Origin of the sequence: Blautia wexlerae, assembly GCF_013300825.1 — a bacterium.
Classification (GTDB): Bacteria; Bacillota; Clostridia; order Lachnospirales; family Lachnospiraceae; genus Blautia_A; species Blautia_A wexlerae_B.
This window is the reverse complement of record NZ_JAAIMY010000010.1, coordinates 1-104,133: the sequence shown is the minus strand read 5'-3', so window position 1 is coordinate 104,133 and position 104,133 is coordinate 1. Positions and strand designations below refer to the sequence as shown.

Genomic DNA, 104,133 nt, shown 5'->3' with positions numbered 1-104,133 from the left:
AGACATACAAGCCAAAATTCCATTGCCGCAGGCAATCTGGAATGAATTTTGGCTAAGTTACTGTGAACGGAGTGAACAGTAACTGTTTCGCAAGGTGCGCGAACGTGTACGCGAATATATGTTTGCGTTATGGGGTGGGATGTGGTATGATGAATCGGAAGTGATGAATTTTGTGGTGATCTGCTCAGAGGTGATGTTGGAGAGGATTGCTGTGGGACGGAGGATGTATCATGATTGCGTTTGTTCATGGAATGGCTGTGGATATGACTGAGAGCTCGGTGGTTGTTGAGACCGGGGGGATTGGTTATGAGATATATATGACGGGGGCGGATTTGTCTGAGATTCGTATGGGGGAGGATGTGAAGGTCCATACTTATTTTAGTGTGAGAGAGGATGCCATGAAGCTGTATGGGTTCAGGGCTAAGGATGATCTGCAGATGTTTAAGCTGCTTCTTGGTGTGAATGGTGTGGGACCGAAGGCTGCGCTGGGGGTTCTGGCGGGGATTACGGCGGATGAATTGAGGTTTGCAATTCTCTCGGATGATGTGAAGACGTTGTCGAAGGCTCCGGGTATCGGGAAGAAGACGGCTCAGAAGCTGATTCTTGAGCTGAAGGATAAGATGAAGCTGGAGGATGCGTTTGAATTGAAGCTGGCTCATGAGCAGGAGAGGGCAGCAGTGGGAGCCGGTGAGGTTTCGGATGGCAGGCAGGAAGCTGTGGAGGCTCTGGTTGCGTTGGGATACAGCAGTGCGGATGCGCTTCGCGCTGTGCGTAAGGTTACGGATGTGGCACCGGATGATGTGGAAGGACTTTTGAAGGCTGCGCTGAAGAATTTTTAACTATAGCAGGACTTTACGCTCTGGTAGATTGGATTGCCTGTATTATTATAGAATCGTTATAGGTTAGGATGGGTAACAGATGGAGAAACGTATTATAACTACGGATGTGACGGAGGAGGATTTTTCTCTGGAGGGGAATCTCCGGCCGCAGACGTTGGATGATTATATTGGTCAGGAGAAGACCAAGAGTACTTTGAAGGTTTATATAGAGGCCGCGAAGCAGAGACATGATGCGTTGGATCATGTTTTGTTTTATGGTCCTCCGGGGCTTGGTAAGACTACTCTTTCGGGGATTATTGCCAATGAGATGGGGGTTCATATGAAGGTGACTTCCGGGCCGGCTATTGAGAAGCCGGGGGAGATGGCTGCGATCCTTAATAATCTGCAGGAGGGGGATATTCTGTTTGTGGATGAAATCCACCGTCTGAACAGGCAGGTGGAGGAGGTCCTTTATCCTGCTATGGAGGATTATGCTATTGATATTATGATCGGGAAGGGGGCTTCTGCCAGGTCCATACGTCTGGATCTGCCGAAGTTTACGCTGGTGGGGGCGACTACCAGGGCAGGACTTCTGTCTGCACCTCTTCGTGACCGTTTTGGTGTGATGCATCATCTGGAGTTTTATACTCATGAGGAGCTGAAGACGATCATTATCCGTTCTGCTCAGGTTCTTGGAGTGGAGATTGATGAGAAGGGTGCGGCTGAGATTGCCAAGAGATCCAGGGGAACTCCGAGGCTTGCCAACCGTCTGCTGAAGAGGGTTCGTGATTTTGCGCAGGTGAAGTATGATGGACGGATTACTTATGATGTGGCGTGTTTTGCGCTGAATCTTCTGGAAGTGGATCAGTATGGTCTGGATAAGATTGACAGAAGGATTCTTCAGACTATGATCGTGAATTTTCAGGGTGGTCCTGTGGGACTGGAGACTCTGGCTGCGGCGATAGGGGAGGATTCCGGTACGCTGGAGGATGTGTATGAGCCTTATCTGCTGCAGAATGGATTCCTGAACCGTACGCCGAGAGGACGTATGGCATCGGCGCTTGCGTATGAACATCTGGGTTATCAGATGCCTGAGAAAAACTGAAGTTAAGGACATAAAAATATAAAAAAGTAAAAGTTTTTTAAAAATTCCTATACATTTCGACTGCTTTCGAGTATAATGAAGTAAATGTCCGGGGTTCCGGGCAGATTGAAGGAAAGATACAGGAGGCTCGTACGGATGGCGGTCAAAAATACAGCAAAGGTAATCATAGGTGGTAAGATTATTACGCTGGGAGGCTATGAATCGGAAGAATATTTTCAGAAAGTAGCATCCTATATAAATAAAAAGATGGATGAGTTAAGTGCTATGCCGGGTTACAGCAGACAGCCCATGGAGACCAAGCATACACTTCTCAGCCTGAATATTACAGATGACTATTTTAAGGCAAAGAAACAGGCGGAGGTTTTTGAACAGGATTTACAGCAGAAGGATCAGGAGATGTATGATCTGAAGCATGAGCTGATCTCGCTTCGTATGCAGATTGAGGAAGCCCAGAAGCATGAACAGGAAGCCCTAGAGCAGAAGAGTCTTCTGGAGGGAAAGAATAAGGAACTGGAAAAGCAGATTGATGAGCTGCTGAAATAACAGAGGGGGGATTGCTTCGGTGATTTCCCCTTTATGTTTTGTTTCACATGCGTTCGATTTGAATATTATGGCAATCCTCGTAAATAATGCATTTAAGATGACTGTTATAGAAAACGTGAGGTATAGAATTGAGAAGAGAAGAGATTGAACTTCTGGCACCTGCCGGTTCCTATGAGGGATTTGAAGCAGCGATCGGTGCGGGTGCAGATGCGGTTTATGTAGGTGGAGCAGCCTTTGGTGCACGAGCTTATGCGAAGAATTTCGGAGAGGAGGAACTCCTGCGTGCCATTGATACTGCTCATATCCATGGCAGGAAGCTTTATCTGACAGTGAATACGCTGTTGAAGAACAGGGAACTGTCTGAACAGTTGTATGATTATCTGCTTCCATATTATAAGGAAGGTCTGGATGCAGTGATCGTTCAGGATATGGGTGTGTTTAAGATGATCAGGGAGATGTTTCCGGGTATGCATCTTCATGCCAGCACACAGATGACTGTGACAGGTCCGGAGGGGATGAAGTTTCTGGAAGAGCAGGGTGCTTCCAGAGTAGTGACTGCCAGAGAGCTTTCCCTTGAGGAAATCCGGAGGATGCATGAGACAAGTCCTATCGAGATTGAATCATTTATCCATGGAGCTTTATGCTACAGTTATTCGGGACAGTGCCTGATGAGCAGTATCCTGGGTGGAAGAAGCGGTAACAGAGGAAGATGTGCACAGCCCTGCCGTCTGTCTTACCAGACGGCACTTTGTTGCGGGGAAAATGGCAGAAATTCTGCGAAACGAAGCGGAAGGAATATAAATACGGAGAATCGGAAAGCGCAAGAACTATGTCCTCTGAGTCTGAAGGATATTTCTACGATAGAGATTCTCCCGCAGATTCTGGAGGCTGGTGTCACTTCTCTTAAGATAGAGGGCAGGATGAAGCAGCCGGGATATACAGCAGGGGTAACTTCTGTATATCGGAAGTATCTGGATCTTCTTTTTGAGAAGGGAGCTGAGAATTACAGGGTGGCAGAGAAGGATAAGCAGTACCTGCTGGATCTGTTTAACAGGGGAGGTTCCTGTACCGGTTATTATCAGATGCAGAATGGTCCGTCCATGATGGCATTCAGTAATGAGAAGAAAACAGGGGATGTCAGTCCTGTATTAAGAAAAAAGAAAGAAAAAATTCAGGGAACTTTCATTCTTTTTCCTGGAAGTCCTGCTATACTGGATGTGTCATGCAGAGGAATACATGGGTCTGCATCTGTGGGTGAGGTGCAGTACGCGCAGAATCAGCCGCTGACAGAGGAGCGTATCCGTTCACAGATGGAGAAGCTTGGAAATACAGAGTACGAGTGGGAAAATCTGGATATCCAGATGGATGAGAATATTTTTATCCCGATGAAGATGCTGAATGAGGCGAGAAGAGAGGCGTTGGAATCTCTGGAAAATGAATTGCTTAAACCATATAAGAGAGAAGAAAATAATGGAGAGAACGGCTTCCTTGAGGATGCCGGAAGAAAAGCGGATTCGCCAAAACAGAAAAATCTTCCGATTTATATTTCCTGTGAAGAAAAATCCACTGCACTGGCGTTATATAAAAGAGAGGGAATACAGGGAATGTATCTGAACGCTGATGCCATGGAGGTCTGCCTGGATGAGTGCGTAAGCAGAGGAATGGAGATGTATCTGTCTCTTCCACATATTATGAGAGGTGAGATGCCCCGGGAGCTTCTTGCTAAGATCAGGGAGTGGATGGACAAAGGGATGACAGGATTGCTGGTAAGGAATCTGGAAACCTTTGCAGTTCTGCGAAAGGCAGGTCTGGCGGAGAAATGTGTTCTGGATCACAGTATGTATACATGGAATGATGAAGCCATTGATTTCTGGAAAGATCAGAAAGTCCTCAGAAATACAGTACCGCTTGAGCTGAACGAAGGGGAAATCCGCCACAGAGATAACCGGGATAGCGAGATGCTGATCTACGGATATCTGCCGCTTATGATATCTGCCCAGTGTGTGCATAAAAATCTTTATGGATGTAATCATAAAGAAGAAAGGGTAACTTTAAAAGACCGTTACGATAAAGAATTTACGGCGAAATGCATATGTAACCCGTGGAAAACTGAGAATACAGATTTCTGTATACCCTGCTATAATATCATTTACAACAGTATCCCTTACGGCCTGTTGAAGGAGAAATCACAGATAGACAAACTTGGTGTCTCCTCCCTGAGACTTGCATTTACCATTGAGAAGCCTCAGGATGCGGTGAAGATATATGAAGAGTTCAGAGCTGTTTATTGTGATGGGAAGAATCCTCCAAAACGGGAATATACAAAGGGACATTTTAAAAGAGGAGCCGAGTAAGGCATATGATTAATGTAATTGTAGAATTATCCAAGTATGTGATCCTTACCCTGATGGTGATTTATACCTTTCACTGTTTCTATCTGGTGAAACAGCAGAGTGAGGAGGAGAGAAACGAATCGCTGCGCCAGCAGCTGATGCTTATCTTTTTTATGGATTTCACTGCGTTTCTGGTCATCTACCTGAAGACGGGTAAGTTTCAGGTTGTGTTGTTTTATGTCGAAATGATGGCATTTTTTGCGGTTATCCAGATTTTGTACAGGATTTTTTATAAGAAAGCATCTATTTTACTGCTCAACAATATGTGCATGCTTCTCAGTGTGGGATTTATTATGCTGTGCAGACTGGATGTTTCCACAGCTACCAGACAGCTGATGATCGTGGCAGGCGTGAATGTGGTGGCACTGATCGTACCTGTCCTGATCAGAAAGATGAAATTTCTCAAGGATCTGACATGGATTTATGCGGGAATCGGAATCATTTTGCTGGCGGCGGTCTTTGTACTTGCGAAGACAAGCTATGGAGCGAAGCTTTCCCTGATGGGAATCCAGCCCTCAGAGGCGATAAAGATTACATTTGTGTTCTTTATGGCGGCATTGCTGAGAAAAGGTGCTGATTTTTCCAAAGTGGTCCAGGCTACGGTGGTTGCGGGAATGCATGTGGGGATTCTTGTACTTTCCAGAGACCTTGGAAGTGCGGTGATCTTCTTTGCAGCATATCTTGTGATGATCTATGTGGCGTCCAGAAATGTGGGCTATCTGGCACTTGGCCTTGGGGGCGGATCTGCCGGAGCAGTTGTTGCGTATCATCTGTTTGGACATGTGCGTCAGAGAGTGACGGCATGGAAGGATCCTATGGCAGTGTATCAGAATGAAGGATATCAGATCGTCCAGTCTCTGTTTGCCATCGGAACCGGCGGATGGTTTGGAATGGGGTTATGTCAGGGTTCTCCTGAGAAGATTCCTGTTGTCAAGAATGACTTTATATTCAGTGCGATTTGTGAGGAACTGGGAGGGATTTTTGCAATCTGCCTGATCCTGGTATGTATGAGTTTCTTTTTGATGATCGTAAATATCGCGCTTAAGATCAAGAAACCGTTTTATAAACTGATCGCGCTTGGGCTTGGTACGGAATATGCATTTCAGGTATTTCTGACAATCGGCGGAGCAACGAAATTTATCCCTATGACAGGTGTAACTCTTCCTCTGGTCAGCTATGGTGGAAGTTCTGTTGCATGTACAGTACTGATGCTGGCGATCATTCAGGGATTGTATATTTTGAGAGAAGATGAGGACGAAGAAATTGAGAGATATCGAAGAAAAGGAACGGCGCAGAGAGTTGAAGAAGCGCCAGAAGCGCAAGGTTCGGGAGATTTCTGAAAAGAGAAGACCCCGTAACAGAGAGTATACACTGGTATCCTGCTTTTTTGTGCTGATCTTTGTCAGTATGATCGGATATCTGATCTATTTTAATTATGCAAAGAGCGATGATTTTATCAACAGTCCCTATAACACAAGACAGGATACCTTTTCAGACAGGGTTGTAAGAGGTAAGATCATATCTGCAGATGAGCAGGTGCTTGCCCAGACCAATGTTTATGAAGACGGAACAGAGGAACGTACTTATCCCTATGCAAATATATTTGCTCATGTAGTCGGATATGACACTAATGGAAAAAGCGGACTGGAATCAGAGGCGAATTTCCAGCTTCTGACTTCTCATGAATTTTTCCTGAATCAGATGAAAAATGAGTTTAAGAATCAGAAAAATACGGGTGATTCTGTGATCACTACTTTAAGTGCAGATCTTCAGTCAACTGCCTATAATGCACTTGGCGACAGAAGAGGAGCGGTTGTTGCCATAGAACCATCTACAGGTAAGGTTCTGGTGGAGATGAGCAGACCGGATTTTGACCCGAATACCATTTCACAGAACTGGGATACACTGGTCAATGATTCCAATGACAGCAGCCTGCTGAACAGGGCTACAAACGGGGCCTATCCTCCGGGATCTACATTTAAGGTGGTAACTGCTCTGGATTATTTCAGAACCAAGGGCAGCCTGGAGGGATTTTCCTATCTCTGTGAGGGAAGTATTACCAGAGAGGATCACACGATCAGATGCTATGGCGGAACTGTCCATGGACAGGAAGATTTTTACAGTGCTTTTGCCAATTCCTGTAACAGTGCTTTTGCAGAGATCGGAACCATGCTTGGAGGCAGTTCTCTGAAAAAAACAGCGGAGGATCTTCTTTTTAATAAGAGCCTTCCACTTCCTTCCTATAAAAAGAGTACCTTTACATTGAATGGAAAGTCTTCTGTTGCAGAGGTTATGCAGACTGCTATCGGACAGGGTAATACGCTGGTGTCACCTATGCATATGGCGCTGATCACCAGTGCAATCGCCAATGGCGGGGAGCTGATGAAGCCTTATCTCATTGATTCTGTTGTAAGTTCAGACGGAGAGACTGTGAAGACAACAGAGCCGGAGAGTTATAAACGTCTGATGACAACAAATGAGGCGAATATCCTTGGAAAGCTTATGAAAGGTGTTGTTGAGAACGGAACTGCATCGGCTCTGAACGGAAGAGGATATACAGTGGCAGGCAAGACCGGATCAGCGGAATTTGATGAGAATGGTTCCAGCCATTCCTGGTTTATCGGTTATTCCAACGTGGATGATCCGGATCTGGCAGTTGCCATTATCGTTGAGAACGGTGGTACCGGAAGTGAAGCGGCAGTGCCCATCGCAGAGCAGATATTTGATGCGTATTATTATGATAAGCAATAAATAGCATTTATAGCTTGCGGGTTTGGCAAAAAAGAGATATACTATACTCAGTTTATAATACCACGCAAAACAGGAGGGATTGCATTATGATAGAAGCAACGAGCTGTGGCGGTGTGGTAATTCATCGGGGTAAGATTCTTACTTTGTATAAATCTTACAGGAACCGTTATGAGGGCTGGGTATTGCCGAAAGGAACAGTGGAACCAGGCGAAACGCATGAACAGACAGCATTGCGGGAAGTGATGGAAGAGGCCGGAGTGCGTGCGACCATTGTGAAATACATCGGAAAGAGCCAATATAACTTTACCGTTCCGGAGGACGTGGTTTCCAAAGAGGTACACTGGTATCTTATGACTGCGGATAATTATCATAGTAAGCCCCAGAGAGAAGAGTTTTTTGTGGATTCCGGATATTATAAGTTTCATGAGATCTATCATCTGCTGAGGTTCTCCAATGAGAAGCAGATTGTAGAGCGTGCTTATCAGGAATATCTGGAGATGAGAAGCAACGGACTCTGGGGAAAACAGCATAAGTATTATTAACGAGAGAACAGGGCTGTGTTTTTTGCAACGCAGCCCGGTTTAAATTTCGGAGAAAAGGAAATACTGTAACTGAATTGTTATAGAAACGGGAGAGGGTGTAAGATGCTGAAATGGCAGAAGAATTTCCTTACAGGGGAATCCGTGAAGGATCCTGAGAAGATAAAAAAGAAACTGAACAGCGGAAAAATGGTTCCGGGCATCTATCTCCTTACTTTGTCGGAGACCCCTCTGAATCTGATGGATATTATTCCGGCAGCAATGCTGATACAGCGGAGTTTTTATGGAATCTGTCCGAAGATCATAGGAATGGCAAAGGGCAAAGAGGAAGCCCTGGAGATGGTGCGAAGTCTGATCGATGAAATTTACAGGGAAACAGGAACCTTTGCAGCAGCTGAATATATAGAAAACAGGTGAGAATATGTTACATATTTTATGGCTGATCCTTAAATTTATACTGATCATCCTGGGGATTCTGCTGGGACTTCTTCTGCTGGCAGTTCTTCTTGTCCTGTTCTGTCCTGTAAGATACAGGGTTTCAGCCGTTAAAACAGAAGGTGACTGGAAACAGACAGAGGGAGAGGGTATCGTAAGCTGGCTGTTTCATGGGATTTCGCTGAAGGCAGAATGGAAAGATCAGCAGATGGAGATATCTTTTCATCTGTTTGGGATTCCCGTAGACAAGTTGTTGAAGAAACGGCAGGAGAAGAGGACTGTAACGGAGAAATCCGGCACAGGCGTAAACAGGGAAGAAGAGAATAAGAAATCAGAGAATATAGAGGCTGAGGATCTGAGAACAGATAGAAATTCAGCTTCAGGTACATCTGCTGATACAGAGAGAACTGGAAACAGTCAGATTTTCGGACAACAGAGATTGAATACAGATGATATAAGTGAAGATACTCTGAAGAAGAGGCAGTTTTTTATAAAAAGGATCCGTGACCGGATCCGAAATATATTTCAGTCGATTCGTACAAAACTGCGAAATATCCGCAGGACATTCAGGAAGATTAAGAAGGAGGTGTCTTGGTGGAAGGCTTTTATAGAACATCCAAGGGTGACAGCTGCCAGGAAGCTTGTATGGAAGCATGGAAAATTTCTGTTTAAGCATGTGTTCCCTACAAAGATAGAAGGACAGGTTACTTTTTCTTTTGAAGATCCTGCACTGACAGGTGCAACACTTGCTGTACTTGGGATGACAATCCCGTTTCACAAAAACTGTGTACAGATCAATCCCCGTTTTGAGGGTGAGAATTACCTGCAGGGAAACATCAGGGCAAAGGGCAGGATCTATGGATTTGTTTTTGCGCGGGCAGCAGTGAGTATTTATTTTAATAAAAATATAAAATATGTTATAAAACGTTGGAAAACCAGGAGGGCATGACCATGGCAAATGAAAACAATTTTAAAGAAACCGTAAATTCATTATTCAAGGGAATGGACAGTTTTATTTCCGCGAAAACAGTGGTAGGAGAGGCAATCCATGTAGGCGATACGATCATTCTTCCTCTGATGGATGTATCTTTCGGTGTAGGTGCCGGTGCTTTTTCAGGAGAGAAGAAGGATAACGGCGGCGGCGGAATGGCGGGAAAGATGACTCCCTGTGCGGTGCTTGTGATCCAGAATGGAACAACAAAGCTGGTCAATGTGAAGAATCAGGATGGTCTCACCAAGATCCTTGATATGGTTCCGGATTTCGTAGACCGTTTTACTTCCGGAAAAGGTGACGAAGAATCTGTCGGCGAATCAGAAAAATAATTTTTGCATAGACTATAGCAAACCGATGAAAAAGGTGCAAAAGAATTGGAAAAGCTGTTCGGCTTTATGCTGTTTTTCATAGGGATTGGGATGATAATCGGGATGTTGATCGCAGAAAATGTGGTTCTGGTGGTTTCTGCCGGAGTTTTACTGTTGTTGGGATATCATCTTTTCTGCCATTAATTTTACAGAAGATTGCGAATATCCCGCTTGAAATATGAAATAAAAAAAGAGACTGTCGGATCAGGCAGAATATTCGGTAGAGAATATCTGCACAGAAAGACAGTCTTTTTTGCAAAAAAATACCCCTGTTGCAACAGGGGTAATGGTGTTATTATGCTCTTTCTACTTTACCGGATCTTAAGCAAGAAGTACATACATATGTCTTTCTAGCTCCACCCTCAGCAGTCTTGATTTTAACGGATTTTACGTTAGATTTCCACATTTTATTGGATCTTCTATGTGAATGACTTACATTATTTCCGAAATGAGCAGCTTTCTCACAGATTGCACATTTAGCCATGATAGCACCTCCTTGACGCTTTATTGTTACTGTCGTGCTGTGTGCATAGCGTCTGAACAGTAACCTTGTGTTCAACAGATTACATTGTAACAGATGAATTGTGCTTTTGCAAGCAAAAAAAGGAAAAAACTCAAAAATTATATTTCTTTTTCTGTGAAAAGAGGTTATAATACACTTACATACAATAATGAGCATTGGAGGTAACCATATGAATGGACGTATAGATTCCGGATTGGGTCAGATCATAATTGATACAGATGTAATCGCAACCTATGCAGGAAGCGTTGCTGTAGAATGTTTTGGTATCGTAGGCATGGCTGCAGTCAGTATGAAGGACGGACTGGTAAAGCTTCTTGGAAAGAACAGCCTGAAACATGGTATCAGTGTCAGAATTACAGAGGACAATAAAATCCGCCTGAATTTCCATGTTATTGTGGCATATGGCGTGAATATAAGTACAATTGCAGACAACCTTGTCAGCAATGTCAAATATAAAGTCGAGGCCTTTACAGGAATGGAGATCGATAAGATCGATATTTATGTAGAAGGCGTACGTGCAATTGATTAGGATAGAGGAGGAACTTGTGGTGAATAACAAAACCATAGATGCCAGAATACTTTCCAGGATGTTTCTTGCAGGAGCCAAGAATCTGGAAGCAAAAAAAGAATGGATCAACGAACTGAACGTGTTTCCGGTGCCGGATGGAGATACTGGAACTAATATGACAATGACGATCATGGCTGCAGCAGCAGAGGTAGGTTCTCTGGGAGAGTCTGACATGGAGTCACTGGCCAAAGCGATTTCTTCCGGTTCCCTGCGCGGTGCAAGAGGTAACTCAGGTGTTATTCTTTCCCAGCTTCTGCGTGGCTTTACCAGAAGTGTTAAGAACAGTAAGGAACTGGATGCTATTGATATTGCGGCAGCCATGGAGAAAGGTGTGGAGACTGCATATAAGGCAGTTATGAAACCGAAGGAAGGAACAATCCTTACTGTTGCAAGAGAGGCTGCTGCCAGGGCTGTAGAGCTTGCGGAGACAGCAGAGGATCTGGATACATTTTTCCAGGGCGTAATTGCTCATGCAGAGGAAACTCTGGCAAAGACACCGGAGATGCTGCCGGTTCTGAAAGAAGCAGGAGTAGTGGATTCCGGCGGACAGGGACTTCTGGAAGTATATCATGGTGCATATGATGGTTTCCTTGGCAAAGAGATTGATTATACACAGTTTGACAAGGCAAAGGGTCCTGCTGTGACTAAGATTGATGCACAGACAGAGGCTGATATTAAATTTGGTTATTGTACAGAGTTTATTATTCTTCTGAACCAGCCGATGTCCGAGGAGACAGAACATGAATTTAAGAAATTCCTGATGTCCCTTGGTGATTCCATTGTGCTTGTGGCAGATGATGAGATCGTGAAGGTTCATGTTCATACCAACCATCCCGGACAGGCTATTGAGAAAGCCCTTACCTTTGGTGCACTTTCACGTATGAAGATTGATAATATGCGTGAGGAGCATCAGGAGAAGCTGATCAAAGATGCCGAGAAACTGGCGAAGGAACAGGCAGCGCAGGAAGAAAAGGAAGAAGCAGCGCAGCCGCCGGAGGAAGTTGGCTTTATTTCCGTATCCGTGGGAAAGGGAATGACAGAGATCTTTAAGGAACTGGGTGTGGATTACCTGATCGAGGGCGGTCAGACAATGAATCCGAGTACAGAGGATATGCTCAATGCCATTGCAAAAGTAAATGCAAAGACTATTTATATTTTCCCGAACAATAAGAATATTGTTCTTGCTGCAAACCAGGCAAGAGATCTTACTGAGGATAAGGAGATCGTGGTTGTGCCGACTAAGACTATTCCGCAGGGAATTACTGCCATGATCAGTTATGTGCCTGAGAAGAACAGCGCGGAGAATACTGAGGCTATGCTTCAGGCGATCGGGCATGTGAAGACTGGACAGATTACGTATGCCGTGCGTGATACAAGGATTGATGATAAGGAAATCCATGAGGGTGATATGATGGGTATCGGTGATCATGGAATCCTGGCTGTTGGTAAGGACCGCATGGAGGTTGCCAAAGAGACAGTTGCACAGATGGTGGACGATGAGTCTGAGGTGATTAGTATTTATTATGGTGCTGATACTGAGGAAGCGGAGGCTGAGGAGCTGGCTGCTGCGCTTGAGGAGGCTTATCCGGATTGTGATGTGGAATTGAATGCGGGTGGACAGCCGATTTATTATTATGTTATTTCTGTAGAGTAGAATAATAGAGTTTTTGAGAGAGATAAACGAATAGTTCATGTGATGAAAACGGGTATAGGCCATTGTTGAGGGTGGGTATATCCGTTTTCGTATTAAAAAGGGACGGCAGGAAAATTATTTGTTTTTGTGTGCGGTTTCGGGAACTAAGATATTCTAAGGTTCCGGAAATCTGCTAAGGGCATGAGCAGCCCTCTCAAACTCGCTCCGTTGCAAACTTCGCTCAGACAGTGAGACTGTCTGCTCATAACGCAGTTTTCCGGAACCTAAGAATATCTAAGATCCCTGCAAATGCACACAAAAACAAATAATTTTCCCGCCTGGCAGCTGGCTGGGCGGATGATATAGTCCGTTTTTACTTGATTATAACCGAATAATTGCTCTGCCGGATAGCCGGATACTTGATTTGGTTAAATTTATATTTGTGATGGATTTTTTAGAAAGGAAAAGGAGATAGATGTCGATATCTTTGAGAACCCTTAAGGGCGTGGGGGAGAAAACGGAAAAGTTATTTGCGAAAATAGGAGTTACGGATATGGAATCTCTTCTGAGTTATTATCCACGTAATTATGATGCGTATGAGGAGCCTGTTGAGATCCGGTCTCTGGAAGAGGGAGCTGTTGTGGCGATTTCTGTGGCGGTTATAACGGGTGTGTATGTGAATCAGGTGCGGAATCTTCAGGTGATCACGACCACTGTGGCAGATCTTACAGGGAAAATTTCTGTTACGTGGTTTAATGCACCGTATCTGCGCTCTGCAGTCAGGAAAGGCAGCAGGTTTGTTCTGCGGGGGCGTGTCGTCAGGAAGCAGGGGAAGCTGCAGATGGAGCACCCTGAGATTTTTACGCCTGCGGCTTATGAGGAGATTCTGCACAGTCTTCAGCCGATTTATGGACTGACTGCGGGGCTTTCTAATAAGACGATCGTGAAGCTGATCCATCAGGTGCTTGATGAGCAGAAGCTTCAGGCAGAGTATCTGGCAGATGAGTATAAGGAGAGGTATCACCTGGCAGACAGGAATTTTGCGATTCCTGCGATTCATTTTCCCAAAAATATGCAGGAGCTGTTAGCTGCAAGGAGAAGGCTGGTGTTTGATGAGTTTCTTCTTTTTATTCTTGCCGTGCAGTCTCTGAAGGAAAAGACGGAGGAGGCACCGAATGCGTTTCCCATGCATCCGGTGTGGACGACAGAGCAGATTATTGAAAATCTGCCCTATGATCTGACAAAGGCGCAGTTGAATGTGTGGCATGAGATTGAGAGGGATTTAAGCGGCCAGGCTCTGATGTCCAGACTGGTGCAGGGAGATGTGGGAAGCGGGAAGACGATTCTGGCTTTTCTTGCAATGATCATGACTGTAGAGAATGGGTATCAGGCAGTGCTTATGGCGCCTACGGAGGTTCTGGCAAGGCAGCATTTTCAGGCAATGGAGAAATTGCTGCAGGAACAGAATATTGATTTTGGGCATCCGGTTTTGCTGACAGGATCAGATACTGCGAAGGAGAAAAGGGAAAAATATGCGCTTATCGCGTCAAAAGAGGCTAACCTGGTGATAGGAACGCATGCGCTGATTCAGGAAAAAGTGCAGTACAATAATCTTGGACTGGTTATTACAGATGAGCAGCATCGTTTTGGTGTGAAACAGAGGGAAGCACTGACTACTATGGGAAACCCGCCTAATGTGTTGGTGATGAGTGCTACGCCGATTCCGAGGACGCTGGCGATTATTATATATGGTGATCTGGATATTTCGGTGATCGATGAGCTTCCTGCGCAGAGACTCCCCATTAAGAACTGTGTGGTGGATGCTTCTTACAGGCCGAAAGCTTATTCCTTTATGGAGAAGCAGATTCGTCAGGGACGGCAGGTTTATGTGATCTGCCCTATGGTGGAGGAGAGCGAAGGAATGGACGGGGAAAATGTGCTGGACTATACCATGAAGCTTCGCAATGTTTTTCCATCGGATATTAAGGTGGCTTCTCTTCATGGAAAGATGAAGGCGAAAGACAAGAATGTAATCATGGAGGCTTTTGCAGCAGGGGAGATTCAGATCCTGGTATCGACTACTGTGGTTGAGGTAGGGGTGAATGTGCCAAATGCAACAGTGATGATGGTGGAGAATGCCGAACGTTTCGGATTGGCACAGCTTCATCAGCTTCGCGGGCGTGTCGGTAGAGGGGAATATCAGTCATATTGCATTTTTATGCAGGGAAATGGTGCGAAGGAAATTTCCAGACGTCTGCAGATTCTGAACAAATCCAATGATGGATTCTATATTGCGGGAGAAGACCTGAAGCTTCGCGGTCCGGGTGATCTTTTTGGAATCCGCCAGAGTGGTCTTCTGGAATTTAAACTGGGAGATATCTATCAGGATGCGGATATCCTGAAGGCTGCCAGTGAAACGGCTTCGGAGATTCTTTCCCTTGACGGGGATTTAAGTCTTCCGCAGAATGAGGAACTCCAGAGGAGACTTTCAGCATATATGAAGGAAGATCTGCAGAACCTGGGATTATAAAAACAGAAAAACATTGCAAAAGCAGAAGAATCGTAGTATTCTATTTCCATAAAAGAATGTTACTGTTTATTATATTTTAGGTAACATAAGAATACCTGTAACTGTACAAAACTGAGCAGTTACGAATACTTATACCTTGTAAGGAGGCTAATCATATGGCAACAAAAGCAACTACAGCAGATCTCAACACATCCACTGCGAAGACAACCGAAGTTAAAGAGGCTCCTGCAAAGACAACTGCTGAAGAAGTAGCTGTAAATAAAGAAGCAGACAAGAAAGAAACTGATAACAAAGAGACAGTAAAGAAAGAAACTGCTGAAGCAGAAACTGTAAAGAAAGAAACAACAGCGAAGAAACCGGCAGCAAGAAGAACAAGAAAGACTGCAGAAAAGAAATCAGCAGAAACAGAAAAGAAAGAAACAGCTAAAGTAACAGAAACTGCAGAAAAGAAAACAGCAGAAACAGAAAAAGAAGCTGAGAAAAAAGAGCCGGCTAAAACAACAAAAACTGCTGCAAAAACAACAAAAAGAACTACAAAGAAAGCTTCTGTAAAAGCAGCTGAGAAACCGGCTGAAGAAGCTCCTGCTGAGAAGAAAACAACAAGAAGAACCACTAAGAAAGAAGCAACAGCAGAAGTATATGTTCAGTTTATGGGCAGAGAAGTATATACAAAGAATATTTTAAGTAATATCAAGAGAATCTGGACCGATGAAATGGGTAAAAAAGAGAAAGATCTTAAGGACATTAAGATTTATATCAAACCGGAAGAAAATAAGGCTTATTATGTAATTAATGGTGATGTTACAGGTTCTATGTGGATTTGATACATAAAAAATCAGAATATTAAGAAACTCAGGATATTAAGAAACTCAGATGATAATATAAATTCATCTGGGTTTTTTGCGTTACTGTAACCAGGTTACTGTCTACACACTACTGTCCTGCGAGGTGTTTTGGCATGAATATGCCAAAATCCCGAGACATGCAAGCCAAAATTCGACAGGACATACCTGCTACTTGACAAAAATTATCAGTTAGTATAAGCTATCTGCATAAGGTTATTGAGAAAAATCGACTATAGCAATGATAACCAAATAGAAAACAAAAGGTGAGCGACTGAAAATGACATTAAAAGATTTGGAAATCGGAAAAAGTGCTGTGATCATGTCAGTTGGCGGTAAAGGTGCCCTGCGTCAGCATTTTCTGGACATGGGCATGATTCCGGGAGCTGAGGTCACGGTAGTGAAATTTGCGCCTATGGGAGATCCAATGGAGCTGCAGGTACATGGATATGAGCTGACATTAAGACTTGCGGAAGCAGAGCAGATAGAGATTGAACAGATTCCGAAAAGAAGCAGAAGTCATGCCGGGATAGAAGCTGTGAGTGATCTGGCACATCCGGGACTTGGAGAGGATGGAAAGTATCATTCCAGAGAAGATGAACATCCATTGCCTGAGGGAACCACACTGACATACGCATTGGTGGGAAATCAGAACTGTGGAAAAACTACGCTGTTTAACCAACTGACAGGTTCCAATCAACACGTGGGAAACTTTCCCGGAGTAACGGTGGATCGTAAGACCGGTTCGATTAAAGGCCATCCGGATACAGAAATCACAGACCTTCCGGGAATTTATTCTATGTCTCCTTATAGCAGTGAGGAGATTGTATCCAGAAATTTTGTTCTGGATGAGAAACCAAGTGCGATCATTAATATTGTGGATGCTACCAATATTGAGAGAAACCTGTATCTGACCATGCAGCTTCTGGAGATGGATATTCCTATGGTAGTTGCACTGAATATGATGGATGAAGTGCTGGGAAATCAGGGTTCTATAGATGTAAATAAGATGGAATCGCTGCTTGGAGTACCTGTGATCCCTATTTCCGCAGCAAAGAATGAGGGTGTTGATGAGCTGGTTGACCATGCATTACATATAGCGAAATATCAGGAACATCCGCTGCGTCAGGATTTCTGTGATAAAAGTGACCATGACGGTGCAGTACACCGCTGTATCCATGCGGTCATGCACCTGATCGAGGATCATGCGGTGCAGGCTGATATTCCCACCCGTTTTGCAGCAACCAAGGCAATTGAGGGGGATCCGCTGATTCTTGAGAAGCTGAAGCTGGACACAAATGAGACGGAGATGCTGGAGCATATTGTACAGCAGATGGAAACAGAGCGTCAGGTTGACAGAAGTGCTGCGATCGCAGATATGCGTTTTGACTTTATTGAGCGTTTGTGTGAACAGACAGTTGTAAAGCCAAAAGAGAGTAAGGAGAGAATCAGAAGTGAGAAAATTGATAAAGTCCTTACAGGAAAATATACCGCAATCCCCTGTTTTATCGGAATTATGGTGCTGGTATTTTATCTGACCTTTAATGTGATCGGAGCATGGCTTCAGGGAATCCTGGAGCTTGGGATTGATAAGATATCTGCGCTGGCGGATGCCTCACTGACAGCAGCCAATGTAAACAGTGCCATGCGCAGTCTGGTCATTGACGGTATTTTTACAGGTGTGGGAAGTGTACTCAGCTTCCTGCCGATTATCGTAACTTTGTTTTTCTTTCTGTCTCTTATGGAGGACAGTGGATATGTTGCGCGTGTTGCCTTTGTGATGGATAAACTTCTGCGTAAGATTGGTCTTTCCGGACGAAGTATTGTGCCAATGCTGATCGGATTCGGATGTACGGTTCCGGCAGTTATGGCTACACGTACACTTACAAGTGAACGTGACAGAAAGATGACAATTTTGCTGACTCCTTTTATGAGCTGTACAGCGAAGCTGCCGATTTATTCTTTCTTTGTAAGTGCTTTTTTTCCGAAGAAAGGCGGATTTATTATGGCAGGTCTTTACCTGCTTGGAATTCTTGTGGGAATTCTTGCGGCATTCTTGTATAACAGAACTCTCTTTAAGGGAGATCCGGTACCATTTGTTATGGAACTTCCTAATTACCGTCTGCCGGGAGCCAGGAATGTAGGTCAGCTTTTGTGGGAAAAAGCAAAAGATTTCCTGCAGAGGGCATTTTCTATTATCCTGCTTGCCTCAATGGTAATCTGGTTCCTCCAGAGCTTTGATCTGCATTTAAATCTTGTAAAAGACTCTGCAGACAGTATTCTGGCAATGGTGGCAGGAGTTCTGGCACCCATATTTAAACCGATCGGACTGGGAGACTGGAGAATCTGTACAGCCCTTATCAGCGGATTTATGGCAAAAGAGAGCGTGGTATCTACGCTGCAAGTGCTTTTCAGTGGAAATATTGCCTCTGTACTGACACCACTGGCAGCAGCATCATTACTGGTATTCAGCCTGCTCTACACACCATGTGTGGCAGCTATCGCTTCCATAAAACGTGAAATGGGAGGAAGATGGGCAGTTGGTGTTGTGGTATGGCAGTGCGCGGTTGCATGGGTGGCTGCACTGATTGTATATCTGATCGGGAATTTAGTCTAGTCTGAGCATGATCCGGATAATGTAATGAAAAGAAGCATCAGTCATTGAAATGGCTGGTGCTTTTTGTAAGCTCAGATTTCGGATGATTTTCATACAGCTTGAGATACCGGGTAAAATATGGTATTCTTTTGGATGGGAAATATCCGAAAAACATATGGAAATGTATAAAAAGGAGTAAAAAATGTCATCTCTTTATATAATAATCCCTGCATACAATGAATCAGAAAACATAGAAAAAACGATCAGTGACTGGTATCCTGTGGTAGAATCTCATAATGAAGAAGGAAATTCCCGTCTGGTCATTATCAATGACGGAAGTAAAGACAATACCTATGATCTGGTCTGCCGGCTGGCAAAGAAACATCCGTTGCTTGTCTCGCTTACAAAGCCCAATGGTGGTCATGGCTCTACAGTTCTTTATGGTTACCGTTATGCCATACAGAACCATGCAGATTATATTTTTCAGACTGACTCTGATGGACAGACCAATTCCGGGGAATTTGAGTCCTTCTGGGAAAAGCGGGATTTATATGATGCTGTCTTAGGAGATCGCCGTGAGAGAGGAGACGGAAAGTCCCGCAAGTTTGTGGAAGATACGGTCTGCTTCCTTCTCAGGATTATTTTCGGGATAAAGGTTCCGGATGCCAATGCACCGTTCCGGCTGATGAAAGCGGAGCTGGTTGACCGATATATTGGGAAGCTCCCTGAGAATTATAATATTCCGAATATCATGTTTACCACTTATTTTGTATACTACAGAGAAAAAGTTGCATTCTTTCCAATTACGTTTCAGCCAAGAAAGGCAGGAACTAATTCCATAAACCTGAAAAAGATTGCGAAAATCGGGATTCAGGCTGTCAGGGATTTCCATATTCTGAAAAAGGAAATGTAAGAAAACCGATGGATTTGACTATTTTTGTCGGCACCATCGGTTTTGGGGTCAGCTTCTTAACTGAGAAGCTCTTATCTGATTAGTACTGTCCGCCCTGAGAACCACTGGACATCTGTTTTTCCTGGGCTTCGATCATCTTTTTGACCATATAACCTCCGACAGAACCGTTCTGTCTGGAAGTCAGGTCGCCGTTGTATCCGTCTGTAAGCGGTACGCCTAATTCATTTGCAACCTCGAATTTGAAACGGTCTAACGCACCTTTTGCTTCCGGTACAGCTGCCTGGTTAGAAGATTTTGTGTTTGACATATCAATTTCCTCCTTGGTTGTTGTTTTCGCCTGAAATTGTTTTTGTGTTGCAATGCTAGTATATGAAGATACAGAAATAATACACTGGAAGTTTCCGCATGGAAAGGAAGAGCATGGAAACAGGAAAAATTGCATGATGACTATGGAAAAAATATTAATAAATTATGAATTGTGTATATTTTTCAAGTTTTAATTGCGTTTTATTTAGTGCTTTGTTATAATTACAGTTAGGATTGTGGATAAGAGGTAAAATCCGCAAAATAAATAGGAGAAACGGAGAGGAAAAACTATGAACTTAGGTATAATCGCACATAACAGTAAAAAAGTACTGATAGAAGATTTCTGCATCGCTTATAAGAATATACTTGCCAAACATGAGGTCTATGCCACAGGTACAACCGGACGGAGAATAGAAGAAGCGACAAGCCTTCATGTGCATAAATTCCTTGCCGGCAGTATTGGTGGAGACAAGCAGTTTATGGAGATGGTAGAGCGTCAGGATCTGGATATGGTCATCCTGTTCTACAATCCGGTAATGATCGATCCCAAAGAACCGGATATCACAAGCATCGTGAGGAGATGCGACCAGTACAATATTCCTGTAGCGACGAACATTGCCACTGCAGAACTTCTTATTTTAGGTCTTGCAAGAGGAGATCTGGATTGGAGACTGAATCTGAAATGAGAGTAATCGCGGGTAAAGCCAGAAGGCTTAATTTGAAAACAATTCCGGGGACGGACACAAGACCTACTACTGACAGAATCAAAGAAACATTATTTAATATACTTCAGCCGGAACTTTTGGAATGTCGTTTTCTGGATCTTTTTTCCGGAAGCGGCGGGATCGGGATCGAGGCTCTGAGCAGAGGAGCCTCTTATGCGGTGTTTGTGGAGAAGAATCCCAAAGCTGCTGCATGCATCAGAGAAAATCTTGCATTTACAAAACTGGCAGAAGATGGTAAACTGCTGAACATGGACGTGCTGCAGGCATTGCGTTCCCTTGAGGGAAAGGGTGTTTTTGACATTGTTTTCATGGATCCTCCATATAATAATGAACTGGAAAGACAAGTGTTGGAATATCTGAAAGACAGTACAGTTGTGGATGAAAATACACTTATTATCGTGGAAGCGGATTTTCAGACAGATTTCAGTTATGTGGAATCTCTTGGTTACAGGCAGCTGCGTTCAAAAGAGTATAAAACAAACAAGCACGTATTTTTAGAACGCGCATAACTATAGCCATTCTCTAAAATACTGCATCTTAATCCAGTTCTTTTTTGTCTTTCGCACTCTGATGAACTGTCTTAAATGCATTATTTACGGGGATTGCACTAAGAATGCTGCCTGCAGGCAGCATTCTTAGTTATACATATGTGCATGTGCCAGAGGAAAGAGAGAGAAAAAATACATGAAAATAGCAGTATATCCGGGCAGCTTTGATCCGGCAACTTATGGGCATCTTGATGTGATCCGAAGAGCGGCAGTTTCTTTTGACAAAGTAATAGTGGGCGTTTTACATAATTCTTCAAAAAGTCCGTTGTTTTCTGTGGAAGAACGTGTTAATATATTAAAAAAGGCGACTCAGGATATTCCCAATGTTGAAGTAAAACCATTTGAGGGATTATCTGTGAATTTCGCCAGAGAGAATCACGCTCAGGTGATCATACGTGGACTTCGCGCAGTTACAGATTTTGAGTACGAGCTTCAGATGGCTCAGACCAATCGTGTACTTGCACCGGATGTAGATACTGTATTTCTGACTACGAGTCTGGAATATGCATACCTGAGTTCTACAATACTGAAAGAAGTTGCGCATTTTGGAGGCGATCTGAGTAAATTTGCACCACCGGAAATAACGGATGCAGTTATTGAGAAAATTCGTCTTACAGCAGACAACAAATAAGTTATTGTTCACATAGAGCGTACAGTAACAGAAATAGAAAATAAGGAGTGTTATACTATGAGCAGCAGAATTGAACAGATTATCGGTGAGATCGAGGAATATGTGGACAGCTGTAAATTCCAGCCACTGTCAACTACCAAAATTGTGGTAAATAAAGAAGAAATCGAAGAACTTCTGAGAGAACTCCGTCTGAAAACTCCGGACGAGATCAAACGTTATCAGAAGATCATTAACAATAAAGATGCCATCCTTGAGGATGCTCAGTCCAAAGCGGATGCACTGATCGCAGATGCACAGACAAGAGCACAGGAGCTGGTAACTCAGCATGAGATTATGCAGAAAGCTTATGCACAGGCAAATGATACCATCAATGCAGCTAACAAGCAGGCTCAGGAGATTCTTGATTCTGCCACACAGGATGCAAACAGCATCCGTCTCAGTGCGATCACTTATACAGATGATATGATGGCAAATATCGGCAGCGTTCTCAATACAACCTTAGAGGATGCAGGTGTAAAATACAAAACATTTATTGATTCCCTGCAGAGCTGTCTTGATGTTGTAAACCACAACCGCCAGGAACTTGCACCTCAGACAGCACAGGCGGCAGCGATCACAGGTTCTTATCATGACAATGATACCAAGGATGATGACGATGACGATCTGTTGGATGATCTGGGAGAGAACTAAGATTTTACAATATAAAAGTAAATCTGTTGATAAGAGACAGAAGTCTGTGAGAAAACAAAGGGTCGGGAAATTTTCCCGGCCCTGATTTTATATGCGAAACAATGACAGTTTTCCAAAATGATGTATTTTTACAGATAAGAAATCAGACAGTAAAGAATACCTGCCGTAAGGAGGGCACAGATACATTTGGAAATGAAATAAGGCAGAATGCTGAGGTCATGATGAAGAACACTTCTTGTCTGTGCCAGAATACACAGACCTCCGGATGCGGTAGCTGCAATGGAAAGAATGATGCGTGTCGTGTCTGATAATCCTGAAGATGAGATGAGGGAAAGACCAGTGGTGATTTCTGTAAATCCCAGTATCAGATATTGAAAAAAAGGTGGAAAAGGCTCATAATATCTGATGCATCCTGCCAGAACAGAGAATAACAGAATATATCCTCCGAGGCGTGTAATGGTTTCAAATCCGTTCATGATGGAATGATCAAGTACATTTTCATGAGAAGAAATCTGAGCTGTGGAATTGGGAGGATCAGGGATGCTTTGAATATGTATAGTTCCATGGGAGGTATTTTTATGCATTGGCGGCAGAGCTAATATGATGGTATTTTTGTACACAGGATAACGAAAAAACAGCATACATATCAGATTGGATAAAAAAATACCCGTAAAGATCATTCCGACAGGTACGGCATCTTTAAGGCAGGATTTGCCAAGATAGGTAATAATGAAGGCGGGGCTTGGATTGTTGCAGAAGGTGGTGAGATACAGAGCTTCTTTTTTACTGATTTTCTGTGATTCATACAGGTCAGAGGCAAGTTTGGCTCCCAGCGGATAGCCGCACAGCATTCCGAGAATAAAAACATAACCACCCCAGATGCTGACACCCGGGAAAATACGAAAGAATGATTCGAATGGCAGAAGAAATTTACGGATATGACCGGTATGTGTAAGCATTCCTGTGAGAATAATAAATGGGAGAAGCGTTGGGATTAATGTATTCAGCCACAGAGTCATTCCTGCTCTGGCACAGGACAGACTTTCGGCAGGATGCAGGAGGAGAAATCCCAGAAGGAAAAAAATACCGCCGGTGAGGATAATGTTTTTTGACATACAGCACCCTTTGTAACTGTTTATACATAATTGAACAGTTACGATTCTTTATAAAATTTATATGGCACAGAATAAAAATAAATGCTATAGTATTTTATGGAATTGCCATGGGTAGAATATATCCGTGAAATTTGCCGGATATCGGAAAAACGATGGCATATGATAAGACAAATGTGTGATTTTTGGAGGTAATGTAATTATGGCAGTTTTAGAGAATTGCGAACCTAAAAGAGTGTTTCATTATTTTGAGGAGATATGCAAAATTCCTCATGGCTCAGGAAATACAAAGCAGATCAGTGATTATCTGGTGCAGTTTGCAAAGGATCATGGTCTGAAATATGTTCAGGATGAGATGAATAATGTGGTTATTTATAAACCGGGTACAGCGGGATATGAGAATGCTCCTGCAGTGATCATTCAGGGACATATGGATATGGTATGTGAGAAACGTCCGGATGTAGAGCATGATTTTACAAAAGATGGATTAAATCTTTCTGTAGAAGGTGATTATGTGTCTGCAAACGGAACAACCCTTGGCGGTGATGACGGAATTGCTGTTGCTTATGGTCTTGCACTTCTGGAAAGTGATACCATTGCTCATCCGCCGCTTGAAGTGTTTATCACCGTAGATGAGGAAATCGGTCTTCTGGGTGCAGTTGGATTTGACTGCAGTGTATTAAAAGGAAGAAGATTTATCAATCTGGATTCTGAAGCAGAAGGAAGTCTCTGGATCAGTTGTGCAGGCGGACTTTCCGGAGTCAGCCATATTCCGGTGACAAGACTGGATGCAGAGGGGGAGAAGCTGACAGTTAAGATCAGCGGACTGATGGGCGGTCATTCCGGAGCTGAGATTGACAAGAATCGTGCGAACGCAAATTCCCTTCTTGGAAAATTTCTCCATGGTCTGGATGAGAAAACTGATTTTGAGCTGATTAGTGTACAGGGCGGACAGAAAGATAATGCCATTACAAGGGAGGCTGCAGCAGAAATTCTTGTTCTTGCAGAAAATGCAGATGCTGTCAGAGAATATGCGGCTTCTGTGCAGGAAGCATGGAGAGAAGAGTATGCAGGAACTGATGAGGGTATTACAGTAACTGTTGAAGATGAGGGACAACAGGAAGTAAGGGTTCTTCATCCCACAAGTAAGGAAAAAGTAATTTTCTTCCTTGTAAATGTACCTTATGGTGTTCAGAAAATGAGCGGAACGATCAAAGGATTGGTAGAGACTTCTACGAATATCGGTATTCTGAAGACTTCTGAGAATGAAGTAATGGGAAGTTCCAGTATCAGAAGTTCTGTGGAGACAGCCAGAGATGCCCTTTCTGACAAGATTGCCTATCTGACGGAGTTCCTTGGCGGAGAGTATGAGAGACAGGGCGTTTATCCTGCGTGGGAGTACCGCAAGGATTCACCGCTTCGTGATAAGATGGTGGAAGTATATGAGGAAATGTATGGACAGAAACCGAATGTGGTAGCAATCCATGCAGGACTTGAGTGTGGGCTTTTCTATAAGAAGATGGAAGGGCTTGACTGTGTGTCTCTGGGACCTGATATGAAGGACATCCATACGTCTGAGGAGGTACTTAGTATTTCTTCTACAGAGAGAGTCTGGAAGTATCTGGTGAAAGTTCTGGAGGCTCTTAAAGAGTGATGTTGGAAGCATCCCTGCTGCGTTTTGGCGGCAGGGGTGCTTTTTGAATGTTCTAAATGTCCGGTGCTTTGCATATACTGTATCAGAATGCGGAAGTGAGCAGTAATAAGCATTTCTAAAAAAAGCAGAAACTATTCATATTAGCGAGATATTTTTCAAAATCTATGCTATAATAACAAAATGTATGAAATGCAAGGAGCGAGTGAAAATGGAAATACAGTTATGGAGAAGCATTTTGTGCCCGTATGAACTGGCTGTGAGAGAGCTGGAAGTGAAATTCAACCACATTATCGATGAATGTAAAGAGAACGATGTTTACTGCCCGATCGAGCAGGTTGAGGGCAGAGTTAAGAGTGTGAGCAGCATTCTTGAGAAAATGCAGCGCAAGCATATTCCTATGGAGAGAATGGAAGAGGAACTGGAGGATATTGCGGGTGTCCGTATTATCTGTCAGTTTGAAGAGGATATAGAGACAGTTGCTTCTCTGATCCAGAAGAGAAGCGATATGGTTATAAAGAGTGAGAAGAATTATCTGAAACATATTAAGCAGAGTGGTTACAGAAGCTATCATCTGATTATTTATTATACAGTGGATACGATCAAGGGACCAAAGAAGCTGCAGGCAGAGATACAGATTCGTACAATGGCCATGAATTTCTGGGCGACGATTGAGCATTCTCTGCAGTATAAGTATAAAGGGGATATGCCGGAGCATGTGGCAGAACGTCTGAGTAAGGCGGCAGATGCCATTAATGCTCTTGATCATGAGATGTCTTCTGTGCGGAATGAGATTATGGATGCGCAGAATTCGTCACAGATGCAGTCTAATCTGGTAAAGGATATTCTGATCAATATTGAGAATCTGTACAAGATTGCGAATAAGCGGGAGATCATGAAGATTCAGGATGAGTTCCTGAGAGTATTTAAAACCAAGGATCTTCAGCAGATGAAGCGATTTCACAGACAGCTTGATATTATATCCGAAGGATACCGGGCACAGGCAGTGTATCATCATGTTTGATAAAAATAAACTGCGGAGCAGTTATCAACTGCACAGAGGATGGTTTTATCCGCATAATTATAATATATACGAGAGGAATATAAATGCAGGATTTTTTACCGGTAACGAAGAAAGAAATGAAACAGAGGGGGTGGGAGCAGGTAGACTTTGCCTATATTACAGGTGATGCCTATGTGGACCATCCTTCCTTTGGTACTGCGATTATCAGCAGGCTGCTGGAGAGCCGTGGATATAAAGTGGGTATCATTCCTCAGCCTGACTGGAAAAAAAAGGAGAGTATCCAGGTATTTGGAGAACCGCGGCTGGGATTTCTGGTATCTGCCGGAAATATGGATTCCATGGTAAATCACTATACAGTGTCTAAGAAGCACAGACAGAAGGATTCGTACTCGCCGGGCGGTCAGATGGGACTTCGACCTGACCGCGCAGTGATCGTGTACAGCAATCTGATCCGCCAGACTTATAAAAAAACACCCATTATTCTGGGCGGGATTGAAGCCAGCCTGAGACGACTGGCCCATTATGATTATTGGGAAAATAAAGTAAAGCACAGTGTACTCATTGATTCCGGGGCAGATATGATTTCCTATGGGATGGGTGAGCATTCGATCATAGAGATTGCAGATGCACTGGCAAGCGGGCTTCCGGTAGAGGAACTTACTTATATTGCAGGAACTGTATTTAAATGTAAGGATCTTTCGAGGGTTTATGAGCCGATTATTCTTCCGTCTTATGAGGAAGTGAGGGAGGATAAGAAGACTTATGCAGACAGTTTTGCCGTTCAGTATCAGAATACAGATCCGTTCAGTGCCAGACCAATGGCAGAATCTTATGGGACGAAGGGATATATTGTACAGAATCCCCCTGCATTGCCGCTGACACAGGGGGAGATGGATGATGTGTATGCAATGCCCTATACGGAGAAAGTTCATCCTATGTATGAGAAGCAGGGTGGTATTCCTGCACTGGAAGAGATTAAGTTCAGCCTGACAAGCAACAGAGGGTGCTTTGGAGGCTGTAATTTCTGTGCCCTGACCTTTCATCAGGGGAGAATCCTTCAGACCAGAAGCCATGAGTCACTGATCGAAGAAGCCACCAGAATGACAAAGGATCCTGAGTTCAAGGGCTATATCCATGATGTGGGCGGCCCCACAGCAGATTTCAGACAACCATCCTGTCAGAAACAGCTCACGAAAGGGGTATGCAAGAATAAGCAGTGTCTGTTTCCCACGCCATGTAAAAATCTGACTGTAGACCATTCGGATTATGTTTCTCTGCTTCGGAAGCTGCGGAAGATCCCGGGAGTGAAGAAGGTCTTTATCCGTTCCGGTGTGCGTTTTGATTATGTAGTGGCAGACAGGGACAAGACTTTCCTGCGCGAGCTGGTGGAACATCACGTAAGCGGGCAGCTTCGTGTTGCACCGGAACATGTGTCTGATCAGGTGTTGAAGTATATGGGAAAACCAGCCCACAGTGTCTATCAGCAGTTTCTTAAAGAATATGATGGGGCAAACAAAAAAACAGGAAAGCAGCAGTATGCTGTCCCGTACTTCATGTCCTCCCATCCGGGGTGTACCATGAAAGAGGCAGTAAAACTTGCGGAATATGTCAGGGATCTTGGTTTTACCCCGGAACAGGTACAGGATTTCTATCCAACCCCGTCTACTCTTTCTACCTGTATGTACTATACGGGAATCCATCCTCTTACGGGTGAGAAGGTATATGTGCCGAAGAATCCTCATGAAAAAGCTATTCAGCGAGCCCTGATGCAGTATAAGAACCCGGCAAACAGGGAACTGGTGCTGGAAGGTCTTAAGATGACCGGAAGAATGGACCTGGTAGGTTACGGTCCAAAATGTCTGATCCGGCCGCTTCGAGAGAATCATGGAGGCAAACAGCATACTCAGGGTAGCAGCCGGAATGCGAAAAACAGCAGAAACAGCCAAAATAACAAAAACAACAAAAACAGTTCAGCATCTGCAAAGAAGAGCACTATCAGAAATATACATAAGAAAAATTCCGGAGGAGGACGTAAGTGACAGAAAAGAAAAACAGAAATAAAAAACAAAGTAAAGCGAAAACATCTTCAAAAGTATCCAAAGGGACTTTTGGATATTTCAGAAGTGAAAAGAGACGTCGCCTGATCATCACTGCAATTCTTTTTGCAGTACCCTTATTCATCTTTTTTACATCCTGGATCTATTTTAAGACCAGAATGACTGTCTGGACAGTTGTAACTGTAGTTGGCTGTCTTCCGGCATGTAAATCCATGGTGAATCTGATCATGATCCTGAAATGCAGACCAATGGATGCCGGATTATACCAGAAAATCCATGAGCATCAGGGCAGTCTGGACATGGCATATGAACTTTACATGACATTTTATGAAAAAAGTGCCTATATTGACGCTGCAGCAGTATGCGGAAATACAGTAGTGGCCTACAGCAGTGACCCCAAAATCGACGCATCTTTCATGGAAACCAATTCCCAGAAGATCATCCGTAAAAACGGTTATAAAGTTACGGTGAAAATCTTTACAGATCTCCGCCCGTTCCTGGAACGTCTTGATTCCATGAACGATCACAGAGAAAGTCTGGAAGAGGGAATCAAATTTACCCCGGACGAAAAATACCCGGATCTTTCCAGAAACGAACTGATCCGACAGACCATTCTGGCATTGTGTCTGTGATTGCCGGAATTCAATTACAAAATATATCTATAGCAATGTGTTATTTCGGAGTTTGGTACAATTATACAGGAACAATTAAATATGAAAGAATTTATTATAGAAGAAAATGAAGCGGGTCAGCGCTTTGACAAATATCTGGCCAAGCTTCTCAGAGAAGCACCTAAAAGTTTTTTTTATAAAATGCTCCGCAAAAAGAACATCACTCTGAATGGAAAGAAAGCCACAGGAAATGAAAAGCTGATCAAAGGCGACACCATCAAACTGTTCCTGAGTGATGAAACTTTCGATAAATTTACAGGAAGCAGTCAGGCAGCAAGAGCATACTGCGAACTGGATATTGTTTATGAGGATCCTGATATCATTATCATCAATAAACCGGCAGGGATGCTTTCACAGCCGGCAGATGACGGGGAACCGTCCCTTGTAGAATACCTGATCGGCTACCTTTTAAAGAAAGGTGACCTTACAGAAGAACAGCTCAAAACCTTCAGACCTTCTGTATGTAACCGACTTGACCGTAATACCAGCGGAATGGTCTGTGCAGGTAAAAGCCTTGCCGGTTTGCAGTTTCTGTCCGGGATATTCCACGACAGAACACTTCACAAATACTATATCTGCCTCACAAAAGGCAAAATAGAAAAACCGGATCATATCAGAGGTTATCTGCACAAAGATAAAAAAACAAACAAAGTAATCGTAAGCAGACAGGAATTCAAAGATTCCCTGCCGATTGAAACAAAATACCGTCCTCTTGGCAGCAACGGAAAAATAACTCTTCTGGAAGTTGAGCTGATCACAGGCCGTACTCACCAGATTCGTGCCCACCTTGCAGGAACAGGACATCCACTGCTTGGAGATACCAAATACGGAGATTCTGAATTTAATAAGCAATACATCCGCCATGGAGTCAGGCATCAGCTTCTCCATGCATACAGGTTAGTAATTCCGGAGACAGACCAGACCTTCGTGGCACCGGCACCGGAGCTTTTCTGCAAAATTATCAAAGAGGAGAATCTTGAGGAGGCTTATCATGAGAATCTGGAAAGAAATATGGGATTACGCAAAAATGATCATCATAGTAGTAGTAATCGTAACGCTTGTGAATAGCGTAGTGCTGATCAATGCCAAAATTCCTTCCGAATCAATGGAAAAAACCATTATGACAGGAGACCGTATTTTTGGATTCCGCCTTGCATATGGACTCAATCTGGATTTCTTCGGACATGAAATATCAAAAAAAATAAAAGATCCGGAACGCTTTGACATTGTTATTTTCAAATACCCGGATGACGAAAGCCGGCTTTTCATCAAACGAGTCATCGGACTTCCCGGAGAAAAAGTACAGATTAAGGACGGTAAAGTCTACATCAATGATTCAGAGCTTCCTCTGGATGACAGCTTTGTTCCGGAAAAACCAAGGGGCAGCTTTGGACCGTATGAAGTTCCGGAAAACAGTTATTTTGTCCTCGGCGATAACCGCAATCATTCCACAGATTCCCGCTACTGGAAAAGTACTAATTTTGTGACTTTCGATGAACTTGTAGGCAAAGCGGTCATCAGATATTATCCATCGGTGAAGTTGCTGAAATAGAGAGTAAAATTTAATTTATGGAGAAATAAAGTGGCAACATGGAACAGCAGAGGTTTGCGGGGCTCTACTCTGGAAGACCTTGTAAATCGTACAAATGAGCAATACAGAGAAAAGGGACTGGCACTTATCCAGAAAATTCCCACACCGATTACACCTGTCCGTATGGATAAAGAAAACCGTCATATCACACTGGCATATTTCGAACAGCGAAGTACTGTAGACTATATTGGAGCAGTACAGGGAGTCCCTGTCTGCTTTGACGCCAAAGAATGTGCTGCGGATACTTTTCCGCTTGCTAATATCCATTCTCATCAGGTGGAATTTATGCAGGCATTTGAAAAGCAGGGAGGGGTGGCTTTTTTTCTTATATTCTACAGCCATGAAAACCAGTTCTATTACCTTACACTGCGCAGTCTCCTTATTTTCTGGAACCGGATGCAGGAAGGCGGCCGCAAGAGCTTTCGGCGCGAAGAGCTGGAGCCTCAGTACTATTTAAACAAGAAAAGCGGGTTTCTTGTGCCCTTTCTGGATGGGATTCAGATTGATCTTGATGAGCGGGGATAGAAAAAGGGGGACGCACAGAAATTTATTTTATTTCCGGTGCGGTTTCGGCATCTAAGAGTTTCTAAGGCAAAAAAAATCTGCTAAAAGCATGAGCCGTCTTCTCAAACTCGCTCCGTCGCAGACTTCGCTCAGACAGTGAAACAGCCGGCTCATAACGCAGATTTTTTTTGCCTAAGAAACTCTAAGATACCTGCAAATGCACCGGAAATAAAATAAATTTCTGCGCTGTGTATTGGCAGTAACTATGAAGAAATCAACTTGCTGGCATACTATAGCAAGCCTCTTATAATGTATATTGATTCAGTTCATCAGAGCGTAAAATCCTGCGTCAGATATCCTTGACGTGCGTCAGCGCGCCTGTAGGTATCTTCCTTGTCTTTCGCACTCGGCTGAACTGCCTTAAATGCATTAGTTAATAGACTTGCTATAGCCATCATAATCTTCCATATTGTGAGAACCAGCTCGGAAACATATTGTATTTGAGGTGCATTTGCAGGTGTCTTAGAGATTCTTAGTTTTCAGGAAATCTGCGTTATGAGAAGAAAAGCCCCTTGTCTGAGCGACAGCGAGTAATTCCGGGCTTTTCTTCTCATGGTTTTAGCAGATTTTCTGAAGACTTAGAAGCTCTTAGATACCGAAACCGCACCTCAAATACAATATGTTTCTGAGCGTCCCTCTGAATATACATAATGAACAGACAAAAACAACAATATAATAACATTAACTGTACTTGACATTTTTTTGAAAACCTATTATAATTCTATCTAGTTTCACATTACTTTAGTAACACGTTACCATGCTAAAGTAAAACCAATAAAGTAATAATAAACCACAATACATAACCAAGAGGAGGACCACCCATGCAGCGTATTTTCCACACCCCTGAAGGTGTAAGAGACATCTACAACGGCGAATGCAGCCAGAAAAGAAAGGTACAGGAGAAAATCCATCGCGTCTTCCACCAGTATGGCTATGAAGACATAGAAACCCCCACATTCGAATACTTCGAAGTATTCAGCCGTGAAGTAGGAACCATCCCCTCCAAAGAACTCTACAAATTCTTTGACAGAGAAGGCAACACCCTGGTACTCAGGCCTGACTTCACCCCGTCCGTATCCAGAGCCTGCGCAACCTACTTTTCCCCGGATAAAGAACCTGTAAGCCTCTGCTACACAGGAAACACCTTTATCAACAACACCAGCTACAGAGGACATCTCAAAGAAACCACACAGATGGGCGTAGAACGGATCGGTGATGAATCCGCAGATGCTGATGCAGAACTTCTTGCCATGACAGTGGAATGCCTTCTGGCAGCAGGTCTTACAGAATTTCAGGTCAGTGTCGGACAGGTAGATTACTTTAAATCTCTGTTAAAAGAAGCCGAACTCGGTCCGGAAGCAGAGGAACGCCTTCGTGTCCTGATCTCACAGAAAAATTCTTTCGGAGTAGAAGAGTTTGTAGAAGAACAGAAACTCAAAGACAGTATGCAGAAAGCTTTTATTGAAATCCCGCAGATGTTCGGTTCAGAAGAAGTCTTAAAGAAAGCCAGAAGTCTGACAAATAATGCCTGCGCACTGGAGGCGGTTTCCAGATTGGAAGAAATCTATGAGATTATGAAAAACTACGGATATGAGAAATATATCTCTTTTGATTTTGGAATGCTCAGTAAATATCAGTACTATACAGGTATCATTTTCCAGGCATACACTTACGGAACCGGAGAGCCCATGATCAAGGGTGGCCGTTACAATGGCCTGATGAAACACTTTGGCAAACCTGCGGCATCTATCGGATTTGCCCTTGAAGTAGATAACCTTCTTCTTGCACTTTCCAGCCAGAAACTGATCTCTGAGAAAGAAGAGAAGCCGGAAGTGATCGAATACGAGCCACAGAACCGTGCAGAAGCCATTAAAGAGGCACAGAAACTCCGCGCAGAAGGCAGATGTGTGGCATTACGTTTGAAAAAGGAGGCCAGATAAGCCATGAGATATCTGACAGTTGCCCTGACAAAAGGCAGACTTGCCAACAAAACAATGGAAATGTTTGAGAAAGCAGGAATCACCTGCGAAGAGATGAAAGATAAAGATTCCCGTAAACTGATCTTTACCAATGAAGAACTGAAGATGAAATTCTTCCTTGCAAAAGGTCCGGATGTTCCTACCTATGTAGAGTATGGCGCGGCAGATATCGGAATTGTGGGAAAGGATACGATCCTGGAGGAAGGCCGTAAGCTTTATGAAGTGATGGACCTTGGATTTGGAAAATGTAAGATGTGTGTCTGTGGACCGGAGAGTGCCAGAGAAGTTCTGGAGAACAACCAGCTGATCCGTGTGGCGACTAAATATCCAAATATTGCCAAAGATTACTTCTTTAACAGAAAACATCAGACAGTAGATCTGATTAAATTAAATGGTTCTATTGAACTGGCACCCATCGTTGGTCTGTCTGAAGTGATCGTAGATATTGTGGAGACCGGAAGTACACTGAAGGAAAACGGGCTGAAAGTGCTAGAAGAGGTCTGCCCGCTGTCTGCCAGAATGGTAGTCAATCAGGTGAGCATGAAGATGGAGAACGAGAGAATCCGTAAACTTATTGAAGACTTAAGAAGAGTTCTTCAGGAGGAGATGTAAAGATGCGTACAGTAAAATTAACAAAAGAATCAACAAAGGATATTCTTGAGAATCTGCTGAAAAGAAGCCCGAATAACTATGGGAAATTTGAATCCACAGTAGCTCAGATCCTTGATAAAGTAAAAAATGAAGGGGACGCAGCTCTTTTTGCCTATACAAAAGAATTTGACAAAGCCGATGTGACAAAAGAGACGATCCGTGTCACGGATGCAGAGATTGAAGAGGCTTATGCGCAGATTGATCCTGCACTTCTTGGAGTAATCCGCAAAGCTTTGGTCAATATCCGTCAGTATCATGAAAAACAGATCCAGAACAGTTGGTTTACAAGCACAACAGATGGAACCATGCTTGGCCAGAAAGTGACACCGTTAAATCGTGTGGGTGTCTATGTACCCGGTGGAAAAGCAGTTTATCCGTCTTCTGTACTGATGAATATTGTACCTGCAAAAGTGGCAGGAGTCCCGCACATTGTTATGACAACACCACCCGGAAAGGATGGCAAAGTATGCGCTTCCACACTGGTAGCAGCCAAAGAAGCAGGAGCAGATGAGATTTATAAAGTGGGTGGTGCACAGGCAATCGGTGCCCTTGCTTTCGGAACAGAGAGCATTCCGAAGGTAGACAAGATTGTAGGTCCCGGAAACATTTTTGTAGCTCTTGCAAAGAAAGCAGTATATGGTTATGTAAGCATTGATTCCATTGCAGGACCGAGTGAGATCCTTGTTCTTGCAGATGAGACAGCTAATCCGCATTTTGTGGCAGCAGACCTTCTTTCACAGGCAGAGCATGATGAACTGGCATGTGCTATCCTGATCACTACAAGTGAGGAATTCGCGAAGAAAGTAGATGAAGAAGTAAAAGGTTTCGTTGAGGTTCTTTCCAGAAAGGAAATCATTCAGAAATCCCTGGATAACTTTGGCTATATTCTGATCGCAGAGGATATGGACGAGGCGATTGAGGCAGCCAATGAAATTGCTCCGGAACATATGGAGATCGTGACAGCCAATCCTTTTGAAGATATGATGAAAGTGAAGAATGCAGGTGCGATCTTTATCGGAGAGTACAGTTCTGAGCCACTGGGAGATTATTTTGCAGGTCCGAACCACGTGCTTCCTACAAACGGAACTGCCAAATTCTTCTCAGCCCTTTCCGTAGATGATTTTATCAAGAAATCAAGTATTGTATATTACTCAAAATCCGCACTGCGCAACATCCACAAAGATATCATCCAGTTTGCAACTTCTGAGCAGCTGACTGCACATGCAAATTCTATTGCAGTTCGTTTTGAGGATGAAGATAAGAAATAATAAATGTGTAAATTCATGCAAAAACACCTCGCGGGATAGTGGTGTGTGAACAGTAACTAAAATAAGCAGGACAGAGAGGACTTAGTCATGGCAAGAGAAGCCTCAGCAGAAAGAAATACAAAAGAAACAGAAATCAAATTAAAAATAAATCTGGATGGAACCGGATACTCTGACATTGAGACAGGTGTGGGATTTTTTGACCATATGCTGGATGGGTTTACCCGTCATGGACTTTTTGACCTCAGTGTCAGAGTCCATGGTGATCTTCAGGTGGATGACCATCATACCATCGAGGATACAGGAATTGTTCTGGGAACTGCGTTAAAAGAAGCAATCGGTGACAAAAAAGGAATCAAACGTTACGGCAGCTGTATTCTTCCGATGGATGAGTCTCTGGTGCTCTGCGCCATTGATCTGTCCGGAAGACCTTACTTTGTATGGGATGCAGAGTTTACCACAGACAGGATCGGTGACATGTCCACGGAAATGGTAAAAGAGTTCTTCTATGCCATTTCCTATGCCTGTGGCATGAACCTTCATATCAGGGTTCTGGCCGGTGGGAATAATCACCATGTAGCAGAAGCAATGTTCAAAAGTTTTGCCAAAGCACTGGACGCAGCCACATCCTATGATCCGAGGATCACAGATGTTCTGTCTACCAAGGGCAGTTTGTAAAATTTGAAAATTTACGAAATGATTTATGGCAATCAATAAATTAGATGGAGACAGAAAATGGAAAATACAGTGAATTTAAAAAGCAGCATCGCATGGTCTGATTTTAAATTAAACAGTGACGGAATGGTACCTGTCATAGCTCAGGATTATCAGACAAACGAAGTGCTGATGCTGGCGTATATGAATGAAGAAGCTTTTAATACCACTCTTGAAACCGGTAAAATGACTTACTGGAGCAGAAGCCGCAATGAACTCTGGACGAAAGGACTTACATCTGGACATCTCCAGTTTGTAAAATCTCTTACACTGGATTGTGACAATGATACGATCCTTGCCAGGGTAGAACAGATTGGTGCGGCCTGCCATACTGGAAACAGGACCTGTTTTTTTAAAACTCTGACAGAAGTGTAATCGCATAAATTCGCGCGGTATGTCTTGGGTTTTCTGTGACTTTCGCTCACAAAAAAACACCTTGCGGGATACTATCAGTGAACAGTAGAATCGACATTTTTTTAAAATAATGCCAAACATTAAAGGAAAATATACACGAATTGTATTGACATTTTTGTTAAAATGTGATAAAAAAAGAATATCCGAATTGAATATGTGCAATGTTATAACGCAAAGGTTGCATCGCATTTGATGCGCAAAAGAGAATCCGGTGAGAATCCGGAGCGATACCGTCACTGTGTATGGGAGCTGTTTTTCAGAAACCACTGGGAAACCGGGAAGGGAAAAACAGTGATGATCGAAGTCAGGAGAACTGCCTTGGCGTAGAATTTAAGGTCTGCGGTATACAGAACCTGTATTCTCATAACGATACATAGCTCTTTTATTAAATGAATCAGACAGAATCGGAAATTACAGATGTATCTGGTACATATAAACCATGTATTTATGGGAAAGCGGTAGCTGCAGAATATGCAGTTACCTTTTTTGTGCATACAATTGTCCGGAAATACGAGAAATAAAAGAGGAAAAACGAAATGAAAAGAAAATCCATGTTAGCTTTATTACTGGCAGTATCTATGACCTGTTCCATGACAGCAGCAACAGGTACAGTAGCTTTTGCATCTGATGATACAGCAACAGAAGAGGCAGCAGATGACACAGAAGCAGCTGCAGATGATGCAGAGGCAGCAGATACAGAGGAAGCATCTGATGATACAACAGAAGCTTCTGATGATGACCAGAAAGCAGCTGATGAAGTAGGTGCCCTGATCGATAAGATTTACGTTCAGGAAAGAACAGACACAACTGACGAGGACTGCAAAGCAGCAAAAGAAGCATGGGATAAACTTACAGATGCTCAGAAAGAGCTGGTAACAGGTGAAGAAGCAAGCCCTGAATACTTTGGACGTGATACAGGTGATGCTTCCAAAGATGATCCTCGTAACCAGGATGAGATTGGTGAGAACGAACTTCTTGTAGTAAGCTTTGGTACATCCTTCAACGACAGCCGTGCAGAGGATATCAAAGGAATCGAGGATGCCCTTGCAAAAGCATATCCGGACTGGTCAGTAAGACGTGCATTTACAGCACAGATTATCATCAACCATGTACAGGCAAGAGATGATGAAGTAATCGATAATATGCAGCAGGCTCTTGACCGTGCAGTAGCTAACGGTGTTAAGAATCTTGTTGTACAGCCGACACATCTGATGCATGGTGCAGAATATGATGAAATGACAGAGGCAATTGATGGATACAAAGACAAATTTGAATCTGTTGCAATTGCAGAGCCAATGCTCGGTGAAGTTGGTGATGACGCTACAGTGATCAATGATGACAAGAAAGCAGTTGCTCAGGCAATCACAGATGAAGCCTGCAAGGAAGCCGGATTTGATGATATGAAAGCAGCAGCAGATGCAGGCACAGCATTTGTATTCATGGGACATGGTACATCCCATACAGCTAACGTAACCTATGACCAGATGCAGACACAGATGGATAATCTTGGATTCACAAACGCTTTCATCGGAACTGTAGAGGGAGAACCGGAAGACACAGCATGTGACAAGGTTATCGAGAAAGTAAAAGAAGCAGGCTTCAAGAATGTGATCCTTCGTCCTCTGATGGTTGTTGCCGGAGACCACGCTAACAATGATATGGCTGGTGATGATGCAGATTCCTGGAAATCTCAGTTTGAAGCAGCCGGTGATTTCGACAGTGTTGACTGCCAGATCGCAGGTCTTGGAAGAATCGCAGCAGTAGAGGATCTCTATGTAGCTCATACAAAAGCAGCAATTGATTCTCTTGGAGCATCTGATGATTCAGCAGCAGAGGATACTGATGCCGAAGCAGCAGATGACAGTGCAGACGATGCACAGACAGATGATGCAGCAGCAGAAACAACAGATGATACTGCAGCTGATGCTGAATAATCTTTCTGCAAAAAGTTATTAAACTATAAATATTGTCCAAACGAGATAAACTGCCCGGAGAACTTGCAAAAGTTTCCGGGCAGATATATTATATGATAAGAGAAAACAGGATTATAGCAATTCCATAAAATACTGCAAATAGTCCGGTACAATCTCCTGATTGCATTATTTTCTGGAATTACTATAATATGAGAAAACTAAAGGAGAAAAAAACATCATGAAAAAACGTTCATTTACATTATTAATGTCAGCACTTACCATTTCAGCCACACTGATCGGTACAAGCCCGGTTTTGGCAAACACAGATACCGATACAGCAACAGAGGAAACTTCTGATAAAGAAAAAACTGATACAAAAGATGCAGAAGATGCAGACAGTAAAGATAAAGATTCATCTAAGGATGACGCATTAGAAGATGGCACCTACACAGCAGAATTTGATACAGACAGTGGAATGTTCCATGTAAATGAGGCAAACGACGGCAAAGGAACCCTTACAGTAAAAGATGGCAAGATGACTATCCACGTAAGCCTTGCATCAAAGAAAATCGTAAACCTTTTCGTCGGAAAGGCAGAAGATGCACAGAAAGACGGGGCAGAGGTTCTTGAGCCAACCACAGACACTGTTACTTACAGTGATGGAATGAGCGAGGAAGTATATGGATTTGATATCCCGGTACCTGCAATTGATGAAGAATTCGATGTAGCACTGATCGGAACAAAGGGAAAATGGTACGACCATAAGGTAAGTGTCAAAAATCCTGTAAAATCCGATGATACAGATGCAAAAAAAGATGATAAAGAAAACAAAGCTGCAGATTCCAAAGCAGATGATACAGACAAAGATGCGAAAGACAGCAAGACAGGTGAAGGTAAGACTCTGGCAGATCTGAATCTTGAAGATGGTGACTATACCATGGATGTAACTCTCACAGGTGGTTCAGGAAGAGCAACCATTGATTCTCCTGCTGCCATTAAAGTAGAAGGTGACAAAGCTACAGCCACTATCGTATGGAGCAGCCCGAACTATGATTATATGCTGGTGGATGGTGAAAAATATGAGCCGGTCAATAAAGAGGGAAATTCCACTTTTGAAATCCCTGTCAGTGTATTTGATGCAGAGATGGATGTAACGGCAGATACAGTAGCAATGAGTGAGCCTCACGAAATTGACTATACCTTAAACTTTGATTCCACAACTGTTAAAGAAGCAGAAAAAACAGCAAAATAATCATATACAAAGAAAAAAACAATTATGAAGATGAAAAACATAATAAAGAAACAGCAAAAAACAATATTTATCAGTTTCCTGTCAGCTATATTATTTCTTATCTGTATATGCACTGTCTGTACAGCATACGCAGCAGATAAAGACAATGCAAAAACTCCTGTGGATATCCCGGGACTTACCTATGACCACAGCATGGAACTTTCCTACGCAGAAGAATTCAGCGTAGATTATTACAAGGATGGCTATGCGCTGATCACTATCAATCAGGAAGGACAGTTTCTTGTAGTCCCGGAGGGAAAAAAGGCACCAGAGGGGCTTGAAAAAGATATCACAGTTATTCAGCAGCCGCTGAACAACATTTATCTAGTAGCAACCTCTGCTATGGATCTTTTCCGTGCGATTGACGGTATTGACAGCATTCGCCTTTCAGGAACTCAGGAAAACGGATGGTACATCCAGGAGGCAAAAGATGCCATGGAATCCGGCAAAATGATTTATGCAGGCAAGTATAATGCACCGGACTATGAGCTGATCCTGAATGAGGGATGCGGTCTTGCGATTGAGTCAACCATGATCCATCACAATCCGGAGGTAGAAGAGAAACTGGAACAGTTTGGTATTCCGGTAATGGTAGAACGTTCCAGCTACGAAAGCCATCCCCTTGGCAGAACTGAATGGATGAAGCTCTATGCAGTACTTCTCGGAAAAGAGGATGCAGCGGAGAAAGCGTTTAAGGAGCAGACAGACAAGCTTGACAAAGTCCTGACTTCTGATGATAAAGATACAGGTAAAACAGTGGCTTTCTTTTACATTAATTCAACAGGTGCCGTTAATGTGCGAAAGAATGGTGACTACGTTTCAAACATGATTGAGCTCGCAGGCGGCAAATACGTTCCGGAAGATACAGGAGAAAGTGATAATGCTCTGTCTACTATGAATATGCAGATGGAAGAGTTTTATGCCAAAGCAAAGGATGCAGATTATATCATCTATAACAGCACTATCGACGGTGAACTTTCTACTGTTGATGAACTTCTGGGCAAGAGTAACCTTCTGGCAGATTTTAAGGCAGTGAAGGATGGAAATGTGTGGTGTACAGGTAAAAATCTTTTTCAGGAAACTACAGAGCTTGGAACTATGATCGAGGATATCCATACAATTCTTACTACAGATGATGATTCACTGGATGAACTTACATATATGCATAAGTTAAAATAGCAAAAGGGAAAAACATGAATGACAAAAAACGTACAGCCAGATACTGGATGGCATTTCTTATACTGGCAGTGTTTCTGATAATTTTATTTATATGGAATGTAAATGCCGGAAGTATTCACCTTTCAGTGAACGAGATCCTGAATATTATTTTCAGACATCAGGGAGATGCGACTGCTTACAATATCATCTGGGAAATCCGTCTTCCGAGGATTCTGGCGGTAATTATTCTGGGAGGGGCACTTTCCGTATCCGGATTTCTTCTTCAGACATTTTTTAATAATCCTATTGCAGGTCCCTTTGTACTTGGAATTTCATCAGGAGCCAAGCTGGTAGTTGCCCTGCTGATGATTTTTTTTCTGAGCAGATCTATCTCCATGGGATCCGCAGCTATGATCATTGCGGCATTTATCGGTTCCATGATCTCAATGGGATTTGTGCTGCTGGTCGCAAAAAAAGTCCACAACATGTCCATGCTTGTCATCAGTGGCGTTATGATAGGCTATATCTGCTCTGCAATCACAGATTTTGTGGTTACATTTGCTGATGATTCCAATATTGTTAATCTCCACAACTGGTCATTGGGAAGCTTTTCAGGTATGTCCTGGGGCAATGTACAGGTAATGGCAGTGGTGGTTCTGATCACGATGGTGATCGTATTCTTTATGTCTAAACCTATCGGCGCTTATCAGTTGGGAGAGGTTTATGCACAGAATATGGGAGTGAATATTAAATTGTTCCGTATAGGACTGATTCTGTTATCCAGTATTTTATCTGCCTGTGTAACAGCTTTTGCAGGGCCAATCTCTTTCGTGGGTATTGCAGTGCCTCACATTGTAAAGAGCCTGCTGAAAACAGCCAGACCGATTCTTGTGATTCCGGCCTGTTTTCTGGGCGGTGCTGTATTCTGTCTTTTCTGCGACCTGATCGCCAGAACTGTATTTGCCCCCACAGAGCTCAGCATCAGCTCCGTAACAGCAGTATTTGGTGCACCGGTCGTAATCTACATTATGATCCGCAGACAGAAGAGAAACTGATATGGCGATCTGCCGGGTGACTGTGAGTTGACAGATTGGCATATGTATAAAAGGGAAGAGCAGGAAAAGACATGTCAGAGAAAATAACAGATGTAATAAAAGAAACAAAAAACAGAAATGCAGATCAGCAGGAACAGTATTTTTTCTGTACAGATCAGCTTACTGTCGGTTATGATGGCAGACCACTTATCAGAGAAATTAATATTCAGTTGAAAAAGGGTGAGATCCTCACTCTGATCGGTCCCAATGGGGCGGGGAAATCCACAATTCTCAAGAGTATTACAAGACAGCTTGCCACGATCAGCGGTACTGTATATCTGGATAAAGTGACGATGGCAAAAATGTCCAATAAAGAAGTTTCACGGAAACTGGCAGTCGTCCTTACAGAACGTATGCGTCCGGAACTGATGACCTGTGAGGATATAGTAGCCACAGGACGGTATCCCTATACAGGTACGCTGGGAATCCTTTCCGCAGAGGATAAGGCAAAGGTAAAGAAATCCATGGAAACTGTCCATGCCTGGGATTTGAAAGACCGGGATTTTACAGCTATCAGTGATGGTCAGAGACAGCGTATCCTTCTTGCCCGGGCTATCTGCCAGGAGCCGGAGATCATTGTGCTGGATGAGCCAACCTCTTTTCTGGACATCCGCCATAAGCTGGAACTTCTTACCATTCTGAAGCAGATGGTGCTGGATCATCAGTTAACAGTGATCATGTCGCTGCACGAACTGGATCTTGCCCAGAAGATATCAGATAAGGTGATCTGTGTACATGGAGAATATATAGAAAAATACGGTGCGCCGGAAGAGATTTTTACTTCTGATTATATTCGGAAATTGTATGGAATTACCCGCGGAAGTTATAATGCTGCTTTTGGATGCGTGGAAATGGAGCCGCCCAGGGGAAATCCGCAGGTATTTGTGATCGGCGGAAACGGAAGCGGAATTCCATATTACCGGAAGCTGCAGCGCCAGGGAATTCCGTTTGCAGCAGGAGTGATTCATACCAATGATGTTGATTATCAGGCGGCCAGCGTACTTGCAGAACAGGTGATCACGGAAAAGCCCTTTGAATGTATTTCACAGGAGGCTTATGACAGAGCGGCAGAAGTGATGAAAAAGTGTCAGAAAGTTATCTGCCCGCTGAAAGACTTCGGAACTATGAATGCCGCAAACAAAGAATTGTTTTGTCTTGCACGGAAGTTGGGCATGCTGACAGAAATTGAATAAATTTATTCATCAGGCATAAAAAATATTAATGAAAAGTTGTTGTTTCCACAGTAATCGGTGGTGAATAACAACTTTTTTTGTTAATGTTTTCAGATAAATGTCGAATTATATCATGAAACGTCGGACGAAATGCGTTGACATTTTCTGAGAAGGAAATTACAATTAAAGCCGTAATAAGACAGAAAACGGCATGTACCGGTCTGTACGTGTCAGGTACACAACACACATAATACAGCAAAACAACATATGATACAACAACACACAACAACACACAACAACACACAACAACACACAGCAAACGCAATGACACAGGTAACAAGGTTACTGCAAATGTGAAAAGAAGCAGCGGCATTGCCTGTGATGCGAAGCAGCAAGGTAAAAAGATAATAGGGAGAAAAGAATAAGATGAACAAAATGAATGAATTATGCGAAATGGAATTAACGGATCATTACGAGGAGAGGCTCTTTGCCCTGAAAAAGAAGATCAGCGCAGCAGATGGGTATATCAGGCAGGATAACAGCGACCTGGCAGAATTAGAGAGCAGATATGACCAGTTGGATATTCCGTATTGTGTGAGAAGATTTCTGGATGATTATATTGCATGTATGCAGACTAAATATGAGCGTCTTGCAGATTTGTGCTATCTTGCAGGAGAAAATGAATTACTTAAAGAAGAAAGGATTTAGTGTGCCAATCCAGAAACCGTTACTGTTCACTCCGTTCACAGTAACGTAGCCAAAATTCATTCCAGATTGCCTGCGGCAATGGAATTTTGGCTCGTATGTCTCGGGATTTTGGCATATTCATGCCAAAACACCTCGCGGGATAGTGGTGTGTGAACAGTAACCAGAAACCTCTTGTCTTATCTGTCAAAATAAAGTATTGTATATAATATACAATATTTACGATGGATAAGGGGGAATGCGATATGTACAGAAAGAAAAACTTTGTGAGTCTGGGAATAAGTCTGATCCTTGCAGCAGGAATTACAGTGACACCTGTGACAGCAGCAGATTTCACAGATGGTACAGTCTCCGGATTTAATTCAGAAGATACAGCAGAATTTGGCACACAGCAGGAGACGTCAGATGAAGAGGAGATTACATCAGGCACAGAAGAAGGTATTTCTGAGGAAGCTTCTGAGGAATCAGGTTCAGACGAAAAGGATTCGGATGAAACAGAAGTTTTTACAGAAAAAATGATTCCAAAATCAGATGTTGTCCCGAATAACAGACAGCTTCTGGAAGAATATCTGAATGATATTCTGTATGGACAGGATCCGGGCACACAGCCGGCAGCTTCTGTAGGGGAGGATATACTGAACGGACAACAGCAGACCTTATATGAGGAGCTTAAGAGCAAAATCAGTGCAGTAGCCTCCAAAGGCGGTTCCACCAGATTTAAGATCACTTCAAATCTGGGACTGACCTGGCAGACAACAGTAAGCGGCAGTGCGCTTGAAAGAGAAGTAGCTGCGCACCTCAAAGAACTGGATATCTCAAAAATCATTGATTGCCTGGCGGTAGACTGTCCTTACGAATTATACTGGTACGAAAAGACTGCATCTACTACATGGCAATATAATTATTCTACCAGGAGAACAGGAAACAAAACAACTGTAAAAATTGAAAATCTTTCCATACATATGCCGGTAACCAGCAGCTATGCCTCAAGCACATATAAGGTAAATGCCCAAATTGTGCAGCTTGCCAGAATGGCAGCAGAAAATGCAAGAATGATCGTAAAAGAATTTCAGGATTTTACGGAAACGGAAAAACTGTATGGATATAAAGAGACTATCTGCTATCTGACTTCCTATAATGATGATGTGACAGAGGCGGACGAATACGAATACGGAGATCCATGGCAGCTGATCTATGTTTTTGACGGAGATGACAGTACGAATGTAGTATGCGAAGGCTATTCCAAGGCATTTCAGTATCTGTGTGATCTCAGCGATATTACCTGCTATACAGTGACCGGCATGATGGATGGCGGCACAGGAGAGGGGCCTCATATGTGGAATGTTGTGGCAAATAACGGCAGATATTATATGGCAGATATTACAAACAGTGATGAAGGGACAGTTGGAGAAGACGGCGGACTGTTTCTGGATACTCCGATTTCCGGAAGTATTTCCAGGGGATATACATATGCGACGGACAGTTCAAATATATATTTTGCATATGACAAAGAAACAAAGGACTTATACGGAGCCGGAAACAAATCTGTTCTTTATATGACCCAGGATCCTTATTCGGCTGATGATCTTACTGCGAAACCTCCGAAAACATCAATCACAGGTATTTCCAATAAGACGGCCGGCAGACTCTCACTTACCTGGAAAAAGTCAAAGGGTGCAGCCGGATATGAAATATATCGCCGTGCAGGAACTACACATCCTTATGTAAGAGCAAAGGTGATCAAATCCGGCTCGACTACGAAATATACAAACACAAAACTGAAGAAGGGGCAGACTTATTATTACAGGATCCGTTCATACAGATATGATGAAAAAGGACGAAAGATATATAGTGGCTGGTCAACGGTAAAGAAACAAAAAGTGAGATAGACACTGATAAAAAGCCGCACAGATAATGATGTGGATAAAATGATATTGAAAGTACTTTCATAAAAACAGAGTATACAGTTTCAGGGGATTTTCTTGCCATATGTGGAACATCATGATACAATGAAACACGATATGACAGAAAAACCCCTGAAATTTTTTATATAGTATCTTTGGAAGTACTATAAATCTGGGAGGATATGGGAGGAATAAATATAAATGTGTGGAATCGTAGGATTTACAGGCAATCATCAGGCAGCACCGATTTTGTTATATGGTCTGTCCAGACTTGAATACAGAGGTTATGATTCAGCAGGAATTGCAGTTCGCGACGGCGAAGATGCTACAGAGATCATCAAGGCGAAAGGCAGACTGAAAGTTCTTGCAGATAAGACTAATGATGGAGAATCTGTTCACGGAACATGCGGTATCGGACATACCAGATGGGCGACGCACGGAGAACCATCTGAGACAAATGCTCATCCCCATATGAGCGATGATGGTAATGTAGTAGCTGTTCACAATGGGATTATTGAGAATTATCAGGAACTGAAAGATAAACTTGTCCGCAACGGCTACGAGTTTTATTCATCTACAGATACAGAAGTAGCAGTTAAACTGGTAGATTATTATTATAAGAAATATCTTGGAACACCGGTAGATGCCATTAATCATGCAATGGTCCGTATCCGTGGTTCTTATGCTCTTGCGATTATGTTTAAAGACTACCCGGGAGAGATTTATGTGGCAAGAAAAGACAGCCCTATGATCCTCGGTGTAGAAAATGGCGAATCTTATATTGCATCAGATGTTCCTGCAATTTTGAAATATACCAGAAATGTTTATTATATTGGCAATCTGGAAATGGCCCGCGTCAGAAAAGGAGAGATTACTTTCTACAATCTGGATGGTGATGAGGTTCAGAAAGAGACAAAAACAATTGAATGGGATGCAGAGGCAGCGGAGAAAGCCGGATTTGAACATTTTATGATGAAAGAAATCCATGAACAGCCGAAAGCTGTCCGTGATACATTAAACTCCGTATTAAAAGATGATCATATCGATCTTTCAGAAGTAGGACTTACAGAAGAAGAGATCAAAAAGATCAGCCAGATATATATCGTAGCCTGCGGTTCTGCCTATCATGTAGGAATGGCGGCACAATATGTGATTGAAGATCTGACAAGAATCCCGGTACGTGTAGAACTTGCATCTGAGTTTCGCTACAGGAACCCGATACTGGATCCGGACGGACTTGTGGTCATTGTCAGTCAGTCAGGTGAAACAGCAGACAGTCTTGCCGCGCTTCGTGAGGCAAAGAAGATGGGTATCCATACATTAGGAATCGTTAATGTAGTAGGATCATCCATTGCCAGAGAAGCAGATAATGTTTTTTATACTCTGGCAGGACCTGAGATATCTGTAGCGACTACAAAAGCATACAGTACACAGCTTATTGCAGCCTATGCCCTGGCAGTACAATTTGGAAAAGTCAGAGAACAGATCACAGAAGAGAAATATGAGGAACTGATCGCAGAACTGAAAACACTTCCGGACAAAATTGCCAAGATTATCGAAGATGATAAGGAACGGATCCAGTGGTTTGCTTCCAAACAGGCAAATGCAAAAGATGCTTTCTTTATTGGCCGTGGTATCGACTATGCCATCAGTATGGAAGGCAGCCTGAAGATGAAAGAGGTAAGCTACGTACATACAGAGGCTTATGCAGCAGGGGAACTTAAACATGGAACCATTTCCCTTATTGAAGATGGAACCCTTGTGATCGGAATCCTTACACAGGAGCATCTTTATGAGAAAACCATTTCCAATATGGTAGAGTGCAAGAGCCGTGGTGCCTATCTGATGGGACTCACCACATATGGTCATTATAGTATAGAAGATACTGCTGACTTTACCGCTTATATCCCGAAGACGGATCCACATTTTGCAACTTCGCTGGCGGTTATTCCACTGCAGCTTCTTGGATACTATGTCAGTGTGGCCAAGGGTCTGGATGTAGACAAACCGAGAAATCTGGCAAAGAGTGTAACAGTAGAATAATAAGTGATATTTATATATCATTTGACTGGTTTTGTATTTTCCGTTTTGATATGAAAACGGGAAATACAAAACCGTTTTTAGTTTACCGGAAATTGTTTTGTGATATTTTGATGACAAAGGGTAGTCAGAACTGAAAAATGAGTTGACAATCTTTTCAGGAAATGTTTTAATTACAAGGATGGTATGCGAATATTTGCCATACGAAGGAGGAGTGAAAGATATGTCCAGAAAGGGTATATACGACGTACATTGTCACATTGTACCTGGTGTGGATGATGGAGCATCGAATTATGAAGAGACAAAGAAGCTGCTGCAGATGGAATACGATCAGGGTGTGCGGGGGATTATTGTGACACCTCATTTTCGTTTTCGGATGTTTGAGACACCCATTGAACGTATAAAAGAGCAATTTGTACTGGTACAGAGGGCGGCGGCAGAGATTGGTAATGATCTGGAGGTATATCTGGGCTGTGAATTTCATGCAAATATGGAGATGCCCGATATGCTCAGAAGCGGTAAAGTCAGCACGATGGCTGGCTCCAGATATGTTCTGGCCGAGTTTTCTGAGAGCTCGGAGGCTTCATATATACGTGAGAGGATATATGCATTACTCTCTAATGGGTATAAGCCGATCGTTGCACATATTGAGCGGTATGAGGCAACCAGATCAGATTTGAATTTTGTAGAGGAACTGGATGATATGGGAGCCTGTATGCAGATCAATGCAGACAGTATCATCGGAAAAGAAGGCTTTTCCATAAAACGTTTTTGCAGAAAACTTATGAAATATGATCTGGTTCAATTTGTGGGGTCAGATTGCCACAATACATCTGACAGAATATCCAGAATGGGAGAGGCATACAGTTATGTGAATAAGAAAATGGGAGAAGAGTATGCTGACTATCTGTTTATAGAGAATCCTCAGAAGATTTTAAAAGATGCGAAAAGAAGGAAGGAAAGATAAAATACAATGGAACAGCTTAATATGCAGGATAATGATGAGATTGAAATTGACGTATCGGAAATATTTCATGTTTTGCTGAACAAGATATGGGTTATATTATTAGCCGGTATTATTGCAGCTCTGGCAGTTATTGCAGGTACGCTTTTATTTATTACGCCTCAGTATGAATCTACGACGAAGATGTATGTGCTGAGTAAACAGGACAGCAACACACTGACCAGTCAGGATATGCAAACCAGTTTGTCTCTGACAAAGGACTATGCGGAACTGATCAAGAGCCGTACAGTTACAGAAGGAGTTATCACTCAGTTAAATCTGGATATGACACATGAGCAGCTACTTAAGAAGATGTCCGTAGATTCTGCGACAGATACCCGTATCCTGTCAATTTCGGTCCGCGATGAAGATCCTTATGAAGCATGTGAGATTGCCAATGCGATCCGTGATGTTGCTGCAAACCACATTAAAAATGTAATGGACATTGATGCTGTCAATGTGGTCGAAACTGCGAACATCCCTGAACAGAAAGTAAGCCCGAGTGTTGTCAAAAATGGCGTGATCGGAGGCGTTTTCGGAGTTGTTGTTGCAATTGCGATCGTACTGATAACATATATTTCAAACGATACGATCAAGACACAGGAAGACGTGGAACGTTATCTGAAGCTGAGTACACTGGGAACAATCCCCCTGTCAGAAGACGAGCGTAAGAAGAAAAAGAGAAAGAAACAGAAGAAGCAAAAAAGGGGTGGGAGAAGGTAATTATGAAAGAAGTAAATATTTATCGTCCGGCACTGGATTACAGTGCGAATGAATCCTATAAATCTTTGCGTACAAATCTCCTTTTCTGTGGAGAAGAGAAAAAGGTAATCGCGATTACAAGCTGTACGCCGAATGAAGGAAAGAGTACTGTTGCTTTAAATCTGGCATTATCACTTTCAGATTCAGGCAAGAAGGTATTGCTTATTGATGCGGATCTCCGTAAGTCTGTCCTTATGGGAAGAACGGAGGTTGAGGAACAGGTGAAGGGTCTGTCTCATTTACTTTCCCATCAGGAAACCCTGGAAAATGTGATCTATGCTACAAATATTCCCAGATTTCATATTATTTATGCAGGTACTGTACCGCCCAATCCTGCTGAGCTTCTTGGCGGAGAGTATTTTAAGCGTGTTCTTGCGGCAGTCAGAAAGGTTTATGATTATGTGATCATAGATACACCACCTCTTGGAAGTGTAATTGACAGTGCGGTTATTGCTGATGAAAGTGATGGCTCTATTATTGTTATGGAATCAGGAGCAATCAGTTACCGGTTTGCCCAGGAAGTGAAGGATCAGCTTGAAAAATGTGACTGCCCGATCCTTGGTGTGATCCTGAACAAGGTTGATATGAGCAAACAGGGATATTATGGTAAATACTATGGTAAATATTATGGTAAATACTATGGTAAAGAAAAAGATAATTCTCAATAAGGAGCATTGACTATGGCGAAGAAATGGATTGCGGCTATGCTTGTTGTCTGTGTAGGACTGGGAGCCGGAGTTGTATATATGAGAGAACAGTTCGACCGGAAAGCTCCTGAGATTGTCTGCACAGATGAGGCAGTAAAAGAGTACAAACCGGAAATGAGTGATGCAGAACTTCTGAAGGGTGTGAAAGCAACCGATGATAAAGATGGTGATGTTTCGGATTCACTTACAGTGGAGTCTGTCTATGAAGTAGACGATTCAAACGTGGTGGTGACATACGTTGCGAAAGATGCTTCCAATAATATTGCGAAGCTGAAACGAAATATGAGCACAGATCCGGAGGAAATGAAAGAGAGCAGCGAGAAGGATGATGACACATCGGAAGGTACGGAACCGACCCCTGTACCTGTTGAAGATGTGGAAACCGATGATTCATCACCGGAAGAATCTGATTCCGGGGAAACATCAGCAGATGACGGACTGACACCAACACCGGCAGGTGATGATATTGCATCTCAGACTGCAGCAAAGCAGGAGAAAATGGCAGATGATATGCCGGCACAGTGTCCGAAGATTTATCTGAATGAATATTACATAAAGACTTCTGTGGGAAGTTCGGTGGATCTTTTATCTAATGTAAAAGAGATAAAGGATGATACTGATAATGTAAGTGAGTTATGGAGAAGAATACAGATTAACGGACAGGTTAATACCTATACACCGGGAACTTATACCTGTAGCTATTATGTGGTTGATTCAGCCGGAAATATGTCTAATACTGCAGAACTCACAGTTATAGTTCAGTAAAGATATGAGGTGTCATAATGATTAAGACAAAGAAACAGGACAGAGTTCCCGGAATTATTATTTCCGCTGTATTATTTTGCGCAGAGATGGCTTTTATAGTGCTTCTTCTTTATACGAAGCTTATATCAGTAAAATATATCGGTGTGATTTCAGCTATGTTGCTTGTATTTCTGCTGCTTGTGTATTTACTTGTGCGAAAAGCAAGAAAAAAGATACGTTTTATCATTGGGGTTGTACTTTCAGTTCTGATATTAGCAGTGCTGGGAACAGGAAGTCTGTATATTTATAAAACAGTTTCCACGCTGGATACGATCACAGGTGTGAATAAGGATATTACGAAGATTAATGTATATGTGAAAGAGGATGACCCTGCACAGAAGCTGGCAGATGCATCCGGCTATACATTTGGTATCCTCAGCGAACTTGACAGGGATAATACAGATCAGGCATTGCAGCAGATGTACTATGAACTTGGCAGTGATGTTCAGACGAATGAGTATAGTGGACTGTCTGAACTTGCAGACAGCTTAAATAATGGAACTACTGGTGCGATCATTCTGAATCAGGCATATCTTGATGTACTGGATGAAATGGATAATTATTCTTCTTTCTCTTCCCAGCTCAGGGAGATCGCGTCACTTCAGGTTGAAACAGTTGTCCAGAGAAAGACTCCGCAGGTAACTGAAGCTGTCGGCAGCACGACAGAGACTTCAGATAACAGTTCCGCAGATGCGGCAGTGACAGATGAAGTGTATACAATCTATGTGAGCGGTATTGACACCAGAGGAGAAATGACAGCTTCCAGCCGAAGTGATGTAAATATTATCCTTACTGTGAATACCAGAACAAAACAGATCCTGATGGTATCCACGCCAAGAGATTATTTTGTTCCGCTGTCTATTTCAAATGGTGTGCCGGATAAACTGACCCATGCCGGAATTTACGGCGTAAATGTAAGTATGGATACTCTGAATATGTTATATGATATTAATATCAACTACTATTTCAGGCTTAATTTTGCAGGATTTGAGAAGATTATTGACGCACTTGGCGGTATTACTGTTAATTCAGATTATGAGTTTGATTCACAGAACACCAAGGGATATCATTTTAATAAAGGTGAAAACCATTTAAATGGTGAGCAGGCACTGGTATTCACCCGGGAGCGTTATGCTTTCAAGGAGGGGGACCGTCAGAGAGGCCGTGACCAGATGGCAGTTATCCAGGGTGTAGTAGATAAGGCAACCCAGCCTGCTTTCCTTAAGAATTATCTTTCAGTAATGGACAGTTTGGACGGCTGTTTTGAGACCAATGTTCCATATGATATTATAGCATCGCTTGTCCGCAAACAGTTGGATGAGGGAGGCTCATGGCAGGTATTGTCTTACAGCACAGATGGAACGGGAGATACTCAGAAGCCATATTCCATGAGTCAGAAAGCATATGTCATGATTCCTGACCAGACTACAGTTGATAAGGCAAAGACACTGATGAAGAAGGTCAGGGAAGGATTCATGCTTTCCGAGGCAGATGTAGCCAGATAACTGAATTTTCAAATACGCTCCAGATGGGCGGTACTGAACAGAAAACAGAAATATTTATCAGGGAGACATGTATCATGATCATGGTATAGTCTCCCTTTTATTACATTCTCTGAAAAGAGTATGTTTAAAGCAGCTTGGTGTGAGCAGAAACTTATGCTGTATCATATGGCACTGCTATAAAAAAAGAAAAATGGAGAAACAAAAAAATGAATGATAACGTAACAGTCTGCCTGGGGAAAGGCGGACAAAGAGAAATGGCAGAATCATTTGCCAGAAAGAACAATGTTCCGGTTATGGATAAACCGGGAGAGCATCTGACGGTAATGTTTGACTCCAGGGGCGTATCTCTTACCGGCTATGGGCTGACCTATCAGGGAGATTTTGAGGGAATGCTGCACAGGGTTACCAACGGAAGACTTTCCCATGAAATGCTGGTGCGTGCGGCCAAAGCTGAGGGAGAACATCTGAAAGCAATTGATGCCACTGCAGGTATGGGAGAGGATGGTTTTCTTCTTGCAGCATATGGTTATGAAGTAACGCTATACGAACAGAATCCGGTGATCGCCGCACTTTTGAAGGATGCTTTGCGGCGCGCCAGAAAGCATCCTGTATTAAAAGATATTGCCGCCAGAATGAAACTGGTGGAAGGTGACAGCGTGGAATGTATGGGGAAACTTATGGATCCCATAGATGTGATCTACCTTGATCCTATGTTTCCCAGACGGCAGAAATCCGGTCTGATAAACAAGAAGCTTCAGCTGATCCAGAAATTTGAACCTCCATGTTCCGGGGAAAAAGAACTTTTTGATGCTGCCATCAAAGCCGGACCTTCCAGAATTATCGTCAAACGTCCTCTCAAAAGCGTCTATCTTGACGGAAGAGAGCCTTCTTACATATTAAAGGGAAAGGCCATACGGTATGACTGTTATGTAATGTAGAGAATGTTAATTGGAAATCTGCAGCAGCCCGCTATTTTTCGGGGCTGCTGCAGTGTGTTTTTTTCCATTCCCGGATAAATTCCAGTTGTTCCTGATCTGAGATTTCCTGAGATGCAGCATCATTTCCGGCAGCTACACAGCAGAGCAGGACAAAGGTCTGAAAGAGTAGAAATACCAGTATTAATAATAATGCGGCCATGATTTGTCTCCTTAATAATTCCTTTTGATCCTGATATCAGTTTTTTAGACATCAGAAGTATCTGCATATCATGGAAGTTTTATACATTTTATTTACAGAGAAACAGAGATATGACAGCAGAAACTGCCGGACACGAAAATATAATCTTTCGAATACCTTAAAGTAAGACGCATTTGTTCACAATCTTTGCATCAATCTGGTGAACAGATGAAGATTTTATTATTCAGGTAATTCGGAGGATTTTTTTATGAAGAATTCAGATGATTCCGGGTATACGGGGAAGCATGTGGGTGTGTGCGTTCTGGATACCGGGATTTTTCCTCATATAGATTTCAAAGGAAGAATACTTGCGTTTCATGATTTTATCGGACATCGCATTAAGCCGTATGATGATAATTCCCATGGAACTCACGTATGTGGAATCATTGGCGGTGACGGCAGGGCTTCTGAGGGGCGCATCAGAGGAATTGCGCCGGAATGTGATCTGATCGTTCTGAAAGTGCTTGACAGAATGGGAAATGGCAGAAAAGAAGATGTGCTGCAGGCTTTTCGATGGATTCTGAAAAATAAGAATTATTACGGGATACGTGTGGTTAATATTTCTGTTGGAACCACCTGCAGGAGGGCAGAAGATCACAGGATTCTGATCAGAGGTGTGGAACAGTTGTGGGATGAGGGAATGGTAGTAATTGCTGCAGCGGGAAATCAGGGACCCGGGGCGGGAAGCGTAACAGCACCGGGGAGCAGTCGTAAGATCATTACAGTGGGTTCCAGTGACCTGCTTACAGGACGGACTGCCATATCGGGAAGAGGTCCTACATTTGAGTGTATCTGTAAACCGGATCTGGTCGCTCCCGGAAATCACGTACTTGCCTGTGCACCGGGAGCAGATAACGGATATGGGGTGAAAAGCGGTACTTCCATGTCTACGCCGCTGGTTTCTGGGGCAGCGGCACTGATGCTGGAGAAGAATCCGGAACTTACCAATGTTCAGATCAAGATGAAACTGAAAGAAAGTGCCAGAGATATGGGATTGCCAAAGAATCAGCAGGGCTGGGGCGAATTGGACCTGGAGCACTTTATGGAACTGTAAACAGAGTTAAAAGCAACAAATATTACTTTAGTTATTGCTTTAGTGCATAAAAGCATTGACGAACAGTCTGTTTTCCGCTATTATGATAGTTAATTTAGTGGATGAGAGCCAAAGAGGAGGATTAACATGAAAAAAATTCAGATGCAGACACCACTTGTGGAGATGGATGGAGATGAGATGACCAGAATTCTCTGGAAAATCATTAAAGATGAACTTCTTCTTCCATACATTGATTTGAATACTGAGTATTATGACCTTGGTCTGGAATACAGAAATGAAACAGATGACCAGGTAACTGTTGATGCGGCAGAAGCAACAAAGAAGTACGGCGTTGCAGTGAAATGTGCAACTATCACTCCCAATAAGGCAAGAATGGAAGAGTACACCTTAAAGAAAATGTACAAGAGTCCAAACGGAACCATCCGTGCAATCCTTGACGGAACTGTTTTCCGTGCACCGATTGTAGTGAAGGGAATCGAACCATGTGTTAAAAACTGGAAGAAACCAATCACTATCGCACGTCATGCTTACGGTGATGTTTATAAGAATACAGAAATGTATATTGACGGCCCGGGAGATGCTTATCTGGTATTCGAAGGTGCTGACGGACAGCAGAGAAAAGAGCTGATCCATCACTATGAAGGACCGGGTGTTCTTCAGGGTATGCATAATCTGGACGATTCTATCACAAGCTTTGCAAGATGCTGCTTTAATTATGCACTGGATACAAAGCAGAATCTGTGGCTTGGCGGAAAGGATACCATTTCCAAGATATATGACGGACGTTTCAAAGAGATTTTTGCAACCATTTATGAGAATGAGTTCAAGGACAAATTTGAGGCAGCAGGTATTGAATACTTCTACAGTCTGATCGATGATATCGTAGCGCGTGTTATGAAAGCGGAAGGCGGATTTATCTGGGCATGCAAGAACTATGACGGTGATGTTATGAGCGATATGGTCTCTTCTGCATTCGGTTCACTGGCTATGATGACTTCTGTTCTGGTATCTCCTCAGGGTTATTACGAATATGAGGCAGCTCACGGAACTGTACAGAGACATTATTATCGTCACCTGAAAGGGGAAGAGACTTCCACAAACTCTGTGGCAACAATCTTTGCATGGACTGGTGCTCTGAGAAAAAGAGGCGAACTGGACGGCAATAAAGAATTGATGGAATTCGCAGACAAGCTTGAGAAAGCAACTCTGGAGACGATCGAGAGTGGAAAGATGACGAAAGACCTTGCACTTATCACTTCTCTTGAAGATGTGACTGTGCTGAACAGCAAGGAGTTCATTCTGGCAATCAGAGAAAAACTGGATGAAATCTTATAATATCTTAAAATGAGAAAATGGGGAGAACCTGCATTACGCAAGTTCTTCCCATTTTTCATATAATTCTTCAAGTTCTTCGGTGATCGCAGCCTTCTCTTTGCTGAGCCGTGCACATTCTGCCACGTTTGTGCAGACATCCGGGAGAACCATGGTCTCGTCGATTTCCTTATCGCGTGTCTCCAGTTCTTCGATACGCGCTTCGACTTTCCTGAGCTCGTTTTCACGCTTTCTCTGGCGTGCCTGTTCTTCTTTCTGCTGCTGCCAGGAAAGTTTGTTATCAGATGCCTGTCTGGCTTCTGCTGCCTGAGCTGCTGCCGGAGCATATTTCTCGGTCAGTTCTTCTTTTTTCTCAAGATAATAATCGTAATCACCGATATAATTTACAACTGCCTGATTGGTGAGATCCAGTATTCTGGTAGCTGTCTGGTTGATAAAATATCGGTCATGGGAAACATAGAATACGGTTCCTGTATAACTGTTTAATGCTTCTTCCAGAATTTCCTTGGATGCGATATCCAGATGGTTGGTGGGCTCATCGAGGATCAGGAAGTTGGCTTCTGAGAGCATCAGTTTGGCAAGAGATACACGGCCTCTTTCTCCGCCGGAAAGAGCGGAGATCAGCTTAAATACATCGTCGCCTGTGAAAAGAAATGCTGCCAGCATGTTTCGAATCTCTGTTTCCGTAAGGGTCGGATAAGTATCTGAAATTTCCTCAAAGATAGTTTTTTCCATATGCAGGACATGATGTTCCTGATCATAATAGCCGATTTGGACCTTGGAGCCAAGAGAAAATCTGCCGCCGTCTGCATCGATCAGTCCGTTGATGATCTTTAACATGGTAGTTTTGCCTGTACCGTTGTTGCCGATGAGTGCAACACGTTCTCCTCGCTTGATTTCGAAGGAAATATTACTGAAAAGTGTCTGCCCCGGGAATGACTTGGAAAGATTTTCAACAGTAAGGACATCGTTTCCGCTGACAAATCTTGGTTCCAGAGAAATGCGCATCTGATTCTGGATTTCTACAGGTTTATCGATCCGCTGGATCTTATCCAGCATTTTCTCACGGCTTTCTGCACGCTTGATGGATTTTTCGCGGTTAAAAGATTTCAGTTTGGCGATAACAGCCTCCTGATGTTTGATATCTCGCTGCTGATTCAGGTAAGCTTTGTACTGAGCATCGCGCAGCTGGGCTTTTTTGAGAGCGTAGGCAGAGTAATTGCCACTGTACATACGCATGGTACCTGCTTCGATTTCCACAACTTTTGTGACGACCTTGTCAAGAAAGTAACGGTCATGGGATACGATAAATACAGCGCCCGGATAATTCAGCAGATAAGTCTCCAGCCAGGAAATACTTTCCATATCCAGATGGTTGGTAGGCTCATCAAGAAGGAGGATATCAGGGCTTGAGAGAAGCAGTTTACCGAGGGCTACACGGGTCTTCTGGCCGCCGGAAAGTGTTTCAATCTGGCGTTCGAAATCTTCTTCAGTGAAACCAAGACCTTTTAATACGCCCATGATCTCACTCTTGTATGCATAACCGTTCTCCAGTTCAAACTGATGGCTCAGTCTTGTATATGTGTTCATCAGGCTGTCCAGCGCATCTCCTGTGGTGGTTTTCATTTCCTGCTCCAGGGAACGCAGACGGTTTTCCATATCAATGATATGCTGTTTTGTGGAGATAAGTTCTTCGTAAATAGTATGGTGTCCGTGGATATCCTGGTACTGGGCAAGATATCCGATATTTTTGTCTTTGGCAAGAACCACATTTCCGGAGTCCGGTGAGATCTCGTGCATGATGATACGCAGCAGAGTAGTTTTGCCGGCACCGTTATTGCCGATGAGAGCTGCTTTTTCACGGTCTTCTATATGGAAACTGGCGTCTTCAAGGATAATCTTTTCGCCAAAGGATTTACAGATGTTTTGACATGATAAAATCATAGGAATTCCTCCGTTTGTAATTTGTCCGCGTATTATTATAATCGAAAATATCTGTTTTTGAAAGTATTTGCAGTAAAAAATATCTGTCAGATTTATATACGGATAAGAATATGCCATTCTGAGGTGTGTTTTAGAGCGTAATTGATAAAAAACGCAGAAATATTTGGGCAAAAAGTACAGATTTAATTTGACAATAAAATAACATCTGGGTATAATTGACATAGACAAATTAAGGAGGGTAAATTTGTGGAAGCTAAAGAAATTTCAAAGGCGGTAATTAAGCGTCTTCCACGCTACTACCGTTACCTCGGTGAGCTGATGGAAGAGAATGTAGAGCGTATATCTTCCAATGATCTCAGCAAGAAAATGCATGTGACAGCTTCCCAGATTCGTCAGGACTTAAATAATTTCGGTGGTTTTGGTCAGCAGGGTTACGGCTATAATGTACGCTATTTGTATACAGAGATCGGCAAGATCCTTGGGCTGGATACTGTACATCCGATGATTATTCTGGGTGCCGGTAATCTGGGGCAGGCACTGGCTAATTATGTGGATTTTGAGAAACGCGGCTTTAGGCTGGTTGGTATTTTTGATGTGAATCCTGTTCTTGAGGGAATCGCAGTCCGTGGGATTGAGATTCAGATGTTAAGTGATCTTCCTCTGTTTCTGAAGGAGAATGAGGTTGAGATCGCGATCCTGACTCTTCCAAAGAATAAAGCCAAGGAGATGGCGAAGATTTTAATTGATAATGGAATTAAGGCAATCTGGAATTTTGCACATATTGATCTGGATGCTCCGGAGGATGTAATGGTAGAGAATGTACATCTTTCAGAGAGCCTTATGACTTTATCCTATAATCTGAGTGAATACAGGAAGGAACACGAAGGAATGTAAGGGATAACTGTGAAACACAAGGCTGTGGTCATCTGATCACAGCCTTTCTGTTATAGCATTCCTGACTGTTTAGTACCTTCATGATTACTGTAGCAATTCTATTGAAAATCGCCTACGGCGATAGAAGTTCCAACAGGAGGTGAACAGATGAGAGAGGTTGTAACTGCGGATGAGATGAAGGCACTGGATCATAATACGATTCAGAAAGCCGGACTCCCATCCCTGGTGCTTATGGAAAGAGCGGCATTAAAGACAGTAGAGGAGATCATGCAGCGGCTAAAGGACAGGGGAAAAGAAAAAATCCTTGTAGTCTGCGGAACAGGCAATAATGGTGGAGACGGACTTGCAATTGCCAGGCTGCTTCATCTGCAGGGCATCAGAACCTGGTATTATGTTGCAGGTAAGGAAGAAAGAATGACTGCAGAGACTGCGGGGCAGCTTCGAACTGCGGAGTATTATCAGGTTCCGCGTGTGCATAACCTGAAATCGGATGAATATACTACTATAGTAGATGCCATTTTTGGGGTTGGACTGAGCAGACCTGTGGAGGGAAAGTATGCGGAACTGATCAGTGCAATGAACCAGACATCTGCGTATAAAGTGGCTGTGGATATCCCATCTGGAATTGACTCAGATACCGGATTTGAGAAGGGGATTGCTTTTCAGGCAGATCTTACGGTCACGTTTGCTTTTCGCAAAAGAGGGCTGTGTTTTTATCCGGGACGCATGTATGGCGGTGAGATCATCGTTGCGGATATTGGGATTTATCCCATACCCGGAGAGAAGATTTGCATGCATCATCTGGAACAAAGAGATCTGGAGATGCTTCCGGAGAGAGTTCCATACGGAAATAAAGGAACATTTGGAAAGGTTCTCCTTGTGGCAGGCAGTGAGGGAATGTGCGGAGCAGCATATCTGAGTGCTGCTGCCGCTCTGAAAAGTGCTGCGGGAATGGTAAAGATCCAGACTGTGGAAGCAAATCGGATTCCGCTGCAGACATTGCTGCCGGAAGCTATGGTCACCTGCGATTTTGATGAGAAAAAGAATCAGGAAATGTTCGACTGGTGTGATGTGGCAGTGATCGGTCCTGGTCTTGGAACCAGTGCACAGAGCAGGGAAAGAGCCCAGTGGTTTTTGTCAGAGGCTGCCCGGTGTAAAAAAACAGTTATCCTGGATGCAGATGGCCTGAACCTGTTGTCAGTTCATGAGAGCTGGAAACGTTTTATCGGAGAACATGTTATCCTGACGCCGCATATTGGCGAGATGAGCCGTCTGTGTGGAAAGGGGATCAGTGAGATCCAGGATTGTCTGGCACAGACTGCGGCAGATTATGCAAAAGAATCCGGTGCGGTCTGTATTTTGAAGGACGCCTGCACAGTGGTGGCAGATGCTTCCGGAGAAATGTATCTGAATCTCTCAGGAAATGCCGGAATGGCTACTGCCGGAAGCGGAGATGTGTTAAGCGGTGTGCTTGCAGGGATACAATGTATGTATCTGGCTGCCGAGAAGAAACTTTCGCCTGTTATGCTGGCAGCTCTTGGAGTGTATGTTCATGGACTTGCAGGTGATCAGGCAGCCGGGAAAGTGGGGCAAAGAGGAATGACAGCAGGAGATATCATCCGTTTTTTGCCGGAAATACTGAGATAATATCCCGAAGCGTGTTTGAAAAATCATTCCCGCAAATTGTGACGCACATCTTGCGTAAAGCCTTTTTCAGACATATTCCAGTACATCATTAGAAACAGCGGGATTGGGAATGGTCCGGGGATATCAATATATAAAATAACAGAGGAAAATTATTATGAAGAAAGATAGCAGAGTTAAAGCAATTATTTCACTGGATGCTGTAGAGCATAATTTCCGGGAAATGAGAAAGAATATTGCAGAAGATACAAAGATGATCGCAGTTATAAAGGCTGATGCTTACGGACACGGCGCAGTACCTGTCGCGCATCTGATCGAGGATTATGATTATATCTGGGGATTTGCAGTTGCAACTGCAGAAGAGGCAATTCATCTGCGTGAAGCCGGGGTTACAAAACCAATCCTGATCCTTGGAATTGTTTTTGACGAATTTTATCCTGAACTTGTCCGTTATGATATCCGTCCTGCAGTGTGCGAGTATGAGGAGGCGAAGAAGCTTTCCAAAGAAGCGGTTTTGCAGGATAAAACTGTACATATCCATATTGCGCTGGACACAGGAATGACCAGAATCGGTTTTGCAGATACACCGGAAAGTGTAGAAGAAGTTAAAAAGATTTCCGAACTTCCAAATCTTGAGATCGAAGGTATGTTTACTCATTTTGCAAGGGCAGATGAGTATGACAGAAGTCCGGCTATGGTACAACTGAAACGATATCAGGATTTTTCCCGACGTGTAGATGAGGCCGGAGTGGAAATTCCTCTGCATCACTGTTCTAACAGTGCAGGTATCATCCGTGTGCCTGAAGCAAATCTGAGTATTGTCCGTGCAGGTATTACGATTTATGGAATCTATCCTTCTTCTGAGGTGGAGAGAGACATTGTGAAGCTTGCACCTGTAATGGAACTTAAAAGTCATGTGACTTATGTAAAAGATGTTCCGGCAGGGGCTGCGATCAGTTATGGCGGCACTTATGTGGCAGATAAGAAGCTTCGTGTGGCTACTATCCCTGTGGGTTATGCAGATGGTTATTCCAGACAGCTTTCCAATAAAGGCTGGGTTCTGATTCATGGGAAAAAAGCTCCGATCCTTGGAAGAGTCTGTATGGATCAGTTCATGGTGGATGTGACTGAGATTGATGATGTTAAGAAAAACGATGAGGTAACGCTTATTGGCAGAGATGGTGATGAATTTATCAGTATTGAGGAAATCGGGGATCTCTGCGGTAGATTTTCCTATGAATTTGCCTGTGATATCAGTCCCCGTGTTCCGAGGGTTTATATCAAAGACGGGAAAGAAATCGAAGTATAACATAATATGAAAGAAAAATGAGATAAACTGCTGCCTACGAAATGAACAGTAACTCTGAGACTGCGAAGGAAGGAGCAGGCAGCAATGTTTTTATATACCACGCATGTATACACAAGAAAAAGATGGAAATACTTTATTCTAAAACAAGGTTTCTTTTATGAAACCGGAAAGAATCGGAGTGTGAATTGTGTGGTAATTAAAAGAGGGGATATATTTTATGCAGATCTTCGCCCTGTGGTGGGGAGCGAACAGGGCGGAATCCGACCGGTCCTTATCATTCAGAATAATGTTGGCAACCGGCACAGTCCTACAGTGATCTGTGCTGCTATTACATCAAAAATGAATAAGGCTAAGCTTCCTACACATATTGAGATTAATGCGGAACTATACGGAATTGAAAAGGATTCTGTAATTTTGCTGGAGCAGCTTCGTACTATAGATAAAAGAAGACTGAAGGATAAGGTCTGCCATCTGGATGATGCGATGCTGGACAGGGTGAATCATGCACTTGAGATCAGTCTGGAGCTTACCTTTTAAAAAACTGTGTTTTCCGGATTTTATCGTAGAAGGTAAATTCGGCTGTCATTCGCTCTGCAAGTGGTAATGTGTTTTTTTACACAGGAAATTTACATTTTTTAGTGTGTTATAAGCTTTTGTTACATGGCAATATCTTGACGGATACAGGAGAAAGTGATATATTTTACCAGTAACTACGCGTATTCAATATGGAGGAGACTGATTAATATAATGGAAGATGGCAGTAGTATGCCCCTCTGGGGCTTATTTGTTTTGCTGTTGCTGCTGTGGCTGAATGGGATTTTTTACGGATTTGCCGCAGCACTGAGAAACATAAGTGAGAACGATACACAGAAGAAAGCAGAGGAAGGCGATAAAAAAGCACAGATGCTGATGGCATTGATCGACAAACCTGCACAGTTTGTCAATGCGATCCCGCTGATCGTAATGGCATGCGGTATCTGCTTTGGTACTTTTCTGGTTCCATATGCTGTGGATATATTTCATCCATACATAAAGCATGTGCCTGCACTGATCCTGGTGATGGCATTGTGTGTGATTTTTCTTGCTGCAATTGGTATTCTGACTTTTCGGCGGGTCGGTACCTACCATCCGGAGTCCTATGCGTATAAGTATCTGAAACTGGTACATTTCTGGGTAAAACTGCTGAAACCTTTTACTGTGTCTGTTACCTGGATCGCCAGACTGGCGGCAGTGCCTTTTGGCGTGGAGATAAACCGTACAGAAAAGGCAGTCACAGAAGAAGAGATTATTTCCATTGTGGGTGAGGCTCATGAACAGGGTGTCATTGAGGAGAATGAAGCGGAGATGATCCAGAATATCATATCTTTTAATGAGACAGAAGCTCATGATATCATGACTCACAGAAAGAATGTGGTAGCTTTTGATGAGGAGATATTGCTCAAGAATATGATCGATACCATGCTGGAAGAGGGGAATTCCCGTTATCCGGTATATGAAGAGAATATTGACAATATCAAGGGAATCGTTCATTATAAAGATGCGCTTAAATTTATGACTCAGAATCCATGGGCGAAATTCAAACCGCTGAAGGAATTGCCCGGAATTATCCGCCAGGCATCCCTGATCCCTGAGACAAGAGGAATCGGAGATCTTTTTCACACCATGCAGGCCCGGAAGATTCATATGGCGATTGTTGTAGATGAGTATGGACAGACTGCCGGAATTGTCACCATGGAAGATATTCTGGAGGAGATCGTCGGGGATATCCTGGATGAGTATGATGAGGATGAAATTACCATACGTGCACAGAAAGATAACAGTCTGATCATTGACGGACTCGCTTATCTGGAGGATGTGGAAGAGGAACTGGATGCAGATTTCGGTGATACGGAATTTGAGACGCTGAATGGTTATCTTACAAACATTATGGGACATATTCCCACAAATAAGGATATTGATACGACTATAAAAGCGATTGGATACTGCTTTACGATTTTGTCTGTTGGCAATAAGACTATAGGCAAGGTGAAGGTAGAGCGGGATAATAATGTTGCTGTATAAACAGCAGCAGATAAAAATAATTAACAAAAGGAGAAAGAAAGATGTCAGGACATTCAAAATTTGCGAACATTAAGCATAAGAAAGAGAAAAACGATGCAAAGAAGGGTAAGATTTTTACAGTAATCGGACGTGAGCTGGTTATGGCTGTTAAAGCCGGTGGTCCGGATCCAAACAACAACAGTAAGCTTCGTGATGTGATTGCAAAGGCAAAAGCAAATAATATGCCAAACGATACTATTGACCGTGGTATTAAAAAAGCTGCAGGCGCTGATTCCGCAGACAATTATGAGAAGGCAGTATACGAAGGTTATGGTCCGAATGGTGTTGCGATCATCGTTGAGACTCTGACAGATAACAAGAACCGTACAGCAGGTAATGTACGTAACGCATTTACAAAAGGTAACGGAAGCATCGGTACTCAGGGATGTGTGTCCTACATGTTCGACCAGAAAGGTCAGATCATTATCGACAAAGAAGAGTGCGAAATGGACGCTGATGAGCTGATGATGCTTGCTCTGGACGCGGGTGCAGAAGATTTCAACGAAGAAGAAGACAGCTATGAAGTACTTACAGCACCGGATGACTTCAGTGCAGTCCGTGAGGAAATCGAGAAATCAGGTGCGCCGATCGCAGAAGCACAGGTTGCCATGATCCCTCAGACATATGTAGATCTCACAGATGAGCAGGCTCTCAAGGATCTTCAGAGAACACTGGATCTGTTAGATGAGGATGACGACGTAACTGACGTTTGGACAAACTGGAACGAATGATTGAATAATATTGATTAATGAGAAAATGACCTTTTTGTATGTATGACTATAGCAATCCTCATAAATAATGCATTTAAGAGGATTGCTATAAGATAGCTGGCATATGAAAAAGGTCATTTTCTGTTATAGTATCTGAAAATTTATCAGTTATATTGTATAATTCTTTAACCTGAAATCTGTAATAAACGCCGAAAAGCATTTTTAACTGAAAATCACATTGACATTAATTGGGGAAATGGTATAATGAAACCATCTTGAAACGGGTTTCAAAAGAAAAAATACACAACAACAGGAGGCGAACAGGAATGACAAGTATTCGAGATGTAGCAAAACTGGCAGGAGTTTCTCCTTCTACCGTATCCAGAGTAATGAACGGAACAGCAAAAGTAGATGAAGAAAAAATGCAAAGGGTTTTAAATGCAATTTCTGAAACGGGTTTCAAACCTAATGAGGTTGCCCGCTCCCTGTTTAAGAAATCATCAAGGATCATCGGCGTGATTGCCCCGGATATTGAGAATCCATTCTTCACAGAAATGGCGAAGGTAATTGAAGGCGAAGCATATGCCCGGGGATACCGGATGACGTTGTGTTACTCTGAGAACAAACCTGAAAAAGAGAAAGAGAGTATCCGAATGCTTTCCAGAATGAACGCAGACGGAATTATTCTTATGACGAACAATGAGGAAATTGACGCGGAAGTTAAAGACTGCGGTATTCCGGTGGTGGCTGTGGACAGACGTATTCATGCAGATGGAGAAGTGGCTTTTGTGGAAGCTGACCATTATGAAGGTGGAAAGTTGGCAGCCAGACATCTGATCCAGTGTGGATGCAGAAATATCGTAAATATCTCCGGACCACAGAAGTATTCCAGTGCCAGAGACAGATATCGGGGATATGTAGATACCTGCAAACAGTACGGACGGGAAGTCCAGAACCTGGAATGTGAATACAGTTTTGATCAGGGACAGCTGGTGGCAGAGGAAATCCTGAATAGATATCCGGCAGTTGACGGAATCATTTCCTGTAATGATATGGTAGCGATTTCTGTGTTCAAAGTCTTGAGACATCACGGATATCAGATTCCGGAGGATGTGCAGATTATAGGGTTTGATAACGTGGCACTGGCACATCTGATAACACCGGAACTTACGACAATCCGACAGCCAATTGCGGACATGGGAAAGACTGCAGTACAGTGCATTATCAGTTATGCAACCGGAGGCAGAGTAATGCGGGTGAATAAATTTCCGGTAACTTTAATAAAAAGAGAAACAACAATTATGAAATAAGCATGTGTTGGTTTATGGAAAGCAACCGTCATATGATAAATATAAAAACAAGGAGGATGAGAATATGAAAATCTCAGTTATAGGAAGCATCAATATGGATCAGACAGTAACTGCAGAGAGAATTCCGTTGAAGGGAGAGACACTTCATGGTGACACGTTAAGTTACATTCCTGGCGGAAAAGGTGCAAACCAGGCAGTGGCAATGGCAAGACTCGGCGCAGATGTAGAGATGTTTGGCTGTGTTGGTGATGACAGTCATGGACAGGCACTGATCGATAACCTTGCAGAGAACGGGGTTAAGACAGGAAACATCAGAAAAATCGCAGGTGTACCAACAGGACTTGCAATCATCACAGTAGGTGAGAATGATAACACAATTATCGTAGTTTCAGGTGCGAATGGAAAGGTTGACTGCGAATATGTTGACAGTATCAAAGAAGATCTGCTGAAATCAGATTATGTGGTTCTGCAGCATGAGATTCCGGAAGCAACTGTAGAATATGTAGTAAATATCTGCCATGAAAATGGAATCAAAATTGTATTAAATCCGGCACCTGCAAGAGAAGTGAAAAAAGAAGTTCTGGAGAAAATAACATGGCTGACACCGAACGAACATGAAGCTAAAATATTATTTGGTGCAGATACAAGCACAGAAGAATTACTCAAAGCGTATCCTGAGAAACTTGTGATCACACTGGGATCTGACGGCGTGGCAGCGGCTAAGAAAGACGGTACAATTGTTCATGTGCCGGTTCGTCCTGCAAAAGTTGCAGATACAACAGGCGCAGGCGATACATTAAACGGTGCATTTTGTACCATGCTTGCAGAGAATGCTGATCTGGAGAGTGCACTCCGTTTTGCAAACACAGCGGCCAGTCTTTCCACAGAGAAGTTTGGAGCACAGACAGGAATGCCGACACGAGAAGAAGTTGAAAAGGAGTTAAATAAATAGCATGAAACGACTTGGAATTTTAAACAGTGATATCGCAAGAGTATTGGCCTATATGGGACACACAGATACTCTTGCTATCGGTGACTGCGGTCTGCCGATACCGGACACAACAGAGAGGATTGATCTTGCAATTGAATTTGGAAAACCTTCTTTTATGGATGTTTTGAAACCGGTTTCAAAAGATATGAAGATTGAGAAAATCGTGCTTGCTGAAGAAATTTGTGAGCAGAATCCGGAGATGCTTGAAGAAATTGAACAGTTATTTAAAAAAATCGAGCAGGAAACAGGACAGAAAATAGAAATTGAATTTGTTTCACATACAGAATTAAAGAAGAGAACAGAGAATTGTAAAGCAGTAATCCGCAGCGGAGAAACTACTCCTTATGCAAACATCATCCTGCAGTCCGGCTGTATTTTCGGATAGAAAAGAAGACAGTGAGACTGCTAATAAATAAAAGGGGGCAAAAGTAATGCGAATTGAGATGCGTGGGATCGATAAATCATTCGGTTCCAACCAGGTACTGAAGCAAGCTGGCTTCACACTGGAGAGCGGCGAAGTTCATGCACTGATGGGTGAGAACGGAGCCGGTAAATCAACTCTGATGAAAATTCTAACAGGTGTTTATACCAAAGATGCAGGAACTGTGCTTGTTGACGGAAAAGAAGTAAATTACAAGAATCCGCAGGAAGCTGAGAAAGCAGGAATCGTCTTTATCTACCAGGAGTTAAACGTTATGTTTGATCTGACAGTAGAAGAAAACCTGTTTATGGGAAAAGAAATTCATGGAAGATTCGGAATCTGCGACAAGAAAGCGATGCAGAAAAAAGCACAGGAAGCACTGAATATTCTGGGAGTGAATATCTCTCCTAAGACAGTTATGGCAGAGCTTTCTGTAGGACAGCAGCAAATGGTAGAGATCTGTAAAGCACTGATGGCGGATGCAAAGGTTATCATTATGGATGAGCCAACAGCTGCATTGACACAGAGTGAAACAGCAGCATTGTTCAAGGTTATTGAATCTCTGAGAAAGAAAGGTGTGTCCATGGTGTATATCTCACACCGTATGGAGGAGATTTTTGAACTGTGTGACAGAATTACGGTTCTGAGGGATGGCTCTTATATTGGTGTGAAAAACATTCCGGAAACAAACATGAATGAGATTGTCAAAATGATGATCGGACGTGAGATTGGTGAGCGTTATCCGTCCAGGAATGTAAAAATCGGCAAAGAGGTTTTGAAAGTAAAAGGACTGACCAGAAAGGGGACATTCCATGATGTAAATTTCTCTGTACGCGCAGGGGAAGTGCTTGGAGTTTCCGGCCTGATGGGGGCAGGAAGAACGGAAATCATGCAGGCAATCTTTGGAAATCTTTCTTATGAGAGCGGTACCATTGAAATTGACGGAAAAGAGGTAAAGATTTCCAATCCCCGTCAGGCAATGGAGCATGGAATTGGATTTATCACAGAGGACAGAAAAACAGAGGGGCTGATGCTTGATAAGAGCATCCGGGAGAATATTTCTCTTTGTAATCTGAGACGTATTTCCAAATCATCTGTAATTTCCAGAGAAGCAGAGAAGAACATGGTGGCAGAAGCAATCAAAGACCTGCACATCAAATGCTTTGGAGCATATCATGAATGTAACAATTTAAGTGGTGGTAATCAGCAGAAAGTTGTTCTTGCAAAATGGATCCTTACAAATCCAAAGATATTGATTCTGGATGAGCCTACCAGAGGTGTGGACATCGGAGCAAAGAAAGAGATTTACAGTATTATCAATAAACTGGCAGCACAGGGAGTTGCAATCATTATGGTATCTTCAGAACTGCCGGAAGTACTTGGAATGAGTGATAATATCATGGTTGTCCGTGAGGGCGAAGTAAGAGGAATCATTTCCTATGAGGAAGCAAATCAGGAAAGAGTAATGACATTGGCTACGGGAGGTACAATTTAATGGAAACTAAGAAAAAAAGCGTATCTGAATACGTTCAGGAATATGGTGCATTTATTGCATTGATCGTTCTTGTTGTGGGAATAGGCATCGTAAGTCCGGAATTCCGCACATGGAGTAACTTTTTGTCACTGTTAAGACAGTCTTCTATTAATGGATTTATTGCATTTGGTATGACGTGTGTAATCCTGACAGATGCGATTGACCTGTCTGTTGGTTCTATTTTAGGGTTATCCACTGCACTCTGCGCAGGAATGATCGCAAGTGGATTTCCGGTTGTACCGGCAATGATTCTTGCGCTGATAATTGGAACAGGTCTTGGCCTTGTCAGTGGTGTCCTTGTTACAAAAGGCCGCCTGCAGGCATTTATCGCAACTCTTGTTACAATGACTGTTTACCGTGGACTGACTATGATCTTTATGGATGGAAAACCAATTTCCAATCTTGGTGACAGCTTTGCACTGAAATTGGTAGGAAAAGGAAACATATTCCGCATTCCGATTCCTGTAATTCTTTTTGTACTTGCGTTTATTGCATTTTATTTTATGCTGAACAAAACAACATTTGGAAGACGTATCTATGCAACAGGAAGTAACAGCAAATGTGCACGTCTTGCTGGTGTTGACATTGACAAAACAAAGATCATAGTTTATGGAATTTCAGGTTTCATGTCTGCTCTTTCCGGTCTGATTCTTCTTTCCAGATTGAATTCCGCTCAGCCTACCCTGGGTGACGGATATGAAATGGATGCTATCGCAGCAACAGCTCTTGGTGGAACCAGTATGAGCGGTGGACGTGGTAAAATTCAGGGAACACTGGTCGGTGTTTTGATCATCGCAGTTTTAAATAATGGTATGAATATTCTTGGTATTTCTTCTTACTATCAGGATGTAGTAAAAGGTATCGTCATTCTGATCGCCGTACTTTCTGACAGAAATCGTTAATCAGAACATAAGAAAATTACATATTCAGGCTGCTGAGGGGATAAGAACAGCAGTCTGGGTACATCAAGCGGATATTATAAGCAAGTTCCTGTCCATTGTGTTTATTGTTTTTTCGAAGTTGGAGCAAGGGGACTTACTTTATCCGGTTAATAATATACAGGAGGGATTTCGAAATGAAAATAAAGAAGATCGTAGCTCTGACAGCTGCGTGTGCAATGTTATCTTCCACAGCAGGATGCCAGATTATTACTATTGACGGCGAGGGAACAGCTGAAGTTGGTGAAAATGGAGTCGTAGGAAACGGAGCAATTGGATTGTCCGTATCTACATTAAATAACCCGTTCTTTGTAAGCCTCGCAGAGGGTGCACAGGCAGAAGCAGAAGAAAAAGGTGCAGAACTGATCACGGTTGATGCAGGTGATGATGCTGCAAAACAGACCAATGACGTAGAAGACCTGATTTCCAGAAATGTATCTGTTCTGATCGTAAATCCGGTAGACTCTGATGCAGTCGCTCCGGCAGTAAAGGATGCGATTTCGAAAGGTATCAAGGTTATTTCTGTAGACCGTGTTGTGAATGGTGTTGATGTAGACTGCCAGATTGCATCTGATAACGTAGCAGGTGCAAAAATGGCAACAGAGTATCTGGTAGAAACGATTGGTGAAGGTACACCGGTAGCGGAACTTCAGGGAACAACCGGAGCTTCCGCAACTATAGACAGAGGTGCAGGTTTCCATGAAGTAGCTGATGAGAAACTGGATGTAACAGGAAGCCAGACAGCAGATTTTAACCGTGCAACAGGTATGACTGTTATGGAGAACTTACTTCAGGCAAATGGTTCTATCAAAGGTGTATTTGCACATAACGATGAGATGGCACTTGGTGCCTTAGAGGCAATTGCTGCAACCGGAAAAGATATTGAGATTGTCGGATTTGATGCTACAGATGATGCGGTTGCTGCTGTAAAAGCGGGAAAAATGCTTGCAACAGTCGCGCAGCAGCCAGACCAGATGGGTAAAACAGCTGTAGATACAGCAATTACTCTGGCAGAGGGAGAGACAGTTGAGAAGTCTATTCCTGTAGAAGTAAAACTGGTTACCAAGGACAGTGCGGAATAAAATAAAAAAAATTAGTACATAATACCTCCAGGAATAAAATCTTGGAGGTATTTTTATGCGGGATATTATAAAAGATTATGGAAAATCAGAAACAGAAAAAAGAGAGCTGGGAGTTTTGGATGAATATGCGGAAATGTGCAGATACCAAAATGAGCGGCAGAGAAAAAATGATGAAGATTTTTCAGATGAAGATCTGACTGTGGATGAACAGGAGAACATAGATTCAGGAAAAGAGCAGAATCTGAAAAGAGAAAATACACAAAATGAACAGATAAAAGAGATGGGGCAGGTAGTTCTTGACAGTAATTCCAGAAAGCATAAAGTGGAACTTCTGACGATTATCGGGGAAGTGGAAGGCCATGAGTCAGCACCATCTCATTCAAAAACAACCAAATATGAACATGTGCTGCCGAAACTTGCGATTATTGAAGATGATGAGGAAATTGAAGGACTCCTGATTTTGCTCAATACAGTCGGGGGAGATGTGGAGGCTGGACTTGCCATTGCAGAGATGATCGCGTCATTGAGTATTCCTACGGTATCACTGGTTCTGGGTGGCGGTCATTCCATAGGAGTTCCCATGGCTGTTTCTGCTGACTATTCTTTTGTAGTCCCAAGTGCGACTATGGTGATACATCCGGTTCGTTCCAGTGGTATGTTTATTGGTGTGACACAGACATACCGGAATATGGAAAAAATTCAGGATCGTATTACAACATTTATCTCCGAACATTCCAAAGCATCCCAGCAGCGCCTGGAAGAACTGATGCTGGACACAACTCAGCTGGTGAAAGATGTGGGAACCATGCTGGAGGGAAAGGAAGCGGTAAGGGAAGGCTTGATTGATGAAGTTGGAGGAATTAAAGAAGCACTGGCAAAATTATATGAACTGATAGAAAAAAATGATTACAAATAAACTGTTGGAATAAAATACGATATTGTAAATAGGACTAATATAGTCCGAAAATATTGTTTAATATAAAAAACGAAATTAGTTGTTGAGACAATAGAGAGAATTTGACTGCAAAAGATAAAAATTTCTTGCCCGTATTATAAATCAACCCTTGCCATATGTCAGATTTTGGCGTATTATTATTAAAGGTTTATTATTTGCGAGGAGGAAAACCATGTATAAGATTTTAAAAGCTGAGACACTGGCAGCTAAGATCCATCTTATGGTTGTACACGCACCACGTGTTGCAAGCCATTGCCAGCCAGGACAATTTATTATTGTAAAGATGGACGAGAAAGGTGAGAGAATTCCGCTTACCATTTGTGACTATGACCGTGAAGAGGGAACGATTACAATCGTATTCCAGGAGATCGGTGCATCTACCATTAAGATGTCTGAATTAAAAGCAGGAGATTCTTTCCGTGACTTCGTAGGACCTCTTGGATGTCCATCTGAGTTCGTTCACGAAGATATTGAAGAATTAAAGAAAAAGAAAATGGTATTTGTTGCCGGCGGTGTTGGTACAGCACCTGTTTATCCACAGGTTAAATGGCTGCATGAACACGGTATCACAGCAGATGTTATCCTTGGCTCCAAGACAAAGGATATGGTTATTCTTGAGAAGGAACTTGGTGAAGTTTCCAATCTGTATGTTACAACAGATGATGGTTCCTATGGACGTTCCGGTATGGTTACCAAGACTCTTGAGGATCTGGTAACAAATGAAGGCAAACACTATGATGTCTGTGTAGCGATCGGACCGATGATCATGATGAAATTTGTCTGTCTTCTTACCAAAAAGCTTGGCATTCATACAATTGTCAGCATGAATCCTATCATGGTTGACGGAACAGGTATGTGCGGAGCATGCCGTCTTCAGGTTGGCGATGAGATTAAATTTGCATGTGTAGACGGACCGGAATTCGACGGACATCTTGTTGATTTCGATCAGGCTATGAAGAGAAGCCAGATGTATAAGACTGAAGAGGGACGTGCATTACTGAAACTTCAGGAAGGTGATACCCATCATGGCGGATGCGGACATTGTGGAGGTGACAAGTAATGGCAGATGCAAAGATGTTAAAGAAAGTTCCTGTAAGAGAACAGGATCCGAAGGTACGTGCAACAAACTTTGAAGAAGTTTGTCTTGGATATAATCAGGAAGAAGCAATGGAAGAAGCACAGAGATGCTTAGGCTGCAAGAAACCGAAATGTGTGGAAGGCTGCCCGGTATCCATCAATATTCCAGGATTTATTGAACAGATCAAAGAAGGAAAGATCGAAGAAGCATACAAAGTGATCGGATTATCTTCCGCGCTTCCGGCTATCTGCGGACGTGTATGTCCTCAGGAATCCCAGTGCGAGGGTAAATGTATCCGCGGAATCAAAGGCGAAGCCGTTTCTATCGGCAAACTGGAGAGATTTGTTGCAGATTATGCTCTGGAGCATGACATTAAACCGGCAGGAGCAGAAGTGAAGAACGGACATAAGGTTGCAGTTATCGGTTCCGGTCCTTCCGGACTTACCTGTGCAGGTGACCTTGCGAAAGCAGGATATGATGTAACTGTATTCGAGGCTCTTCATGAACTTGGCGGTGTTCTTGTTTACGGTATTCCGGAGTTCCGTCTGCCTAAACAGAAAGTTGTTAAGAAAGAGATCGAGAAAGTTAAAGAATTAGGTGTTAAATTCGAGACTAACGTAGTTATCGGTAAGTCCACAACAATCGATCAGCTGATCGAGGATGAAGGATTTGAAGCTGTATTCATCGGTTCCGGTGCCGGACTTCCAATGTTCATGGGTATTCCGGGTGAGAATGCAAGCGGTGTATTCTCTGCCAACGAATACCTTACAAGAAGCAACCTGATGAAGGCTTTTGATGATTCTTATGACACACCGATCGCAGCTGGTAAGAAAGTAGCAGTTGTAGGCGGTGGTAACGTTGCTATGGATGCAGCAAGAACAGCTTTAAGACTTGGTGCTGAAGTACATATCGTATACAGAAGAAGTGAAGCAGAACTTCCTGCACGAGCAGAAGAAGTTCATCATGCTAAAGAAGAAGGAATCATTTTCGATCTTCTTACAAACCCGAAGGAAATCCTTGTTGACGAGAATGGCCATGTAAAAGGTATGAAGGTTGTTAAGATGGAACTTGGCGAGCCGGATGCTTCCGGAAGACGTCGTCCGGTTGAAATTGCAGGATCCGAGTATGACATGGATGTAGATACAGTTATCATGTCTCTTGGTACTTCTCCTAACCCGCTTATTTCTTCTACAACTAAAGGTCTTGAGATCAATAAGAGAAGATGTATCGTTGCTGAAGAAGAAACAGGCAAGACATCCAAAGACGGCGTATATGCCGGTGGTGATGCTGTTACAGGTGCAGCTACTGTTATTCTTGCCATGGGTGCTGGTAAAGCCGGTGCCAAAGGTATCGATGAATATCTTAAGAATAAATAATAATTGAGAATATAACTCATATATGTCCAGACACAGGGTTCCTGGCTGTTTTACAGCCAGGGGCTTTTTTGTTGTCAACTATCAGCGAGTGTGATATAATAACAGTAATTGTCAGGAAACAGAACAGATAAAGAACCTGACGGAATGATCAATAGAAAAGGAATCAGTTTTATGATAGTTGTATATTTGATTTTATTAGCTGTCATTCAGGCTGTGACGGAGTTTCTTCCTGTCAGCAGTATGGGACATCTGTGTATACTGGAACAATATATGGGAATCAGCCATGAAACCGGATTACTGCCGGAAGCAATCCTTCATCTGGGAACTGCTGCAGCAATCATCTTTCTGTTTCGCAAAGATCTTAAGAAGATCGGGTTGGGGCTTCTTGGAATGTTTATGGATATTCTTGGCAATCTGAATCTTTATATCCATAATAAAAGGACAGGTGCGAGACTGGGTTATGCGAGGATAGTGACGGGAACATATCGGAAGCTTGGCGCATTGCTTGCGGTTTCCATGATCCCTACGGTACTTCTGGGACTTACAGGAAGACGCCTGGCTCTTCTGTCAGCAGAATCGCAGATCGTGCCGGGAACAGGTTTTTTGCTTACGGGTATATTTCTTCTGGTGACAGATCTGGGCAAACCGGATGGTAAGAAAGGACCGAAAGAGGCTTCCTATGACAGTGCCATGTGGATTGGTATCTGCCAGGGACTTGCAGTTTTTCCGGGGATTTCCAGAATGGGATTTACTTTATGTGCTGCACTTTTATGCGGATATAGCCGTAAATTTGCAGTACGTTTTTCTGTGTTTATGAGTCTGCCTGCGATCGTGGGTGCTTTTTTTACGGAAATCGGAAATTTTGGTGCTTCTGAAATGACGGCAGGACTTGGATTTGCATATATATTTGCAATGATCATAGCCGGATTTGCAGGATGCCTTGTCATCCGAAGTACACTTGCCATGGCACAGAACGTAAAATTGCGATATTTTGCATATTACTCATTTGCAGCCGGTATTATTGTACTGGTATTGAATTATGCCCTGTAGGGGAGATTACGAGAAGATTAAGGAAGGGAGCCTTGTAATGGCAGCATCAAAAAATAAAAAGACCGGACATTCGGGGAGAAATACGAAAAAAGCGACAGCTATGGAGCAGGAGGTCGGAAGATTTCAGACAGAGATTATAGTGTTTGTGATTTTGGCTGCATGTGTGATCTTAATGGCAAGCAATTTTGGAGCAGGTGGTTTTGTAGGAGATGCGATCAGTAATTTCTGTTTTGGGTTAATGGGATTGATGGCATATTTGTTTCCAATCGTGTTTTTCATTGGAGCGGCATTTATTCTGATCAATAAAACCAACCGTCTGGCATATAAGAAGCTTGCAGCAGCGTTTGTAATGTTTCTGTTTTTGTGTGGAGCGGCACAGCTTCTTACAGACGGATATATGCAGAGTACAACTTTGATGGATTATTATGCATTAAGTGCGGACTATAAGACCGGCGGTGGGCTGATCGGAGGTGCGATCTGTATTTCCATTACATCTGCCTTTGGTACGGTTGGCGGATATGTAATCATTATACTGGCATTTGTTGTCTGCATGATCATTATCACACAGCATTCTCTGTTGGATTTTGTGACACTTCTGGTCATTAAGATATGTGATTTTGTAAAAGACGGACGTACACGGTATGTACAGGGACAGCCTGAACGCGAGATGCGCAGAGAAAAACGTGCCCGGGAACGCCAGCTTATGAGAGAACAGCGGCGTGAGGAAAAGATCCGCAGACTGGAGGATGAGATCGGAGATGATGAATTTTCGGATGATGACGATTTTCTTCTGGATCCTTCAGAAGCAAAGAAGATGAAGAAAGGCGGATTTCTGGAAGGTACCAAACTGACAGGATATTCCGAAGAGAAGCCAAAGAAGAAGGATAAGCTCCTGAAAAAGAAAACAGATACTGCCAAAATGACAGCAAAAACAGAAGAAAATATAGACGATTCCGGCGATACCGACAATACAAATGAAGAATCTGCCGACAATACAGGCAAAAAGCAGGAGGAAACCGACGGAAAATATGCCGGCACTCCAATGAATTTTGAGATTCACAGGGCAGAGGATACAGTCACAGATACATATGAGGCAGACAGCGAACCACAGCAGGAAGAGGAGGAAGAACTGCTCCCTTTTCCGGAGGAGAAGGTGACACGGCAGCCTTCAAAGAACCCTAAATCTTCTGAAAAGGAGATACAGAGCGGAATTGTAAATATTCAGCATGAGATCACCAGACAGGAAGCAGCCGTAAAAAAAGAATATAAATTTCCGACCTTAAATCTGCTTAAGAAAGGAAGCAATAAATCACAGGGAGATTCTGATGCATATCTGCGCAAGACAGCACAGAAGCTGCAGGAGGTACTTCACAATTTCGGAGTGAATGTAACTGTTACAAATGTAAGCTGCGGACCGACGGTTACCCGTTATGAGCTTCAACCGGAAATGGGCGTAAAAGTCAGTAAGATTGTCGGTCTTGCCGATGACATCAAGCTGAATCTTGCAACTCCTGATATCCGTATTGAAGCACCAATCCCGGGTAAAGCAGCAGTAGGGATTGAGGTTCCCAATAAAGAGAACAGTACAGTTATGCTCAGAGATCTGCTTCAGTCAGAGGAATTCCAGAAGGCAAAATCAAAGCTTTCTTTTGCTGTAGGAAAGGATATCGCAGGCAAGACCGTAGTTGCGGATATTGCCAGGATGCCTCATCTTCTGATCGCAGGTGCAACCGGTTCCGGTAAATCAGTATGTATCAATACACTGATCATCAGTATTCTGTATAAAGCAAATCCGGATGAGGTAAAGCTTATCATGATTGACCCTAAAGTGGTAGAACTGAGCGTATATAACGGGATTCCCCATCTGTTTATCCCGGTTGTCACAGATCCGAAGAAAGCAGCCGGAGCATTAAACTGGGCTGTGCAGGAGATGACAAACCGTTACAATACATTCGCAGAGTATGGTGTCCGTAATCTGAATGAATATAACAAAAAAGCAGAACAGATCAGGGAGGCCGGGGGAGCTGAAGAAGAACCTGTAAAGATGCCGCAGATCATAATTATCGTAGATGAGCTTGCAGATCTTATGATGGTTGCGCCCGGTGAAGTGGAAGATGCGATCTGCCGTCTGGCTCAGCTTGCACGTGCGGCAGGTATTCATCTGATCATCGCTACACAGAGACCGTCTGTAAATGTTATTACAGGTCTGATCAAAGCCAATATGCCTTCCAGAATTGCTTTCTCCGTGTCTTCCGGTGTAGATTCCAGAACAATTCTGGATATGAACGGAGCCGAAAAATTACTTGGAAAAGGTGATATGCTTTTCTATCCCCAGGGATATCAGAAACCTGCAAGACTGCAGGGGGCTTTTGTGTCCGATGATGAAGTCAGTGCGGTGGTAGAATTTCTTGCAGATAAGAATCCGGGAGCTCAGTATAACCAGCAGATTGAGCAGCAGGTAAATTCTCCGGTAACCGCAGTGGGTACGTCCGGAGATGACAGAGATGTACATTTCGAAGAGGCAGGTAAATTTATCATAGAGAAAGAGAAGGCTTCTATTGGAATGCTGCAGAGAATGTTTAAGATCGGTTTCAACAGAGCGGCAAGAATTATGGATCAGCTCTGTGATGCAGGAGTAGTGGGACCGGAAGAAGGAACGAAACCGAGAAAAGTTCTGATGTCTATGGAGGAGTTTCAGGATTATCTGGAAAACCAGTAAGTGAGGACTGTATATGAAATGTCCCAAATGTCATAAAGAGGTGGAGAAAGGTTCCCTGTATTGTCCCTATTGTCTTTCAGAGATACCCTGGGTGAGAGAATTTGACACAGTGGAAACTCTGATGAAAAAGAAACAGCAGAACCGTTCATCTGAAAAAAAACATAAATCGAAAATTATTAAATATTTCGGAAGGCGGAAGAGAAAAAAGCTGAAATTTAGCAAAAAGCAGCTTCTGTGTCTGTTTCTGTGTGCATTAATACTGACAGGTTTCTTTTGTTATTTGCAGTTAAATACTTTTTCAGCTTTGTATTCCAGAGCAAAAAAGCAATATAAACAGCAGAATTATGAAGAGGCACAGAGAATCGCGGAAGATGCCCTTGATAAAAATCCCGAAAACGAAGCTGCAAATCTTCTCCTGGCCAAAAGTATGGAGAAATCAGGTGATATCAGATCTGCCTTTCTTATTCTGCGTCCATTTGTACAGAACAAAACTGCGGGAGCAGAGATTTACAGAGAGTATGTGAAGCTTCTTACACAGGCAGGAAAGACTGAAGAGGTCAGGAGTGTCCTGAAATCTGCAGACATAGAAATACAGAATGCCTGTGCGGAATATATCTGCGAAACACCTGTGGCGAATCTTGAATCCGGAACTTATACTGTGGCACAAACCCTGGAACTGAAGGGAAACTGCTCAAAGATTTATTATACTGTGGATGGCACTACGCCTGACAGAGATAGTATGGTATATACAGGTCCTGTTATACTGGGTGAAGGAATGACCGAGATAAAGGCGTTTGGCGTAAATGATAAGGGCATTGAGAGTGATATTATCAGCAGAAAGTATGTGATTGTTTTAAGTACGCCGAAAGCACCCAGAGTAATACCCAAATCAGGAGATTATAATAAGCAGACAGAGATTAAGATTACTGTACCGGATGGATGTAAGGCATACTATGCTTTTGATTCCGAGCCGGATCTTAACAGTACTGTTTATGAACAGCCGATCTCCATGCCTGCCGGATATCACAAACTGAATGTGATTCTTGTTGCAGCAAACGGAAAGACAAGTAAAATGACTACCATGGAATATTATCTGCAATATTAACAGATATTGAGAAATGTCTTTGGTGATGCAGACGCCTTGCATAAGGGTGGATTGCTGAAACGGAATCGTTATATGAGAACAATGAAAAGGAAAATGAAGCATGGAAATCCGTATTATTACAGTTGGAAAGATCAAAGAAAAATATTTGTGTGACGGAATCGCAGAGTACGCCAAACGGCTGAGCAGATACTGCAGGCTGACTTTTTGCCAGGTGGCAGATGAGAAAACACCGGACAGGGCATCTGAAGCACTGAATACCCAGATCAAAGATACAGAAGGGGAACGACTGATGAAGCATATCCGGGAACAGGATTACGTGATCGCACTGGCGATTGACGGAAAGATGGTGGATTCGGTGGAACTTTCTCAAAAGATTGAGAAACTGGGCGTTTCCGGTGTCAGTTCCATTACTTTTGTAATCGGTGGTTCTCTGGGATTAAGTGATAAGGTTCTGAGGCGGGCGGATTATAAGCTGAGTTTTTCAAAGATGACTTTTCCGCATCAGCTAATGCAGATGATCCTTTTGGAACAGATATACAGAAGTTACCGCATTATGAATCATGAACCTTATCATAAATAAATGTCTGAACTGCCTCAAACGCATTATTTAACCGAATCAGGTAAGTCCTCAGCGGAGGCTGTGAATATCCACCTGACGGGAATTGACATAAGAAAGAAGATAAATATACATGAATACAGAAAAATTTGAAGAATTTATTTCCGGATATCCGATTTATGAATACCGTGTACTCGACACGAAGGATATTGGGATACAGGAACGTGTGCGTACCATATGTCGGGAGGAATGTGAGCGTTATGATTCTACCTGGGCCTGTCCTCCGGCAGTAGGAACCTTACAGGAATGTGAGAAAAAAATAAAAAGTTACCCTCAGGCTGTTTTCTTTTCCAGCGTGGCGGAAGTTTCGGATATTATGAATATGGAAGAAATGCTTTCAACAAGACGGGCACATGAGGACCTGACCACAGAGGTGGGGAAATATCTGAACAAAGAAGGATACGAAACATATATTTTATCTACGGAATCCTGTGATATTTGTGAGAAATGTGCATATAAAGAAGGAAAGCCCTGCCGTTATCCTGACCGGATGCATCCCTGTCTGGAGAGTCATGGAGTGGTGGTAAATGAGATTGTAGAGCGTGAGTCCATGGAATATAATCTGGGTGGCAATACAATTTTATGGTTTTCAATGGTACTGTTTCGTTAGCAGGATATTTTTGTGATAACAGGTCATCTGGCAATTTTATCCGGAATTGCCATAAATACAGTTCCTCCGGCATAGACTGATATTAAAAGCCGGAGGGATTTTTTTATGAAAAAAACAGAACGGTGGAAGGAGCAGATGGTATCTGCATTAGAGATTCCGGCTGATCTGGCGTATAGTGAAACGATTATTACCATGACGGGTTCCATGGAACTTCTGATTGAGAATTACAGATCTATTTCCAGATATACTCCTTCTGAAATAGTGGTTCTGTCTCTTCGGGGAAAGGTCACCGTCTGCGGAAAAAACCTGGAGATTCTCTGGTATACTTCCAGTGCGATGAAGATCAGGGGAGACATTTTCTCTGTCTGTCCGCAGAAATATATGAAATGAACAGGATTCTGGATCTGATATATGGTTATGTGGAGATTCTGGTGCAGGGAGAAAATCCGGAACGGTTTCTGAATCTCTGCAAAAACAGAAAAATATATATGGAAAAAATCCGTTACACAGATGATGATCGGCTTACTGCGCAGATAAGAGCGACTGATTTCCGACGGTTAGGACCGATCAGGAGAAAAACAGGTGTATATATCCGGATCATACAGAAACAGGGAATGCCATTCTTTTTTTTCAGAAACAGAAAAAGAAAGGCTTTTTTTGCAGGACTTCTGTTGGCTGGTGTGCTGATATTTGTGATGACAGGAAGAATCTGGAATATTCATATAGAAGGGAATGTCAGAAACAGTACGGAAACCATCCTTGATTTTCTGAAGGAACAGGGAGTATCCCATGGTATGTCAAAGAAAAAGGTGGATTGTTCTGAAATTGCAGCTTCTGTAAGACGAAAGTTTTCGCAGGTTACCTGGGTATCTGCCAGAATAGAAGGAACCCGGCTGCTCCTTGAGATCAGGGAGGGAATTTCCCGGAAAAATATAAAAGAAGACACGGCAGCCTGTGATCTGACAGCGGATAAAGCAGGCGTGATAACAGAAATGGTAGTCCGGTCGGGTGTACCGGTAAAAAAGCCTGGAGATATATGCAAAAAGGGGGATTTGCTTGTATCAGGTGAACTGCACATTATGAATGACAGCCAGGAGATCGTGCGGAAGGAATATGTGCATGCAGATGCGGATATTTACATTTCCAGGAAGATTTCGTATTATCAGGAATTTCCCATGAAATATCAGGCAGAAGAATCTGTGGGAAAGGTAAGAAAAGGGGTGTATCTCCGGTTTGGATGTTTTTATCTGGGACTTTACAGAACAGCAGGGCAGAATCAGTGGTGCATGATGGAAGAATATCCTCTGCGCATTACAGAGAACTTTGTACTTCCGGTATGGTTTGGAAAGACTAAAATGAGAGAGTACAGAAAGACTGAAAAATTGTATACTGAAAAAGAAGCAGTCCGGGAAGCAGGCAGGATATTCCGGATATATGAAAAAAAACTGCTTGAAAGCGGTACAAAAATAACAGAAAATCATGTAAGAACTGATATAACAGGACAGTCCTGTGTCACAAAAGGAACTCTGCAGATTGTACAAAAGGTGGGAAAAAACAGGGTGATACTGACGGAAAATGAATGATAACAGGAAAATATGTATTTAAAAAGTTGTGAGGAGGTGTTACAATAGACACATCTGGTCTTGCTGACCGGACGACAAAGCTGTTTTCTGGTTAAATGGCCGGATGACCATGGAGAAATACAGCAGACTATGAACAGGAAAGGACATCACAGGATGGCTGGTAACATTATTGAATTACACACAGAAGTGCCTGCAGATCTGGAATCAAATGTATTCGGACAGTTTGACGAGCATCTTAAACTGATCGAAAGAACGCTGAATGTAACGGTGATATCCAGAGATGGGATCCTTAAGATACTTGGAGGAGAACAGGGAGCATCTTCTGCGAAGAAATTAATAGAAGAGCTTGTAGTTCTTGCAAAGAGAGGCAATACCATTACAAAGCAGAATGTAAATTATGCTCTTTCGCTTGCAATGGAACAGAGAAATGAAGTTCTCTCAGAGATAGATAAAGATTTTATATGTAACACGATACAGGGCAGGCCCATAAAACCTAAAACTCTCGGACAGAAAGAATACGTGGAACAGATCCGTAAGAAGATGATCGTATTTGGAGTAGGACCTGCAGGTACAGGTAAGACGTATCTGGCCATGGCAATGGCTGTGACGGCATTCCGCAATGAGGAGGTAAGCAGGATTATCCTGACACGTCCTGCAATTGAAGCAGGGGAGAAGCTTGGATTTCTTCCGGGAGATCTTCAGAGTAAGGTTGATCCTTATCTGAGACCGCTTTATGATGCACTGTATCAGATCATGGGAGCAGACAGCTTCGCAAAGAACATGGAACGTGGTCTGATCGAGGTGGCTCCTCTGGCATACATGCGTGGACGTACACTGGATAATGCGTTTATCATTCTTGATGAGGCGCAGAATACCACTCCCGCACAGATGAAGATGTTTCTGACGCGTATCGGATTTGGATCAAAAGTTATTATCACAGGAGATGCTTCTCAGAAAGACCTTCCACGAGATGCCACATCCGGACTTGATGTGGCAATGAAAGTACTGAAGAAAATAGATGATATTGGTTTCTGCCAGCTTACCAGCAAGGATGTTGTCCGTCATCCTCTGGTACAGCAGATCGTACAGGCTTATGATGCTTATGAAAAGAAACAGAAGCCTGAAAGACCGGTAAGACGCAGAAGCGGAGGGAATGAACGATGAATATGCAGATTGATTATGAAACAGAGCGTGAACTGGGAATCGATTATGAAACTCTGGCTGTTAAAGTCGCAGATAAAGTTCTTGAGATGGAGAATTGCCCTTATGATGCGCAGGTAAATCTGGTGCTTACAGATAATGAAGAAATCGAGAGAGTCAATACAGAATTTCGCGATATCGCAAGACCTACAGATGTTTTATCCTTCCCTATGATCCCTTTTGAGACACCTGCGGGATATGACATTGTGGAAGAAGATGAATCTTATTTTGACCTGGATACAGATGAGCTTCTTCTGGGAGATATTATGATTTCGGTGGACAAGGTGTTTGCACAGGCCGAGGAATATGGGCACAGTGTGACAAGAGAATTTTGTTTCCTGGTTGCGCACAGTATGCTGCATCTGCTCGGATATGATCATATGACACCTGAGGAAGCAGCAGTTATGGAAGCTAAACAGGCAAAAGCACTGGATGAACTTGGGATCACCCGCTGATTCGTAATTGTGAAAATATTATAGCATGGACAGTTACGAAAAATATATTTATACGGAGTAATAGAAAGATGAATTACCGGGAAAGACTTAAAGATAAAAAACGAATTGTAATTAAAATCGGTTCTTCTTCCCTGACCCATTCTGAGACAGGAAGACTGAATCTTCGCAAGCTGGAAGTACTGGCAAGAGAACTCAGCGACCTGCGCAATCAGGGAAAGGATGTTATACTGGTTTCTTCAGGAGCGGTAGCAACAGGAGTTGCGGCACTTGGACTGGAGGAGAAACCGACAGAATTGAAGAGAAAACAGGCATGTGCGGCAGTTGGACAGGCAAGACTGATGATGATCTATCAGAAACTTTTCTCTGAATATAATCAGCCTTCTGCGCAGATTCTGATGACCAAGAATACTATGGTGAATAACATCAACAGAAAGAATGCACAGAACACCTTTAATGAACTGCTCGGTCTGGGAGTGATTCCTATTGTAAATGAGAATGACTCCATTTCTACATATGAGCTTCAGAATTTGGAGAAGTTCGGAGATAATGATACATTATCAGCAGTGGTTGCCGCTCTTGTACAGGCAGATCTTCTGATCCTGTTATCAGATATTGACGGACTTTTTACAGACGATCCAAACACCAATCCTGATGCAAAGTTTATTGATGTAGTAGAGAGTCTGGATGATGAACTGCTCGATATGGGAAAAGGTACTTCCGGAAGCAAGGTAGGGACAGGCGGAATGGCTACGAAACTGACTGCTGCCCAGATCGCATCTGCCACAGGAGTAGATATGGTGATCGCAAACGGATCTGATTTTCATGTGATCCATAAAATCACAGAAGGGCGTAACTACGGTACCTTGTTTGTCAGCCAGCCCAAGGAGGAAGTCTATCTGATCGATATCATTGACAGACTGTTGTGATGGCAGAAATTTACTGATACTGCCCCGAAAGAAGAGAACAGGAGGAAACATTATGGAAGTTGAAAAAATTGACCGTATTAATGCACTTGCACATAAGGCCAAAAGTGTAGGGCTTACTGAAGAAGAGAAAAAAGAGAGAGAACTGCTGCGCAAAGAATATATCGCATCTGTTCGTATGAACCTCCGTGCTCAGCTGGACAATATGGATGTTCAGCAGGAAGACGGAACAATCATTAATCTGGGTGAGAGATATGGAATCAAAAAAAGACATTAGAAAGAAAATTTTTGCAGAGAGAAAGCTGCGCACAGATGAACAGATCAGGGCAATGAGTCTTGCGATTACTGACAGAGTGACCGCACTTCCTGCGTTCAAAAATGCCGGCCGCATTCTGGTATATGCAGATTACAATCATGAGGTTGTCACAGAGTATCTTATAAAAGAAGCATGGAAAGTCGGTAAGGAGGTTGCGGTTCCTAAGGTTGTGGGAAAAGATATGATATTTTATAAACTGACAGACTTTTCTCAGTTGGAACCCGGATATTTTGGGATTCCCGAACCGGCGTCGGGAGAAATCGTTGACTGGCCAAAGGCTCTTATGATCATGCCAGGGGTGGCTTTTGACAGAGCAAACCACAGAGTTGGATACGGCGGAGGCTTCTATGACCGTTATCTCGAGAAACATCCGCAGCTTGAGAGAGTTGCCATTGCATTTTCTTTTCAGATATTGCCAGAGGTTCCCACAGAACCTACTGATATCTGCCCGCAGATCATAGTGACAGAAGAGGAGATATGCTATCTTACTGACTGAAAGGGGAACTGGACATGAACGAAATGCTGAATCGCCTTGGCATGAATGCAAAGGCAGCCGAAACGGAAATGAGAAATCTTTCCACAAACAAAAAGAATGAAGTGCTTCTTGCAGTAGCAGACAGACTGGTAAGAGATGCGCAGACACTGATCAGTGCCAATGCACTGGATGTAGAAGCAGGAAAACGAAACCATATGCCTGAAGGACTGATCGACAGACTTATGCTTACTAAGAGCAGGATTGAGGGAATGGCAGAGGGATTACGTCAGGTAGCGGCTCTGGATGATCCTGTCGGAGAGATATTGGGGATGAAGAAGCGTCCAAACGGACTGCTGATCGGACAGAAAAGAGTACCTCTTGGCGTTATTGGGATTATTTATGAAGCAAGACCAAACGTAACCGCAGATGCATTTGCTTTGTGCTTTAAGACCGGTAATGTGGTTATCCTGAAAGGCGGAAGTGATGCGATCCATTCCAATGAAGCGATTGTAAACTGCATCAGAGAAACTCTGAAAGAATATGATGTGGAGGAGAATGCAATCCAGCTGATTTCCGATACATCCAGAGAAACAGCAGCAGAATTTATGAAAATGAATCAGTATGTGGATGTACTTATCCCACGGGGCGGCAGAGGACTGATCAAAGCTGTGGTAGAACAGAGTACGATTCCTGTTATTGAGACAGGTACAGGTAACTGTCATATATATGTGGATGAAACCGCTGATCTGCAGATGGCGGCAGATATTATCATGAATGCCAAGACTCAGAGAGTAGGTGTCTGCAATGCCTGCGAATCTGTTCTTGTACATAAGGATGTGAAAGATGCCCTTCTTCCTGTTCTCGCGAAACGTCTTCAGGAGAAACATGTAGAGATCCGCGCAGATCAGGCTGCTTATGAACTGATTCCTGGAGCTGTACATGCAACAGAGGAGGACTGGGGAAAAGAATATCTGGACTATATACTTTCTGTCAAAGTGGTTTCTTCTGTTGAGGAAGCGATTGCACATATCAATAAATATAATACGAAGCATTCGGAAGCAATCATTACCAACAATTATGAACATTCACAGAAATTTCTGGAAGAGGTGGATGCAGCCGCTGTTTATGTGAATGCATCTACCAGATTTACAGATGGGTTTGAATTCGGCTTTGGGGCGGAAATCGGTATCAGTACACAGAAACTGCATGCCAGAGGCCCGATGGGACTGCTGGCTCTGACCACAACAAAGTATATTATTTATGGAAACGGACAAGTTCGCCCGTAAATTTGATTTTTTCTGAGAGATGTGCTATACTGCTCTCAGATTTTGGATTACTGGCTGTGCCAGCAGCAAACTTGATTAGAACTCATCCATGGGAGGATATAAAATGAGGAAAAAACAGCTTTTTGCATTATTAATGGCAGGTGCATTATCTGTGGGTATGGCACCGACAGCCGCATTTGCGGCAGAAGATACCGCAGTTGAGGAAACTTCAGGAGAACTTGAAACAACAGATACAGAAACACCTGCGGAAGATACTGCAATGGAACCTGCCGGAGAAACACCTGCAGAAGAACCTTCAGAGACACCTGCAGCAGAAGAACCGGCTTCAGAGGAGCCTGCCGGAGAATCACCTGAAGCAGAGCCCACAGAGGCACCTGCAGCAGAGAAAACAGATGGGGCAGCTATTGTAGTCGGAGAAAACACTTATGGAACACTTGCAGAAGCATTTGCAGCAATTGCTGACAGTGCAGATATGAGTGGAACACCTGACTATATCAAAGTAAAAGGTGATATTGAGATCAATGCTTCCATTGATGTTCCGGCTAATAAGAATATTATGCTTGTTGCAGCAGAGGATACCACTATCAAACGTGCGGCAGGATTTACAGGCAGTATGTTTACTGTAAGCGGCGGCTCTCTGCAGATGGCCGGAGGTTCTGTAACTGATGCAAATGGAACTGCTTTAGGATCCGGCAGTTTAACTGTTGACGGATCCGGCGATGGCGTTACCGGTTCTGTCGTGGAAGTATCAGGCGGCAACTATGCGCTGACCGACGGGGCAACTCTTACAGGAAATAACACAACAGGAGATGGTGCTGCAATCAATAATGCAGCAGGTGCAAATGTGTATATTCTGGGAGGTACAATTACCGGAAATACTACAACAGGCAATGGCGGTGCGATCAATAACGCAGCAGGTGCAAACGTATATCTTCAGGGCGGCACGATCACAGCAAACTCTGCTGCAGCAGGCGGTGCCATTTACAGTGAAGGAACTGTAAATATCAAAGGAACAGTAAGTGTTACCGGAAATACAGTTACCAATTCTTTCCCGGAGGCTACAAGCAACCTTGTACTTGACAAAGAAGGTGTGATCAATGTAACCGGTGCTGTTACAGATTCTGCGATCGGAGTTGCTGTTCAGGAAGCAGAAGCAGGCCGAACTGTAGTAAAACTGGACGATAATGTTACTGATGTGAAGCTGGCAGATGTTCTTTCTCAGATTACATATGAGGGAGACTCCAGCCTGAAACTTGGCGAGGATGGAAAACTGTCCGGCACAGCAGAACCGAGTGCTACACCGACTCCTGCGGAAGCGAAGCTCAAAGTTACAGGAAAAGAATGCAAGTGGTCCGGAAACAGTACTGTTAAAATTAAATTTCAGTCTAATGTAAAAGGTACTTATTATATCGACTGGGTAAAACGTGGTGAGAAGGCACCGACAATCGATACTTCTATGGTGGGAGCTCCGATTGATGCTGATACCAATGTGACAGCAAAGGTAACAGATCTCCCTGATTATGATGTTGATATTTATGTATGTGTAGTAAGTGATAAGGATAAGAGTAATTATGGTTCTGTAATGTTCCAGCCTGAGTCAAAAGAACGTCCTGTTACACCTACACCGTCTCATACTGCGGTTGTACCGAATGTAAATGAGAGCGTTGTACAGGGATTTGAGAATGCTCTTGTATTCTATCCAAATACATTCTATGATTTCAAGGTAATTGGAGCAGGTACACAGAACAGTAACCCTGGTGAGGGAGATGTAAGATGGGTTCCGGCAGGATGGAGCATGTCTTCTAATCCGTCATCCTGGAATACATCCTGGAAGATTGGCGCAAAGAGTGGTATTTATACAGATACAGAGAAAGCGTATACAATCTATATCAGATATGACAAACAGGTATACAGCGGTAATGACTGGCAGAGCACAGATGCTTCTGAAGTTCTGTCCTATCAGTTCAAGGCAGCACCTCTGTCACCGACAGCAACCACAACACCGGGAGCAAACGGTACAAGTGGTGACGGAACAGGTTCAGGTGATGGAACTACAACAGACGGAGGAACTACAGATGTAACTCCGACAACCTATGCAGACGGAACAAATGGAACAGCGAGATCAGCGGTATCCACAGGTGACGAATCACCGATCGGAACAATGCTGGCTCTGGCAGCAGCTTCTGTTCTGGCAGGTGGTTATGTACTTATCAGAAGACGTAAAAAAGAAATGTAATCTGACAGATAAAACGTATCCAAATAATATAATTCAGATTTTTTAAAGAGACAGGTCTTATGGCCTGTCTCTTTTCATATATATAAATGAGATACCTTTTGACTCTGATATCATAAGGTGAAAAAACAGGAAAAAAGGAGGATACGATGTATGTCAGCAGAAAAGATGGGAACTTATGAAAAAATATATTTCGCAATGTGGGAAATGGGACAGAGGTATGGAAATTTTGTTCAATTCAGAGTGATAGGGAGAAGCCATGATGACAGAATGATCCCAATGCTGGAAATCGGAAGAGGAGATGCCTGTATTTTTTGTCTGAGCGGAGTGGAGAGCGGAGATGGAAAACTTCCGGAATATCTTTTGTCGATTGCAAAAGAATATTGTAAGTCTTATGAAAACAACTGGATCATCGGAGACAGTTATGAAGTCCGAAAACTTCTTGACAGGGTTCGTATCTGTGTGATACCGATGCTGAATCCGGACAGCTATGAGATATGTGAGTATGGATATGGTGCCATACACAATCCTATACACAGACAGATGCTGAAAATGCAGGACAAACCTGTAGAAGAATACGAATGTAATGCCAGGGGGATTGATCTGCGCAGAAATTTTCCCACACATTATTATCAGCGGAAGAAAATGAATCAGGAACCGGCCAGTGAAAATGAGACTCGTTCCCTGATCAGTATTTTTCAGGAGTATTCAAGTCTTGGCCTTCTTACGTTCAGCTATTCCAGAGGAAAGATTATTTACTGCAGACAGGAAAAAGGCTTTGCCTATAATCAGAGAAATTACAGACTTGCAAGGCATTTACAGAAGTGTTCCGGCTATCGTCTGGAAAAAGGAATTGCAGGTGGTACAAAAGTCAGGAAATCCGGGGACAAACCTGATATGGGTTCTCCGGAACAGTTTTATGCGGAAGTAATCCGCCAGCCTTCTCTGGCAATTGAGATTCCGGAATACCGTAAAGACGATACGGAAGAACTGGGTCTGATCCCACTTGAATATCTCTATTCTTTAAACAGTGGTATACTGGCAAATGCATAGTGCTATACGTTTAAAGAGAAAAAACGTTGTAAAAATAAAGATTAGCGTTTGACATAAAGCCATAGATTCTGTATGATAAAAAGAGTGCCCCGAAATGTTGTAAACAGAAAGATGAGGAATCAATAGTGAATAATAATACACAAGAAAGTAAAATACAGTTAGAATATATCAACAAATGTACAGAGCTTGTGAAGGGAAAATATGAGAAAGAGCCAGCTTTCTTTATTCAGAATGCAGGCTGCCAGATGAATTCCCTGCAGACGGAGACAGTAGCTGGTATCGTGAAACGTATGGGCTATAATGAAGTATCCAGAGAAGAAGACGCAGATGTTGTAATCTATAATACCTGCACAGTCCGGGAGAATGCGAACCTGAAGATTTATGGCCATCTGGGACATTTAAAGAGTATCAAGAAAAAGAAGCCGGATCTGAAAATCGTTTTATTCGGCTGCATGATGCAGGAGCCCGAAGTAATTGAGAAAATCCACAAGGAGTACTCTTTTGTGGATCTGGTTTTTGGTACCCATAACTTCCATAAGTTTCCGGAGCTTTTCTACAGAAGCTTAAATACAGAAGGACAGATCATCGATGTCTGGAAGGAATCTGATGAGATTGTAGAGGGTATGCCTGCTGACCGTAAATATTCCTTTAAGACGGGTGTCAATATTATGTTTGGCTGCAATAATTTCTGCAGCTACTGTATTGTGCCGTATGTAAGAGGAAGAGAAAAGAGCCGCGAACCGGAAGCAATCATAGAAGAAATCAAAGGACTGGTAGCTGACGGTGTAACGGAAGTTATGCTTCTGGGACAAAATGTTAATTCCTATGGCAAGACACTGGAACATCCGGTTACTTTTGCACAGCTTCTGAGACAGGTGGAAGCAATTGAGGGATTAAAGAGAATCCGTTTTATGACTTCCCATCCTAAGGATCTGTCTGATGAGCTGATCCGGACAATGGCAGAGAGCAAGAAAGTGTGCCATCACCTTCACCTTCCCATGCAGTCCGGAAGCAGCCGAATCTTAAAGATCATGAACCGCCGTTATGACAAAGAAAAGTATCTGGAGCTTGTAGACAAGATCCGTAATGCCGTACCGGATATTTCCCTTACTACAGATATCATTGTAGGTTTTCCGGGAGAAACGGAAGAGGATTTCCAGGATACTCTGGACGTTGTGGAAAAATGCGATTTTGATTCTGCGTTTACCTTTATTTATTCCAAAAGAAGCGGCACACCTGCTGCCAAAATGGAGAATCAGGTACCTGAGGATGTGGTAAAAGACCGTTTTGACCGTCTTCTGGCTCTGGTTCAGGAAAAAGGCCGAAAGGCTTCTTCCCGTTTCGAGGGAACTGTTCAGGAGATCCTTGTAGAGGAAGAAAGCAGAGAAAAAGGTATCTTTACAGGAAGAACAGAATATAACCTTCTGGTCCATTTCCCGGGATGTCAGGATCTGATCGGTAAATATGTAAAAGTAAAACTGGATACCTGCAAGGGATTCTATTATTTCGGAAGCCTTGCAGAATAAAAATATTGAAAAATACTAACTGTTTACGAACAGTAATATAAAGGACTTCTACAGAAGCCCATATCAATTTGGATATAAAGGGTGGAAGATAAAAGTGAAACAAAATAAATACGAAATAGATATGTGTAACGGAACCATCATGGACAAGCTGATTTCCTTTTCACTGCCGCTGATGCTGTCCGGAATCCTGCAGCTGATGTTTAATGCTGTGGATATCATAGTGGTGGGAAGATTTAGCGGAAGTCAGGCACTTGCAGCCGTAGGCTCAACCACAGCACTGATCAATGTGTTTACCAATCTGTTTATTGGTATCTCACTTGGTGCGAATGTACTTGCTGCCCGGTTCTATGCGGCAGGAAAAGACCGGGAAATGTCAGATACCGTTCATACGGCTGTAACTCTTGCACTGGTAAGCGGTATCGTCATGGCATTTATGGGACTGATTTTTTCCAGATGGGCTCTGGAACTGATGGGTACCCCGGATGATGTGATCGGACAGTCTGCACTGTATATGAAAATCTATTTTCTGGGTATGCCGTTTTTTATGCTTTATAATTATGGAGCTGCGATTCTGCGGGCTGTAGGAGATACGAAACGTCCACTGATCTTTCTGGTTATTTCCGGTGTTGTAAATGCAGTACTGAATCTGATCCTCGTGATCATGTTTCATATGGATGTGGCGGGCGTAGCCATTGCTACTGTGATCTCCCAGTTAATTTCCTGCATTCTGGTACTTAGATGTCTGCGTACATCAAAAACCAGCTACCAGCTTCATTTTGGAAAATTAAGGATCAATACTGTTTATTTAAAACAGATTTTCCAGGTTGGGATTCCGGCCGGGATCCAGAGCACAGTCATTAATCTGTCAAATGCTCTGCTTCAGTCCTCGGTTAACTCCTTTGGATCGACCGCCATGGCAGGGTATACGGCGGCCAATAATATTTTCGGTTTTCTGTATGTGGCGGTGAACTCTGTCACACAGGCATGTATGAGCTTTACCAGTCAGAACTATGGTGTGCATAAATTTAAACGTATGGATAAGGTTCTGGTCGACTGTCTTATTATTTCCGTAGTTACCTCCTTTTTCCTTGGATGCGGTGCATATTTCTTCGGTTCTGAGATCCTTAAGATTTATACTGCCGATCCGGAAGTGATCCGCTGCGGACTGGAAATCCTGTCTTACACTACCGTACCTTATTTTCTCTGCGGGATTATGGATCTGTTTCCGGGTGCCCTGCGTGGAATGGGACATTCCGGCGTTCCAATGATCCTGTCAGTGATTGGAACAGTAGGAACCAGGATCGTATGGATCTTTGGAATATTCCCACATCACAGATCACTGGCTGTTCTGTTTATTTCCTATCCTGCATCCTGGATGCTGACGATCATTATGCAGGTCATCTGTTTCTATTTCGTCAGAAGAAAAGTGCATAGAGTATAGGTCTTTGAGCTTTTGCGAAAAATAATTACCGGCAGAATATTACCGGCGGTTATTTTCTGTGAGAGCTCTTTTTTGTATTACTGCTGCTTACTCTGTTCACGGTAATCTTTTTGTTTCCGATATGAAAAAACAGTATTGACAAATACCCCATAAGGGTATATAGTGACTACTGTAAAGATACCCCGTAAGGGTATTTTGAAATCGTTATATGTTTCAGAAATTTATATAAAACAGAGCTTATTTATAAAAATCAGAAGGAGGATTTCCCCTATGGCAGATACACAGGAGAAAAAAGTCTGTCCCTGTTGCACAAAACACACAATGCGTTCTGAGGAGGAGAGAAAGAAGCTGATCAATCGTCTTAAACGTGTGGAAGGACAAATCCGAGGGATTATCGGTATGCTGGAGAATGACGCATACTGCAATGATATCCTGATTCAGTCCGCAGCAGTTAACGCAGCAGTGAATGCATTTAACAAAGAGCTGCTTGCCAGCCACATCCGCAACTGTGTGGCAAGAGATATCCGCGAGGGCAAAGATGAGACGATCGATGAGCTGGTGTCTACTTTGCAGAAACTGATGAAGTGAAAGCTGTGTGTTCAGACTGTTATAGCATCAGAGTACAGCAGAATAAAGATCCGGAAACTGCAAAGCAGCAGAGCAGTGGATATCAGGTAATAGACAACAAGTCGTAAGGAGGAATAGAAATGGAACAATACAATGTAACCGGAATGAGCTGTGCGGCCTGCAGCAGCAGAGTGGAGAAGGCCGTATCCAGGGTTCCGGGTGTGACATCCTGTTCGGTCAGTCTGCTGACCAATTCCATGGGAGTAGAGGGAACTGCCGGTGCAGGTGCGATCATCAAGGCAGTACAGGATGCAGGTTATGGAGCATCCTTAAAGGGGACATCCGGAGAACAGATATCTGCTTCTGCGGCAGAGGAGGCACTGGAAGACCATGAAACACCGGCACTGAAACGAAGGCTGATCGCATCTGTAGGCTTTTTGCTTGTGCTGATGTATTTTTCCATGGGACATATGATGTGGGGCTGGCCTCTTCCGGCATGGTTTAATGATAATCATATTGCCATGGGACTGGTGCAGCTTCTTCTCGCCGGAATCATAATGGTCATTAACCAGAAATTTTTTATCAGCGGCTTTAAGAGTCTGTGGCATCGTGCACCAAATATGGATACCCTTGTAGCACTTGGTTCCATGGCATCCTTTTTGTGGAGTGTTTATGTACTTTTTGCAATGACAAGGGCACAGGTGGACGGAGATTCTGCAGCAGTTATGAATTACATGATGGAGTTCTATTTTGAATCTGCAGCCATGATCCTTACCCTGATCACAGTTGGAAAAATGCTGGAAGCACGTTCTAAGGGAAAGACAACGGATGCACTGAAAGGTCTGATGAAGCTGGCACCTAAGACAGCAGTTGTTGTCCGGGATGGACAGGAAGCTACAGTGCCCATCGAACAGGTCCGAAAAGGTGATGTTTTTGTGGTACGTCCCGGTGAGAACATTCCGGTGGACGGAGTGGTCCTTGAGGGAAACAGTGCTGTCAATGAGGCGGCACTTACAGGGGAGAGTATTCCTGTTGACAAGAATCCGGGAGATGCAGTCTCTGCTGCAACCGTAAACCAGTCCGGATTTATCAGATGCGAAGCTACCAGGGTAGGCGAGGACACTACTCTTTCCCAGATTATTAAGATGGTCAGTGATGCAGCTGCAACAAAAGCTCCTATTGCCAAAATCGCAGACAGGGTTTCCGGAGTTTTTGTCCCGGCAGTTATCAGTATTGCGGTTGTCACCACCATTGTCTGGCTGCTGGCAGGAAAAGAGTTCGGATATGCACTTGCCAGAGGTATTTCTGTTCTGGTCATCAGCTGTCCCTGTGCCCTTGGGCTTGCCACACCGGTTGCCATTATGGTAGGAAACGGAATGGGGGCCAAAAACGGAATCCTGTTTAAAACAGCAGTATCCCTGGAGGAAGCAGGTAAGATCCAGATCGTTGCATTAGATAAAACAGGAACCATCACAAAAGGTGAACCGCAGGTGACAGATATGGTTCCTGCAAAGGGAATCTCAAAGGAAGAGCTTTTAGGCTATGCCTATGCACTTGAGAAGAAGAGTGAACATCCTCTTGCAAAAGCTATTATTGCCAGAGCAGAGGAGAAAAAAATTGTCTTACAGAAGGTTTCTGATTTTCAGGCTCTTCCTGGAAACGGACTTCGTGCAGTAGTAAATCATGAGATGGTTACAGGCGGAAATATGAAATTTATCAGCAATGAAACCTCTGTATCACCGGAACTGATGAAGCAGGCAGAAAAACTTGCAGGAGAAGGAAAAACACCACTTCTTTTTGCGAAAGGCGGGAAGCTTCTCGGCATGATCGCAGTGGCAGATGTTATAAAAGAAGACAGCCCTCAGGCAATAAAAGAACTGCAGAATATGGGAATCCGGGTAGTAATGCTTACCGGTGATAATGAACGCACAGCAAAAGCGATCGGAGCACAGGCAGGAGTGGACGATGTAATTGCAGGTGTTCTTCCGGATGGCAAGGAAAGTGTGATCCGTTCTCTGAAGGAACAGGGAAAGGTTGCCATGGTGGGAGACGGAATCAATGATGCACCTGCACTTACCAGGGCAGACATCGGAATCGCGATCGGTGCAGGAACAGATGTTGCCATTGATGCGGCAGATGTGGTATTAATGAAGAGCCGGCTCAGTGATGTACCTGCTGCCATACGTTTAAGCCGGGCGACACTGAGAAATATCCATGAGAATCTTTTCTGGGCATTCTTCTACAATGTGATCGGTATTCCACTGGCAGCCGGTGTATGGATCCCGATTTTCGGATGGACACTGAACCCCATGTTTGGTGCAGCTGCCATGAGTCTTTCCAGTTTCTGTGTGGTAACCAATGCACTGAGATTGAATCTCTTTAAGGTACATGATGCTTCCAGAGACAAAAAAATAAAACAGAATGTGACAGAAACCCATTATATTTCAGATAATGCAAAAATGAAAAATGTAACAGAAAACAGAAGTCTGAAAGCAGAGAATACAGATTTTTGCAACAGTGAAATTCATGATCCAAAAGATCAGGAAAATATAAAAGAAAACAAGGAGAATAAAGAAATGACAACAATCACAGTAAACGTAACAGGAATGATGTGTGGACATTGTGAAGCACATGTGACAAAGGCAGTAAAAGAGGCATTTGGAGTGGAAGATGTAGTTTCCTCCCATGAAAAGGGAACCACAGTAATCCATGCTTCGGAGAAACTGGACGAGGATAAGATCCGCGAAGTAATCAAAGAAGCCGGCTATGAAGTAACCGGTATTACACAGGAATAAAAAACAAAAAGGGGATTTTATGGAAAACCAGAATCAGACACCACATAAAAGACGTGTCCGTTATAAAGGAAAATATCCGAAGAAATTTGAAGAGAAATACAAGGAATTACAGCCTGAGAAATATAAAGATACCATTGAACATGTGATTCAGAAAGGAAATACCCCGGCGGGAATGCATATCTCCATTATGGTTAAGGAAATCCTTGATTTTCTTAATATCCAGCCGGGAGAAACCGGATTTGATGCCACATTGGGCTATGGCGGCCATACGAAAGCGATGCTTCAGTGCCTGAATGGCAAGGGCCATATTTATGCGACAGATGTAGACCCTGAGGAATCTGCCAAAACAAAGAAACGTCTGGCAGAGCAGGGATTCGGGGAAGAATTGCTGACAGTAAAGCTTCAGAACTTCTGCACCATTGATGAGATTGCCAAAGAGGTTGGAGGATTTGACTTTATTCTGGCAGATCTCGGCGTTTCCTCCATGCAGATTGATAATCCCAAAAGAGGTTTCTCATTTAAAACAGACGGACCTCTGGATCTGCGCCTGAATCAGGAAACCGGCATCAGTGCAGCCCGGCGTCTGGATACCATTTCCAGAGAAGAGCTTGCGGGAATGCTCTATGAAAATTCCGATGAACCATACTGTGAGGAACTCGCCAAAGCCATTACCGATGAGATCCACAGGGGAAATCATATTGATACTACCACAAAACTGCGTCAGGTAATCGAAAAAACTCTTGATTTTCTTCCTGAAAAGGAAAAGAAAGAGACAATTAAGAAGACCTGCCAGCGAACATTCCAGGCATTGCGTATTGATGTCAACCATGAGTTCGAAGTACTGTATGAATTTATGGAGAAGCTTCCGGATGCTTTGCGTCCGGGCGGACGTGTGGCAATCCTTACCTTTCATTCCGGTGAGGACAAGCTGGTAAAGAAAGCTCTTAAGGCAGGATACAAAGAGGGAATCTACTCTGACTATGCAAAAGATGTGATCCGCCCCTCAGCCAAAGAGTGCACACAGAACCCAAGAGCCCGTTCCACAAAGATGCGCTGGGCTATAAAGGCTGAATAAAGTTCTAATAAATGTTTGTGAATTACTCGGTAACTGAGAGTTACCAGAGCATCTGAAAAAAGGCGGGATACCGCCTTTTTTCAGGGTGCATCCATGACGCCACTACTGTTTGCTCTTTAGAGCTATACAGCTGCTTTTATTATTTCCGGTGTTTTCAGTCCGGTTACGGACAGTTCTTTTGCACTGTCCACTGTAAGAAATCAGATAACACAGGAAAGTATACAAAGTTGCATTATTTTGTAGAATTGCTATGAACTATGAACAATTGACGTATTTTGTAAACAAAAGTATACTATGCTTATTAAAAGAACGAAGGAAAGAAGCCAGGAGATTACACCTGACAACAGAGGAGTAATATAGGGAAAGGAATTGAACGGTATGGCTACTGATGAAGAGCTTTATGGGCAATATCTGAGCGGTGACGAGACAGGACTTGAACTATTGATAAAAAAATACGGCGACCCATTGACCTTATACATCGATGGTTATCTGCATGACGTCCATGAAGCGGAGGACTTAATGATGGAAACCTTTTCCTGGCTGTTTACGAAAAAGCCCCGCATCCGGGATGGATGTTTTAAGGCTTATCTCTATAAAGCAGCGAGGCACATGGCTTTACGCCGCAAAAGCAGACGGCGGATTATCTTCAGTCTTGACGACCTGACCAGAGAACCGGAGGCGCAGACACTGGTGGAGGAGATCGTCCGCACAAAAGAACGGAATCAGATCCTGCATCTCTGCATGGACGAGTTAAATCCAGATTATCGGGAAGCTCTTTATCTGACCTATTTTGAGGGTATGAGCTACCAACAGGCTGCTAAGGTCATGGGGAAAAGCGTGAAGCAGATCACAAATATGGTGTACCGGGGGAAAGCGCGTTTACGCGGATTATTGCAACGGGAGGGTATTACAGATGTTGAAAAATGAGGAACGGATTGCTGAAGTAAAACGGCGTATTGGGGAAAAAGAACGACAGCAGAGACTGCGGCACAGACGGATTGTCTCCGCATTCTGCATAGCGGCATGCCTTGCAGTAATCGTTGGGGTTTCCTTTGTTATGCCAGGTATTGTCGGACAGATTACGCCCGGTACTTCTTCTGGCTTTGAAACGGCAGCAACAATTTTAGGCGGCGGTACTGCGCTGGGATATATGGTGATCGGACTGCTGGCTTTTATTCTCGGCGTTTGCGTGACTATTCTGTGCTTCCGCATCCGCCAGCTGAACAAAGAGGAGCAGACAGAGGAACAAAAGGGGGACAATGGAGATGGAGCTGATCAGTAATCTTTTTCAATTCGCTGTTACCCTGTTGGGCTTTTGTATGAGTGGTATTCGGTATCTGAAAGGTCGAAAACAGACATATTTCCTGCTGACCTGCTTTTACGGCTGCTTTGCCCTTGGCTCTCTTTACTGGACGCTGTATCTGCTTCTGTTTTCTGAAACACCGCAGGTCTTTTATGTGTCAGAGTTTGGCTGGGTAGCCAGCGTGATTTTCCTTTATCTTCTGCAATACACCCTTTCTTCTTCCGGGGAAAGAAGATTTTCGACAGGAAAAGCCCTGATTGCCCCTTTGATCGGCGTTCCGCTTTGTGTATTTTACTGTACTTTTGGGGATGTTCTCTCCAATCTGCTCTGGTGTGGCATGATGATCGTTGTTTCTTATCATTCTATCCGGGGTCTTGCTTATGCGCAGATACAGACGGGAACAGCGTGTAAGATGCGGTATTTCCACATTGGGGTACTGTGCTATGTGGCGGTGGAGTATGTCCTTTGGATCTCCGGCTGCCTGTGGCCGGGCTATTCCATTTCCGCTCCCTATTGCTGGTTTGATCTTCTGCTTACAGGCTGCCTGTTTGCACTGCTGCCAGCCACAGGAAAGGCGGTGCAGGTATGACATATATTGAAAACGTATTTCTTTGCATGGCCTCGCCCCTGCTGATCGCTGCTCTGTGTATGGGAAAGCGGCAGAGAAAATTCTTTCTGTTCTGCTTTGCCGGGATGGGTGTCTGTCTACTTTCCGCATACATCAACACCTTTTTCGCTGCACTTTATAAAGCGGACACCTTTGCAGCTACCACAGAGATCGCCCCGGTGGTGGAAGAAGTGATGAAACTTCTGCCATTGCTCTTTTATCTGCTGATATTTGAGCCGAAAGCGGAGCAGATCAAAAATGCTGCCGTGATCACAGCCCTTTCCTTTGCCACATTTGAAAACATCTGCTATCTAATCCAAAACGGAGCCGGCCATATTTCTTTTATTTTCTTCCGGGGTATTGGGACAGGAGCCATGCATGTGATCTGTGGGGCCATTGTCGGCGGTGGGCTTGCATATGTGTGGCAGAGAATATGGCTGAAGATTGCCGGAACCTGCGGTCTGCTGGGAGCAGCAATCACCTTTCACGCAATTTATAATCTTCTGATCGCCTATGGCGGTGCAGCACAGTATATTGCTTATCTGCTGCCTGTACTGATTCTGGCAGCGGGAAAACTGATCTTCCGCAGTTCAATACAATAATATAACCTGATTTTTCTCTTTTGGGAGCTGTTTCGGCAGCTCTCAAATTTTTTTAAAAAAATTTGATTTTCAGGTGAGAGTTTTTCGCTTTTTTTGTACCTATATAAGTGAAAGACTTTTTAGGACTTTTTTGTGAAAGGAGGATGGAAGGCATGTATGATACAGAAAAGCGTATCGAATTGGTAAAAAAACGAATGCATGAATACCACCGCCGCCAGGAGTGGCGCACAGTCTGCCGGCTGTCTGTTCTGTGTACCCTGTTGTTCCTGTCTCTCGTGGGAACAATGGGGATAATGCAAAGCCAGCCAATAGACATCACGGGAATGTACGGCACAATTCTGCTGCATGAAGACGCAGGCGGTTATGTGTTGTTGGCTGTCATTTCCTTTACTGTGGCAGTCGTGATTACCGCATTATGTATCAAATTCAGAAAAAAAGGACAAAAGAGTCAAGACGCAGAAGATCATGTATAAAGAAAGGAAAGGTGGAAAGCATGAGGAAAAAGTTATTAGCCGGGATTCTGGCACTTGCATTGTGTTCTACAAATATGCCCCCCCAGACCATATTTGCGGAAGAATTTACTTCCGGAAATCAGGATGTAGTGTCTGAGGAAGAAACTCCGGAGATTTTTACCAATGAGGAGCTGGAAGCGGCAGGAGAGACAGATGAGGAACTGTCTGTATTCAGTTCAGACGAGGTTCCAGAATTTAACGATGCCCCCGATGAGGCAATGGCTGCTGCGGAAAATGAACAAGCTGGAGAAATTGTTGATTTAGCTGATAACGATAAGGTTACGAAAGGAGTTTATACTATAAAGTCGGCAGGAAATCACAAATTCACATGTAGACAGGAAACAGGAAATAGAATTGTGGTTGATGGAAGCAATATTTTGGCGGGAGCCAATATCAACATTTATCTTAATAACGTAAATATCAATACATTTGCTGGTCCGGCACTGCAAATAAGGGGAAATGTGGAGGCTGCAGTCACTATCCATTTAACAGGCACAAATAATCTTATAACGAAGTATACATATTCTGCCGGTTTACAGAAAGATAACGAAGCTCCGCTTATAATAAAAACCAATGATTCAGACACTACTGCAGGAATCTTAAATGCTCGTAGTATCGATGGGGATGGCGCTGGAATTGGTGGCGGCTATTACGGCTCCGGCTCTTGCAGTAATATTATTATTGATAGTTGTTCTGTAATTGCTAGTTCTAAGTATGGTGCTGGAATTGGTGGCAGCAAGCAACACGCTGGCAGTAATATTACCATTAATAGTAGTTCTGTAATTGCTAGTTCTACGGATGGTGCCGGAATTGGTGGCGGCGGTTACGGCGCTGGCAGTGGCAGTAATATTACCATTAATAGTAGTTCTGTAACTGCTAGTTCTACGAATGGTGACGGAATTGGTGGCGGCTATGAATATGGAGGTTCTTACAAAAATATTACCATTAATGGCGGCTCGGTAAAAGCCTCTTCTGTATCCGGTTCCCCAACAAACAAAGGGAAAGAGGTTTACTGTTGTACTATTGAAAATCCCGAAAATGCGAACGTAACAATCAAAACTGGAACAGGTTCTAGTGTATGGAATGGGAAGCCTGTAAACCATTCCTCTCTCGACCCTGATGACACTAATCTGTATGTTTGGCTGCCCAAGTTCGAAGGCAATTCTACAAACAGCTATTATAGTATTATACTTAACCCAGAAAACGGTTCAGAATCTCGAATACGGAATTATTCATTCGACACCGTTACCAACACATTTAAAGCTGCTCAAGTTGTTAATGATTTTATATTTAAGTCCCCTGTAAATCCTATTTACGATGGTCAGCCTAAAGAAGCCTCATTAGAGTTTAAATTTAAACCTACACACGAAAATGACAGAACAATCTTATTGAAATATTATAAAGGTAAATACGAAAATATCAAAGATAACATTGATACAATCGAACCGCTCCAAGGTGCTCCTGTAAATGCAGGCACATATACCGTAAAGGCTGAGATAGGGGAAAGTAAATCCTATTTTGAACATAAAGGATTAGTAAGTTCAGAATGGACATTTACTATAAAAAAAGCTTCTGTAGCACCAGGAGTAGATTTTAATAAAACTTCTATATCCGTTCTATGGTCCTGTAAAAAGATCAGCGACATTACCAACCCTTTTCCGGCTGACTGGAAATGGGATAACGATGTTAATCCTGATCAGGAATTACAAGTTGGAAAACCCATTACAGCTACCGCAATTTACAATGGCGACGATAAGGGGAATTACGAAAAAGAATCTATTACTTACACAATCACCAGAAGTCAATGCACGCACGAACACACCGCCGGACGTTATTACTCCTCTCCATCCTGTACTTCCAGCGGATATAGCGGAGATACCTACTGCACAGACTGTAATGAAACACTTTCCTATGGTTATACCATTTCCGCATACGGCCATGACTATGACAACGGCGTTATCACTACAGAACCAACTACAGAAACTGACGGAATCATAACTTACACCTGTAAACGATGCAGACATCAGGATACAAAAAATCTCGGAAAACTTGGTGACGGGGAACCTTACATTGAGGGAAGTTTCCAGAAGAAAAGCTGGGATACTGTTAATGATCTGATCAAGACATCCAAAGAAAAAGATACCATCTCCATTATCATGAATGGTGCCAGGACACTTCCTGTTTCCGTTTTATCCGGGATAAAAGGAAAAGATATTTCCCTGAATCTTGATATGGAGAATGGTTTCATCTGGAAGATTAACGGTACTTCCATTACAGCAGAAACACCTGCAGATACTGATCTTTCTGTTACAAACACAGCAGAATATATCCCGGCAGCATTATACAGCCTGATTTACACAAACCAGAATGATTTCGGTTTCCATCTTGGAAGAAACGGAACTTTTGATTTTCCGGCTGTGCTTTCTGTAAAAGCAGATGCCTCCTGTGCAGGACTTATGGCAAATCTGTTCTGGTATGATGTTGAGAATGGGGTTCTGCAGTGTATCCAGACTGTAACTGTAGGCGGTGCATTTGAGGATAGCATTCCATATGCTGACTTTACCCTTTCCAAAGGACAGGATTATTTCATAGCATTTGGTACAGAATCCCTCAATGGCAGAGTTATTCACACAGACGGAAGTATCACAGATGAAAACGGTGCATACCTGCGACCTGCCGACACCAAGATTTCCAGCTACTCCATTGACAGAAATAAATTAACTGTCAAACTTTCCAAAGGATGTGCAGGTGCTCAGGGTTATGACTTCGTGATCAGCAAGAAATCAAACATGCTTCAGACCGGAAAGTTCAGCAAAAAAGTTTCCTCAACCGGAAAGCCACAGGCATCTTTCAGATATCTGGCAAAAGGTACCTGGTATGTGGCAGCCCGAAGCTGGGTTCTGGATGCACGGGGCAATAAGGTCTATGGTTCCTGGACAAAAATCAAGAAGATCAAGATCACTGTTGTCACACCACAGCAGCCAAAGATCAAGAATATTACTGTAGAAGGAAACACTGTGACTGTTACTTACACAAAATGCAAAAATGCCACAGGTTATGAAATCCTGCTGAGAAACAAATACAAAACCTCCGCAGGTGAGAAATATCCTGTAAAAAAACATCTGAAACGTACAGAAGGCAAAAATACCGTAACTGTAACCTTTACAAACGTAAAGAAAGGCAACTGGTATGTGACAGTACGTTCCTGGAATAGAACCTCCAAGAACAAGTCCAGAGTTTACAGTCCATATTCCACAATGAAGAAATTCAAGACAAAGAAATAGCTTCTCTTTCTTAAATGTTACAGTGAAATGATAAAACATGATATCATCTGAATATATAAAAGCAGGGCAGAAACAGTTTTAATGCTGTTTCGCCCTGCTTTTGTCTGATTTCAATGGGAATTCCCTGTAAAAAAAGGAGATTAACTGTGATATTACTTAAGCAAGAGTAAAATACGTTCCTGTTGTCCTGTTTTTTCATTAACTACATCAGCACAGATTACAAAACCGAAAGAAAAATATGTTAAACTAAAGAAAATGCCAGAGGAGGAAATGCCTTATGATAAGAAAACAACTCTTAATCGGAATACTGGCAGCTATGACTGTCGCACTGCCAACTGTCGGCATATATGCCGGTTCCGCAGAAGCCAGTGAAATCCAAAGCAGCAATGAAGACACGGTGTCCGGTAATAAAGGAGCCAGTATCGACAAAGCCGTGACATTACAGAATTCCGTAAAAATGACAGACCAAATCTCTGCGGCAGTCAATGGAGAAAATATTATGTTCAGTCCCACAAGCCTTAATTTTGCGCTGGGCATGATCGCAGAAGGTGCAAAAGGAGAGACAAAAGAAGTTCTATGTAATTACCTGGGAACCGATGATTTTGCATCTTATGCAAAGGAATATCTGAACAAGAGTGACATGCTCTCGCCACTTAAATCTTACAGATTTTGAAGCGGGAGCTTCCTGCTCAATTGCCCTTCAGGGCAAAGCTAAAACAGGCTATCCCCGCGTGTCCCGCGGTTCTT

Annotated in this window: 94 protein-coding genes, 1 pseudogene and 1 riboswitch; of the genes and pseudogenes, 90 read left to right on the top strand and 5 right to left on the bottom strand. The window is 43.1% G+C overall.

Annotated elements, in window-relative coordinates; all coding sequences use genetic code 11:
• Positions 1-230: 230 nt before the first annotated feature.
• The 10 genes from ruvA to G4417_RS07290 all read left to right on the top strand — a co-directional run bounded on the left by ruvA (position 231) and on the right by G4417_RS07290 (position 9,907).
• Complete coding sequence (gene ruvA, locus G4417_RS07335; protein ID WP_173683164.1) at positions 231-839, top strand: Holliday junction branch migration protein RuvA; 609 nt, start codon at positions 231-233, stop codon at positions 837-839.
• A gap of 79 nt (positions 840-918) precedes the next feature.
• Positions 919-1,923: a Holliday junction branch migration DNA helicase RuvB gene (gene ruvB, locus G4417_RS07330; RefSeq protein WP_008704331.1), complete on the top strand. Its 1,005-nt coding sequence runs from the start codon at positions 919-921 to the stop codon at positions 1,921-1,923.
• 135 nt (positions 1,924-2,058) lie between these two features.
• Positions 2,059-2,466 carry a cell division protein ZapA gene (gene zapA, locus G4417_RS07325; RefSeq protein ID WP_173683163.1) on the top strand — a complete coding sequence of 136 codons (408 nt, stop codon included), beginning with the start codon at positions 2,059-2,061 and terminating at the stop codon, positions 2,464-2,466.
• A 128-nt stretch (positions 2,467-2,594) separates the two neighbouring features.
• A complete protein-coding gene (locus G4417_RS07320) occupies positions 2,595-4,820 on the top strand; it encodes a U32 family peptidase (RefSeq protein WP_173683162.1) in 2,226 nt (741 codons plus the stop codon).
• Between the two features lie 5 nt (positions 4,821-4,825).
• The gene (locus tag G4417_RS07315; protein WP_173683161.1) at positions 4,826-6,199 is read left to right on the top strand and encodes an FtsW/RodA/SpoVE family cell cycle protein; all 1,374 of its coding nucleotides are present in this window, start codon (positions 4,826-4,828) and stop codon (positions 6,197-6,199) included.
• The gene (locus G4417_RS07310; protein WP_173683160.1) at positions 6,108-7,610 is read left to right on the top strand and encodes a peptidoglycan D,D-transpeptidase FtsI family protein; all 1,503 of its coding nucleotides are present in this window, start codon (positions 6,108-6,110) and stop codon (positions 7,608-7,610) included. The genes G4417_RS07315 and G4417_RS07310 overlap by 92 nt, the downstream gene beginning before the upstream one ends.
• Positions 7,611-7,696: 86 nt before the next feature.
• Positions 7,697-8,152: an NUDIX hydrolase gene (locus G4417_RS07305; RefSeq protein ID WP_055060056.1), complete on the top strand. Its 456-nt coding sequence runs from the start codon at positions 7,697-7,699 to the stop codon at positions 8,150-8,152.
• 102 nt (positions 8,153-8,254) lie between these two features.
• Entirely contained in the window at positions 8,255-8,566 is a 312-nt protein-coding gene (locus G4417_RS07300) for a hypothetical protein (RefSeq protein ID WP_173683159.1), read from the top strand.
• 4 nt (positions 8,567-8,570) lie between these two features.
• Positions 8,571-9,533 (top strand): DUF2953 domain-containing protein, encoded by a 963-nt coding sequence (locus G4417_RS07295; protein ID WP_173683158.1) that lies wholly within the window; start codon positions 8,571-8,573, stop codon positions 9,531-9,533.
• Positions 9,534-9,535: 2 nt separating this feature from the next.
• Positions 9,536-9,907, top strand: a complete 372-nt coding sequence (locus G4417_RS07290) for a GerW family sporulation protein (RefSeq protein WP_020993849.1) — start codon at positions 9,536-9,538, stop codon at positions 9,905-9,907.
• A 334-nt stretch (positions 9,908-10,241) separates the two neighbouring features.
• On the opposite strand, the gene rpmB is transcribed toward G4417_RS07290, so the two are convergent.
• The gene (gene rpmB / locus G4417_RS07285) at positions 10,242-10,430 is read right to left on the bottom strand and encodes a 50S ribosomal protein L28 (RefSeq protein WP_019161496.1); all 189 of its coding nucleotides are present in this window, start codon (positions 10,428-10,430) and stop codon (positions 10,242-10,244) included.
• Positions 10,431-10,638: 208 nt separating this feature from the next.
• Between rpmB and G4417_RS07280 the strand changes: the two genes are divergently transcribed.
• The 6 genes from G4417_RS07280 (at position 10,639) to G4417_RS07255 (ending at position 19,551) form a co-directional block, all read left to right on the top strand.
• The gene (locus G4417_RS07280) at positions 10,639-10,998 is read left to right on the top strand and encodes an Asp23/Gls24 family envelope stress response protein (RefSeq protein WP_020993850.1); all 360 of its coding nucleotides are present in this window, start codon (positions 10,639-10,641) and stop codon (positions 10,996-10,998) included.
• A 58-nt stretch (positions 10,999-11,056) separates the two neighbouring features.
• The gene (locus G4417_RS07275; protein ID WP_202048505.1) at positions 11,057-12,691 is read left to right on the top strand and encodes a DAK2 domain-containing protein; all 1,635 of its coding nucleotides are present in this window, start codon (positions 11,057-11,059) and stop codon (positions 12,689-12,691) included.
• Between the two features lie 454 nt (positions 12,692-13,145).
• Positions 13,146-15,200: an ATP-dependent DNA helicase RecG gene (gene recG, locus G4417_RS07270; protein ID WP_173683156.1), complete on the top strand. Its 2,055-nt coding sequence runs from the start codon at positions 13,146-13,148 to the stop codon at positions 15,198-15,200.
• Positions 15,201-15,355: 155 nt separating this feature from the next.
• Positions 15,356-16,024 carry a DUF6465 family protein gene (locus G4417_RS07265; protein ID WP_173683155.1) on the top strand — a complete coding sequence of 223 codons (669 nt, stop codon included), beginning with the start codon at positions 15,356-15,358 and terminating at the stop codon, positions 16,022-16,024.
• A gap of 298 nt (positions 16,025-16,322) precedes the next feature.
• On the top strand, positions 16,323-18,659 hold the full coding sequence (feoB, locus tag G4417_RS07260; protein WP_173683154.1) for a ferrous iron transport protein B: 2,337 nt from the start codon (positions 16,323-16,325) through the stop codon (positions 18,657-18,659).
• 181 nt (positions 18,660-18,840) lie between these two features.
• Complete coding sequence (locus G4417_RS07255) at positions 18,841-19,551, top strand: glycosyltransferase family 2 protein (protein ID WP_173683153.1); 711 nt, start codon at positions 18,841-18,843, stop codon at positions 19,549-19,551.
• A 79-nt stretch (positions 19,552-19,630) separates the two neighbouring features.
• On the opposite strand, the gene G4417_RS07250 is transcribed toward G4417_RS07255, so the two are convergent.
• Positions 19,631-19,858 (bottom strand): alpha/beta-type small acid-soluble spore protein, encoded by a 228-nt coding sequence (locus G4417_RS07250; RefSeq protein WP_173683152.1) that lies wholly within the window; start codon positions 19,856-19,858, stop codon positions 19,631-19,633.
• Between the two features lie 289 nt (positions 19,859-20,147).
• On the opposite strand from G4417_RS07250, the gene G4417_RS07245 reads away from it, so the two are divergent.
• The 4 genes from G4417_RS07245 to G4417_RS07230 all read left to right on the top strand — a co-directional run bounded on the left by G4417_RS07245 (position 20,148) and on the right by G4417_RS07230 (position 22,451).
• A complete protein-coding gene (locus G4417_RS07245; protein WP_008702973.1) occupies positions 20,148-20,543 on the top strand; it encodes a methylglyoxal synthase in 396 nt (131 codons plus the stop codon).
• Positions 20,540-21,091 carry a 16S rRNA (guanine(966)-N(2))-methyltransferase RsmD gene (gene rsmD, locus G4417_RS07240; protein WP_173683151.1) on the top strand — a complete coding sequence of 184 codons (552 nt, stop codon included), beginning with the start codon at positions 20,540-20,542 and terminating at the stop codon, positions 21,089-21,091. Before G4417_RS07245 ends, rsmD begins: the two co-directional genes overlap by 4 nt.
• Positions 21,092-21,266: 175 nt before the next feature.
• The gene (gene coaD, locus G4417_RS07235; RefSeq protein ID WP_173683150.1) at positions 21,267-21,761 is read left to right on the top strand and encodes a pantetheine-phosphate adenylyltransferase; all 495 of its coding nucleotides are present in this window, start codon (positions 21,267-21,269) and stop codon (positions 21,759-21,761) included.
• Positions 21,762-21,818: 57 nt separating this feature from the next.
• Positions 21,819-22,451 carry an ATPase gene (locus G4417_RS07230; protein ID WP_173683149.1) on the top strand — a complete coding sequence of 211 codons (633 nt, stop codon included), beginning with the start codon at positions 21,819-21,821 and terminating at the stop codon, positions 22,449-22,451.
• Between the two features lie 128 nt (positions 22,452-22,579).
• Here G4417_RS07230 and G4417_RS07225 read toward each other — a convergent pair whose 3' ends face one another.
• On the bottom strand, positions 22,580-23,566 hold the full coding sequence (locus G4417_RS07225) for a hypothetical protein (RefSeq protein WP_173683148.1): 987 nt from the start codon (positions 23,564-23,566) through the stop codon (positions 22,580-22,582).
• Between the two features lie 199 nt (positions 23,567-23,765).
• Between G4417_RS07225 and G4417_RS07220 the strand changes: the two genes are divergently transcribed.
• The 26 genes and pseudogenes from G4417_RS07220 (at position 23,766) to G4417_RS07095 (ending at position 53,140) form a co-directional block, all read left to right on the top strand.
• Entirely contained in the window at positions 23,766-25,217 is a 1,452-nt protein-coding gene (locus tag G4417_RS07220; protein ID WP_173717672.1) for an aminoacyl-histidine dipeptidase, read from the top strand.
• Between the two features lie 208 nt (positions 25,218-25,425).
• On the top strand, positions 25,426-26,238 hold the full coding sequence (locus G4417_RS07215; RefSeq protein ID WP_173683146.1) for a GTP pyrophosphokinase: 813 nt from the start codon (positions 25,426-25,428) through the stop codon (positions 26,236-26,238).
• A gap of 83 nt (positions 26,239-26,321) precedes the next feature.
• Positions 26,322-28,277, top strand: a complete 1,956-nt coding sequence (locus G4417_RS07210) for a YgiQ family radical SAM protein (RefSeq protein WP_173683145.1) — start codon at positions 26,322-26,324, stop codon at positions 28,275-28,277.
• The gene (locus tag G4417_RS07205) at positions 28,274-28,927 is read left to right on the top strand and encodes a hypothetical protein (protein ID WP_173683144.1); all 654 of its coding nucleotides are present in this window, start codon (positions 28,274-28,276) and stop codon (positions 28,925-28,927) included. The genes G4417_RS07210 and G4417_RS07205 overlap by 4 nt, the downstream gene beginning before the upstream one ends.
• A gap of 81 nt (positions 28,928-29,008) precedes the next feature.
• A complete protein-coding gene (locus G4417_RS07200; RefSeq protein ID WP_173683143.1) occupies positions 29,009-30,034 on the top strand; it encodes an RluA family pseudouridine synthase in 1,026 nt (341 codons plus the stop codon).
• Positions 29,958-30,518, top strand: a complete 561-nt coding sequence (gene lepB / locus G4417_RS07195; protein WP_173683142.1) for a signal peptidase I — start codon at positions 29,958-29,960, stop codon at positions 30,516-30,518. The genes G4417_RS07200 and lepB overlap by 77 nt, the downstream gene beginning before the upstream one ends.
• A gap of 30 nt (positions 30,519-30,548) precedes the next feature.
• Positions 30,549-31,082, top strand: a complete 534-nt coding sequence (locus G4417_RS07190) for a Holliday junction resolvase RecU (RefSeq protein WP_173683141.1) — start codon at positions 30,549-30,551, stop codon at positions 31,080-31,082.
• 860 nt (positions 31,083-31,942) lie between these two features.
• A complete protein-coding gene (gene hisZ, locus G4417_RS07185) occupies positions 31,943-33,061 on the top strand; it encodes an ATP phosphoribosyltransferase regulatory subunit (protein ID WP_173683140.1) in 1,119 nt (372 codons plus the stop codon).
• 3 nt (positions 33,062-33,064) lie between these two features.
• A complete protein-coding gene (gene hisG, locus G4417_RS07180) occupies positions 33,065-33,712 on the top strand; it encodes an ATP phosphoribosyltransferase (protein WP_008702990.1) in 648 nt (215 codons plus the stop codon).
• A 2-nt stretch (positions 33,713-33,714) separates the two neighbouring features.
• A complete protein-coding gene (hisD, locus tag G4417_RS07175) occupies positions 33,715-35,019 on the top strand; it encodes a histidinol dehydrogenase (RefSeq protein ID WP_173683139.1) in 1,305 nt (434 codons plus the stop codon).
• Positions 35,020-35,106: 87 nt separating this feature from the next.
• Complete coding sequence (gene hisB / locus G4417_RS07170; protein WP_173683138.1) at positions 35,107-35,694, top strand: imidazoleglycerol-phosphate dehydratase HisB; 588 nt, start codon at positions 35,107-35,109, stop codon at positions 35,692-35,694.
• A gap of 78 nt (positions 35,695-35,772) precedes the next feature.
• Positions 35,773-36,099: pseudogene (hisI, locus tag G4417_RS07165) on the top strand (phosphoribosyl-AMP cyclohydrolase); the annotation flags it as partial.
• A 203-nt stretch (positions 36,100-36,302) separates the two neighbouring features.
• Positions 36,303-36,480: riboswitch (cobalamin riboswitch) on the top strand.
• A gap of 200 nt (positions 36,481-36,680) precedes the next feature.
• A complete protein-coding gene (locus G4417_RS07160) occupies positions 36,681-38,078 on the top strand; it encodes a sirohydrochlorin cobaltochelatase (RefSeq protein ID WP_173683136.1) in 1,398 nt (465 codons plus the stop codon).
• A gap of 217 nt (positions 38,079-38,295) precedes the next feature.
• Positions 38,296-39,309: a hypothetical protein gene (locus tag G4417_RS07155; protein WP_173683135.1), complete on the top strand. Its 1,014-nt coding sequence runs from the start codon at positions 38,296-38,298 to the stop codon at positions 39,307-39,309.
• A gap of 24 nt (positions 39,310-39,333) precedes the next feature.
• Entirely contained in the window at positions 39,334-40,527 is a 1,194-nt protein-coding gene (locus tag G4417_RS07150; protein ID WP_173683134.1) for an ABC transporter substrate-binding protein, read from the top strand.
• Positions 40,528-40,574: 47 nt separating this feature from the next.
• Positions 40,575-41,561 carry a FecCD family ABC transporter permease gene (locus G4417_RS07145; protein WP_420314190.1) on the top strand — a complete coding sequence of 329 codons (987 nt, stop codon included), beginning with the start codon at positions 40,575-40,577 and terminating at the stop codon, positions 41,559-41,561.
• A gap of 71 nt (positions 41,562-41,632) precedes the next feature.
• Positions 41,633-42,793 carry an ABC transporter ATP-binding protein gene (locus G4417_RS07140; RefSeq protein WP_173683132.1) on the top strand — a complete coding sequence of 387 codons (1,161 nt, stop codon included), beginning with the start codon at positions 41,633-41,635 and terminating at the stop codon, positions 42,791-42,793.
• A 405-nt stretch (positions 42,794-43,198) separates the two neighbouring features.
• Positions 43,199-43,480: a hypothetical protein gene (locus tag G4417_RS07135; protein ID WP_173683131.1), complete on the top strand. Its 282-nt coding sequence runs from the start codon at positions 43,199-43,201 to the stop codon at positions 43,478-43,480.
• A gap of 242 nt (positions 43,481-43,722) precedes the next feature.
• Positions 43,723-45,366: a hypothetical protein gene (locus G4417_RS07130; RefSeq protein WP_173683130.1), complete on the top strand. Its 1,644-nt coding sequence runs from the start codon at positions 43,723-43,725 to the stop codon at positions 45,364-45,366.
• A 216-nt stretch (positions 45,367-45,582) separates the two neighbouring features.
• The gene (glmS, locus tag G4417_RS07125) at positions 45,583-47,424 is read left to right on the top strand and encodes a glutamine--fructose-6-phosphate transaminase (isomerizing) (RefSeq protein ID WP_173683129.1); all 1,842 of its coding nucleotides are present in this window, start codon (positions 45,583-45,585) and stop codon (positions 47,422-47,424) included.
• 220 nt (positions 47,425-47,644) lie between these two features.
• Positions 47,645-48,388 carry a CpsB/CapC family capsule biosynthesis tyrosine phosphatase gene (locus tag G4417_RS07120; protein ID WP_173683128.1) on the top strand — a complete coding sequence of 248 codons (744 nt, stop codon included), beginning with the start codon at positions 47,645-47,647 and terminating at the stop codon, positions 48,386-48,388.
• Between the two features lie 6 nt (positions 48,389-48,394).
• Positions 48,395-49,147 (top strand): YveK family protein, encoded by a 753-nt coding sequence (locus tag G4417_RS07115; RefSeq protein ID WP_173683127.1) that lies wholly within the window; start codon positions 48,395-48,397, stop codon positions 49,145-49,147.
• 2 nt (positions 49,148-49,149) lie between these two features.
• On the top strand, positions 49,150-49,854 hold the full coding sequence (locus G4417_RS07110; RefSeq protein WP_173683126.1) for a polysaccharide biosynthesis tyrosine autokinase: 705 nt from the start codon (positions 49,150-49,152) through the stop codon (positions 49,852-49,854).
• A 12-nt stretch (positions 49,855-49,866) separates the two neighbouring features.
• Positions 49,867-50,658, top strand: coding sequence for an immunoglobulin-like domain-containing protein (locus G4417_RS07105; protein WP_173683125.1), 792 nt, complete (start codon positions 49,867-49,869; stop codon positions 50,656-50,658).
• A 17-nt stretch (positions 50,659-50,675) separates the two neighbouring features.
• Positions 50,676-52,202 (top strand): LCP family protein, encoded by a 1,527-nt coding sequence (locus G4417_RS07100; protein WP_173683124.1) that lies wholly within the window; start codon positions 50,676-50,678, stop codon positions 52,200-52,202.
• A gap of 206 nt (positions 52,203-52,408) precedes the next feature.
• Positions 52,409-53,140, top strand: a complete 732-nt coding sequence (locus G4417_RS07095) for a class I SAM-dependent methyltransferase (RefSeq protein ID WP_173683123.1) — start codon at positions 52,409-52,411, stop codon at positions 53,138-53,140.
• A gap of 31 nt (positions 53,141-53,171) precedes the next feature.
• Here the strand turns inward: G4417_RS07095 and G4417_RS07090 are convergent, their stop codons facing one another.
• A complete protein-coding gene (locus tag G4417_RS07090) occupies positions 53,172-53,339 on the bottom strand; it encodes a hypothetical protein (RefSeq protein ID WP_173683122.1) in 168 nt (55 codons plus the stop codon).
• A 247-nt stretch (positions 53,340-53,586) separates the two neighbouring features.
• On the opposite strand from G4417_RS07090, the gene G4417_RS07085 reads away from it, so the two are divergent.
• Complete coding sequence (locus tag G4417_RS07085; RefSeq protein ID WP_173683121.1) at positions 53,587-54,432, top strand: S8 family peptidase; 846 nt, start codon at positions 53,587-53,589, stop codon at positions 54,430-54,432.
• Between the two features lie 126 nt (positions 54,433-54,558).
• Positions 54,559-55,767 (top strand): NADP-dependent isocitrate dehydrogenase, encoded by a 1,209-nt coding sequence (locus tag G4417_RS07080; RefSeq protein WP_173683120.1) that lies wholly within the window; start codon positions 54,559-54,561, stop codon positions 55,765-55,767.
• Between the two features lie 33 nt (positions 55,768-55,800).
• Here G4417_RS07080 and G4417_RS07075 read toward each other — a convergent pair whose 3' ends face one another.
• A complete protein-coding gene (locus G4417_RS07075) occupies positions 55,801-57,708 on the bottom strand; it encodes an ABC-F family ATP-binding cassette domain-containing protein (RefSeq protein WP_173683119.1) in 1,908 nt (635 codons plus the stop codon).
• A gap of 246 nt (positions 57,709-57,954) precedes the next feature.
• Between G4417_RS07075 and G4417_RS07070 the strand changes: the two genes are divergently transcribed.
• The 42 genes from G4417_RS07070 to G4417_RS06865 all read left to right on the top strand — a co-directional run bounded on the left by G4417_RS07070 (position 57,955) and on the right by G4417_RS06865 (position 104,059).
• Positions 57,955-58,602 (top strand): redox-sensing transcriptional repressor Rex, encoded by a 648-nt coding sequence (locus tag G4417_RS07070; protein ID WP_173683118.1) that lies wholly within the window; start codon positions 57,955-57,957, stop codon positions 58,600-58,602.
• A gap of 147 nt (positions 58,603-58,749) precedes the next feature.
• Complete coding sequence (locus G4417_RS07065) at positions 58,750-60,249, top strand: NAD(P)H-hydrate dehydratase (RefSeq protein WP_173683117.1); 1,500 nt, start codon at positions 58,750-58,752, stop codon at positions 60,247-60,249.
• A gap of 154 nt (positions 60,250-60,403) precedes the next feature.
• Complete coding sequence (gene alr / locus G4417_RS07060) at positions 60,404-61,555, top strand: alanine racemase (RefSeq protein ID WP_173683116.1); 1,152 nt, start codon at positions 60,404-60,406, stop codon at positions 61,553-61,555.
• A 189-nt stretch (positions 61,556-61,744) separates the two neighbouring features.
• Positions 61,745-62,092 carry a type II toxin-antitoxin system PemK/MazF family toxin gene (locus tag G4417_RS07055; RefSeq protein WP_173683115.1) on the top strand — a complete coding sequence of 116 codons (348 nt, stop codon included), beginning with the start codon at positions 61,745-61,747 and terminating at the stop codon, positions 62,090-62,092.
• A gap of 210 nt (positions 62,093-62,302) precedes the next feature.
• Complete coding sequence (locus G4417_RS07050) at positions 62,303-63,616, top strand: hemolysin family protein (RefSeq protein ID WP_243872090.1); 1,314 nt, start codon at positions 62,303-62,305, stop codon at positions 63,614-63,616.
• A 41-nt stretch (positions 63,617-63,657) separates the two neighbouring features.
• Positions 63,658-64,386, top strand: a complete 729-nt coding sequence (locus G4417_RS07045; protein WP_173683114.1) for a YebC/PmpR family DNA-binding transcriptional regulator — start codon at positions 63,658-63,660, stop codon at positions 64,384-64,386.
• Positions 64,387-64,691: 305 nt separating this feature from the next.
• On the top strand, positions 64,692-65,675 hold the full coding sequence (locus tag G4417_RS07040) for a LacI family DNA-binding transcriptional regulator (protein WP_173683113.1): 984 nt from the start codon (positions 64,692-64,694) through the stop codon (positions 65,673-65,675).
• A 64-nt stretch (positions 65,676-65,739) separates the two neighbouring features.
• Positions 65,740-66,627: a ribokinase gene (gene rbsK, locus G4417_RS07035; protein ID WP_173683112.1), complete on the top strand. Its 888-nt coding sequence runs from the start codon at positions 65,740-65,742 to the stop codon at positions 66,625-66,627.
• Position 66,628: 1 nt separating this feature from the next.
• Entirely contained in the window at positions 66,629-67,051 is a 423-nt protein-coding gene (gene rbsD / locus G4417_RS07030; protein WP_173683111.1) for a D-ribose pyranase, read from the top strand.
• Positions 67,052-67,097: 46 nt separating this feature from the next.
• Positions 67,098-68,582 (top strand): sugar ABC transporter ATP-binding protein, encoded by a 1,485-nt coding sequence (locus tag G4417_RS07025; RefSeq protein ID WP_173683110.1) that lies wholly within the window; start codon positions 67,098-67,100, stop codon positions 68,580-68,582.
• Positions 68,582-69,523, top strand: a complete 942-nt coding sequence (locus G4417_RS07020; RefSeq protein ID WP_173683109.1) for an ABC transporter permease — start codon at positions 68,582-68,584, stop codon at positions 69,521-69,523. Before G4417_RS07025 ends, G4417_RS07020 begins: the two co-directional genes overlap by 1 nt.
• A gap of 173 nt (positions 69,524-69,696) precedes the next feature.
• Entirely contained in the window at positions 69,697-70,641 is a 945-nt protein-coding gene (locus G4417_RS07015; RefSeq protein WP_173683108.1) for a substrate-binding domain-containing protein, read from the top strand.
• 133 nt (positions 70,642-70,774) lie between these two features.
• A complete protein-coding gene (locus G4417_RS07010; protein ID WP_243268886.1) occupies positions 70,775-71,557 on the top strand; it encodes a ClpP family protease in 783 nt (260 codons plus the stop codon).
• Positions 71,558-71,768: 211 nt separating this feature from the next.
• On the top strand, positions 71,769-72,656 hold the full coding sequence (locus tag G4417_RS07005; protein ID WP_117844409.1) for a sulfide/dihydroorotate dehydrogenase-like FAD/NAD-binding protein: 888 nt from the start codon (positions 71,769-71,771) through the stop codon (positions 72,654-72,656).
• Entirely contained in the window at positions 72,656-74,050 is a 1,395-nt protein-coding gene (gene gltA, locus G4417_RS07000; protein WP_173683107.1) for an NADPH-dependent glutamate synthase, read from the top strand. Before G4417_RS07005 ends, gltA begins: the two co-directional genes overlap by 1 nt.
• A 171-nt stretch (positions 74,051-74,221) precedes the next feature.
• The gene (locus G4417_RS06995) at positions 74,222-75,100 is read left to right on the top strand and encodes an undecaprenyl-diphosphate phosphatase (protein WP_173683106.1); all 879 of its coding nucleotides are present in this window, start codon (positions 74,222-74,224) and stop codon (positions 75,098-75,100) included.
• A gap of 37 nt (positions 75,101-75,137) precedes the next feature.
• Positions 75,138-77,819, top strand: coding sequence for an FtsK/SpoIIIE family DNA translocase (locus tag G4417_RS06990; RefSeq protein WP_173683105.1), 2,682 nt, complete (start codon positions 75,138-75,140; stop codon positions 77,817-77,819).
• A gap of 13 nt (positions 77,820-77,832) precedes the next feature.
• Complete coding sequence (locus tag G4417_RS06985) at positions 77,833-78,924, top strand: chitobiase/beta-hexosaminidase C-terminal domain-containing protein (RefSeq protein ID WP_173683104.1); 1,092 nt, start codon at positions 77,833-77,835, stop codon at positions 78,922-78,924.
• Between the two features lie 100 nt (positions 78,925-79,024).
• Positions 79,025-79,504: a 23S rRNA (pseudouridine(1915)-N(3))-methyltransferase RlmH gene (gene rlmH, locus G4417_RS06980; RefSeq protein ID WP_173683103.1), complete on the top strand. Its 480-nt coding sequence runs from the start codon at positions 79,025-79,027 to the stop codon at positions 79,502-79,504.
• Positions 79,505-79,613: 109 nt separating this feature from the next.
• Positions 79,614-80,150: a DUF2284 domain-containing protein gene (locus G4417_RS06975; RefSeq protein ID WP_173683102.1), complete on the top strand. Its 537-nt coding sequence runs from the start codon at positions 79,614-79,616 to the stop codon at positions 80,148-80,150.
• A 105-nt stretch (positions 80,151-80,255) separates the two neighbouring features.
• Positions 80,256-80,540, top strand: coding sequence for a YabP/YqfC family sporulation protein (locus G4417_RS06970; protein WP_173683101.1), 285 nt, complete (start codon positions 80,256-80,258; stop codon positions 80,538-80,540).
• A complete protein-coding gene (locus G4417_RS06965; protein ID WP_173683100.1) occupies positions 80,537-81,733 on the top strand; it encodes a sporulation protein YqfD in 1,197 nt (398 codons plus the stop codon). Before G4417_RS06970 ends, G4417_RS06965 begins: the two co-directional genes overlap by 4 nt.
• Before the next feature lie 153 nt (positions 81,734-81,886).
• A complete protein-coding gene (locus G4417_RS06960; RefSeq protein WP_173683167.1) occupies positions 81,887-82,897 on the top strand; it encodes a PhoH family protein in 1,011 nt (336 codons plus the stop codon).
• Positions 82,894-83,388 carry an rRNA maturation RNase YbeY gene (gene ybeY, locus G4417_RS06955; protein WP_173683099.1) on the top strand — a complete coding sequence of 165 codons (495 nt, stop codon included), beginning with the start codon at positions 82,894-82,896 and terminating at the stop codon, positions 83,386-83,388. The genes G4417_RS06960 and ybeY overlap by 4 nt, the downstream gene beginning before the upstream one ends.
• Positions 83,389-83,456: 68 nt before the next feature.
• Entirely contained in the window at positions 83,457-84,314 is an 858-nt protein-coding gene (gene proB / locus G4417_RS06950; protein ID WP_173683098.1) for a glutamate 5-kinase, read from the top strand.
• Between the two features lie 52 nt (positions 84,315-84,366).
• On the top strand, positions 84,367-84,588 hold the full coding sequence (locus tag G4417_RS06945; RefSeq protein ID WP_118568869.1) for a DUF896 domain-containing protein: 222 nt from the start codon (positions 84,367-84,369) through the stop codon (positions 84,586-84,588).
• On the top strand, positions 84,566-85,123 hold the full coding sequence (locus G4417_RS06940; RefSeq protein WP_173683097.1) for a 5-formyltetrahydrofolate cyclo-ligase: 558 nt from the start codon (positions 84,566-84,568) through the stop codon (positions 85,121-85,123). The genes G4417_RS06945 and G4417_RS06940 overlap by 23 nt, the downstream gene beginning before the upstream one ends.
• A 14-nt stretch (positions 85,124-85,137) precedes the next feature.
• Positions 85,138-86,388, top strand: a complete 1,251-nt coding sequence (locus G4417_RS06935) for a glutamate-5-semialdehyde dehydrogenase (protein ID WP_173683096.1) — start codon at positions 85,138-85,140, stop codon at positions 86,386-86,388.
• A 103-nt stretch (positions 86,389-86,491) separates the two neighbouring features.
• Positions 86,492-88,624 (top strand): LPXTG cell wall anchor domain-containing protein, encoded by a 2,133-nt coding sequence (locus G4417_RS06930; protein ID WP_243872089.1) that lies wholly within the window; start codon positions 86,492-86,494, stop codon positions 88,622-88,624.
• A gap of 150 nt (positions 88,625-88,774) precedes the next feature.
• Positions 88,775-89,674 (top strand): M14 family zinc carboxypeptidase, encoded by a 900-nt coding sequence (locus G4417_RS06925; RefSeq protein WP_173683094.1) that lies wholly within the window; start codon positions 88,775-88,777, stop codon positions 89,672-89,674.
• Positions 89,675-89,799: 125 nt separating this feature from the next.
• Complete coding sequence (miaB, locus tag G4417_RS06920; protein ID WP_330598208.1) at positions 89,800-91,200, top strand: tRNA (N6-isopentenyl adenosine(37)-C2)-methylthiotransferase MiaB; 1,401 nt, start codon at positions 89,800-89,802, stop codon at positions 91,198-91,200.
• Positions 91,201-91,321: 121 nt separating this feature from the next.
• On the top strand, positions 91,322-92,641 hold the full coding sequence (locus G4417_RS06915) for an MATE family efflux transporter (RefSeq protein WP_173683165.1): 1,320 nt from the start codon (positions 91,322-91,324) through the stop codon (positions 92,639-92,641).
• Between the two features lie 270 nt (positions 92,642-92,911).
• Complete coding sequence (locus G4417_RS06910; RefSeq protein ID WP_173683093.1) at positions 92,912-93,229, top strand: metal-sensing transcriptional repressor; 318 nt, start codon at positions 92,912-92,914, stop codon at positions 93,227-93,229.
• 119 nt (positions 93,230-93,348) lie between these two features.
• The gene (locus G4417_RS06905; RefSeq protein WP_173683092.1) at positions 93,349-96,003 is read left to right on the top strand and encodes a heavy metal translocating P-type ATPase; all 2,655 of its coding nucleotides are present in this window, start codon (positions 93,349-93,351) and stop codon (positions 96,001-96,003) included.
• A 19-nt stretch (positions 96,004-96,022) separates the two neighbouring features.
• Complete coding sequence (rsmH, locus tag G4417_RS06900; protein ID WP_173683091.1) at positions 96,023-97,078, top strand: 16S rRNA (cytosine(1402)-N(4))-methyltransferase RsmH; 1,056 nt, start codon at positions 96,023-96,025, stop codon at positions 97,076-97,078.
• Positions 97,079-97,456: 378 nt separating this feature from the next.
• Entirely contained in the window at positions 97,457-98,005 is a 549-nt protein-coding gene (locus G4417_RS06895; RefSeq protein ID WP_243268883.1) for an RNA polymerase sigma factor, read from the top strand.
• Positions 97,992-98,360: a DUF4179 domain-containing protein gene (locus G4417_RS06890; protein WP_173683090.1), complete on the top strand. Its 369-nt coding sequence runs from the start codon at positions 97,992-97,994 to the stop codon at positions 98,358-98,360. Before G4417_RS06895 ends, G4417_RS06890 begins: the two co-directional genes overlap by 14 nt.
• Positions 98,338-98,970 carry a hypothetical protein gene (locus tag G4417_RS06885; RefSeq protein ID WP_330598704.1) on the top strand — a complete coding sequence of 211 codons (633 nt, stop codon included), beginning with the start codon at positions 98,338-98,340 and terminating at the stop codon, positions 98,968-98,970. The genes G4417_RS06890 and G4417_RS06885 overlap by 23 nt, the downstream gene beginning before the upstream one ends.
• Complete coding sequence (locus G4417_RS06880; protein WP_173683088.1) at positions 98,967-99,590, top strand: PrsW family glutamic-type intramembrane protease; 624 nt, start codon at positions 98,967-98,969, stop codon at positions 99,588-99,590. The genes G4417_RS06885 and G4417_RS06880 overlap by 4 nt, the downstream gene beginning before the upstream one ends.
• A 152-nt stretch (positions 99,591-99,742) precedes the next feature.
• Entirely contained in the window at positions 99,743-100,063 is a 321-nt protein-coding gene (locus tag G4417_RS06875; RefSeq protein ID WP_243268884.1) for a hypothetical protein, read from the top strand.
• Positions 100,064-100,083: 20 nt separating this feature from the next.
• Positions 100,084-103,386 carry a hypothetical protein gene (locus G4417_RS06870; RefSeq protein WP_173683086.1) on the top strand — a complete coding sequence of 1,101 codons (3,303 nt, stop codon included), beginning with the start codon at positions 100,084-100,086 and terminating at the stop codon, positions 103,384-103,386.
• 277 nt (positions 103,387-103,663) lie between these two features.
• Complete coding sequence (locus tag G4417_RS06865; RefSeq protein WP_243268885.1) at positions 103,664-104,059, top strand: serpin family protein; 396 nt, start codon at positions 103,664-103,666, stop codon at positions 104,057-104,059.
• Positions 104,060-104,133 lie beyond the last annotated feature (74 nt).

What these genes read in the sequence shown, in the direction of transcription:
- G4417_RS07075 (WP_173683119.1), bottom strand. Translation starts at nt 57,708, where the DNA reads ATGATTTTATCATGTCAAAACATCTGTAAATCCTTTGGCGAAAAGATT.
- G4417_RS07115 (WP_173683127.1), top strand. Translation starts at nt 48,395, where the DNA reads ATGGAACAGCTTAATATGCAGGATAATGATGAGATTGAAATTGACGTA.
- G4417_RS07110 (WP_173683126.1), top strand. Translation starts at nt 49,150, where the DNA reads ATGAAAGAAGTAAATATTTATCGTCCGGCACTGGATTACAGTGCGAAT.
- rsmD (WP_173683151.1), top strand. Translation starts at nt 20,540, where the DNA reads ATGAGAGTAATCGCGGGTAAAGCCAGAAGGCTTAATTTGAAAACAATT.
- G4417_RS07160 (WP_173683136.1), top strand. Translation starts at nt 36,681, where the DNA reads ATGAAAAGAAAATCCATGTTAGCTTTATTACTGGCAGTATCTATGACC.
- G4417_RS06915 (WP_173683165.1), top strand. Translation starts at nt 91,322, where the DNA reads ATGTGTAACGGAACCATCATGGACAAGCTGATTTCCTTTTCACTGCCG.
- rpmB (WP_019161496.1), bottom strand. Translation starts at nt 10,430, where the DNA reads ATGGCTAAATGTGCAATCTGTGAGAAAGCTGCTCATTTCGGAAATAAT.
- G4417_RS07015 (WP_173683108.1), top strand. Translation starts at nt 69,697, where the DNA reads ATGAAAATAAAGAAGATCGTAGCTCTGACAGCTGCGTGTGCAATGTTA.
- lepB (WP_173683142.1), top strand. Translation starts at nt 29,958, where the DNA reads ATGAGAATCTGGAAAGAAATATGGGATTACGCAAAAATGATCATCATA.
- G4417_RS06925 (WP_173683094.1), top strand. Translation starts at nt 88,775, where the DNA reads ATGTCAGCAGAAAAGATGGGAACTTATGAAAAAATATATTTCGCAATG.
- G4417_RS06965 (WP_173683100.1), top strand. Translation starts at nt 80,537, where the DNA reads ATGAACAGGATTCTGGATCTGATATATGGTTATGTGGAGATTCTGGTG.
- rbsD (WP_173683111.1), top strand. Translation starts at nt 66,629, where the DNA reads ATGAAACGACTTGGAATTTTAAACAGTGATATCGCAAGAGTATTGGCC.
- G4417_RS06935 (WP_173683096.1), top strand. Translation starts at nt 85,138, where the DNA reads ATGAACGAAATGCTGAATCGCCTTGGCATGAATGCAAAGGCAGCCGAA.
- hisG (WP_008702990.1), top strand. Translation starts at nt 33,065, where the DNA reads ATGAGATATCTGACAGTTGCCCTGACAAAAGGCAGACTTGCCAACAAA.
- G4417_RS06930 (WP_243872089.1), top strand. Translation starts at nt 86,492, where the DNA reads ATGAGGAAAAAACAGCTTTTTGCATTATTAATGGCAGGTGCATTATCT.
- G4417_RS07150 (WP_173683134.1), top strand. Translation starts at nt 39,334, where the DNA reads ATGAAGATGAAAAACATAATAAAGAAACAGCAAAAAACAATATTTATC.
- hisB (WP_173683138.1), top strand. Translation starts at nt 35,107, where the DNA reads ATGGCAAGAGAAGCCTCAGCAGAAAGAAATACAAAAGAAACAGAAATC.
- G4417_RS07210 (WP_173683145.1), top strand. Translation starts at nt 26,322, where the DNA reads ATGCAGGATTTTTTACCGGTAACGAAGAAAGAAATGAAACAGAGGGGG.
- G4417_RS06975 (WP_173683102.1), top strand. Translation starts at nt 79,614, where the DNA reads ATGAATACAGAAAAATTTGAAGAATTTATTTCCGGATATCCGATTTAT.
- G4417_RS07155 (WP_173683135.1), top strand. Translation starts at nt 38,296, where the DNA reads ATGAAAAAACGTTCATTTACATTATTAATGTCAGCACTTACCATTTCA.
- G4417_RS06970 (WP_173683101.1), top strand. Translation starts at nt 80,256, where the DNA reads ATGAAAAAAACAGAACGGTGGAAGGAGCAGATGGTATCTGCATTAGAG.
- G4417_RS06910 (WP_173683093.1), top strand. Translation starts at nt 92,912, where the DNA reads ATGGCAGATACACAGGAGAAAAAAGTCTGTCCCTGTTGCACAAAACAC.
- G4417_RS06865 (WP_243268885.1), top strand. Translation starts at nt 103,664, where the DNA reads ATGATAAGAAAACAACTCTTAATCGGAATACTGGCAGCTATGACTGTC.
- G4417_RS07045 (WP_173683114.1), top strand. Translation starts at nt 63,658, where the DNA reads ATGTCAGGACATTCAAAATTTGCGAACATTAAGCATAAGAAAGAGAAA.
- G4417_RS07265 (WP_173683155.1), top strand. Translation starts at nt 15,356, where the DNA reads ATGGCAACAAAAGCAACTACAGCAGATCTCAACACATCCACTGCGAAG.
- G4417_RS07145 (WP_420314190.1), top strand. Translation starts at nt 40,575, where the DNA reads ATGGCATTTCTTATACTGGCAGTGTTTCTGATAATTTTATTTATATGG.
- recG (WP_173683156.1), top strand. Translation starts at nt 13,146, where the DNA reads ATGTCGATATCTTTGAGAACCCTTAAGGGCGTGGGGGAGAAAACGGAA.
- G4417_RS06940 (WP_173683097.1), top strand. Translation starts at nt 84,566, where the DNA reads ATGGAATCAAAAAAAGACATTAGAAAGAAAATTTTTGCAGAGAGAAAG.
- glmS (WP_173683129.1), top strand. Translation starts at nt 45,583, where the DNA reads ATGTGTGGAATCGTAGGATTTACAGGCAATCATCAGGCAGCACCGATT.
- G4417_RS07020 (WP_173683109.1), top strand. Translation starts at nt 68,582, where the DNA reads ATGGAAACTAAGAAAAAAAGCGTATCTGAATACGTTCAGGAATATGGT.
- G4417_RS07275 (WP_202048505.1), top strand. Translation starts at nt 11,057, where the DNA reads ATGTTTCTTGCAGGAGCCAAGAATCTGGAAGCAAAAAAAGAATGGATC.
- ybeY (WP_173683099.1), top strand. Translation starts at nt 82,894, where the DNA reads ATGAATATGCAGATTGATTATGAAACAGAGCGTGAACTGGGAATCGAT.
- feoB (WP_173683154.1), top strand. Translation starts at nt 16,323, where the DNA reads ATGACATTAAAAGATTTGGAAATCGGAAAAAGTGCTGTGATCATGTCA.
- G4417_RS07295 (WP_173683158.1), top strand. Translation starts at nt 8,571, where the DNA reads ATGTTACATATTTTATGGCTGATCCTTAAATTTATACTGATCATCCTG.
- G4417_RS07065 (WP_173683117.1), top strand. Translation starts at nt 58,750, where the DNA reads ATGAGAGAGGTTGTAACTGCGGATGAGATGAAGGCACTGGATCATAAT.
- G4417_RS07130 (WP_173683130.1), top strand. Translation starts at nt 43,723, where the DNA reads ATGTACAGAAAGAAAAACTTTGTGAGTCTGGGAATAAGTCTGATCCTT.
- G4417_RS06995 (WP_173683106.1), top strand. Translation starts at nt 74,222, where the DNA reads ATGATAGTTGTATATTTGATTTTATTAGCTGTCATTCAGGCTGTGACG.
- G4417_RS07225 (WP_173683148.1), bottom strand. Translation starts at nt 23,566, where the DNA reads ATGTCAAAAAACATTATCCTCACCGGCGGTATTTTTTTCCTTCTGGGA.
- coaD (WP_173683150.1), top strand. Translation starts at nt 21,267, where the DNA reads ATGAAAATAGCAGTATATCCGGGCAGCTTTGATCCGGCAACTTATGGG.
- G4417_RS06985 (WP_173683104.1), top strand. Translation starts at nt 77,833, where the DNA reads ATGAAATGTCCCAAATGTCATAAAGAGGTGGAGAAAGGTTCCCTGTAT.
- G4417_RS06885 (WP_330598704.1), top strand. Translation starts at nt 98,338, where the DNA reads ATGGAGATGGAGCTGATCAGTAATCTTTTTCAATTCGCTGTTACCCTG.
- G4417_RS07005 (WP_117844409.1), top strand. Translation starts at nt 71,769, where the DNA reads ATGTATAAGATTTTAAAAGCTGAGACACTGGCAGCTAAGATCCATCTT.
- ruvB (WP_008704331.1), top strand. Translation starts at nt 919, where the DNA reads ATGGAGAAACGTATTATAACTACGGATGTGACGGAGGAGGATTTTTCT.
- G4417_RS07095 (WP_173683123.1), top strand. Translation starts at nt 52,409, where the DNA reads ATGAATGATAACGTAACAGTCTGCCTGGGGAAAGGCGGACAAAGAGAA.
- hisZ (WP_173683140.1), top strand. Translation starts at nt 31,943, where the DNA reads ATGCAGCGTATTTTCCACACCCCTGAAGGTGTAAGAGACATCTACAAC.
- G4417_RS07215 (WP_173683146.1), top strand. Translation starts at nt 25,426, where the DNA reads ATGGAAATACAGTTATGGAGAAGCATTTTGTGCCCGTATGAACTGGCT.
- rlmH (WP_173683103.1), top strand. Translation starts at nt 79,025, where the DNA reads ATGGAAATCCGTATTATTACAGTTGGAAAGATCAAAGAAAAATATTTG.
- G4417_RS07140 (WP_173683132.1), top strand. Translation starts at nt 41,633, where the DNA reads ATGTCAGAGAAAATAACAGATGTAATAAAAGAAACAAAAAACAGAAAT.
- G4417_RS07085 (WP_173683121.1), top strand. Translation starts at nt 53,587, where the DNA reads ATGAAGAATTCAGATGATTCCGGGTATACGGGGAAGCATGTGGGTGTG.
- rsmH (WP_173683091.1), top strand. Translation starts at nt 96,023, where the DNA reads ATGGAAAACCAGAATCAGACACCACATAAAAGACGTGTCCGTTATAAA.
- ruvA (WP_173683164.1), top strand. Translation starts at nt 231, where the DNA reads ATGATTGCGTTTGTTCATGGAATGGCTGTGGATATGACTGAGAGCTCG.
- hisD (WP_173683139.1), top strand. Translation starts at nt 33,715, where the DNA reads ATGCGTACAGTAAAATTAACAAAAGAATCAACAAAGGATATTCTTGAG.
- G4417_RS07010 (WP_243268886.1), top strand. Translation starts at nt 70,775, where the DNA reads ATGTGCAGATACCAAAATGAGCGGCAGAGAAAAAATGATGAAGATTTT.
- G4417_RS07305 (WP_055060056.1), top strand. Translation starts at nt 7,697, where the DNA reads ATGATAGAAGCAACGAGCTGTGGCGGTGTGGTAATTCATCGGGGTAAG.
- G4417_RS06960 (WP_173683167.1), top strand. Translation starts at nt 81,887, where the DNA reads ATGGCTGGTAACATTATTGAATTACACACAGAAGTGCCTGCAGATCTG.
- G4417_RS07250 (WP_173683152.1), bottom strand. Translation starts at nt 19,858, where the DNA reads ATGTCAAACACAAAATCTTCTAACCAGGCAGCTGTACCGGAAGCAAAA.
- rbsK (WP_173683112.1), top strand. Translation starts at nt 65,740, where the DNA reads ATGAAAATCTCAGTTATAGGAAGCATCAATATGGATCAGACAGTAACT.
- G4417_RS07255 (WP_173683153.1), top strand. Translation starts at nt 18,841, where the DNA reads ATGTCATCTCTTTATATAATAATCCCTGCATACAATGAATCAGAAAAC.
- proB (WP_173683098.1), top strand. Translation starts at nt 83,457, where the DNA reads ATGAATTACCGGGAAAGACTTAAAGATAAAAAACGAATTGTAATTAAA.
- G4417_RS07310 (WP_173683160.1), top strand. Translation starts at nt 6,108, where the DNA reads ATGAGGACGAAGAAATTGAGAGATATCGAAGAAAAGGAACGGCGCAGA.
- G4417_RS07100 (WP_173683124.1), top strand. Translation starts at nt 50,676, where the DNA reads ATGATTAAGACAAAGAAACAGGACAGAGTTCCCGGAATTATTATTTCC.
- G4417_RS06890 (WP_173683090.1), top strand. Translation starts at nt 97,992, where the DNA reads ATGTTGAAAAATGAGGAACGGATTGCTGAAGTAAAACGGCGTATTGGG.
- G4417_RS06870 (WP_173683086.1), top strand. Translation starts at nt 100,084, where the DNA reads ATGAGGAAAAAGTTATTAGCCGGGATTCTGGCACTTGCATTGTGTTCT.
- G4417_RS07105 (WP_173683125.1), top strand. Translation starts at nt 49,867, where the DNA reads ATGGCGAAGAAATGGATTGCGGCTATGCTTGTTGTCTGTGTAGGACTG.
- G4417_RS07245 (WP_008702973.1), top strand. Translation starts at nt 20,148, where the DNA reads ATGAACTTAGGTATAATCGCACATAACAGTAAAAAAGTACTGATAGAA.
- G4417_RS06880 (WP_173683088.1), top strand. Translation starts at nt 98,967, where the DNA reads ATGACATATATTGAAAACGTATTTCTTTGCATGGCCTCGCCCCTGCTG.
- G4417_RS06895 (WP_243268883.1), top strand. Translation starts at nt 97,457, where the DNA reads ATGGCTACTGATGAAGAGCTTTATGGGCAATATCTGAGCGGTGACGAG.
- G4417_RS07025 (WP_173683110.1), top strand. Translation starts at nt 67,098, where the DNA reads ATGCGAATTGAGATGCGTGGGATCGATAAATCATTCGGTTCCAACCAG.
- G4417_RS07200 (WP_173683143.1), top strand. Translation starts at nt 29,009, where the DNA reads ATGAAAGAATTTATTATAGAAGAAAATGAAGCGGGTCAGCGCTTTGAC.
- G4417_RS06990 (WP_173683105.1), top strand. Translation starts at nt 75,138, where the DNA reads ATGGCAGCATCAAAAAATAAAAAGACCGGACATTCGGGGAGAAATACG.
- G4417_RS07230 (WP_173683149.1), top strand. Translation starts at nt 21,819, where the DNA reads ATGAGCAGCAGAATTGAACAGATTATCGGTGAGATCGAGGAATATGTG.
- gltA (WP_173683107.1), top strand. Translation starts at nt 72,656, where the DNA reads ATGGCAGATGCAAAGATGTTAAAGAAAGTTCCTGTAAGAGAACAGGAT.
- G4417_RS07040 (WP_173683113.1), top strand. Translation starts at nt 64,692, where the DNA reads ATGACAAGTATTCGAGATGTAGCAAAACTGGCAGGAGTTTCTCCTTCT.
- G4417_RS07135 (WP_173683131.1), top strand. Translation starts at nt 43,199, where the DNA reads ATGAACAAAATGAATGAATTATGCGAAATGGAATTAACGGATCATTAC.
- zapA (WP_173683163.1), top strand. Translation starts at nt 2,059, where the DNA reads ATGGCGGTCAAAAATACAGCAAAGGTAATCATAGGTGGTAAGATTATT.
- alr (WP_173683116.1), top strand. Translation starts at nt 60,404, where the DNA reads ATGAAGAAAGATAGCAGAGTTAAAGCAATTATTTCACTGGATGCTGTA.
- G4417_RS06905 (WP_173683092.1), top strand. Translation starts at nt 93,349, where the DNA reads ATGGAACAATACAATGTAACCGGAATGAGCTGTGCGGCCTGCAGCAGC.
- G4417_RS07220 (WP_173717672.1), top strand. Translation starts at nt 23,766, where the DNA reads ATGGCAGTTTTAGAGAATTGCGAACCTAAAAGAGTGTTTCATTATTTT.
- G4417_RS06875 (WP_243268884.1), top strand. Translation starts at nt 99,743, where the DNA reads ATGTATGATACAGAAAAGCGTATCGAATTGGTAAAAAAACGAATGCAT.
- G4417_RS07050 (WP_243872090.1), top strand. Translation starts at nt 62,303, where the DNA reads ATGGAAGATGGCAGTAGTATGCCCCTCTGGGGCTTATTTGTTTTGCTG.
- G4417_RS07280 (WP_020993850.1), top strand. Translation starts at nt 10,639, where the DNA reads ATGAATGGACGTATAGATTCCGGATTGGGTCAGATCATAATTGATACA.
- G4417_RS07290 (WP_020993849.1), top strand. Translation starts at nt 9,536, where the DNA reads ATGGCAAATGAAAACAATTTTAAAGAAACCGTAAATTCATTATTCAAG.
- G4417_RS07300 (WP_173683159.1), top strand. Translation starts at nt 8,255, where the DNA reads ATGCTGAAATGGCAGAAGAATTTCCTTACAGGGGAATCCGTGAAGGAT.
- G4417_RS06945 (WP_118568869.1), top strand. Translation starts at nt 84,367, where the DNA reads ATGGAAGTTGAAAAAATTGACCGTATTAATGCACTTGCACATAAGGCC.
- G4417_RS07315 (WP_173683161.1), top strand. Translation starts at nt 4,826, where the DNA reads ATGATTAATGTAATTGTAGAATTATCCAAGTATGTGATCCTTACCCTG.
- G4417_RS07090 (WP_173683122.1), bottom strand. Translation starts at nt 53,339, where the DNA reads ATGGCCGCATTATTATTAATACTGGTATTTCTACTCTTTCAGACCTTT.
- G4417_RS07080 (WP_173683120.1), top strand. Translation starts at nt 54,559, where the DNA reads ATGAAAAAAATTCAGATGCAGACACCACTTGTGGAGATGGATGGAGAT.
- G4417_RS07120 (WP_173683128.1), top strand. Translation starts at nt 47,645, where the DNA reads ATGTCCAGAAAGGGTATATACGACGTACATTGTCACATTGTACCTGGT.